The 113839-nt window shown below is 69.8% G+C and carries 102 protein-coding genes, 1 tRNA gene and 3 pseudogenes (2 of these 106 cut by a window edge); 38 read left to right on the forward strand and 68 right to left on the reverse strand.

Features of this window, described 5'->3' with window-relative positions; genetic code table 11:
- The 5 genes in view from ACFFRH_RS04495 to ACFFRH_RS04515 are tightly spaced (at most 37 nt apart) and all read left to right on the forward strand, a layout consistent with a single transcriptional unit that may run on beyond the window.
- On the forward strand, window positions 1-1219 hold the 3' portion of the coding sequence (locus tag ACFFRH_RS04495; protein WP_344742794.1) for a glycosyltransferase family 2 protein. The gene continues 44 nt to the left of window position 1, outside the view; only the last 1219 of its 1263 coding nucleotides appear in the window; the start codon falls outside the window, past its left edge; the stop codon is at window positions 1217-1219.
- A 1-nt stretch (window position 1220) separates the two neighbouring features.
- Window positions 1221-3542 (forward strand): right-handed parallel beta-helix repeat-containing protein, encoded by a 2322-nt coding sequence (locus tag ACFFRH_RS04500; RefSeq protein ID WP_386154415.1) that lies wholly within the window; start codon window positions 1221-1223, stop codon window positions 3540-3542.
- A complete protein-coding gene (locus ACFFRH_RS04505; RefSeq protein WP_386154418.1) occupies window positions 3539-5500 on the forward strand; it encodes a right-handed parallel beta-helix repeat-containing protein in 1962 nt (653 codons plus the stop codon). The genes ACFFRH_RS04500 and ACFFRH_RS04505 overlap by 4 nt, the downstream gene beginning before the upstream one ends.
- 3 nt (window positions 5501-5503) lie before the next feature.
- Entirely contained in the window at window positions 5504-6703 is a 1200-nt protein-coding gene (locus ACFFRH_RS04510; RefSeq protein ID WP_344742798.1) for a right-handed parallel beta-helix repeat-containing protein, read from the forward strand.
- Between the two features lie 37 nt (window positions 6704-6740).
- Window positions 6741-8072 (forward strand): UDP-glucose dehydrogenase family protein, encoded by a 1332-nt coding sequence (locus tag ACFFRH_RS04515; protein ID WP_386155041.1) that lies wholly within the window; start codon window positions 6741-6743, stop codon window positions 8070-8072.
- A gap of 418 nt (window positions 8073-8490) precedes the next feature.
- Here the strand turns inward: ACFFRH_RS04515 and ACFFRH_RS04520 are convergent, their stop codons facing one another.
- Genes ACFFRH_RS04520 through ACFFRH_RS04530 form a run of 3 tightly spaced genes read right to left on the reverse strand, consistent with a single transcriptional unit; the run spans window position 8491 to window position 10117 of the window.
- Window positions 8491-8910 (reverse strand): arsenate reductase ArsC, encoded by a 420-nt coding sequence (locus ACFFRH_RS04520; RefSeq protein WP_386154421.1) that lies wholly within the window; start codon window positions 8908-8910, stop codon window positions 8491-8493.
- A 5-nt stretch (window positions 8911-8915) separates the two neighbouring features.
- Window positions 8916-9707 carry an aquaporin gene (locus ACFFRH_RS04525; RefSeq protein WP_344742888.1) on the reverse strand — a complete coding sequence of 264 codons (792 nt, stop codon included), beginning with the start codon at window positions 9705-9707 and terminating at the stop codon, window positions 8916-8918.
- Window positions 9704-10117, reverse strand: a complete 414-nt coding sequence (locus tag ACFFRH_RS04530) for an ArsR/SmtB family transcription factor (RefSeq protein WP_344742889.1) — start codon at window positions 10115-10117, stop codon at window positions 9704-9706. Before ACFFRH_RS04530 ends, ACFFRH_RS04525 begins: the two co-directional genes overlap by 4 nt.
- 89 nt (window positions 10118-10206) lie before the next feature.
- Between ACFFRH_RS04530 and ACFFRH_RS04535 the strand changes: the two genes are divergently transcribed.
- Window positions 10207-10722: an ArsI/CadI family heavy metal resistance metalloenzyme gene (locus tag ACFFRH_RS04535; RefSeq protein ID WP_344742890.1), complete on the forward strand. Its 516-nt coding sequence runs from the start codon at window positions 10207-10209 to the stop codon at window positions 10720-10722.
- 249 nt (window positions 10723-10971) lie between these two features.
- Here ACFFRH_RS04535 and ACFFRH_RS04540 read toward each other — a convergent pair whose 3' ends face one another.
- Window positions 10972-11658 carry a hypothetical protein gene (locus ACFFRH_RS04540; protein WP_344742892.1) on the reverse strand — a complete coding sequence of 229 codons (687 nt, stop codon included), beginning with the start codon at window positions 11656-11658 and terminating at the stop codon, window positions 10972-10974.
- A 1018-nt stretch (window positions 11659-12676) separates the two neighbouring features.
- On the opposite strand from ACFFRH_RS04540, the gene ACFFRH_RS04545 reads away from it, so the two are divergent.
- Together ACFFRH_RS04545 and ACFFRH_RS04550 are read left to right on the forward strand one after the other, a co-directional pair.
- Window positions 12677-13315 carry a hypothetical protein gene (locus ACFFRH_RS04545; RefSeq protein WP_344742894.1) on the forward strand — a complete coding sequence of 213 codons (639 nt, stop codon included), beginning with the start codon at window positions 12677-12679 and terminating at the stop codon, window positions 13313-13315.
- Window positions 13316-13463: 148 nt separating this feature from the next.
- Window positions 13464-13715, forward strand: coding sequence for a hypothetical protein (locus ACFFRH_RS04550; RefSeq protein WP_386154427.1), 252 nt, complete (start codon window positions 13464-13466; stop codon window positions 13713-13715).
- An 11-nt stretch (window positions 13716-13726) separates the two neighbouring features.
- Here the strand turns inward: ACFFRH_RS04550 and ACFFRH_RS04555 are convergent, their stop codons facing one another.
- The gene (locus tag ACFFRH_RS04555; RefSeq protein WP_344742895.1) at window positions 13727-14386 is read right to left on the reverse strand and encodes a class I SAM-dependent methyltransferase; all 660 of its coding nucleotides are present in this window, start codon (window positions 14384-14386) and stop codon (window positions 13727-13729) included.
- Between the two features lie 286 nt (window positions 14387-14672).
- Between ACFFRH_RS04555 and ACFFRH_RS04560 the strand changes: the two genes are divergently transcribed.
- Window positions 14673-14978, forward strand: a complete 306-nt coding sequence (locus tag ACFFRH_RS04560; protein WP_344742897.1) for a hypothetical protein — start codon at window positions 14673-14675, stop codon at window positions 14976-14978.
- Window positions 14979-16234: 1256 nt separating this feature from the next.
- On the opposite strand, the gene ACFFRH_RS04565 is transcribed toward ACFFRH_RS04560, so the two are convergent.
- Window positions 16235-16319, reverse strand: a tRNA-Tyr gene (locus tag ACFFRH_RS04565).
- Window positions 16320-16807: 488 nt separating this feature from the next.
- Between ACFFRH_RS04565 and ACFFRH_RS04570 the strand changes: the two genes are divergently transcribed.
- From ACFFRH_RS04570 to ACFFRH_RS04580, 3 genes are all read left to right on the forward strand, one after another.
- Window positions 16808-17302, forward strand: a complete 495-nt coding sequence (locus tag ACFFRH_RS04570) for a YajQ family cyclic di-GMP-binding protein (RefSeq protein ID WP_344742899.1) — start codon at window positions 16808-16810, stop codon at window positions 17300-17302.
- A gap of 509 nt (window positions 17303-17811) precedes the next feature.
- Window positions 17812-18387 (forward strand): pyridoxamine 5'-phosphate oxidase family protein, encoded by a 576-nt coding sequence (locus ACFFRH_RS04575; RefSeq protein ID WP_344742901.1) that lies wholly within the window; start codon window positions 17812-17814, stop codon window positions 18385-18387.
- Window positions 18388-18601: 214 nt separating this feature from the next.
- Window positions 18602-19480 carry a WD40 repeat domain-containing protein gene (locus ACFFRH_RS04580; protein ID WP_344742902.1) on the forward strand — a complete coding sequence of 293 codons (879 nt, stop codon included), beginning with the start codon at window positions 18602-18604 and terminating at the stop codon, window positions 19478-19480.
- Window positions 19481-19515: 35 nt separating this feature from the next.
- On the opposite strand, the gene htpX is transcribed toward ACFFRH_RS04580, so the two are convergent.
- The 7 genes and pseudogenes from htpX to ACFFRH_RS04615 form a co-directional block, all read right to left on the reverse strand.
- A complete protein-coding gene (htpX, locus tag ACFFRH_RS04585) occupies window positions 19516-20367 on the reverse strand; it encodes a zinc metalloprotease HtpX (protein ID WP_386154433.1) in 852 nt (283 codons plus the stop codon).
- Window positions 20368-20440: 73 nt separating this feature from the next.
- A complete protein-coding gene (locus ACFFRH_RS04590; protein ID WP_386154436.1) occupies window positions 20441-22210 on the reverse strand; it encodes an NADH-quinone oxidoreductase subunit N in 1770 nt (589 codons plus the stop codon).
- Window positions 22207-24024, reverse strand: a complete 1818-nt coding sequence (locus ACFFRH_RS04595; protein WP_344742904.1) for a complex I subunit 4 family protein — start codon at window positions 24022-24024, stop codon at window positions 22207-22209. Before ACFFRH_RS04595 ends, ACFFRH_RS04590 begins: the two co-directional genes overlap by 4 nt.
- A 138-nt stretch (window positions 24025-24162) precedes the next feature.
- Entirely contained in the window at window positions 24163-26295 is a 2133-nt protein-coding gene (locus ACFFRH_RS04600) for an NADH-quinone oxidoreductase subunit 5 family protein (RefSeq protein ID WP_386154439.1), read from the reverse strand.
- Between the two features lie 329 nt (window positions 26296-26624).
- Window positions 26625-26906: pseudogene (gene nuoK, locus ACFFRH_RS04605) on the reverse strand (NADH-quinone oxidoreductase subunit NuoK); the annotation flags it as partial.
- Window position 26907: 1 nt separating this feature from the next.
- Window positions 26908-27444, reverse strand: coding sequence for an NADH-quinone oxidoreductase subunit J family protein (locus tag ACFFRH_RS04610; RefSeq protein WP_344742905.1), 537 nt, complete (start codon window positions 27442-27444; stop codon window positions 26908-26910).
- Window positions 27441-28415, reverse strand: a complete 975-nt coding sequence (locus tag ACFFRH_RS04615; RefSeq protein ID WP_512701125.1) for a 4Fe-4S binding protein — start codon at window positions 28413-28415, stop codon at window positions 27441-27443. Before ACFFRH_RS04615 ends, ACFFRH_RS04610 begins: the two co-directional genes overlap by 4 nt.
- Here ACFFRH_RS04615 and ACFFRH_RS44795 point away from each other — a divergent pair.
- The gene (locus tag ACFFRH_RS44795; RefSeq protein ID WP_512701126.1) at window positions 28333-28515 is read left to right on the forward strand and encodes a hypothetical protein; all 183 of its coding nucleotides are present in this window, start codon (window positions 28333-28335) and stop codon (window positions 28513-28515) included. The two genes, ACFFRH_RS04615 and ACFFRH_RS44795, sit on opposite strands and share 83 nt — an antisense overlap.
- Here the strand turns inward: ACFFRH_RS44795 and ACFFRH_RS44800 are convergent.
- A pseudogene (locus tag ACFFRH_RS44800) lies at window positions 28434-28655 on the reverse strand (NADH-quinone oxidoreductase subunit I); the annotation flags it as partial. The gene ACFFRH_RS44795 and the pseudogene ACFFRH_RS44800 overlap by 82 nt on opposite strands.
- A 255-nt stretch (window positions 28656-28910) precedes the next feature.
- On the opposite strand from ACFFRH_RS44800, the gene ACFFRH_RS04620 reads away from it, so the two are divergent.
- Window positions 28911-30503: a serine/threonine-protein kinase gene (locus ACFFRH_RS04620; RefSeq protein WP_386154443.1), complete on the forward strand. Its 1593-nt coding sequence runs from the start codon at window positions 28911-28913 to the stop codon at window positions 30501-30503.
- A 129-nt stretch (window positions 30504-30632) separates the two neighbouring features.
- On the opposite strand, the gene ACFFRH_RS04625 is transcribed toward ACFFRH_RS04620, so the two are convergent.
- From ACFFRH_RS04625 to ACFFRH_RS04645, 5 genes are all read right to left on the reverse strand, one after another.
- Window positions 30633-31571 (reverse strand): hypothetical protein, encoded by a 939-nt coding sequence (locus ACFFRH_RS04625; RefSeq protein WP_386154446.1) that lies wholly within the window; start codon window positions 31569-31571, stop codon window positions 30633-30635.
- 140 nt (window positions 31572-31711) lie between these two features.
- Window positions 31712-32674, reverse strand: coding sequence for an NADH-quinone oxidoreductase subunit NuoH (gene nuoH, locus ACFFRH_RS04630; protein ID WP_512701123.1), 963 nt, complete (start codon window positions 32672-32674; stop codon window positions 31712-31714).
- A gap of 129 nt (window positions 32675-32803) precedes the next feature.
- Entirely contained in the window at window positions 32804-33304 is a 501-nt protein-coding gene (locus ACFFRH_RS04635; RefSeq protein ID WP_386154449.1) for an NADH-quinone oxidoreductase subunit C, read from the reverse strand.
- Between the two features lie 190 nt (window positions 33305-33494).
- Complete coding sequence (locus ACFFRH_RS04640) at window positions 33495-33992, reverse strand: NADH-quinone oxidoreductase subunit B (protein ID WP_184537730.1); 498 nt, start codon at window positions 33990-33992, stop codon at window positions 33495-33497.
- 119 nt (window positions 33993-34111) lie between these two features.
- Window positions 34112-34483, reverse strand: coding sequence for an NADH-quinone oxidoreductase subunit A (locus ACFFRH_RS04645; protein ID WP_386154451.1), 372 nt, complete (start codon window positions 34481-34483; stop codon window positions 34112-34114).
- Between the two features lie 336 nt (window positions 34484-34819).
- Between ACFFRH_RS04645 and ACFFRH_RS04650 the strand changes: the two genes are divergently transcribed.
- The 5 genes from ACFFRH_RS04650 (at window position 34820) to ACFFRH_RS04670 (ending at window position 40899) form a co-directional block, all read left to right on the forward strand.
- Entirely contained in the window at window positions 34820-36262 is a 1443-nt protein-coding gene (locus ACFFRH_RS04650) for a polysaccharide deacetylase family protein (RefSeq protein WP_386154454.1), read from the forward strand.
- A 69-nt stretch (window positions 36263-36331) separates the two neighbouring features.
- Complete coding sequence (locus tag ACFFRH_RS04655; RefSeq protein ID WP_386155048.1) at window positions 36332-36421, forward strand: putative leader peptide; 90 nt, start codon at window positions 36332-36334, stop codon at window positions 36419-36421.
- A gap of 214 nt (window positions 36422-36635) precedes the next feature.
- Entirely contained in the window at window positions 36636-38489 is a 1854-nt protein-coding gene (locus ACFFRH_RS04660) for a 2-oxoacid:acceptor oxidoreductase subunit alpha (RefSeq protein WP_386154457.1), read from the forward strand.
- On the forward strand, window positions 38482-39552 hold the full coding sequence (locus ACFFRH_RS04665; protein WP_386154460.1) for a 2-oxoacid:ferredoxin oxidoreductase subunit beta: 1071 nt from the start codon (window positions 38482-38484) through the stop codon (window positions 39550-39552). The genes ACFFRH_RS04660 and ACFFRH_RS04665 overlap by 8 nt, the downstream gene beginning before the upstream one ends.
- A 420-nt stretch (window positions 39553-39972) precedes the next feature.
- Window positions 39973-40899 carry an NAD-dependent epimerase/dehydratase family protein gene (locus tag ACFFRH_RS04670; RefSeq protein ID WP_386154463.1) on the forward strand — a complete coding sequence of 309 codons (927 nt, stop codon included), beginning with the start codon at window positions 39973-39975 and terminating at the stop codon, window positions 40897-40899.
- 89 nt (window positions 40900-40988) lie between these two features.
- Here the strand turns inward: ACFFRH_RS04670 and ACFFRH_RS04675 are convergent, their stop codons facing one another.
- Together ACFFRH_RS04675 and ACFFRH_RS04680 are read right to left on the reverse strand one after the other, a co-directional pair.
- Entirely contained in the window at window positions 40989-42428 is a 1440-nt protein-coding gene (locus ACFFRH_RS04675; RefSeq protein WP_386154466.1) for a dihydrolipoyl dehydrogenase family protein, read from the reverse strand.
- Between the two features lies 1 nt (window position 42429).
- Window positions 42430-42990, reverse strand: coding sequence for a hypothetical protein (locus tag ACFFRH_RS04680; RefSeq protein ID WP_344747256.1), 561 nt, complete (start codon window positions 42988-42990; stop codon window positions 42430-42432).
- Between the two features lie 214 nt (window positions 42991-43204).
- On the opposite strand from ACFFRH_RS04680, the gene ACFFRH_RS04685 reads away from it, so the two are divergent.
- Window positions 43205-43840 carry a TetR/AcrR family transcriptional regulator gene (locus ACFFRH_RS04685; RefSeq protein WP_344747257.1) on the forward strand — a complete coding sequence of 212 codons (636 nt, stop codon included), beginning with the start codon at window positions 43205-43207 and terminating at the stop codon, window positions 43838-43840.
- Window positions 43841-44036: 196 nt separating this feature from the next.
- Here ACFFRH_RS04685 and ACFFRH_RS04690 read toward each other — a convergent pair whose 3' ends face one another.
- The 5 genes from ACFFRH_RS04690 to ACFFRH_RS04710 form a co-directional block, all read right to left on the reverse strand.
- A complete protein-coding gene (locus tag ACFFRH_RS04690) occupies window positions 44037-44720 on the reverse strand; it encodes a class I SAM-dependent methyltransferase (protein WP_344747258.1) in 684 nt (227 codons plus the stop codon).
- A gap of 222 nt (window positions 44721-44942) precedes the next feature.
- The gene (locus ACFFRH_RS04695) at window positions 44943-45170 is read right to left on the reverse strand and encodes a DUF397 domain-containing protein (RefSeq protein ID WP_344747259.1); all 228 of its coding nucleotides are present in this window, start codon (window positions 45168-45170) and stop codon (window positions 44943-44945) included.
- A gap of 68 nt (window positions 45171-45238) precedes the next feature.
- Entirely contained in the window at window positions 45239-48295 is a 3057-nt protein-coding gene (locus ACFFRH_RS04700) for an FG-GAP-like repeat-containing protein (RefSeq protein ID WP_386154471.1), read from the reverse strand.
- 293 nt (window positions 48296-48588) lie between these two features.
- Window positions 48589-49521 (reverse strand): CPBP family intramembrane glutamic endopeptidase, encoded by a 933-nt coding sequence (locus tag ACFFRH_RS04705; RefSeq protein WP_386154474.1) that lies wholly within the window; start codon window positions 49519-49521, stop codon window positions 48589-48591.
- Window positions 49522-49550: 29 nt separating this feature from the next.
- Window positions 49551-50204, reverse strand: a complete 654-nt coding sequence (locus ACFFRH_RS04710; RefSeq protein WP_386154477.1) for a hypothetical protein — start codon at window positions 50202-50204, stop codon at window positions 49551-49553.
- A gap of 102 nt (window positions 50205-50306) precedes the next feature.
- On the opposite strand from ACFFRH_RS04710, the gene ACFFRH_RS04715 reads away from it, so the two are divergent.
- Window positions 50307-50933 (forward strand): TetR/AcrR family transcriptional regulator, encoded by a 627-nt coding sequence (locus tag ACFFRH_RS04715; protein ID WP_344747265.1) that lies wholly within the window; start codon window positions 50307-50309, stop codon window positions 50931-50933.
- Between the two features lie 219 nt (window positions 50934-51152).
- Here ACFFRH_RS04715 and ACFFRH_RS04720 read toward each other — a convergent pair whose 3' ends face one another.
- From ACFFRH_RS04720 to ACFFRH_RS04735, 4 genes are all read right to left on the reverse strand, one after another.
- Complete coding sequence (locus ACFFRH_RS04720) at window positions 51153-52925, reverse strand: glycosyl hydrolase (protein WP_386154480.1); 1773 nt, start codon at window positions 52923-52925, stop codon at window positions 51153-51155.
- A gap of 757 nt (window positions 52926-53682) precedes the next feature.
- Entirely contained in the window at window positions 53683-54828 is a 1146-nt protein-coding gene (locus ACFFRH_RS04725) for an alpha/beta fold hydrolase (protein WP_344747266.1), read from the reverse strand.
- Between the two features lie 42 nt (window positions 54829-54870).
- Complete coding sequence (locus ACFFRH_RS04730; RefSeq protein WP_344747267.1) at window positions 54871-55539, reverse strand: response regulator; 669 nt, start codon at window positions 55537-55539, stop codon at window positions 54871-54873.
- Window positions 55536-57386 (reverse strand): sensor histidine kinase, encoded by a 1851-nt coding sequence (locus tag ACFFRH_RS04735; protein WP_344747268.1) that lies wholly within the window; start codon window positions 57384-57386, stop codon window positions 55536-55538. Before ACFFRH_RS04735 ends, ACFFRH_RS04730 begins: the two co-directional genes overlap by 4 nt.
- 600 nt (window positions 57387-57986) lie before the next feature.
- On the opposite strand from ACFFRH_RS04735, the gene ACFFRH_RS04740 reads away from it, so the two are divergent.
- Window positions 57987-58226 (forward strand): hypothetical protein, encoded by a 240-nt coding sequence (locus ACFFRH_RS04740; RefSeq protein ID WP_344747269.1) that lies wholly within the window; start codon window positions 57987-57989, stop codon window positions 58224-58226.
- A 69-nt stretch (window positions 58227-58295) separates the two neighbouring features.
- A complete protein-coding gene (locus ACFFRH_RS04745) occupies window positions 58296-58634 on the forward strand; it encodes an XRE family transcriptional regulator (RefSeq protein ID WP_343983814.1) in 339 nt (112 codons plus the stop codon).
- 63 nt (window positions 58635-58697) lie between these two features.
- Here the strand turns inward: ACFFRH_RS04745 and ACFFRH_RS04750 are convergent, their stop codons facing one another.
- The 3 genes from ACFFRH_RS04750 to ACFFRH_RS04760 all read right to left on the reverse strand — a co-directional run bounded on the left by ACFFRH_RS04750 (window position 58698) and on the right by ACFFRH_RS04760 (window position 60013).
- Entirely contained in the window at window positions 58698-58805 is a 108-nt protein-coding gene (locus ACFFRH_RS04750) for a DUF397 domain-containing protein (protein WP_344747271.1), read from the reverse strand.
- Window positions 58806-58988: 183 nt separating this feature from the next.
- Entirely contained in the window at window positions 58989-59195 is a 207-nt protein-coding gene (locus ACFFRH_RS04755; protein ID WP_344747273.1) for a DUF397 domain-containing protein, read from the reverse strand.
- Entirely contained in the window at window positions 59192-60013 is an 822-nt protein-coding gene (locus tag ACFFRH_RS04760) for a helix-turn-helix domain-containing protein (RefSeq protein ID WP_344747275.1), read from the reverse strand. The genes ACFFRH_RS04755 and ACFFRH_RS04760 overlap by 4 nt, the downstream gene beginning before the upstream one ends.
- Before the next feature lie 881 nt (window positions 60014-60894).
- Here ACFFRH_RS04760 and ACFFRH_RS04765 point away from each other — a divergent pair.
- Window positions 60895-61644 (forward strand): ATP-binding protein, encoded by a 750-nt coding sequence (locus ACFFRH_RS04765; RefSeq protein WP_386154488.1) that lies wholly within the window; start codon window positions 60895-60897, stop codon window positions 61642-61644.
- A 149-nt stretch (window positions 61645-61793) separates the two neighbouring features.
- On the opposite strand, the gene ACFFRH_RS04770 is transcribed toward ACFFRH_RS04765, so the two are convergent.
- From ACFFRH_RS04770 to ACFFRH_RS04795, 6 genes are all read right to left on the reverse strand, one after another.
- Window positions 61794-62330 carry a PIN domain-containing protein gene (locus ACFFRH_RS04770; protein ID WP_344747277.1) on the reverse strand — a complete coding sequence of 179 codons (537 nt, stop codon included), beginning with the start codon at window positions 62328-62330 and terminating at the stop codon, window positions 61794-61796.
- A gap of 2 nt (window positions 62331-62332) precedes the next feature.
- On the reverse strand, window positions 62333-63451 hold the full coding sequence (locus ACFFRH_RS04775; RefSeq protein WP_344747278.1) for a helix-turn-helix domain-containing protein: 1119 nt from the start codon (window positions 63449-63451) through the stop codon (window positions 62333-62335).
- 191 nt (window positions 63452-63642) lie between these two features.
- On the reverse strand, window positions 63643-65784 hold the full coding sequence (locus tag ACFFRH_RS04780) for a peptidase domain-containing ABC transporter (RefSeq protein WP_344747279.1): 2142 nt from the start codon (window positions 65782-65784) through the stop codon (window positions 63643-63645).
- A 75-nt stretch (window positions 65785-65859) separates the two neighbouring features.
- On the reverse strand, window positions 65860-66942 hold the full coding sequence (locus ACFFRH_RS04785; RefSeq protein WP_344747281.1) for a TIGR04500 family putative peptide maturation system protein: 1083 nt from the start codon (window positions 66940-66942) through the stop codon (window positions 65860-65862).
- Window positions 66932-67993 (reverse strand): MvdC/MvdD family ATP grasp protein, encoded by a 1062-nt coding sequence (locus ACFFRH_RS04790; RefSeq protein ID WP_386154493.1) that lies wholly within the window; start codon window positions 67991-67993, stop codon window positions 66932-66934. Before ACFFRH_RS04790 ends, ACFFRH_RS04785 begins: the two co-directional genes overlap by 11 nt.
- Before the next feature lie 93 nt (window positions 67994-68086).
- On the reverse strand, window positions 68087-68224 hold the full coding sequence (locus ACFFRH_RS04795) for a hypothetical protein (protein ID WP_344747283.1): 138 nt from the start codon (window positions 68222-68224) through the stop codon (window positions 68087-68089).
- A 174-nt stretch (window positions 68225-68398) separates the two neighbouring features.
- On the opposite strand from ACFFRH_RS04795, the gene ACFFRH_RS04800 reads away from it, so the two are divergent.
- On the forward strand, window positions 68399-68536 hold the full coding sequence (locus tag ACFFRH_RS04800; RefSeq protein ID WP_344747284.1) for a hypothetical protein: 138 nt from the start codon (window positions 68399-68401) through the stop codon (window positions 68534-68536).
- 61 nt (window positions 68537-68597) lie between these two features.
- On the opposite strand, the gene ACFFRH_RS04805 is transcribed toward ACFFRH_RS04800, so the two are convergent.
- The 3 genes from ACFFRH_RS04805 to ACFFRH_RS04815 all read right to left on the reverse strand — a co-directional run bounded on the left by ACFFRH_RS04805 (window position 68598) and on the right by ACFFRH_RS04815 (window position 73379).
- Window positions 68598-70034, reverse strand: a complete 1437-nt coding sequence (locus ACFFRH_RS04805; RefSeq protein WP_344747285.1) for a hypothetical protein — start codon at window positions 70032-70034, stop codon at window positions 68598-68600.
- 13 nt (window positions 70035-70047) lie between these two features.
- The gene (locus tag ACFFRH_RS04810; protein WP_344747286.1) at window positions 70048-72291 is read right to left on the reverse strand and encodes a glycosyltransferase; all 2244 of its coding nucleotides are present in this window, start codon (window positions 72289-72291) and stop codon (window positions 70048-70050) included.
- 113 nt (window positions 72292-72404) lie between these two features.
- Window positions 72405-73379: a WecB/TagA/CpsF family glycosyltransferase gene (locus tag ACFFRH_RS04815; protein WP_512701124.1), complete on the reverse strand. Its 975-nt coding sequence runs from the start codon at window positions 73377-73379 to the stop codon at window positions 72405-72407.
- Here ACFFRH_RS04815 and ACFFRH_RS04820 point away from each other — a divergent pair.
- A complete protein-coding gene (locus tag ACFFRH_RS04820) occupies window positions 73266-73814 on the forward strand; it encodes a dTDP-4-dehydrorhamnose 3,5-epimerase family protein (protein WP_344747288.1) in 549 nt (182 codons plus the stop codon). The genes ACFFRH_RS04815 and ACFFRH_RS04820 overlap by 114 nt on opposite strands.
- Here ACFFRH_RS04820 and ACFFRH_RS04825 read toward each other — a convergent pair.
- The 12 genes from ACFFRH_RS04825 to ACFFRH_RS04880 form a co-directional block, all read right to left on the reverse strand.
- On the reverse strand, window positions 73753-75306 hold the full coding sequence (locus tag ACFFRH_RS04825) for an O-antigen ligase family protein (RefSeq protein ID WP_344747289.1): 1554 nt from the start codon (window positions 75304-75306) through the stop codon (window positions 73753-73755). The genes ACFFRH_RS04820 and ACFFRH_RS04825 overlap by 62 nt on opposite strands.
- A gap of 8 nt (window positions 75307-75314) precedes the next feature.
- The gene (locus ACFFRH_RS04830; RefSeq protein WP_344747290.1) at window positions 75315-76025 is read right to left on the reverse strand and encodes a hypothetical protein; all 711 of its coding nucleotides are present in this window, start codon (window positions 76023-76025) and stop codon (window positions 75315-75317) included.
- Between the two features lie 45 nt (window positions 76026-76070).
- Complete coding sequence (locus ACFFRH_RS04835) at window positions 76071-77027, reverse strand: hypothetical protein (protein ID WP_344747291.1); 957 nt, start codon at window positions 77025-77027, stop codon at window positions 76071-76073.
- Between the two features lie 114 nt (window positions 77028-77141).
- Window positions 77142-78074 (reverse strand): phytanoyl-CoA dioxygenase family protein, encoded by a 933-nt coding sequence (locus tag ACFFRH_RS04840; RefSeq protein ID WP_344747292.1) that lies wholly within the window; start codon window positions 78072-78074, stop codon window positions 77142-77144.
- 102 nt (window positions 78075-78176) lie between these two features.
- Complete coding sequence (locus ACFFRH_RS04845) at window positions 78177-79070, reverse strand: glycosyltransferase family 2 protein (protein ID WP_344747294.1); 894 nt, start codon at window positions 79068-79070, stop codon at window positions 78177-78179.
- A 120-nt stretch (window positions 79071-79190) separates the two neighbouring features.
- Window positions 79191-80942, reverse strand: coding sequence for a lipopolysaccharide biosynthesis protein (locus ACFFRH_RS04850; RefSeq protein ID WP_344747295.1), 1752 nt, complete (start codon window positions 80940-80942; stop codon window positions 79191-79193).
- 46 nt (window positions 80943-80988) lie between these two features.
- Window positions 80989-82029, reverse strand: coding sequence for a hypothetical protein (locus tag ACFFRH_RS04855; protein ID WP_344747296.1), 1041 nt, complete (start codon window positions 82027-82029; stop codon window positions 80989-80991).
- Window positions 82026-83288: a DUF4910 domain-containing protein gene (locus ACFFRH_RS04860; protein ID WP_344747297.1), complete on the reverse strand. Its 1263-nt coding sequence runs from the start codon at window positions 83286-83288 to the stop codon at window positions 82026-82028. Before ACFFRH_RS04860 ends, ACFFRH_RS04855 begins: the two co-directional genes overlap by 4 nt.
- 151 nt (window positions 83289-83439) lie before the next feature.
- On the reverse strand, window positions 83440-84480 hold the full coding sequence (locus tag ACFFRH_RS04865) for an NAD-dependent epimerase/dehydratase family protein (protein ID WP_386154505.1): 1041 nt from the start codon (window positions 84478-84480) through the stop codon (window positions 83440-83442).
- A 5-nt stretch (window positions 84481-84485) separates the two neighbouring features.
- Window positions 84486-85136: a PIG-L deacetylase family protein gene (locus ACFFRH_RS04870; RefSeq protein ID WP_386154508.1), complete on the reverse strand. Its 651-nt coding sequence runs from the start codon at window positions 85134-85136 to the stop codon at window positions 84486-84488.
- Window positions 85133-85990: a sugar phosphate nucleotidyltransferase gene (locus tag ACFFRH_RS04875; protein WP_386154511.1), complete on the reverse strand. Its 858-nt coding sequence runs from the start codon at window positions 85988-85990 to the stop codon at window positions 85133-85135. Before ACFFRH_RS04875 ends, ACFFRH_RS04870 begins: the two co-directional genes overlap by 4 nt.
- Window positions 85987-87249: a class I SAM-dependent methyltransferase gene (locus ACFFRH_RS04880; protein ID WP_386154514.1), complete on the reverse strand. Its 1263-nt coding sequence runs from the start codon at window positions 87247-87249 to the stop codon at window positions 85987-85989. The genes ACFFRH_RS04875 and ACFFRH_RS04880 overlap by 4 nt, the downstream gene beginning before the upstream one ends.
- A gap of 122 nt (window positions 87250-87371) precedes the next feature.
- On the opposite strand from ACFFRH_RS04880, the pseudogene ACFFRH_RS04885 reads away from it, so the two are divergent.
- A pseudogene (locus tag ACFFRH_RS04885) lies at window positions 87372-88576 on the forward strand (RNA-guided endonuclease InsQ/TnpB family protein); the annotation flags it as partial.
- A gap of 113 nt (window positions 88577-88689) precedes the next feature.
- On the opposite strand, the gene rfbD reads toward ACFFRH_RS04885, so the two are convergent.
- From rfbD to ACFFRH_RS04920, 7 genes are all read right to left on the reverse strand, one after another.
- Window positions 88690-89535: a dTDP-4-dehydrorhamnose reductase gene (gene rfbD / locus ACFFRH_RS04890; protein ID WP_386154517.1), complete on the reverse strand. Its 846-nt coding sequence runs from the start codon at window positions 89533-89535 to the stop codon at window positions 88690-88692.
- Window positions 89536-89543: 8 nt separating this feature from the next.
- Complete coding sequence (rfbB, locus tag ACFFRH_RS04895) at window positions 89544-90692, reverse strand: dTDP-glucose 4,6-dehydratase (RefSeq protein WP_386154519.1); 1149 nt, start codon at window positions 90690-90692, stop codon at window positions 89544-89546.
- Window positions 90689-91756, reverse strand: coding sequence for a glucose-1-phosphate thymidylyltransferase (locus ACFFRH_RS04900; RefSeq protein WP_386154521.1), 1068 nt, complete (start codon window positions 91754-91756; stop codon window positions 90689-90691). The genes rfbB and ACFFRH_RS04900 overlap by 4 nt, the downstream gene beginning before the upstream one ends.
- Complete coding sequence (locus ACFFRH_RS04905; protein WP_386154524.1) at window positions 91756-93210, reverse strand: sugar transferase; 1455 nt, start codon at window positions 93208-93210, stop codon at window positions 91756-91758. The genes ACFFRH_RS04900 and ACFFRH_RS04905 overlap by 1 nt, the downstream gene beginning before the upstream one ends.
- A 243-nt stretch (window positions 93211-93453) precedes the next feature.
- A complete protein-coding gene (locus ACFFRH_RS04910) occupies window positions 93454-93804 on the reverse strand; it encodes a hypothetical protein (protein WP_386154527.1) in 351 nt (116 codons plus the stop codon).
- 59 nt (window positions 93805-93863) lie between these two features.
- On the reverse strand, window positions 93864-94487 hold the full coding sequence (locus tag ACFFRH_RS04915) for a GntR family transcriptional regulator (RefSeq protein WP_386154529.1): 624 nt from the start codon (window positions 94485-94487) through the stop codon (window positions 93864-93866).
- Window positions 94484-95446, reverse strand: a complete 963-nt coding sequence (locus ACFFRH_RS04920) for a DMT family transporter (RefSeq protein ID WP_386154532.1) — start codon at window positions 95444-95446, stop codon at window positions 94484-94486. The genes ACFFRH_RS04915 and ACFFRH_RS04920 overlap by 4 nt, the downstream gene beginning before the upstream one ends.
- Window positions 95447-95722: 276 nt before the next feature.
- Here ACFFRH_RS04920 and ACFFRH_RS04925 point away from each other — a divergent pair, with 276 nt between their 5' ends.
- The gene (locus ACFFRH_RS04925) at window positions 95723-96091 is read left to right on the forward strand and encodes a barstar family protein (RefSeq protein WP_386154535.1); all 369 of its coding nucleotides are present in this window, start codon (window positions 95723-95725) and stop codon (window positions 96089-96091) included.
- On the opposite strand, the gene ACFFRH_RS04930 is transcribed toward ACFFRH_RS04925, so the two are convergent.
- Window positions 96001-96342, reverse strand: a complete 342-nt coding sequence (locus tag ACFFRH_RS04930; RefSeq protein WP_386154538.1) for a hypothetical protein — start codon at window positions 96340-96342, stop codon at window positions 96001-96003. The genes ACFFRH_RS04925 and ACFFRH_RS04930 overlap by 91 nt on opposite strands.
- A 242-nt stretch (window positions 96343-96584) precedes the next feature.
- Here ACFFRH_RS04930 and ACFFRH_RS04935 point away from each other — a divergent pair, with 242 nt between their 5' ends.
- Together ACFFRH_RS04935 and ACFFRH_RS04940 are read left to right on the forward strand one after the other, a co-directional pair.
- Entirely contained in the window at window positions 96585-98600 is a 2016-nt protein-coding gene (locus tag ACFFRH_RS04935; RefSeq protein ID WP_386154541.1) for a sensor histidine kinase, read from the forward strand.
- Window positions 98597-98992: a DUF742 domain-containing protein gene (locus ACFFRH_RS04940; RefSeq protein ID WP_386154544.1), complete on the forward strand. Its 396-nt coding sequence runs from the start codon at window positions 98597-98599 to the stop codon at window positions 98990-98992. Before ACFFRH_RS04935 ends, ACFFRH_RS04940 begins: the two co-directional genes overlap by 4 nt.
- Before the next feature lie 127 nt (window positions 98993-99119).
- On the opposite strand, the gene ACFFRH_RS04945 is transcribed toward ACFFRH_RS04940, so the two are convergent.
- The 3 genes from ACFFRH_RS04945 to ACFFRH_RS04955 form a co-directional block, all read right to left on the reverse strand.
- Window positions 99120-99611, reverse strand: a complete 492-nt coding sequence (locus tag ACFFRH_RS04945) for a GNAT family N-acetyltransferase (protein WP_386154547.1) — start codon at window positions 99609-99611, stop codon at window positions 99120-99122.
- Window positions 99612-99666: 55 nt separating this feature from the next.
- Window positions 99667-100320 (reverse strand): NUDIX domain-containing protein, encoded by a 654-nt coding sequence (locus ACFFRH_RS04950; protein ID WP_386154550.1) that lies wholly within the window; start codon window positions 100318-100320, stop codon window positions 99667-99669.
- Window positions 100321-100534: 214 nt separating this feature from the next.
- Entirely contained in the window at window positions 100535-101011 is a 477-nt protein-coding gene (locus ACFFRH_RS04955) for an STAS domain-containing protein (RefSeq protein ID WP_386154553.1), read from the reverse strand.
- Window positions 101012-101225: 214 nt separating this feature from the next.
- Between ACFFRH_RS04955 and ACFFRH_RS04960 the strand changes: the two genes are divergently transcribed.
- Complete coding sequence (locus ACFFRH_RS04960) at window positions 101226-101543, forward strand: hypothetical protein (RefSeq protein WP_386154556.1); 318 nt, start codon at window positions 101226-101228, stop codon at window positions 101541-101543.
- Window positions 101544-101812: 269 nt separating this feature from the next.
- Here the strand turns inward: ACFFRH_RS04960 and ACFFRH_RS04965 are convergent, their stop codons facing one another.
- Complete coding sequence (locus tag ACFFRH_RS04965) at window positions 101813-102739, reverse strand: hypothetical protein (protein ID WP_386154559.1); 927 nt, start codon at window positions 102737-102739, stop codon at window positions 101813-101815.
- 642 nt (window positions 102740-103381) lie between these two features.
- Here ACFFRH_RS04965 and ACFFRH_RS04970 point away from each other — a divergent pair.
- Window positions 103382-105934 (forward strand): pectate lyase-like domain-containing protein, encoded by a 2553-nt coding sequence (locus ACFFRH_RS04970; protein ID WP_386154562.1) that lies wholly within the window; start codon window positions 103382-103384, stop codon window positions 105932-105934.
- Between the two features lie 102 nt (window positions 105935-106036).
- Here ACFFRH_RS04970 and ACFFRH_RS04975 read toward each other — a convergent pair whose 3' ends face one another.
- Complete coding sequence (locus ACFFRH_RS04975) at window positions 106037-106630, reverse strand: TetR/AcrR family transcriptional regulator (RefSeq protein ID WP_386154564.1); 594 nt, start codon at window positions 106628-106630, stop codon at window positions 106037-106039.
- Window positions 106631-106834: 204 nt separating this feature from the next.
- Between ACFFRH_RS04975 and ACFFRH_RS04980 the strand changes: the two genes are divergently transcribed.
- Together ACFFRH_RS04980 and ACFFRH_RS04985 are read left to right on the forward strand one after the other, a co-directional pair.
- Window positions 106835-107779 carry an SDR family NAD(P)-dependent oxidoreductase gene (locus ACFFRH_RS04980; RefSeq protein ID WP_344744614.1) on the forward strand — a complete coding sequence of 315 codons (945 nt, stop codon included), beginning with the start codon at window positions 106835-106837 and terminating at the stop codon, window positions 107777-107779.
- Window positions 107780-107976: 197 nt separating this feature from the next.
- Window positions 107977-109371 (forward strand): MFS transporter, encoded by a 1395-nt coding sequence (locus ACFFRH_RS04985; protein WP_344744613.1) that lies wholly within the window; start codon window positions 107977-107979, stop codon window positions 109369-109371.
- An 18-nt stretch (window positions 109372-109389) separates the two neighbouring features.
- Here the strand turns inward: ACFFRH_RS04985 and ACFFRH_RS04990 are convergent, their stop codons facing one another.
- The gene (locus ACFFRH_RS04990; protein ID WP_386154568.1) at window positions 109390-110190 is read right to left on the reverse strand and encodes an alpha/beta fold hydrolase; all 801 of its coding nucleotides are present in this window, start codon (window positions 110188-110190) and stop codon (window positions 109390-109392) included.
- 128 nt (window positions 110191-110318) lie between these two features.
- On the opposite strand from ACFFRH_RS04990, the gene ACFFRH_RS04995 reads away from it, so the two are divergent.
- The 4 genes from ACFFRH_RS04995 to ACFFRH_RS05010 all read left to right on the forward strand — a co-directional run.
- Window positions 110319-110912 (forward strand): TetR/AcrR family transcriptional regulator, encoded by a 594-nt coding sequence (locus tag ACFFRH_RS04995; protein ID WP_386154571.1) that lies wholly within the window; start codon window positions 110319-110321, stop codon window positions 110910-110912.
- A gap of 184 nt (window positions 110913-111096) precedes the next feature.
- Window positions 111097-112236 carry a sensor histidine kinase gene (locus ACFFRH_RS05000; RefSeq protein ID WP_386154574.1) on the forward strand — a complete coding sequence of 380 codons (1140 nt, stop codon included), beginning with the start codon at window positions 111097-111099 and terminating at the stop codon, window positions 112234-112236.
- The gene (locus ACFFRH_RS05005; RefSeq protein ID WP_386154577.1) at window positions 112233-112892 is read left to right on the forward strand and encodes a response regulator; all 660 of its coding nucleotides are present in this window, start codon (window positions 112233-112235) and stop codon (window positions 112890-112892) included. Before ACFFRH_RS05000 ends, ACFFRH_RS05005 begins: the two co-directional genes overlap by 4 nt.
- Before the next feature lie 311 nt (window positions 112893-113203).
- Window positions 113204-113839 carry the 5' portion of an NAD(P)-dependent alcohol dehydrogenase gene (locus tag ACFFRH_RS05010; RefSeq protein ID WP_344748929.1) on the forward strand. Its footprint extends 351 nt past the window's final position, so 636 of the gene's 987 nt are visible here — the first part of the coding sequence; it begins with the start codon at window positions 113204-113206; its stop codon lies off the right edge, out of view.

Raw genomic sequence — 113839 nt, forward strand, 5'->3', positions numbered from 1 at the left:
CGTCCGCTCCAGCGCCAACGGGACCTGGCGAGACCTGATCCCGCTGGGCCTGGCCGGCCTGCTCGTCTGGGGCCTGTGGATCTATCGGGTGGTGTTGTCCCGGCTGGCCAAGCCGATCGTGAACGGTTACCGGACCACGGTCTCCGTGGTCGTCCCCTCCTACCGGGAGGACGCCGAGATCCTGGTGCGCTGCCTGGCCAGCTGGCTGTCCCAGGACCCGCAAGAAGTGATCATCGTGGTGGACGTCGCGGACACCGAATGCCATGCCAAGCTCCGCGAGGTGACGGACCCTCGGCTGCGCGTCCTGATCTACGAGCACTCGGGCAAGCGTTCCGCGCTCGGGGTGGGCATCAGGGCGGCCCAGGGCGAGGTCGTGGTCTTCGCCGACTCCGACACCTGGTGGCAGCCCGGCCTGCTCGCCGCCGTGCAGATGCCCTTCGAGGACCCGGCGGTCGGCGGGGTCGGCACCCAGCAGAACGTGTTCCAGCGGACCAGCAGCGTCTGGCGGCGCATCGCGGACTGGCTGGTCAACCTGCGCTACTACGACTACGTGCCGGCGATGGGCAGCAGGGGCGGGGTGGCCTGCCTGTCCGGCAGGACCGCCGCCTACCGGCGTGAGGCCATCCTCCCGGTCCTCACCCACCTGGAGAACGAGTTCTTCCTCGGCCGCCGGTGCATCGCCGGCGACGACGGCCGGCTCACCTGGCTGGTCCTCGCCTCCGGGTACAAGACCGTGCACCAGTCCTCGGCCCGCGCCATCTCGATGTTCCCCGACTCCTTCCGCGCCTTCGTCAAGCAGCGCGTCCGATGGAGCCGCAACTCCTACCGCTGCTACCTGACCGCGCTGTGGAAGGGGTGGTTGTGGAAGACCCCGCTGGTCACCAAGGTGACCGTGCTCCAGATCCTGCTCACCCCGGTGACCATGGGCGTCACGCTCGCCTACCTGTTCTTCAGCAGGCTTGAGCTCACCCCGATGGGCATCGGGCTCGCCGTCGGCTGGCTGCTCCTCGGCCGGGGCGTCCGCGGCTGGTCCCACCTGCGCCGGCACCCCTCGGAGATCCTGCTGCTCCCGCTGCTCTGCCTGGTGGTCATCATGATCGCGCTGCCGATCAAGCTGTACGCGTTCGTGACGATGAACAAGCAGGGCTGGCTCACCCGTACCTCCGACCAGGTGGGCGGGGCGGGGCAGAGCGCCGCCACGCTCAAGGGACTGGCCTGAGATGGCGCGCTCCGCTCCCGTCCTGCTGGGCGCCGCCGTGCTGGCGCTCGGGCTGGCGGCCGGACCGGCGGCCGGACCGGCGGCCGCGCTCTCGTCCCCCAAGCCGGGTGACTCCGAAGTGGTCTCGAATCCCAACCCGTCTCCGACGGGCAGCGCGACTCCGGACGACAACCCGTTCCTGAACACCCCGAAGCCCCAGGAAGAGGAGGAGGAGCCCTCCACCGAGGAGGAGTCTCCCCCGAAGAACACTCGCCCTCCGAAGCCCGATCCGACCCCGACCGTCAGACCGACTCCGACGGCCCGCGCGAGCCAGACGGCGAAGCCGGTCACGAGAGGCGGTTCGCAGCCGACCACCGGCCCGACTCCGACAGCCGACCCGACCACGGAGGAATCCCCGGCCCTGGTCGAAGACGCGATCATGGCGGACGACGCGATCCTGGAGGCCGGCACCCTCACGGCGGGCGACGCCGAGGCGCAGGCGATCCTGGTGGACGTCGAGGACCAGCGGATCATCCAGACCCGTGCCGCGCTCACGGCGATGTTGCAGACCGGCGGCATCGCGGCCGCCCAGCGCAAGCAGCCCCAGGTCTTCGTGTCGGGGCACGGCCGGACGCTGGTGCTGCCCGCGCGCAACACCGAGGCCCCGTACACCCTCAAGGACCTCGCGGCCGTCGAGAAGGGCCGGTACCTGCGGCGACTGAAGGACGGCTCCTACCTGCTCGGCGTCCAGGTCTTCGTGGCCGACGGGGCGCGCCTGCAGTTGCGCGGCCCGCTGACGCTGCGGATGGGCAGCCTGCCCGGTTCGTTCAGCTCGATCATCGCGTTCGGCGGCGACATCGAGATCAAGGGCACCGCCAAGAGGCCGGTGCGGATCACCAGCTGGGACGTACGCACCCAGAAGCCGGACCTGGTCACGACCGACGGCCGCGCCTACATCCGGGCGGTCGGCGGTGAGTTCGAGATGACCCACACGCAGGTCTCCCACCTGGGATTCTGGAGCGGCCGCACCGGGGGCATCGCGCTCACCGGCACCGAGCGGCCGGCCAGCGTCTACCGGCACCGGACGAAGGACCAGCGCCATCAGGACAAGCAGGAGCGGCTGGCGAACACCAAGAAGGGCCAGCGGGGCGGGAGCAACTTCGGCGACGTGGAGACCATCCCGATCGGCCCCGGCACCGCCTCACACGTGCTCGCCGACGAGCTGGTGTCCGGATCGATCAAGAACAGCGTCATCACCGGCGACGCCTACGGGATCTTCGTCTCCGGCTCGAACCAGACGCAGATCATCAACAACAAGATCAGAAACAGCCTGGTGCACGGCGTGTTCATGCACCGGTTCGCCAAGAACGCGACGATCGAGGCGACCGAGGTGACCGGCAGCGGCGGCGACGGTTTCGTGCTGTCACGGGCGACCGAGAAGGTGAAGGTCGTCGACTGCCTGGCCGCGCGGAACAAGCGCAACGGCTTCACGCTCAACGGGCGGGCGCTCGCGAGCGGCCCGTCCGCGAGCGGCGAGTCGCTCGCCGTCTACGGCGACAGCTCGGTCAGCAACAGCACCGCCCGCGACAACGGAAGGTACGGCGTCGAGGTGCTCGGCGGCAGCCGGCTGGCCGTGCAGACCAGCGAGATCATCGGCGGTGACATGGGCATCGTGGTGCGCGAGGGCGCCAGCGGGGTCCAGATCTCCGGCAACAAGCTGATGGACCAGCGCCGCCAGGCGATCGCGCTGCGCGACGGGGCGACCGGCGCCCATGTCGCGGGCAACACGATCACCGGGACCGTCACCGGGATCTACCTGCGCAACTCCGCGGGCATGGTCGTCGGAAACAAGATCACAACCCTGTCGAATCCCAAGGCCCACGGGATCACCGTGGTCGGCGACGCCACGGGCTCCGAGATCACCCGCAACACCGTCATCGGTTCGGGGACGAGCGCGATCAGCGTCGCGCGGGCCGCCGACACGGTGAACAAGCACAACAACGACGAGGAGCAGTGGAACGACACGTCGTCGTTCTGGGTCAAGGCCAAGCGCTTCGTCAAGCCCATGAACGTGATCTGGGCCGGAGTCATCCTCCTGGTGGTCGTGTCGGCGATCCGGTCCCGCGGCGTCCTCGAACGGCGGCGACGCCTCACTGAGATCCGCAACCCCTACGAGCAGCAGCGGCTGCTCGCCGAGGGGCGGTTCCAGCTGCTGCGCCACGCCGCCCCGCCCGCGCCGGACCCCTTCGCGACGGACCCCTTCGCGCCCCCCGCCGGACCTCCTTCGCGACGCCGGCCGGCGTCTCCGCACGCCGACGCGACCCCCGTGGGAGGAAGAGGATGAGCCGCCCGCGCAGGCGAAGAGGCCGCACCCTCCTCATGGTCCTGGTCCTGGGCCTGTCCGCGACCGGCACCTGGGCGTACCTCTCCTACCTCGATCGCCCCGCCCCGATCCCGGCCGTCAACGACGTATCCGCGGCGGAGGCCCAGCAGCAGTCGAACCTGGTCGACCAGGAAGACCTGCGGATCATGCAGACCCGCGCGACGCTGTCCTCCGCGATGGCACGGGGCGGGCCCGCCGCCGCGCGATCCCGCGTGCCGCACATCTCCAGCTCGGCCAACGGCCAGACGCTCGTGCTGCCGCAGCGCCGCGATCCGTACCGGGTCGCCGACCTGGAACGCCTCGGCCAGGAGTACTTCCAGAAGCAGTCGGACGGCTCCTACGTGCTCGGCATCAACGTGTTCGCCGGCCCGGGGGCCAAACTGGTGCTCCAGAACGCGACCGGCCCGCTGGTGATCCGGATGCGCAGCGACCCCGGTGCCTTCGTCTCGATCGTGAGCTTCGGCGCGAACGTCCGGATCAACGGCTCGGCACGGAACCCGGTGCGGATAACGAGCTGGGACGCGCACGCGAGGACGGCCGACACCAAGGTCTCCGACGGGCGCGCCTACCTGCGCGTGGTCGGCGGGGAACTCACGATGAGCCACGCGCTGGTGGAGCACCTCGGATTCTGGAGCGGCCCGACCGGCGGGCTGGCGCTGACCGGCAGCGACCGGCCGATCCGGACCGCCGACCTGGTGACCACCGCCACCACCACCACCGCCACCGCGGTCCCGCAGTCGTCGCCCACCTCGAAGCCGAAGCCGGAGCCGACCGGCTCCCGGCAGCGGGCGCTCCTGCCCAACGGCCTCCTCGTGCCGAGCAGGGGCGCCAACAACGAGATCGAGATCACCAACGGGGCGGGCCGGGGCAGGGTCGCCTACCGGCTGCCCGAGGCGAACCTGGTCACCGGCGACATCACCAACACCAAGATCACCGGCAACGCGTACGGGATCTTCATCACGGCCTCCAACGAGACCCGGATCATCGACGTCTCGGTCACCGGGAGCCTGGTCCACGGGGTGTTGCTGCACCGGTTCGCGCGCAACGCCTCCATCGAGAACACCACCGTGACCGGCAGCAGGGGTGACGGTTTCGTCCTGTCCAGGGGCACGCAGAACGTCACGATCACCGGTTCCGAGGCCACGCGCAACGAGGGCAACGGCTTCACCATCAGCGGCCTGCCGCTGGCCCGGGGGCCGTCGGCGTCCGGGGAGTCGCTGCGCAGCTTCGGCGGCAGCTCGGTGACCAGCAGCACGGCGCGGGACAACGGCCGCTACGGCGTGGAGATCCAGGGCGGCGACAAGCTCGTCGTACAGACCACCGAGGTGATCGGCGGGGAGATGGGCATCGTGGTGAGCCAGGACGCCACCGGGGTCCGGCTCTCCGGCAACCGTCTCAGCGGCCAGCGCAGCCAGGGGATCACGCTCCGCGACGGGGTGCGGGGGGCCCGGATCAGCGGCAACATCGTCCGGGACACCCAGACCGCGATCTACCTCCGCAACTCCGAGGCCGCCGTCTCCGCCAACACCGTCGAGTCCGCGTCACTGCACGCGATCTCACTGCTCGGCACGGCCCAGGGAACCAAGATCACCGGAAACACCCTGGGCGGCGCCGGCCGCAGCGCGCTCGACACGAGCCGGGCGAAGGGCACCACGACCGTCACGCAGAACAACACCGGCGGCTGGCAGGACACCGCCGGCTTCTGGACGACGGTCAAGCGGATCGCCAAGCCGATGAACCTGATCTGGCTGGGTGTGATCTCCCTGATCGTGCTCTCGGCGCTCCGGGCGCTGCGCGGCGACGGCCCGCGGGTCGGTCACCGCTTCGTTCATCCCTACGAGAAGCAGACACTGCTGGAAGAGCGACCGGCCAGGCTCCTGGAGCCCGCCACCGCCCGGCCACCAGCGGAGAGGAGCTGAGCGATGCGCCTGACCATCGACATCGACAGGAAAACCCTGGTGGGGATGCTGGTCGGGGCGGTCATCACGGTGATCGTCGTGGTGCTGCTGCGCGGCCTCTTCGGCGGCGGGGAGGACTCCGCCACCCCGATCGAGGACATCCGGCCGAAGAGCGCGGACGCGCCGGCCTCGCAGTCGTCGGAGTCACTGGAATCGCCGGAACAGTCGTCGGAGCCGGAGGACGACACCACGCGGGTGGAGAAAGAGGAGGACGTGGAGGAGTTCGTCGCGTCGCAGGAACCGCCCGACATCGCCGTCCCCCTCGGTAAGGGGAGGATCGCCTGCCCCGAGGCCACGGTGACCGTCGAGGACGCCGCCGGGTTCGCCGAGGCCCTGGAGGCGGCCGAGCCGGGCGCGGTGATCAAGCTGGAGCCCGGTGTCTACAACGGCCGGTTCGTGGCGGCGGTCTCGGGGACGGAGAACGAACCGATCTTCATCTGCGGCCCGCCCGAGGCGATCATCGACGGTGGCGGGGTGAAGAAGGGCTACGCCCTCCACCTCAACGAGGTCAGCCACGTGCGGCTGGTCGGCTTCACCGTCCGCAACAGCCAGAAGGGGGTGATGGCCGACCGCACCACCAACACGATCATCCAGCAGCTGACCGTCCACCACATCGGGGACGAGGCGATCCACCTGCGCAACTTCAGCACGGACAACATCGTCCAGTACTGCATGATCTACGCGACCGGCCTGCGCCGGGAGAAGTTCGGGGAGGGCGTCTACCTCGGCACCGCCGAGAGCAACTGGGCGGCCTTCTCCGGCGGGCAGATGGACCGCAGCGACCGCAACACCGTACGCGGCAACGTCATCCGGGCCACCGCCGAGGCGATCGACATCAAGGAGGGCACCTCCGACGGTCACATCCTCGGCAACGTCTTCGACGGTTCCAGCCTCGGCGGCTCCAAGCACAACGACTCCTGGGTCGACGTCAAGGGCAACGGCTACCTCATCCAGGGCAACACCGGTAGCGGCACCAACGAGGACGGCTTCCAGACCCACAAGATCGTGGACGGCTGGGGCACCGGCAACGTGTTCCGGGCCAACATCATCGATCTTGGTAGTTCAGGCGGTATCGGCATCAACGACACGGCCGGCGGAAACAAGATCGCCTGTGACAACAAGGTCACCGGCGGCCCGCTTTCCAAGACCGGCAACTGTTCCTAATCACAGGCCCGAGGACGAGAAGATGGGAAAGACGGAGATGGGCGCAGCCGAACTCCCACGACTGACGGTGATCGGAACCGGTTACCTCGGGGCGACGCACGCGGTTTGCATGGCGTCGCTGGGGTACGACGTGGTCGGTCTCGACGTGGACAGCAAGAAGATCGAAAAACTGCAGGCCGGGGAGGTGCCGTTCTTCGAGCCCGGCCTGCCCGAGCTGCTGAGCAAGGCCCTGGAGTCGGGCCGGCTCCGGTTCACCACCTCCTACGCGGAGGCCGCCGAGCACGGCGACGTCCACTTCGTCTGCGTCGGCACCCCTCAGCAGCCGGGCTCGGACGCCTGCGACCTGACCTACGTCGACGCCGCCATCAGTAACCTGGCCCCCCACCTCACCCGGCGCTGCCTGGTGGTCGGCAAGTCGACCGTCCCGGTGAACACCGCCGCCCGCCTCGCCGGCCTGCTGCGCGAGCTGGCCCCGGCGGGAGAGGAGGTGGAGCTGGCCTGGAACCCGGAGTTCCTGCGGGAGGGCTTCGCGGTCGACGACACGCTCAAGCCCGACCGGCTCGTGTTCGGCGTCACCTCGGAGTGGGCGCGCGAGCGGCTCTCCGCGGCGTTCCAGCCGATCCTCGACCTCGGTACCCCGGTGGTGGTCACCGACCTCGCCACCGCGGAGCTGGTCAAGGTGGCCGCCAACTCGTTCCTCGCCACCAAGATCTCCTACATCAACGCGATGGCCGAGGTCTGCGAGGCCACCGGCGCCGACGTCCGCGATCTGGCCAAGGCCCTCGCCTACGACGACCGGATCGGCGGCCGGTTCCTCCAGCCCGGCCTGGGCTTCGGCGGCGGCTGCCTGCCCAAGGACATCCGCGCCTTCGCGCACCGGGCTGAGGAGATCGGCGTCGGCCAGGCCGTGTCCTTCCTCCGCGAGGTCGACGCGATCAACCGGCGCCGCCGTTCCCGGACCATCGACCTGGTCAGGGAACTGCTCGACGGCCGGCTCGACGGCAAGAGGGTCGCCTGCCTGGGCGCGGCCTTCAAGCCCAACTCCGACGACATCAGGGACGCCCCGGCCCTGGACGTGGCCCGGACCATGCACGGGCTGGGCGCCAACGTCCGGGTGTACGACCCGGCCGCGCTGGACAACGCGCGCCGCACCTATCCGGAGCTCAGGTACGGCACGAGCGCGCTGGACGTGGCGCAGGACGCGGACGTGGTGGTCCTGCTCACCGAGTGGGCCGAGTTCCGCGAGATCGAGCCCTCGGCGCTGGCGAAGGTGGTCAAGCACACCCGGATCGTGGACGGCCGGCACGCGCTCGACGCGGACACCTGGCGCGCGGCGGGCTGGGAGTACCGGGCCCTGGGCCGCCCCTGACCTGTCACCACCCGTTGTCCACGCTTGAGCGACGTCGTCGTGCTTGAACGACCTCCTCACGCCTGAACGACTTCCTCACGCTTGAACGACGTCTTCACGCCTGAACGACGTCGAACGTGGCCGTACAGCCGAGAAGTGGCTGTACGGCCACGTGGCCGAGTAGCCGACTTTCGCCGAACAGCCGACCTTCGCCGAATCGTCCGGGCGTCATGGAATCGTCCGGGCGCCGTGAAAGACCTCACGGAAGCGAGGCCGGGGCCCTCTGCAGGGTCAGGTCCTGCCCCTGCCGACGCCAGGGCCGTCGGAGGGGCAGGACCTGACCCGCGCCGAGGTCGCCCACGCCGGTGGTGAAGGTCAACGTGACGGCTGGTTCACGCGGTGGACCCCATGGCCGCGACGGACGGCCCGATGGTGACGGTCATCCCTGCCCTGCGGGAGGGAGCAGTTCAGCGATCAGGGCACGAACACGGGTCTCGATCTCGTCGCGGATCGGGCGGACGGCGGCGAGGCCCTGCCCGGCGGGATCGTCCAGTTGCCAGTCCAGGTAGCGCTTGCCGGGGAAGATCGGGCAGGTGTCGCCGCAGCCCATGGTGATGACCACGTCGGAGGACTGGACCGCCTCGGTGGTGAGCACCTTGGGGATCTCGGCGGAGATGTCGATGCCGGACTCTTTCATCGCCTCCACCACGGCCGTGTTCACCGCGTCGGCAGGGGTGGACCCGGCGGAACGGACCTGCACATGTCCTCGCGTCAGGTGGGTGAGGAACGCGGCGGCCATCTGGGAGCGGCCCGCGTTGTGGACGCAGACGAACAGCACGGACGGGACGGCAGTACTCATGGGACTCATGGGCGGGAACTTCCTCGCTCGACGAAGACGGCCGGCGCGGTGAGAGCGCCCTCATCACCGGAATCGCGGGAATCGCGAGAGGGCACAGGTACGACGCCGGCAGCGGGTGGGCCGAACACGATCGCGACCAGGCCCAGACCACCGAGGGCGCCCACGAGCTGGGCGGCGACGAACGGCCCGGCCGAAGCCGGGGCGATGCCCGCGTAGGTGTCGGTGAAGGCCCGGCCGATGGTCACCGCCGGGTTGGCGAAGCCGGTGGAGGAGGTGAACCAGTAGGCCGCCCCGATGTAGGAGGCCACCGCGACCGAGGCAAGGTGAGCGCGGCCGGTACGGGCGAGACCGAAGATCAGCACGATCAGTCCGGCGGTCGCCACCGCCTCGGCCAGCCAGAGATGGCCCGCGAAACGTTCCTGGACCGACCAGCGCACCAGCGGCCGGGCGAACATGGCGTTGGCCAGCACCGCCCCGCCGATCGCTCCGCCGATCTGGGCGAGGGTGTAGGCGGCGACTTCTCGCACGGTCAACCCCCGGCCGTCACGGCGCCCGTTCCACCAGGCGGCGAGGGAGACCACCGGGTTGAAGTGCGCGCCGGAGACCGGGCCGAGCAGGGCGATCAGCACGCCCAGCCCGAAGACGGTGGCCAGGGAGTTGGCGCCGAGCGCAACCGCGCCGTCCCCGGTGAGCCGCGCGGCCTGGACACCGGAGCCGACCACCACGGTGACCAGCGCCGCGGTGCCGAGCGCCTCGGCGACCACGCGTCGTCCCAGCGGGACAACGGCAGCGCTCACGCGCCGGCTCGCGTCACGACAGGGGCTTCTCGCGCCGTGACAGAAGCTTCTCGCGTCGTGACAGGGGCTTGGAGCAGGGCCGACAGGCGGTTCAACGCGACGGGCTGCACCCAGTAGTACACCCAGGTACCGCGCCGCTCCGAGCCGACCAACCCAGCTTCCCGCAGCACCTTCAGATGGTGGGAAATCGTCGGCTGGGACACGTCGAACGGGCCGACCAGGTCACACACGCACGCCTCGCCGCCCTCGTGGGAGGCGATCAGCGACAGCAGCCGCAGCCGGACCGGATCAGACAGCGCCTTGAACATCCGCGCCAGCTCGGCCGCGTCCGCTTCGCCCAAGGGTTCGCGGGTCATCGGCGCGCAGCACGCCTGATCGAGCTGGAGGACCGGCAACACCTGTTTCGACATGCGTCTATGTTGACAGACATCTATTCAGGTGACAATCTCCCCTGTATCGACATCCATCGATACAACGATGTTCGGAATGGGAGACCACCATGTCCCGAGTCCAGCTCGCCCTACGTGTCGCCGACCTGGAAGGCTCGATCGCCTTCTACTCCAAGCTGTTCGGCGTCGAACCGGCCAAGCTCCGCCCCGGCTACGCCAACTTCGCCATCGCCGAGCCCCCGCTGAAGCTGGTCCTGATCGAAGGCGAGGAAGGCCAGGACACCCGCTTGGATCACCTCGGGGTCGAGGTCGAAGACACCGGCCACGTCACCGCGGCGACCCAGCGGCTCAAGGACGCCGGACTGGCCACCTTCGAGGAGAACGACACCTCGTGCTGCTACGCCCTGCAGGACAAGGTCTGGGTCCACGGCCCCGGCGCCGAGCCCTGGGAGGTCTATGTCGTCAAGGCCGATGCCGACACCCTCGGCAAGTCCGCCACCCCCGAGGACCGGCAGGCGCCCTGCGCCTGCGGCCAGGCGACCGACCAGGACGCCGACCAGGGCACCGACGAGGCCGCCAGGCAGGCCCAACCGGTCGCCGTCAGCGCGAACTCCGGCTGCTGCTGACCATCACGGTCGTACCGCGATCACCGCCGAATCGTTCTCATGGGTATCAAGGCGGCGGCGCGACGCGCCGCCGCACGGCCCTCCATCCGCCCCCGTCCGGATGTACGGCGTGGGCGCCGGTCCCGAACGACGGCGGGAATCGGCCCGCCCGCCGCACCGCCCACGCGCCGCCCACGCGCCGCACTCGACCGTCGCCCGCCGTAGCGGCCCACACCGCCGCTCAGCGGCGAGAACGTACGACAAGCGCGGTCAATGCCTGCAGACGTCCGGCATCGGCAGATAGGAGCTGAAGTGGTCGACCACGATGTCCGCCACGGCCTCCGCGTCATCGAGCCCGTCAACCTCAAGGACCCGTATGCCCAGGCGACGAGCGGAGCGGGCGGCCTCGTCGGCGACGAGGCGGTCTCGGGCGAGTCGGTTGCGCTGTGCTCGATCAGGGTCGCTGACCGCGTGAGCGACGGCGGCGGCACGGGGCAGTTCGCGAAGCTGACGCGCACGGAATTCCTCGCTCGGCACCATCACGATCATTCGACGGGGTGAGTCGATGATGGGGGCGACCAGTTCGGGACGCAGTCCCCAACCTTCGGCGATGACGGGTCGCCCCGACACCAGGCCGCGCAGGTCGTCCAAGGCCCACTCGAACCGCGCGGGAAAGCCGGCCAGGGTCTCGTCGGCCATCTCCTGAGGGCTGACGTTCACCCAGACGCTGTCCGGGTCGGGGCCTGCGATGGGCTCACCAAGTCGCGCTCGGCGTGCGATCCGACGGTCATTGTGCGCACGCGCGTCGTGATAGTCGTAGTGGTACGCGGTCAGCCCGTACCGGGTGGCCAGCAGCCTGGCGACGGTGGACTTGCCGGCCCATTGGCCACCTCCGATCCACAGGGCGCTGCGCAAAGTGCCGAAGGGATCCCAGACCTCACTATCCGTAGCGTTCACCGTTACAGCCTGACAGTGCACAGGCCGAAGAAACAGCCTTGTTCCGCCCGCCCGGCCGGGAGACGATCGTAGAGAGGGGAAGCGGCACACTCTCCGCTCGCAACTCGTCGAACGCCTCTGGTGCCGTAGCGCCTCCCGCCCCTTGACGGCCTACACCAAGATCCGGCAGGAGGCACAGGCACTCGCCCCCACTCCGGCTCAGGTCGCCCCTCCCCTCACCCGACGGTCGTAACCTACGGCACCCGGCGGTCTCACCTGACTCAACGCAGGCGCCTCCGCTCCCGACGTGGCCGAGTGGGCCATGGGGTGGATGTCCTACTGGGGGTCTGCGCCAAGTGCCTCAACGGGCAGAAAGAGATCGCCAACAAACGGATCAGTGACGTGCCGACCGCGTGAGACGCACGCCGCACGACCAGAGTCTTGGATACCACCGGCACAGGGCCGCTCAAGGAGAGATCCGGCCGCGTGGGTTGCGTCCACCATGACAGCCTGGTGCTCAGGCAGGTTTTGAGGCATTCATTGAACACCGGGTCTATAGGGCCGGCGAAGGAGACCGGTTTGCAGTGTGGGCGGTCAGTCAAAGGCGAACGCTAGATGGTCATCCCCTGGAGAGCCAGAGGCTACAACGGCGTAGCAGAAGCCCGGATGAGCATTCGCCCGTCGGGGCCTGACTCACCGCCTCCTCCGGTCGCGGCTTTCCCTCCCCGATTGGGTCTTGATTACCTTGCCGATCCCGCCCGCTGCTGAGATCTGTGTCAGCCAGGTGCATCACGGCAAATTCGTCACCGTTGTCCTGGAGGAGAGCTAGTTCCGAGTGTTCCTCAAGGGCGAAGAACCGAAGGAGGTCAACCGGCTGCGAGCAAGTGGCCGTATAAACTACGGGATCTAAGCCAGGTGGAAAGCATCACCCGAAGTCGATCTGTCCGATCTCATTTGATGCTTGATGAACTCAGCGCGCACGCACTACGGCATGACTGTGTGAGTTGACTCCCGACTAGGCAACCATCATGATCACTTCGTGTCCGACATACCTAGCGTCGAGAGCGGCATCACAGCCAGAAGTTCTTTACTGCACGCAACGATAACCGTATTTGGCGTCCTGGCTGCGTGCGCGGCCATAGCGGCAGTTGTTAACGCGAGATTCCTGCTGTTCTTCTGGGGTTACATCGATGAGATCACGTACTTCAGTTCCCTTATCCTGATCACTCCTGCGCTCTTGCGCATCCTCCGCCCCCCGGCGCGTTGGCAGCGATGTGTTCTCGCGTCAGGAGCACTTTGGCCGGTAGCCGCCCTCGTCTGCCTGCAGCTCTATGGCTCGACTGTCTATATGGACTCCTGGTCGCCGAGAGAGATGGTCTCTGACAGCATGGGCGTCTGGTTCGTCGTCATCGGTTGCATGACCTGGCGTCATTCTAAGATCGCCGCATTAGCCATCCTGATGACCGGTTCCTGGCTCCTTCTGAGCATCCTTCTCTACACGGGCACCGTATGGGGCGACGCCGGCCCATCGGATGCTCTTATCACGGTTCTCACCGGACTCAACGAGATCAGCCTGCTTGCGTTCGCCTTCTGGGCTGCCTGGATCGCCTATCGCCTGCTGATCCACGGCAGACGTGATCCGGCGACCCGGGCCAAAATAGCTTCTGCCCGGCCATGAAGACGGCCAACCCTGCGTTTGACCTGGAGGTATACAGGTCGAGCGACCGTCAGTCCCCGTAATTCCCCACTGTTCCCCGGCCTTACCGGCACGCGAATAACATGGCCCCACTCTCGGCGACCGCTTTCTTATCAGGACCATGCCATCCGTGATCAACGGCTCGCGACCCGGCTCAGAGCAATGCCGGGCGAGTGTGGACGTGAGCCGTTGTTTGCCTCTGTTGCAGCACCCGTTGCAGTACCTCGGAGCCGAGGGTCTGGGGGTCAGCTTGGCTGCCGCCAACGCCAAGCTGACCCAGCTCGACGAGAGATCCCGCCGAGCCTCCACCATTAACCTTGAGATGCCGGCCTTCCCTGAGATCATCGGCCGCACCGCCAACCCTGCCAAGGGTCCACCATGAGAAGCCGACGGCTACGCAAACGCGACGACGGCATACCTCTCGTCTTGAATGGTCCGACCCCACAGAGTGGGATCAGGGAGCGGCTCAACGCGCGAGGTCTTCACCAACGGCTGCAGCGCCTCCAGAAGACGTCCCGCCTCGACCCCGCCCATCCACGGCATTGACTCCGATCCGACCTCATAGGACTGGTCTTCACTCGGTTCGGCTGTCGCCCAGCGCCCCTCAATGAGAACCAAACGCCCGCCGGGACGCAGCAGACCGATCCATCGGCGCAACGCCTCCTGAGGGTCAGGCAGGGTCCACAGCAGATGGCGAGAGAGGATCACATCGAAGGACGCCCCTGCCTCTGCGGGCGGGTTACTTGCGTCGCCCACCATCATCGCGGCATCGAAACCGGCCGCAGCGAGTTTGCGCCGGGCCTGCTCGATCATCAGCGGGGCCAGATCCACCCCGACCGGCCGGTGGCCCTGCTCGGCGAGCACCAAGGACAACGAGCCGGTGCCGCACCCCAGATCCAAGACATCGGCGGGCGAAGGAGGCATCCATGAGCGCAAGCGCTCCGCCCACGCGGCCTTGACCTGGGGATCGCGAAGACCGTGGTCGGCTTCCTCATCGAAGGAAGCGGCGAAGGCATCCCAAAAGGACGCGACTGAAGCACTGGTTTCTGGCATCGGCAGATCATGTCACCCACCACCTGGGAAAACTCGTACACCACCTCCGTGGACGCAACCGACCGTAGATGAACTATGGAAGGGTTCGGATATGACGGAAAGAGACGGCCCTTCCTCCGGAGAGGTGTGTGCATGCGGGTCTCCGCTCGATGAGCGTGAGCGCCAGGTCCGCTTTCGGCTTCCCGATCCTGTACTAAGGCTGGATCCTGCTGACCTGGAGACTCGCAGGTGGGGCAACGACGTCATGATGGCGGTCGGGGGAGTGGGGACGTTCGTCCGATGCCTCTTGCCGGTCAAGCTCTCGCACGGGTTCTCGGCTACCTTCGCCCTCTGGCTCGCCGTGCATCCCTCACACCTGCAGACCGCCTATGAGGTGTGGACAGCACCGGAGTACGCCGATCTAGAGCTGTCCGGCTTCGTTGCCAACGCCGTTGAGCCCTGGGGCGCAGAGCTGTTGGCTGCTCCTGCACGTGCCGTCGTGAAAGATCTGGAGCACGTGCCGTACATCGTGGAGACTTCCCATGAACTGCTGGGCCAGGTGATCACCGATGAGTGGCCACACCGCGAGGTGCTGAACGCGATGCCGCGATAACCCGCTGATGCTCCCGCAAACCTCAATGAGGCCGAGTGCCGGCCATCTACCAAGCCCGATGCTATGGCTAAGGCCGGTAATGGGAAGCGAACCCGCGCTGTCAGCTTGGGAAACATCGACTGATCTTGGCACGCTGACCTGCGGAAACGAACGCCCAGAGTGTGGGCACGAGTCTGGACAGACTTGACCCTCAATGACCGTGACTGACCGACCGTTCTGGCACACATCTGGCACGGCTTAGCTGGCTACCCGGACGACGTCGCGCGGGCGGTTGAGCCTCTAGCTAGGGCAGGGCTTGGTATGCCACAACGTTTCCTGCCACCAGTGGACATTGTCGCCGGGCTGAATCTCTTCTTTGCAATGCGGGCATACGCTGGGTTCGGGATTGTCGACCAACCACGGTTTCTCGTACTCGAAACTGCTGGGCGCCATCACGCTCTCCCTGGGGTGTCCACCGCCGCCGATCCTAGCGAACTGAACCGCGCCGGGATTGCTGGAGGCTTTGATGTATCCCGAGTTCGGTGGAGTTGGCTTGGTTGACTCTCATGCCAGCTGGGGCCCTTTCGCTTGTTCTGCACCCTGTGGAGCCGTCACATGATCACCACTCGGCCAGCCGATGGCGCCACCATGCGCCTGACATCGACGAGCGTCCGCCGTCCGCCCCTGGATCAGGCAGGGTCCGGTCGCGGAACTTCGTGTCCAGAGGCTCCACGATTCGCCAGAGCTCAGATCGAGCGAACGAAGGCAGGGCGTGAAGGGCTTCTTCCAAGAGGTCACGGGCTTCTACCGGGTCGCAACATGGCAACCCGTCCGGACGGAGGTAGAGGTATCGGCCAGAGTGCCGGAGAAACCCTGCGTACTGGTCCAAGGCGTCGGCCAGGGCGTTCAGCCACAGACGCTCGGCTTCCAGCCGTCGTATCGCGGCATGGGTTTTACGAGAGATTCCAGGTATCTGCCTGGCCGGGGTGGGGGCGGGTGATCGAGGGCACCCTGAACGCAGAGTGCCGGGCGGCCTACGCGGCACGGTTCCTTCGAGTCAGCATGCGGCACATCCTGTCACGTCTCAGCAGGCCATCCAAAGGCCGATGCCCGTTGCAGAGCCTCCGGAAAGCCCGGCGCGACCTGGGAAAACGCCTTCAAGATCATTGCACGCATATTGGTGGAGTGGTGACATGCGGCTGCTTCTGGCTGCCTGCGGCTGCATGGCCCGGAAACGCAAAAGAGGCCCCGGAGGGCCTCTGAGCTGCCAGTTTGGCTGGTGGCAGGTGCAGGACTTGAACCTGCGTAGGCTGAGCCGACGGTTTTACAGACCGCTCCCTTTGACCACTCGGGCAACCTGCCATGTCTTCCGCTTGCGGCGGCGACAGGTAGAAGAATAGCGGACTTCCGAGTGTGACGTGACATCGACGGCGAGCCCCTCCCCATACCCGCTCCTATCAGGACTTTTGGGGCTTACGTCGCCGCTTGCGGCGGTGTCGTCTGGGGAATCGGGGAAGGGAGTGACGCCAGAGGCATCGCGGTGCAGGGGTGGGACAGGGCTCGATGGCGAGGGTCCAGGGGAACGGCCGGGAGGGCGGAGGAAGGGAGAACACGCCAGGGTGGGCAGAAGAGGGGAGTGGGAACGGGACGCGCCGGGGCGGGCCGGGACCGGCTGAGGGTGGGGCAGGGACACGCTGTCACCTCGGCATCGGCGGGAGATGCTGGCTAGGCTGATCCGTTACATACGCGTCTACCGAACCGGCTCGCGGGCGCCAGCGCGATTCGAGGTCCGTGGCCTCGGGGAGCCGGGCGGCGATTCATAGTTCTAGCAGGTCAGAGGGGATTGTGCTTTGGCGGATTCATCGTTCGACATCGTTAGCAAGATCGACCACCAGGAAGCCGACAACGCGCTGAACCAGACGCTCAAGGAGGTCGGGCACCGATTCGACTTCAAGGGCACCGGCGCGACCATCGCCTGGTCGGGTGGTCAGAAGGCCGTTGAGATCAAGGCCAACAGTGAGGAGCGCGCCAACGCGGTCCTCGACGTCTTCAAGGAAAAGCTGATCAAGCGGGGGCTCTCCCTCAAGATCCTGGACGCGGACGAGCCCAAGCTGTCCGGCAAGGAGTACCGGCTTCTGGTGACCCTCAAGGAGGGCATCGACCAGGAGCACGCCAAGAAGATCTCGAAGATCATTCGCGACGAGGGGCCCAAGGGCGTCAAGGCCCAGATCCAGGGCGAGGAACTGCGGGTGAGCTCAAAGAAGAGGGACGAACTGCAGGAGGTCATCGCCCTCCTCAAGGGCAAGGACCTGGAGATCGCGCTTCAGTTCTCGAACTACCGCTAGCGGGAGGGGAACCGAGGCTCTGACCTGTGGTTTCAGAACCTTACCGCTCCGGGAGGGCACATCCAGGGCACACGGCCGGGGCAAGAGGCTCTCTTGCGCCCCGGCCGCTCACCCGTTCGAGCAGGTCACAGCGGAGGTGAGCGGCCCTAGGCTCAAACCCCCTTGGGTCAGCTCCACGAAGCCGTCCACACCGGGGAACTCCCGCGCGTCATCCTCTTCAAGATCGAGATCGGAAAACGACCGCGTCAACGTCATGACCGGATCCCGGACTCTCGCCCGGCGAGCCCGTCTCACGCGCCCGGCGAGCCCGTCTCACGGCCGCGCACCGTGGTCCTGCCGCGCCGCCTCCCGGCTCCGGCGAGTGGCGGTACGGCCCTCGGCGGGAAGGAGTGTCCGCGAGCGAAGTCGTCCCCTGGTCGGAGGCGACCACCGGACGCGGTGCCGATGGTCGGAGGCGACTAACGGACGCGGTGCCGACCGGCGAACGGCAAAGAATTATCGTCCTGTTCATGGGGAAAATTCATGACAGGATCAACGACCGGCTGCGTGAGTTCATCGGAGCGCAACCGGTCTACTTCGTGGCGACGGCTCCCGAGCAGGGCGGCCACGTCAACATGTCCCCCAAGGGATACGCCGACACCTTCGCCGTTCTCGACGACACCACCGTCGCCTACCTGGACCTGGACGGCAGCGGGGTGGAGACCATCGCCCATCTCCGCCAGAACGGCCGCATCACGGTCATGTTCTGCGCCTTCTCCGGCCCTCCCAACATCCTCCGCCTGTACGGCACCGGCCGGGTCGTCGTACCGGACAGTCCCGACTTCGCCACACTGATCAAGAATTTCGGCCCGCATCCGGGCGTGCGGTCGATCATCGTCGTCGACTGCGACCGCATCGCCGACTCCTGCGGCTTCTCGGTACCGTTCATGTCCTTCGACAAGGACCGGACACTGCTGGACGAGTGGGCCGGACGCAAGGACGTCCAGCAGCGACGCGCTTACCGGGCGCAGAAGAACCGCGAGAGCATCGACGGCGTCCCCGGCCTCTCCGCGGAGGAGACCGACCCGGTCACGCAGCACTCCTGAGACGACCGGCCCGTGTCCGCCCCAGGGCCGGCCTCCCCGGGAGGCCGGTCCTTTCGCCCGCCGAAGGGGCCTCCGCTCCCTCCCCGCGGCCGGATGACACTCATGGCGATGCCGCCGGCCGACCTTCCCCGAGGCGTACAGTGAGCCCGTACGCGACGGACACCCCCCGTATGTCCGGAAGACTCGGGGAGCCTCAGTGGGGTTGTTCTGCCGCTTGAGCGTTTGCGTCGGCGCGATCGCCGTGGTCATGGGAGCGGGCGTCCCCGCGGAGGCCGGAGACGCGAGACCTCCGGTGCGGTACGCGGGACTCGACGGGTGCGTCTGCGCTCCATGGAAACTCTGGACACGCGACGGCGGAGTGGTCCCCCTCCCCGACGCCCGGGTGTTCTCCGTGGGCAGGCAACGAGCACCGCTGGCCCTGTCGCCGAACGGCAGGCATGTCGCGTACTTCCAGCTGAGGGACGGGGCGCTGGTGGTGCTGGAGGTGGCCACCGGCGAGGTGCGCACGGTGCCGGGAGTGATGTGGTCGAACGCCATGCGCGCGGCACGGGTCGAACTCTCCCCCGGCGGGCGGTACGCGGTGCTGGGCATCGGCGGGGAGCATCAGATCCTGGACACCTACAGCGGGGAGAGCATCCCGGTGCCACCTGGCCTGCGGCCGTGGAGTTTCAGCCCTGACGCGAAGTTCGTACTCGTGGTGGATGACACGTTCCAGGCGGAGATCTACTCGATGTCGCCCTTCACCGAGCGGGGGCGCGTCCCGGTGGGAGGCGCGCTCGGCCCGGACGGCGAGATCGTCGCCCACTTCACCTCGCGCGACGCGGGGATCCGCCTGTGGGACGTGCCCACCGGCGGCATTCCCCGGCGCGATCCCATCGCCGTGCCCGCCGACAGGACTCCGACCCGGATGCGCTGGAACGGCGAGGGCCGCCTCGACCTGCAGACGGTCACCCCTCGCAGGATCAGGAAGGGGGGAGGCGCCCGCTACGCCTGGTATCGGGTCGATCAGGAGTCGGGCGGCACGGAACGGGCGGGCGGCTTCGTCGTGCCCGGATCCGTCCACAACCCGATCGTCACCGGCCTGACTCCCTGAACCGCTGTGGGCCCAGGGGGCACGGGAAAGCGGGGTCAGCGGCGGTAGCCGGCCATGCGCTCCAGGCGGGCGACGCGCTCGGCGGTGGGCGGGTGGGTGGAGAACATCCGGCCGATCCCGGCGCCGCGGAAGGGGTTGGCGATCATCAGGTGGGAGGCGGAGGCGATCCGGCCGTTCTCCGGGAGGGGGAGCTGGCGGGCGCCCATCTCGATCTTCCTCAGTGCCGAGGCGAGGGCGAGCGGGTCGCCCGTCAGCCGGGCACCGGACTCGTCCGCCTGGTACTCGCGGGAGCGGGAGATGGCCATCTGGATCATTCCGGCCGCGACCGGGCCGAGCACGATCATGAGGATCGCGCCGATGAACCCGGGGCCCTCGTCCTCGTCCCCGCCACCGAAGAACAGGCCGACATAGCCGAGGTAGGTGATCATCGTGGCGAGTGCGCCGGCCACCGAGGAGATCAGGATGTCGCGGTTGTAGACGTGGGAGAGCTCGTGCCCGATGACCCCGCGCAGCTCGCGCTCGTCGAGGAGCTGGGTGATCCCGTAGGTCACGCAGACCGCGGCGTTGCGGGGGTTGCGTCCCGTCGCGAAGGCGTTGGGCTGCATCGTCGGCGAGACGTAGAGCCGGGGCATGGGCTGGCGGGCCTCGGTGGAGAGCTCGCGCACGATCCGGTAGAGGAGTGGCTGCTCGACCTCACCCACCGGCCGGGCGCGCATGGCGGACAGCGCGATGCGGTCGGAGAAGAAGTAGGCGACGCCGCTGGTCGCCAGCGCGACCAGCACCGCGATCTGCACGCCCGCGCCGCCTCCGAACCACGCCCCCACCACGATGATCACCGCGGACAGTGCGCCGAGAAGGACCGCGGTACGCAGACCGTTGTGGTGCACTACACCCCCCTCTCGGTTGATGCTGATTCACCTGTGACAACGTCTCCGGCCAGGTCGAACGTTCCCGGATGGTTCAGCCCGCGGTGATGAGCGCCGCGGGGACGAGATCGAGGACCAGCTGGGGGGCGACCGAGAACGCGATCGCGACGATCCCGGCCACCGCGACCGCCACACTCGCGGGTATCCACCCGGTACCGCGGCCACCCGTCTCCGCGCCTCCCGTCACGACGCCCCCGGTCGCGGCACTGCCCGCCATCGCGCTCCCGGTCACAGTGCTCCCCGTCATGACGCCGCCGGTCACAGCGCTCTCGGTCATCGGGGGCGGGGCCGGGGCCAAGGTCGGGGCCGGGGCCGGGGCCGGGGTGAAGATTCGCACGACCCAGGCGACGTAGTAGTAGAGACCCACGACCGTGTTGACCGCCATCACGGCGGCGAGCCAGCCACCACCTCCGCCGAGGAGCTCGCGGAACACCACGATCTTGGCGAAGAGCCCGGCCAGCCCCGGGGGCAGGCCCGCGAGGCAGATCAGGAAGAAGGCGAGCGCCAGCCCGGCCGCCGGGCTCCGGAACGCCAGGCCCCGGTAGTCGTCCAGCTCTCCCCTGCCCGACCTTCTCGACACCAGCGTGACCACGGCGAACGCCCCGAGGTTCATCGCCGCGTAGAAGACCAGGTAGGCGATCGAGGCGTTCATCGCCTCGTCGCTTCTGACGCCGAGGGGAGCGAGGATGTAACCCGACTGGGCGACGGACGACCAGGCGAGCAGCCGTACGGCGTGGCGCTGGCGCATGGCCAGGAGGTTGCCGACGGTCATGGTCAGCGCGGCGAGAATCGCGACCAGCGGGACCCAGGTGGCCCCCTGCCCGCCCAGGGCGACGACCAGGATGAGGATCAGCCCCGCGAACCCGGCCGCCTTGGAGATGACGGAGAGGAGCGCCGCGACGGGGATGGGGGCACCCTGGTAGACGTCGCCCGCCCACGCGTGGAACGGCACCGCCGCGACCTTGAAGGCGAACCCGGCGAGGACCAGGACCATGGCCACGGTGACCACGGCGGGCAGGTCGTAGCCGATCTGCAGCGAGGAGCTGTAGGCGATGCCGTCGCCGACGCCTCCCTGGCTCGGCCCAGGACCTGTGGCGGTGACGTCCTGCCGCAGGACGTGGGCGATCCGGTCGAGGTAGACGGTGCCGGTCGTGCCGTACAGCAGGGAGACCCCGAAGAGCATCACCGCCGTGGAGACCACGGAGACCAGGAAGAGCTTGACCGCCGCCTCGGAACTCCGGCCGTCATAGCGCTTGAGCGCGGTGAGCGCGAACACCGGCAGCGAGACGAGTTCCAGCGCGACCACCAGCATGATCAGGTCGCGGGAGGCGGGCAGGGCGACGGCACCCGCCAGCGTGCAGAGCAGCAGGAAGTACCACTCCCCTACGGGGATGTCTCCGGAGGAGAGCTCGGCCGCCGACAGCAGCACCACGACGATCCCGGCGGCCAGCGCGAGCCCCGCGAAGACCAGCGTGAAGTCGTCGACCACGAACGAGCACGGCGCCGCGGCGGCCGTGGACGCGGTCGGCTCGGTGACCAGGGGAACGATGGAGCCGATCACCGCGCGGGGGGAGCCGAGCAGCCCCTCGGGCACGCAGAAGGTTCTCAGCGGGTCTCCGGTGCGTACGGCCTGGGAGATCACCACCGCCAGGGCGCCGATCACCCCGGCCAGCGTGACCGCGCCGAGTGCCGTCCGGACGTACGGCCTGCGGGGCAGAAAGGCGTCCAGAAGCAGCACGAGCCCGGCGGTGAGCGCGAGGATCAGGGGCGGCGCGACCGCGTAGTAGTCGATCGACTGGATCACGGCGCGCCCACCAGGGTCCGGACCACCGGATCGGTGAGGAGGAGGAGCGCCTTGGGCCAGAGCCCGAACAGCAGGATCAGCGCGATCAGCGGCACCCAGGCGGCCAGCTCGTGGCCCGCGACGTCGGGCATGCGCGGCCTGCCCGCGCTCCCCGTACTCGTCGCTCCCAAAACCACTCGCGAAGTCGTCCCCGAGGCGCTCGGAGTACTCGGCGCCCCCAGAGCAGCCGGAGTCGCCGGAGTCGCCGGAGTCGCCGGGCGGGAAGCGCCTCCCCCTCCGACGGTTGCCATGAAGGGCCCCTCCTTCTCCCCCGTCTCGGTGGCGGGGGCACCACCCTCGTGGTCGCCCTCCTCTCCGGTCGGGCCCGTGGAGGGGAGACCGCCCGTGGTGGCCGCGGCGAGGACGGGGACACGGACGGTCTCGGTGCTCCGGCCGTGGGTGACACGGGAGAGCATGAGCAGGAAGTAGGCGGCGGTCAGCACCGTACCGAGACCTCCGAGGGCCATGAAGACCAGGTAGAGGGGGCGGGACAGGCCCGCGGCCGGTTCGAAGGCGCCGAGGAGGGCCAGCATCTCGCCCCAGAAGCCCGCCAGCCCCGGCAGCCCGAGCGAGGCGACGCAGGCGAAGGTGAGCAGGGAGGCGAGACGGGGAAGGCGGGTCAGCATGCCACCGCCGAGGGCCGGCATGTCGGAGGTGCCGTAGCGCTCCTTGATCGCTCCGGCGACGAAGAACAGCAGGGCCGTGATGAGACCGTGGGCGATGTTGCCGAACAGGGCACCGTTGATTCCGGCCGGAGTGAGTGTGGCGAAGCCCAGGAGCACGAAGCCCATGTGGCCGACCGAGGAGTAGGCGATCATCCTCTTGAGGTCACGTTGGGCGAGACAGGCCAGCGAGCCGTAGACGATGCCGACCACCGCGAAGGCCCCGAGCCACGGGGCCGTCGCGGCGGCGCCGTCGGGCAGGATCGGGATCGCGACGCGGGCGAAGCCGTACGTGCCCATCTTGAGCAGCACGCCCGCCAGGAGCACCGAGCCGACGGTCGGCGCCTCGGTGTGGGCGTCGGGCAGCCAGGTGTGCAGCGGCCACATCGGGGTCTTCACCGCGAAGCCGACGCCGACGGCCAGGAAGGCGATGGTCTGCACCGCGGGGGACATGCCCGTTCCGCGTGCCCGCGCGAGGGCGGTCATGTCCAGGGTGCCGGTCTGCGACCAGATGAGCAGCAGGCCGAGCAGGAGAACCACCGAGCCGAGCAGGGTGTAGAGGATGAACTTGATCGCCGCGGCCCGGCGGGCGCGCCCGCCCCAGATGGCGATCACGAAGTACATCGGGATGAGGACGACCTCGAAGAACACGAAGAACAGCAGCAGGTCGAGCGCGAGGAAGGTGCCGATCATGCCCACTTCGAGGACGAGCAGCGTGAACACCAGCGCGCGCGGCCGGTTGCCGCCGGGCCGGGGACTCAGCAGCTGTCCGGGGCCGTCGGCGCGCCCCCGGCACAGGTAGACGAAGCAGAGGAAGGTCAGCAGCGTGGTCAGCGCGACCAGCGGCAGTGAGATCCCGTCCACGCCGAGATGGAATCTGAGGTCGAGGCCGGGGATCCAGGCGAGGTCGGTCACGAACTGCGTCCGAGCGGCGTCGCCGTGGTCGAACGCGGCGACCAGCACCACCGACAGCGCGAACGTGAGGCCGGAGACGACCAGGCCGTGCACCCTGAGCAGCCGCCCCCTCGCCGCGACGTCCGACCCGAGCGGTGCGAGCAGCGCGGCGGCTCCGGCGAGTGGCACGCCGAGGAGCGCGATCAGCACCCAGCTCATGGCGTGACCACCTCACCGGGGTCCGGCCCGGCGTCCGGTTCTGTGTTCGGTCGCGGAGAGGAGGTCAACGGCGCGTCACCGCCAGACGGATGAGGAGCAGCACGACGAGTGCCACGATGCCCCAGAACAGCAGAGAGATCATCTAAAGATCACCGCCCCGGCCGCGATCAGGAGGACTCCGGCCAGCAGGCCGGTGATGTAGAGCTGGGCGTTGCCGTTCTGCACCAGGCGGACCAGCCCCGCCAGGCCAAGGGTCGCCCGGCCGGAGCCGCGTACGACACCGTCCACCACGCGACCGTCGGCGCGGACGACGAGGCGTGCGATGAACAGCACGGGCCGGACGAAGAGCCCGGTGTAGACGGAGTCGACGTGGAAGGCCTGCTCACAGGGGACCCTGAAGGGGCCGAGCAGGCGAGCCGGGTCGGCCAGAGGGGCGGATCGCCACGCGGCGTAGACCGCTCCCGCCCCCAGCAGCGCCACCGCGAGGCTGAGGACGGCGGCGTCCCAGTGAACGTCGCCGACGCGGGCGAAGCCGAGGAGCAGGGCTGGAACGGCGAGGACGAGAATAGGCCAGCGCATGGTGGCCGGAGCCTCGTGAACGGCGGTATGGGTGCCGTGGACGGCGTGCGGGGTGTGCGGCACGCCGGACGCGGGCTGAGGATGGGACTGGAGCTGGGGCTGGGAGTCGGGCTGGGGCTGGGGGGCACGCTGCCCGAAGAAGGTTCGCAGCCACGCGCGGGTGGCGTAGGCGCCGGTCACCGCGACCGTGGCGAGGGCGCAGCCGTAGAGCAGCAGCGCCGCGGCACCCGTCAGCGGCCCCGAGGACAGGGAGTGCTCGATGGCCACCAGCACCTCGTCCTTGCTGAAGAAGCCGCTGGCCGGAGGCAGGCCCATCAGCGCGGCGAAGCCGATCGTCATCGCGGCGAAGGTGACGGGAAGCTCCTTCCTGAGACCTCCCATCGTGCTCATCAGGTTGGAGCCGACCGCGTGGATCACCGCTCCGGCGCAGAGGAAGAGGAGCGCCTTGAAAGCGCCGTGGGTGATCAGGTGGAAGATCGCGGCACTCCGGGACCCGGCGGCGAGGGCACCGGCCATGTAGGCGAGCTGGCTGATCGTGGAGTAGGCGAGGACGCGTTTGAGGTCGTCCTGGGCCAGGGCTGCGAGGGCCGCGCCGAGCATGCCGATGGCGGCCAGGACCGCGAGGACGTCCAGGGTGGGGCGGGCACCGAGGAAGACCGGATAGAGCCGGGCGACGACGAAGATGCCCGCGGCGACCATGGTGGCCGCGTGGATGAGGGCGCTGATCGGTGTCGGTCCGGCCATCGCGTCGGGGAGCCAGACGTGCAACGGCACCTGGGCGCTCTTCCCCGCGACCCCGGCCAGCAGGAGCATGGTCGCGGCGATGAGCGTGCCGGACGACATCTCGGGGACCCCCGCGATGACGTCGGCGATCCTGAAGCTGCCCGCCGCCGTGCCGAGGACGAAGATGCCGAACAGGAACCCGACGTCGCCGATCCGGGTGACGAGGAACGCCTTGATCGCCGCTCGCGAGTTGGCCCTGTCTTCCCACCAGTGCCCGACCAGCAGGTAGGAGCACAGGCCCATGATCTCCCAGCCCACGTAGAGGACCATGAGGTCGGCCGCGTAGACGACCAGCAGCATGGCACTGGTGAACAGGCTGATGAAGGAGCTGTAGGACGGGTAGCGCCGGTCACCGCGCATGTAGCCGACGGAGTAGACCTGCACCGCCAGCGCGACCACGGCGACCAGGACGGCGATCGACGCGGCGAGGCCGTCGACCAGCAGCCCGACCGAGATCGGCACCGAACCCGTCTCGATGACGGTGAGCGTCGCGGTGACACCGTCGATCGCCCCCTGCCCTCCTGGCCCGGCCGGGGCGGACGGCTCGGTTGCAACTCCGCCGGTAGCGGCCCAGGTGGCGTAGGCCAGCCAGATCGCCAGGGCGGCGGAGATCGCGGTGGGCACCACGGCGATCCAGGCGGCCCGGCGTCCGGCGGCGGTGTCGGCGGTGACCTTGGAGGCGTCGGCTTCGAGAGCGCCTGTGCCGGTCTTGGAGGGGTCGGCTTCGGGGTCGGCTCTGGGTTCGTCGGCCTTGGAAGCGTGGGCCTCTGGATCGTCGACTTGGAGGGTGGCGTCGCCGGTCTCCGGGGGCGTCACGCCGTGGCGACGCCGGGGGAAGCGGGAGCCGAGAAGGCCGGTGGCCGCCGCGAGGAAGGGCAGCAGGATCACGAGCGAGGCGATAGTGATCATGGCGCGTCACCCGGCCTGGTGTCCGCCTCGGGGTCGGCCTCGGGGTCGGCCTCGGGCCGGGACCGCCGCGTATCGGCCCTGGTCCCGGTCTCGGTCCCGGCCTTGGTCCCGGTCCCGGTCTCGGTCCCGGTCTGGGTCCGGGTGAGTGTCTGTGGCAGGCTCCGGGGCTCGGCCGGGGGCTGGTCCCGGGGCGGGGAGTGAGAACCGGCGTTGCCGGTGTCGGTGAGGTCGGCGGAACCGGGGTCGGCGTCGGCGGAGCCGGTGGGGTCAGTGGGGCCGGTGTCGGCGGGGCCGGACGTGTCGGCGAGGTCGGACAGGGAGCGGAGGCGGTCGAGGTCGACGGTCTGGCGGTTGCGGTAGAGCGCGAGGATGATCGCGAGACCGAGGCCGACCTCGGCGGCGGCGATCACGATGACGAACAGCGTGAGGACCTGCCCGCCGTGCAGCCGGTCGCGCAACCACACGTCGAAGGCGACCAGGTTGAGGTTGACGGCGTTGAGCATGAGCTCGACGGACATCAGCACGAGAATCGTGTTGCGGCGGGCGAGCACCCCGTACACGCCGATGGAGAACAGCAGCGCCGAGACGACCGCGGGATAGACGACGTGCACGTCAGTCCCTCCCGCGGATGTCCGTGCGGGACAGGACGATGGCGCCGATCAGGGCCGCCAGCAACAGGACCGAGAGCGCCTCGAACGGGAGCACCCAGTTACGGAAGATGCTGGCACCGAGCTCACCGGCCGAGCCGCCACCGGGCTCGAGCGGGACGTAGGCCATGCGGAAGCCGTCGACGACGACGGTGACCAGCACGGCCGCGGTGGCGATCGCCACGACCGCCGCGGTCGGACGGTTGGGACTGTCGAGGTCGGCGCTCCTGCCGATCGGGGCGCGGGTGAGCATGATGCCGAACAGGAGCAGGACCACGATCGCGCCGACGTAGATCAGCACCTGGACCCAGGCGACGAACTCGGCGGTGAGCACCAGATAGCACCCGGCAAGCGCGCCGAAGCAGACGACCAGCCACAGGGCCGCGTGGACGAGCTGCCTGGTGGTCACGACGAGCAGCGCCGACCCGACGGCCACCGCGCCCAGCAGGAGGAAGACGATCTCCTGCCCGGTCGGCGACAGGTAGGACGGCACCTCGGTCACCTCTCCTCCTCGGGCTCTCCACTCGGATCCGTGGGAGGAGTCTGCTCCGGTGTGGCCGCCGCCGGAGGTGCTTCACCCCCGCCTGTGGATAACTTCTCGACGGATGACCTGCCTGTGGACGGATCGTTCTTCTTCGGAAGGGCACCCGGTGGCCGGATGGCCCGGACGCTCGCGTGCCCCGCCGAGGTGGCCGGTCTGGACGACCTGCCCGGGGATGGACCGCGCCGGGCGGCCGACGCGTCGGGGGCGCCGGGAGCCGGTGAGGCGGACGGCGGGGGTTGGGCACCGGAGGGCGAGGCCTCGGACGGCGAAGACCCGGACGGCGAACCCTCGGGCGACGAAGACCCGGACGGTGGAGACGGGGCGCCGGGCACGGACGCTTCGGAGCCGGACGCGGACGCTCCAGGTCCCGGTGAGAGGCCGGGGGCGGAGCGGGAGCCTGCACCTGCACCTGCACCTGCACCTGCACCTGCGGAGGAACCGGAGGTACCCGAGGTACCCGGGGTTCCGGCCGTTCCGGACGTAAGAGGTCCGGATGTTCCGGACGGGGAAACCGGCGCGCCAGGCGCGGAGGTCGCGGGGCCAGGGCCGACTACAGGACCGGGACCGGCCACGGGACCGGAATCCGCGGTGAGGCCGGAGCCGGCCGCGGAGCCAGAACCCGCGGCGGGGCCAGGACCGGCTGCGGGACCTGGACGGGAACCGGTCCTGGCCCCAGAAGCGGAGGCGGGAGCGGCCCCGGGAGCGGTGGGGGCGGGGCGGGGACGGACCGGGCGGGAGGCGGCCGCCAGTTCCTTGGGCGGATCGGCGTTGGGCTCGTGGGCCGGAGGCGGCGGGACGGTCTGGGCCCAGGCTGCCAGCTTGTCCTTCTCATGAAGAAGATTGCGGATGTCGCCCTCGGCGTACTCGAACTCCGGAGACCAGAACAGCGCGTCGAAGGGGCAGACCTCGATGCAGATCCCGCAGTACATGCACAGGGAGAAGTCGATCGCGAAGCGGTCGAGCATGTTGCGGGCCCGGGGACGGCCGCCTTCCGGGGCGGGGAGGGTCTCCTTGTGGGAGTCGATGTAGATGCACCAGTCGGGGCACTCGCGGGCGCAGAGCATGCACACCGTGCAGTTCTCCTCGACCAGCGCGATCACCCCCCTGCTCCTCGGGGGCAGCTCAGGCCGGACTTCGGGATATTGCTGAGTCACCGACCTGCTCAGCATGTGGCGAAGGGTGACGGAAAGTCCCTTCGCCAGTCCCACTCCTGGTATCCGTGCCACAACTCAACATCATGGCGCACAGCGGGGCGCTCGGGAATGCGTGGGCCCCGGAGACCGCGGCGGCAGGGGGCATCGGCCGGGAAACCGGGTTATCCACAGAAGTTATCCACAGACTGTGTGTTCGATAACCGTCCACCAACCACAGACGCCCCACCGAAGCGACTGCGGACCTCCTGAAAAAATCGTATTGTTCGCCACATGTCCCACCAGTACGGGCCGGCCTGGCAGTCGCGACCACCGGCGCGATCCAATACGGCACTGAGTGTCGTTTGGGCACTGGTACCTCTGCTGACCTGCGGCGTCGGGACGCCGTTCGTCATCGGCCACGCCGCCCGCCGGTTGCGGAGCCCGTTGCTGGCCGTCGCCGCCGCCGTCTACGGTCTCGGCATCGGCATCTTCGTGATCATCGCGGCGACCTACGGGGATTCCAATTCCATTCCGGTCACGCTGGACGTCATCGGGACGATCGGCCTGTTCGGCAGCTGGCTTGGCGGGCTGGGCCACGCGCTGATCCTCAGGGGGTCGGTTTTCCGGCAGGACCCCTCCCGCGAGTCCCGCGAGTTCCGCCCCGGGCCGCCTCCCGGCTACGGCCGCGTCCAGGGTCCGTCCCAGATGCCGCCGTACCAGACCGGTCCCACCGCGCCGTCGACCGTGCATCCGTCCGCGCAGGGGTCGCAGTCCCGCCGGCCGGAGCACCCGCACCACGGCGGCTACCAGCCGCCGCCACAGCCCCGCCATGACGGCCCGCCGCCGCAGTACGCGCCCCAGTACACCCAGGGCCACTTCACGCAGGGCCCGCCCACGCACACCCCACAGGGCCCGCACGTCCCCTTCACGCAGGGCCGGCCCGCGCACACTCCGCACGTCCCCTTCGCTCAGGGCCCGCCCACGCACACCTCACAGAGCCCGCACGTCCCCTTCGTGCAAGGTCAGTCCACCCACGCCTCACACGGCCCCCAGGCCCCCTTCACGCAAGGCCGGCCCGGCCACACCTCGCGGGGCCGGAACACCCCGGCCCCGCAGGGCTGGCTCGGGCCGTACCGGCTGATCGGCAGCCTGGGGAAGGGCGGCCAGGGAACGGTTCACCTCGCGCTCAACCCGCAGGGGCAGAAGGTCGCGATCAAGGTGCTGCACGAGCACTTCAACGGCAACCAGGTGGTCAGGGAGCGGTTCCTGAGGGAGGTGGAGGCGACACGCAGGGTGGCGACGTTCTCCACGGCGCGGGTGCTCGACGTGAACATCAACGAGGACCAGGCGTACGTCGTCAGTGAGTACGTGGAGGGCGACTCCCTGGAGCAGCTGGTCCGCGACAAGGGCCCGCGCGACGAGGACGGTCTGACCCGGCTGGCCCTGGCCACGGCGGGCGCGCTGGCCGCGATCCACCGGGCCGGCGTGGTGCACCGGGATTTCAAACCGGCCAACGTGCTGATCGGCGCCGACGGCCCCCGCGTGATCGACTTCGGCATCGCCCGAGCCCTCGACCAGGTCACCGCGACGTCGGGCAACATCATGGGCACCCCCGCCTACATGTCGCCCGAGCAGCTGTCCGGCGAGGCGATCGGCCCGGAGACCGACGTGTTCAGCTGGGCCGCGACCATGATCTTCGCCGCCTCGGGAAAGGTGGCCTTCGGGGAGGACACCATCCCCGCGATCCTCAACCGGGTGATCAACCACCAGCCGGACCTGGCGGCCCTGCCCCAGTCGCTGCGCCCGCTGGCCGCCGCCTGCCTGGACAAGCGGCCGGTCAACCGGCCCACGGCCTCCGACATCATGCTGCGGATCGTGCAGTAGGGGATCGCGATCACCGGCGTCCGCGCCGGAAACCCCACGGAGGAGGACCGGGCCGGGAGAATCCGGATCCAGGACCTCCAGGACTCCCGGGACCTACCACCAGGGACTTCGAAGGACTTCAAGGGAGCTCTAAGGAACCGCGTCCTTCGCCCGTGTCGTCAGGTCCAGGTACTCGTCGCGGGTCAGCGCGCGAATCTCCAGCCCCAGGTCGTTCCCGGTGGCGAAGCGCTCGACGTCCTCGGCGTCCCACCGTCCCGGCAGGTGGAACAGATCCCCGCCCACCATCAGGCCGGTCACGCCGGACTCCGCCGAGTACAGCAGCAGCTCGGACGCGTCCAGCTCGCGGGTCCTGCGCGCGGTCTCCAGCAGCAGACGGCCGTGGACGACCACCAGACGGCAGTGCGGCTGGCCCTCGCGCCTGAGCACACGTCCCTGGACGGTCTGGTTGCGGGACCTGCGACGGCCGACCCCGACCACGACGACGGCCCCGGCGACCGTCAGCGCGGCCAGCACCAGGGCGGCGATCCCGAGCGGGCCCATCCCCCGGGTGACGTCGGCGCGGGTCTCGGTCAGGTTGAGGAGCACGAGCGTCACGAAGACCGCCCCGTAGGCGAGCACCGCCCACATGAGCACGTACAGCAGCTGCTCGCGCCACCACACCTTCGGCGAACTCAGCGGCGGTCTGAGGCTTCTCACGCCGGGCACGCGCAGGCGCGGCAGGGGCGCGGGCGCCCGGCGCCAGGTCACCGCGCGCCACCTCGGCGACCTGCGGGCGAGGGCGACCCTGGCATGCTGCGGCGTGTCGAACGCCCGGAACTCGAACTCCAGGCCGTTCTCCGCGGCGAACGCCTTCACCGCCCTCTTCGACCGGGATCCCGGGGCCTCCAGCATGACCAGCCCGGACTCGTCGAGCACCGCCAGGCCGTATCTCGTCCTTCCCCTGCCGGGATAGCCGAAGATCAGCAGCGTGCTCGCCCGGCCCTCTCCGGCGAGCGGCAGCCGCACCGGCGGATGTTCCGGCACGTCGACGACCAGTTCATCCTTTTCCACGGCAAGCGCGAGGGTCATGCGTTCCGTCCTTGGCAGGTGGTGTCACAGAGTGTATTTACTCCCTGCCCTGCGTGGGCACTTCGAACGTCGGATCGTCCGGTACGGCGGCCCGGACGACACGGGAAAGGCCGGGAGGGGCAATCCTGCGTCATCCCACGTCATCCCACGGCGACCCTGACGATTCCCGTCAGCGCCAGCTGGACCAGGGCCAGCGGTACCAGCCCGACCCAGGCGAGCCGCTGCAGCTGGTCCTCGCGGAGACGGGGATAGCTCACCCGCAGCCAGATGATCACGAAGACCAGCAGGAAGACCTTGAGGAGCATCCACACCGGCCCCGGCAGGAACGGGCCGTGCCAGCCGCCGAGGAAGAGCACGCCGGTGAGCGCGGAGATCACGATGATCCCGGCGTACTCGGCCAGCATGAACAGGGCGAACCTCATGCCGGTGTACTCGGTCATCGGGCCCATGATGATCTCGGAGTCGGCGATCGGCATGTCGAACGGCGGGCGGCGGAGCTCGGCGAGCCCGGCGACGAAGAAGACCACGCCGCCGATCGCCTGCCAGGGCAGCCACCACCACTGCCAGGCCTCCACGATGCCCGGCAGGGAGAGCGTGCCCGCCGCCATCGCGACGCTGGAGGCCGCGAGGACCAGCGGCAGCTCGTACGACATGAGCTGGGCCGCCGAACGCATCCCGCCCAGGACGGAGTACTTGTTGCCCGAGGACCACCCGGCCATGATCGAGCCGAGCACGCCGACCCCCATCACGGCGAGGACGAAGAACAGCCCGACGTCCAGGTCGACCCCGACCAGCCCGGGTCCGACCGGGATGACGACCATCACCAGGAGATAGGGGATCAGCGCGACGCCGGGGGCCAGGCTGAAGACCCGGCGGTCGGCGGCGGTCGGGATCACCTGCTCCTTCTGCATGAACTTGACCCCGTCGGCGATCAACTGGGCCCAGCCGTGGAAGCCCCCGGCGTACATGGGACCGAGGCGCGACTGCATGTGCGCCATGACCTTGTGCTCCATCTGCCCGGCGACCAGCGGCAGCACCAGGAAGATCGCGACGATCACGACAAGCCGTACCGCGACGTCGAGCACCTCGGCGATCACGGGCACCTCCGGTCCCCCGGGGGAACTCCCCGGCCGTCACGGGTATCGCGGATATCACGGATCGTACGGACCGCGCGGGTATCGCGGACTTCGCGGGTATCGCGGACCCCTCGGCGGGGTGGCCGCCGAAGGGTCTCAGCTGCCACGCTCGCGCCCCCAGTCGGCGGGCACCCCCGGCGGGAGCGTCTTGCGGCGGCTCGGCGAGCCGCCACCGGACTCTCCGGGCTCCTTCGCCCCCGGCCAGGCCTTGGCGACCCGGGCGGCGAGCACGAAGTCCTTGCGCAGCGGGAAGCCCTCGAAGCCCTCGGGGAGCAGCAGCGGCACCAGGTTCGGGTGGCCCTCGAAGACGACGCCGAACATCTCGAAGGTCTCGCGCTCGTGCCAGTCGGCTCCGCGGAAGACACCGACCGCGCTGGGCAGCCGGGGGTCGGCACGCGGCACGCGGGTGCGCAGCAGCAGGTGGGCGTGCGAGCCTGGGGCGAAGAGGTGGGCGACGACCGCGAACGCCTCCGGCGGCTCGTCCACCGCGGTCAGCCAGTCGAAGAACTCGTAGCCCCCGGCCCTGGCGGACTCCAGCAGGCCGATCCAGCCGTCGGGATCCACGTCGACCGTGGTCTGGCCGAAGGACTCCGACACCCGGGCGCCCTCACCGTACGCGAAACCGTGCGCGGAGCCGGACGCGGAACCAGGCGCGGGTCCGGGGCCGGGCGCGGGTCCGGAGCCAGGCGCGGGTTTAGGCGCGGAACCGGGCGCGGGTTCGGGTACGGACCCGGATGCGGGTTCGGGCGCGGAACCGGGCGTGGCGGGATGAGGGGGTTCGGGCAGGTCAGGCATAGCGGTCACCCAGGTTCTCCGCGGCGATCTTCTCCTGGAGCATCATGATGCCGTGGAGCAGCGCCTCGGGGCGAGGAGGGCAGCCGGGGACGTAGACGTCGACCGGGATGATCTGGTCGACGCCCTTGGTCACGCAGTAGGAGTCCCAGTACGGGCCGCCGGAGTTGGAGCAGGCGCCGAAGGAGATCACGTACTTCGGGTCGGGCATCTGCTCGTAGAGCCGTTTGACCGCGGGCGCCATCTTGTCGGTCACCGTGCCCGAGACGATCATCAGATCCGCCTGCCGGGGACCGTTGGCGAACGGGATGACCCCGAATCTTATGAAGTCGTGCCTGCTCATCGAGGTCGCGATGAACTCGATCGCGCAGCAGGCCAGACCGAAGTTGAACGCCCACAGTGAGTAACGGCGCCCCCAGTTGAGGATGAAGCGCATGGGTTTGGGGGCCAGACGCGAGACTGGCCCCACGGTGGGCATCGGGAGATCCGCCATGGCACGCATTCTCCTTCAGAGTCGGTGCTCGCGCTCGCCCGGCCCTTCGAGCTCCCGGGCCCGGTCCTTCGAGCCCCGGGTCCGGCCCGCCGGGCTCTCGGGTCCGGGCTCTCGGGCTCTCAGGTCCAGGTGAGCGCACGTTTGCGCCAGGCGTAGAGGATGCCGAGCGCGATGAAGCCGAGGAAGACGAACATCTCGACCAGGGTGGTCGTCCCGAAGCCGGGGGCGGCGAAGATCGTCGCCCAGGGGAACAGGAAGACCGCGTCCACCGCGAAGACCACGTACAGGTAGGTGAACACGTAGTAGCGGATCTGGGACTGGGCCCAGCCGTCGCCGACCGGGTCGACGCCGCACTCGTAGGTGAGCAGTTTCTCCGGGGTGGGCCGGCTCGGCCGGAGCCCCCGGTTGACGAGCAGTGCCCCGGCGACGATGAGCAGGCCGATCGCGAACAGCGCGAGGACCACCACGTAAGAGCCGAAATATCCGCTCATGGTCTCTCCTCCTCGGGACCACCGCCCCGAACGTCAGGACCACCGCCCCGAACGCTCCGGGACCGTGCCCGAACGCCTCCGGAACCGCCTGCCCCGAACACCCCGGGACCTCCGCCCGAACGCTCCAGGATCTGCCGTACGAGGCTCTCCGCCCTACCTATAGCAGTATCCGCGTCTCCCGTCACGCGGGGAAACGTCCCCCGTCACGCAAGGAAACCAGCGGGCGCGGAACGCTAAAGCCTCCGTCCACTTAACATCAAGTTAGGGTAAATACCCTATTAACCCATATAGCGTCATTTTATGCCTAAAGTGCGATTCGGCGGAGGAATCGCGTTAATGGCCGCAATGATGACTGGTTGCGGCGTAGCCACCGCCTCCCCCCACGTGGATCCCCCGGTTCCCTCCGAGCCAACGCTGATCAACTACGTGGACCCCTCCATGGTCCAGAACCTGAGCACGAGAAGCCTGAACTCGGGAGAGGCCGCGGGCCGGCGCGTGCACGCCACCTACCCGGCCATCGCCGAGGCCCCCCGGCTCACCGAGAAGCTCCGCAGGACGGTGACCGGGAGTCTCGGCCGGTTCACCCGGCACGCCCTCCCCGCAGGTGCCGTGCCCACCCCCGAGTTCAACGTGGACTGGCAGCTCGCCGCCGCGTCCCCCGAGGTCCTGGGGGTGCGGCTGCGCATCGGCCAGTCCATGGGCTCGGGCTGGAGCGAGTCGCGGACCACCGTCTGGTACGACCGGGCGAGCCGTCGCGCCCTGGACTCCCCCGACCTGCTCAGGGACGCCGCGGCGCTGACCACGCTGGCCGGGATCGTCAAGGGCGAGCTGGCGCTGCGCGGACCGCTGGTGAACCCCAACGCGCTCAGGCCGGACCCCTCGATGTTCGACTCCATCGGCTTCAACCCGCGCGGCGACCTCGTCGTGGAGTTCGACGACAAGCAGGTGGGCCTGGGCGTCGCCGGACGGGTGGCGGTCGCCGTGCCGTCCGCGACCGCGGCGCCGCTGCTGTCGGCGACCGGGCAGCGGGCACGGCGGGCCTCCGTGGGGACCGCGACCCTCACCTCTCAGGAGGACATGCTCGCGGCGAGCGGGGACAAGCCCGCGGCGCGCAGTTCCATGGCGGGCACCGTGGACTGCGCGAAGGTCAAGTGCGTGGCGCTCACCTACGAGGACGGGCCGGGGCCCGAGACGGGGCGGCTGCTCAACATCCTCGGCGTCCACAGGGCGAGGGCCACCTTCTTCGCCCTCGGCTCCAACGCCTCCGCGCGTCCCGAACTGCTGCGCCGGATGCGTGACGAGGGACACCTGGTGGCCAACCACAGCTGGTCCCACCGCGACCTCACCTCGCTGCCCACCGCCATGCTCACCGACCAGCTCACCCGCGCCCAGCACGCGATCACCCAGGCGATCGGCCAGGTGCCGACGCTGATGCGCCCGCCGTACGGCGGGACCGGCGAGCAGGTGGCCTCCGTCGCGCGCCGACTGGGCATGTCCGTGGTGCGCTGGAACGTTGACGCCGAGGACCAGAACGACCTCGACCCCCGGGCGATCGCCCGCCGGACCGTCGCCCAGGTCAAGCCCGGGTCGATCGTCCTCATGCGCGACTTCCACCACGCCACCGTCGACGCGGCCCCCGCCATCCTGCGCGAACTCACCGCGAAGGGTTATACCTTTGTCACTGTCCCGGAACTGTACGGCCCGCGTGCGATGGAACCCGGCCGTATCTATGACTCCGGAGCCGTGTCGGCGGAGCCGGACAGGCAGGGCCTGTCATAACCTGAGGCTATGGGGCCATAGCCGGAGGCGATGAGAGCGTCTTCGTGACGGGACATATAGTTGGGCATCGTGATCCCAACTGTCCTCTTCGGCCGCCTGCACGTTGACCTGTGTCGGCTCGCGGCCGGGCTGTGTCGGGCCGGCCGTCCGCGATCGTGACTCCCCCGTAGGCCGTACGACGGCCGCGGCGCGCGATGTCCGCGCCCAGCTTCGACTCAGTTTCGACTCAGCGGCCGTCAAGGATATGCGACAAAGGTCACTTTCCTTCGCCGAGTGGAACGCGAAAAGACTACGCGTGACCCCGAGGATCTAGCATGGAAAAAAGAATGTGCCACGAGCAACGGCGCCCTGTCGCGTCGAGGAGGACTGAGCTGTGACCAAGCAGGTTCAGCAACTCGACCGCGTGATCATCCGGTTCGCCGGCGACTCCGGCGACGGCATGCAGCTGACCGGTGACCGCTTCACGGCCGGGACCGCGGAGTTCGGCAACGACCTGTCCACGCTTCCCAACTTCCCGGCCGAGATCCGCGCCCCCGCAGGCACCCTGCCGGGCGTGTCGAGCTTCCAGCTGCACTTCGCCGACCACGACATCCTCACCCCGGGCGACGCCCCCAACGTCCTGGTCGCGATGAACCCCGCCGCGCTGAAGGCCAACCTCTCCGACCTGCCGCGCGGCGCCGACCTCATCGTCAACACCGACGAGTTCACCAAGCGCAACCTGCAGAAGGTGGGCTACGACGGCAGCCCCCTCGACGACGACTCGCTCGCCGAATGGCGGGTCCACGCCGTGCCGCTCACCTCGCTGACGGTCAAGGCCCTCGAAGGCTTCGCGCTGTCCAAGAAGGACGCCGAGCGCTCGAAGAACATGTTCGCCCTCGGGCTGCTGAGCTGGCTCTACCACCGGCCCACCGAGGCGACGATCCAGTTCCTCGAGACCAAGTTCGCCAAGAAGCCCGACATCGCCAAGGCCAACATCGCCGCCTTCCAGGCGGGCTGGAACTACGGCGAGACCACCGAGTCCTTCTCGGTCTCGTACGAGATCAAGCCGGCCAAGCTCGCCCCCGGGGTGTACCGCAACATCTCCGGCAACCAGGCGCTCGCCTACGGCCTGATCGCCGCCTCGGTGCAGTCGAGGCTGCCGCTGTTCCTCGGCTCGTACCCGATCACCCCGGCCAGCGACATCCTGCACGAGCTGTCCAGGCACAAGCGGTTCGGCATCCGCACCTTCCAGGCCGAGGACGAGATCGCGGGCGTCGGGGCGGCGCTCGGCGCCGCCTTCGGCGGGGCGCTGGGCGTCACGACGACCTCCGGGCCGGGTGTCGCGCTGAAGGCCGAGACCGTCGGCCTCGCGGTCACCACCGAGCTGCCGCTCATCATCGTCGACGTGCAGCGCGCCGGTCCCAGCACCGGCATGCCCACCAAGACCGAGCAGACCGACCTGCTGATGGCGATGTTCGGCCGCAACGGCGAGTCGCCGCTGCCGATCGTGGCGCCCTCGACCCCCTCCGACTGCTTCGACGCGGCGGTGGAGGCGGTGAGGATCGCGGTGAAGTACCGCACCCCGGTCATGCTGCTCTCCGACGGCTACCTCGCCAACGGCTCCGAGCCGTGGCGGCTGCCCGACGCGGCCGACCTGCCCGACATCTCCACCGAGTTCGCCTCGGGGCCGAACGGCGAGGACGGCACGACCTTCCTGCCGTTCAAGCGCGACCCCGAGACCCTCGCCCGCCCCTGGGCGATCCCCGGCACCGCGGGCCTGGAGCACCGGATCGGCGGCATCGAGAAGGCCGAGAACACCGGCAACATCTCCTACGACCCCAACAACCACGACCGGATGGTCCGGGTCCGGCAGGCCAAGATCGACGGGATCGCGAACGACATCCCGCCGCTCACCGTGGACGACCCCGACGGCGACGCCCGTGTGCTGGTGCTCGGCTGGGGGTCCACGTACGGGCCGATCGCGGCGGCCGTGCGGCGCATCAGGAGGTCCGGGGGCAAGGTCGCCCAGGCCCACCTGCGGCACGTCAACCCGCTGCCCGCCAACACCGGCGAGGTCCTGCGCGCGTACGACAAGGTCCTCCTGCCGGAGATCAACCTCGGCCAGCTCGCGCTGCTGCTCCGCGCCCGCTTCCTGGTCGACATCATCAGCTACAACCGAGTGCGCGGGCTTCCGTTCAAGGCCGAGGAACTTGCCGGCGTGATCCAGGACGTGATCGACAGTGAGTAGTGCTGAGTTGCCCGCGGTGTCCGTCCCCGGAAGGGGCGGGGCGCTTTCGCTGGTCCCGAAGTCCGAGGTCAAGCTCGGGATGAAGGACTTCAAGTCCGACCAGGAGGTGCGCTGGTGCCCCGGGTGCGGTGACTACGCCATCCTGGCCGCGGTCCAGTCGTTCGTGCCGGAGCTCGGGCTCAAGCGCGAGAACATGGTGTTCGTCTCGGGCATCGGCTGCTCCTCCCGGTTCCCGTACTACATGGACACCTACGGGTTCCACTCGATCCACGGCCGCGCCCCGGCGATCGCGACCGGCCTCGCGGCCTCGCGGCCCGACCTGTCGGTGTGGGTGATCACCGGTGACGGCGACGCGCTGTCCATCGGCGGCAACCACCTCATCCACGCGCTGCGCCGCAACGTCAACCTGAACATCCTGCTGTTCAACAACAGGATCTACGGCCTGACCAAGGGCCAGTACTCCCCGACCTCCGAGATCGGCAAGATCACGAAGTCGACCCCGATGGGCTCGCTGGACAAGCCGTTCAACCCGATCTCGCTCGCCATCGGGGCCGAGGCCTCCTTCGTGGCCAGGACCATCGACTCCGACCGCAAGCACCTGCAGTCGGTGCTGCGCGAGGCCGCCGAGCACCGGGGCACCTCCCTCGTCGAGATCTACCAGAACTGCAACATCTTCAACGACAACGCCTTCGAGCAGCTGAAGGACCCGGAGCAGCGTGACGACATCACGCTGCGCCTGGAGCACGGGCAGCCCATCGCCTCGGCGTCCAAGGCGGTGCGCAGGGCGGCCGACGGCGGCATCGAGGTCGTCCCGAGGTCGTCGGTGAGCGAGGACGAGATCCTCGTGCACGACGCCCACCGCGCCGACCCGTCGCTCGCCTTCGCGCTCTCCCGGCTGGACGAGCCCGCCTTCGAGCACGTCCCGATCGGCGTCTTCCGCAACGTCGACCGTCCCTCCTACGACGAGCTCATGGCCGAGCAGCTCCAGGAGGCCGTCGGCGAGCGCGGCCCCGGCGACCTGAACGACCTGCTGCTCGGCGGGGACACCTGGCGCATCGGCTGACGCGACACCGCACCAGGCGGCACAGAACGGCAGGGCCCGCTCCTCGGAGCGGGCCCTGCCGTTCTTCAGCCCTGCCGTTCTTCAGCCCTGCCGTTCTTCAGCCCTGCCGTTCTTCAGCTCTGCCGCTTTCGGCACTCCCCTTTCCGGTGAATCGCCTTTTCGGGGGATTATCTCCGTCGTCGCCACGGCGTCCCGTACGGCAAGGTATGAATTTCCTTGGGCCGCACGGCTCGACACGATTCGGCTCGGCACGGCTCAGCGCGGCTCCGTCCGGCTCCGCCCGGTTCGCGTGGCCCGTCCGGTCCGCGTGGTCCGCGTGGCGCCACGCGGCGCCTCTCCCGCCGGCGGGAGATCCGGCCCTTCACGTGGAAAGCCGCCCGGCGAGTCTCGTCACGTACGGAAAGAACGAGGAGAGCGCCCATGCCGAGCCCGGCGAGGGAAGACCACTGGTGCACGAGGCCCGTGCTGGTGACGGGGGCCGGTGGCTTCATCGGGGCCCACCTGGTGCGGCGTCTGAGCGCGCTCGGCGCGCGGGTGCACGCGGTCAGCCGCCGGTCCAGGGAGAGCTCGAACGGCGAGACCTGGCACGTCGCGGACGTCGCCGACGCGGGCGCGATCGAGTGGCTCATCGGCTCGACCCGCCCGGCAGTCGTGTTCCACCTGGCCAGCGAGGTCGCCGGGGCCAGGGATCCGCGGCTCGTGCTGCCCATGCTGCGCAGCAACCTCACCAGCGTGGTCAACCTGCTGACCGCGGTCGCCGAGGTCCCCGAGACCAGGGTGGTGCTCGCGGGCTCGCTGGAGGAGCCCCGGCCGGAGGAGGGCGACCGGGCGCCGTCCTCGCCGTACGCGGTGTCCAAGTGGGCCGCCGACGGCTACGCGCGGATGTTCCACCACCTTTGGGACGTCCAGGTGAGCAACCTGCGGATCGGCATGGTCTACGGGCCGGGCCGCCAGGACACCCACAAGCTGGTCCCCTACGTGGCGCTGTCGCTGCTGCGCGGGCGGACGCCCGAGCTCGGCAGTGGAACGCGTCACCTCGACTGGGTCTACGTCGACGACGTGGTCGACGCCTTCCTCGCCGCGGGCGAGACCCCGGAGGCGGCGGGCCGCTCCTTCGACATCGGCACGGGGACGGGCACCTCCATCCGCGACACCGCGGACCTGCTCTCCAAGATCGTCGGTGGCGGGGCCCGCCCCCGCTACGGCGTGCTCGCCGACAGGGCGCTGGACAGCGCGAGGATCGCCGATCCCGCCCCCGCCGCGGAGATCCTCGACTGGCGGCCCACCGTGGGACTTGAGGAGGGGTTGCGGCGGACCGTCGACTGGTTCGCCCGCGAGAACGGCTGAGCGGGCGGCTCGGTCCGCCCGAGAAGAAAGCCGAACGGGTGGCTCGGCTCATCCGCGTAAAAGACCGAGCGGGCGCCTCGGCCGGACGGTCAGCGGCCGTACGCCTCCAGCAGCCGCAGCCACACCTCGCTGACCGTGGGGAACGCCGGAACCGCGTGCCACAGCCGGTCCAGGGGAACCTCGCCGACGACCGCGATCGTCGCGGCGTGCAGCAGTTCCGCGACGTCAGGGCCGACGAGCGTCAAACCGACGATCACTTTCCGGTCCTCGTCGACGACCATGCGGGCGTGCCCCCGGTAGCCGTCGGCGTGCAGGGCGGATCCGGCGACGGCGCCCAGGTCGTAGTCGACGACGCGGATCCGTACCCCGGCGGCCTCGGCCGCGGCCGCGGTCAGCCCCACCGACGCGATCTCGGGTTCGGTGAAGACCACCTGGGGCACCGCGCGCTCGTCGGCCGTGGCCACGTGTCGGCCCCAACGGCCATCCTCGACCGCTTCGCCCCCTGCCCGCGCCACGATGACGTCGCCGACCGCGCGGGCCTGGTATTTGCCCTGGTGGGTCAGGAGCACCCGCCGGTTGACGTCACCGGCGGCGTACAGCCACCCACCGCCGATCGGCGCCCCGTCCTCCCCGACCACGCGCAGCGTGTCGTCCACCGTGAGCCAGGCGCCCGGTGTCAGGCCGACGGCGCCGAGGCCGATGTCCTGGGTGTTCGGTGTCCGGCCGATCGCCACCAGAAGCCTGTCGGCCTCGACCTGCTCGCCGTCGGTCATCGTGATGCGCACCGTTCCGGCCTCGTCGCGGTGCACCGATGCGGCCTCCGTGCCGAGGCGTACCGACACACCGGCCTCCCGCAACGACTCGGTGACCCGCTCGCCGGCGAACGGCTCGGCCAGCGGCAGCACACCGTCACGAGCCAGCATCGTCACCGAGGACCCCAGGGCGGCGAAGGCGGTCGCCATCTCCGACGCCACCACGCCGGCACCGATGATCGTGAGTCGTCCGGGAACCACGCTCGCGGCGGCCGCCTCCCGGCTGGTCCACGGCATGGCCTCGCGCAAACCGGGAACGTCCGGCAGCAGCGCGCCGCTTCCGGTCGCGACGACCACCGCGTGCCGGGCCGTCAACGTGACCGGGACGCCGTCGTCACCGGTCACCTCGACCACGTTCGCGGACACGATCCGGCCCTGACCGCGGTGCAGGGCGATCCCGGCCGAGTCGAGCCAGTCGACCTGACCGTCGTCCTTCCAGTGCGAGGCGAAGGAATCCCGACGGCCCAGCACCGCGACCGCGTCGAGACCACCGGTCACCGCCTCGCGCGCTCCCGGCAACCGACGTGCCGCCCGCAACGCCGCCGCGCCGCGCAGCAACGCCTTGGTCGGCATGCAGGCCCAGTAGGAGCATTCCCCGCCGACGAGCTCACGCTCGACGACGGCGGCGCTCAGCCCGCCCCGCACCACCCGGTCGGCGACGTTCTCCCCGACCGGGCCGGCCCCGAGGACGACGACGTCGTAGGTGTCGCCGTCCATGTCAGTTCCCCTTCGCGACACGGCCGAGACGAAAGGCCGAGATGAGGAAGAAGATGCCGCCGGGGACGGCGTAGCCGGCCGCGTTGGTCAGCGTCGGGTTGGCCGCGGAGGCGCCAAGGATGAACGACGCGCCGGCGAGTACGGAGATGCCGCCACTGATGATCATCGGCCACTGGCCGCCCATCCCGCGGCGGGTGACACCCACGATCAGCTGGACCAGCCCGGCCACGACCGCCCAGGCGCCCCACACGCGCAGTACCGCCGGGATACCGGACGCGCAGGCGACGGCCACGCCGACGGCGGTGATCAGACTGACCGCGATGTTCACGTACAGCAGCGAGGGTGATCCGGTGGTGCGCGTCGCGCGGGCGTCGACGATTGCGGCGGCCACGTCGAACAGCGGGTAGAGCACGAGCAGGGTGACCGCGACCGGACCCAGTGTCGAGGCGGTCGTGAACATCGCGAGGGCCCAGGCGATGGCGAACGCGAACCGGACGAAGTACAGCCGCCGCAGTGCGGACGCGGTCCCGGAGATGCCGGGCGAAGCAGCGATGGTGCTCACGATGATCCTTTCAGGGGACGAGTGACGAGGAGAACGGTTCGGCGCGTCCCGCGGCCGGCCTTCTCGATCGGGTGGGCGACCGGGTCGGCGTTGCCTGCCATGACCGCGAGTGGGGAACGGTCCTCAACGAGACCGAACGTTCTATCTCAACACAGCATGGCCGCGTGCGGCGCGAGCTGTCAAGACCGAACGTTCTACCTACTAAGATGGCGACATGCGCAGCCAACCCGAAGGCCGGCCGTCCGAAGCGCGATCCCGGCTGCTCGACACGGCCACCCGGCTCTTCTACGGGGAGGGCATCCACGCCGTCGGCATCGATCGCATCGTCGCGGAGGCGCGGGTGACGCGGGCCACCCTCTACCGGCACTTCCCCGGCAAGGAAGACCTCGTCCTCGCCTACCTGAGCGAGGTCGACCGGGCCACGCGAGGCCAGGCGGACGAGGCCATCGCCGCCGGGCTTCCGGCCGCCGGCACCGTCCAGGCCCTCGGCGAGGCCATCGCCCAGGGCATCCGGTCCCCCGGCTTCCGGGGGTGCGCCTTCCTCAACGCCGCCGCCGAGTATCCCGACCCCGAGTCCCCGGTGCGCAAGGCCGTGCTCGCCCACCGCCAATGGTTCCTGGAAACCGTCACGGAACTGCTGGCCAAGGTCCGGGAGACAGACGCCGAGACCGCCGCCCGCCACTTCGTGATGATGCGCGACGGCGCCATGGCCGCCGGATGCCTGTTCGACCCGGCGCTGATCTGCGAGACCTTCCTGCGCGGAGTCGAGGGGCTCCTGCAAGTTCACGCCGCCACCGGCGCCCCCGGACCGGCGGGGCCCGAAGACGCCGTCAACGCGCCCACCCGTTGACCGGCTCCGTCACCGATCTCGTGACGTGGACCAACCCCGAACGGCTTCCGGCTCGTACGACTTCCAGCTCGTGCGACGCCGGAAGCTCCGGTCGGTGGCCGGGCGGGGAGGACCCGGACAAGGCGAGGAGGGCCCGGCGACCTGCCCGGCAGCGGTCCGTACGACCTCTGCCGGTTCATCACCCCGGGTTACGACCTCAGGGCGAAGAGGGCTCCATGCCGCTCGTGCTCGCCGCTGTGGCGGGGTCGCGGCGCATCAGCAGGTGGCCGCGGCGGAATCGCTCGCCCTCCAGTGGCTCGCGCAACATCCGCCCCACCTCGACGAACTCCTCCTTGCCGGCCAGGTCGGCCATGTCGTCGATCGGCCACCGGTAGGCAGGCGTGACCTTGTGGTCGAACTGCAGCACCGGACCGCCCTCGGATTCGAAGAAACCGAGCAGGAGGTAACCCCCGGGGGCCAGCACCCGGCGGAACTCGGCGAAGTACGGCGGCAGTTCCGGTGGTGGGATGTGGATGACGGAGTACCAGGAGAGCAGCCCGCCCAGCTCGCCGTCGGCCACGTCGAAGGCGCCCATCGAACCGAGCTCGAAACGCAGGTCAGGATAGTCTTTGCGGGCGATTTCGAGCAGTGCGGGAGACAGGTCGACGCCGAAGGCGTCCAGTCCGAGGTCACGCAGGTGTGCCGTCATGTATCCGGGACCACATCCGGCCTCGGCGACGGGCCGGGGTCCGGCGGCCCGTACGAGTTCGGCGAACACGGCGAGTATCGCGCGATCCAGTGGCAGGCGGCCGAGCGAGTCCCGGGCGAGGTCGGCGTAGAGGTCGGCGACGGCGTCGTAGGCGTCCGCCGTCGCGGTCAGATAGGAGGAGGATTCGGCCACGGCGGACGACTGTAGTGCATCAGGAATCGCGCGTGTCGAGAAGTTCGCCGCGTTGGAACGGCTCGCCGCAGAGATCAGGTGTGAGCGGACCCCGGCCCGGCACGACGTGGCCCCGCCGCGGAAGTTTCCGGCCCGGGAGCCTCGGTCACCGGGCGCGGGGAGACCTGCGACGGAAACCCCTGGCCAGGCGGTCAGGGGTTTCGGCTGCTTCCGCGGCAGGGCTCAGAAGTCGAACTCGCCCTTCTTCGCACCGTCCACGAACGCGTCCCACACGCTCGCACTCACCACGAACGGCGCCCGCTCCGGAGCCTCCGTGTCCCGCGGGCCCACCCGACCACCCGACAGCGGGGCGGCCTCAAGACAGTCACCCTGGTCGGATCCGCTCTTGGTGGCCTTGCGCCAGGCCGCGCTCTTCAGCTCATCACTCAGGTCCACGGCTTCTGCGCGCATGTCAAGAACGCGAGGGCTCATCGAGCCCTCGCGCCTTTTCTTGTACGTAGTGATCCGACCCGTTATCGTCAGCGGTTGTTGAACCAGGCGCCGATCTGGCCCTGGGGGCCGATCCCGAGGTAGTCGGCCTTCCTGTCGCCGTTGACGTCGGCGAGCCTCACGTTCCCACGATCGACCCCGACATCGCCGATGACGGCGCCCTGCCAGATCCAACCCTTGCCGGGGCCGTTGTTCAACCAGGCGCGGACCTGGCCGTTGTCCTGGACGACGAGGTAGTCGACCTTCCTGTCACCGTTGACGTCCTCCAGGCGCACCCAGTCACGGGGGTAGCCGTAGCCCGCGGAGATCTCGCCCTGCCAGGTCCAGCCCTTGCCGGGGCCGTTGTTCAACCAGGCCCGGAGCTCACCCTTGTCCTGGATGACCACGTAGTCGTCGAGGCCGTCGCCGTTGACGTCCTCCAGACGCACCCAGTCACGGGGGTAGCCGTAGCCCGGGTTGAGTTCGCCCTGCCACGTCCAGGTTTGGCCGATGCCGTTGTTCAGCCAGGCCCGCACCTGGCCGAGGTCTTGGAGGATCACGTAGTCGTCGCGGTTGTCGCCGTCCATGTCGGCGAAGCGCACCCAGTCACGCGGGTAGCCGTACCCCGCGTTGAGCTCACCCCGCCACGTCCAGCTCCGGCCGTCACCGTCGTTCAACCAGCCCCGGAGCTCCCCCTTGTCCTGGAGGATCAGATAGTCGTCGCGATCGTCGCCGTCCATGTCGGCGAAGCGCACCCAGTCACGGGGGTAGCCGTACCCCGCGGAGATCTGTTCGACGTGGTTCCAGCCCGCCGAGGGACTACCGGGCTCCGGACCGGGATCAATCGGCGTCGGGTTGCCGGGGGTGGGGCCGCCGGGGTAGCGGTCGTTGAACCAGGCGCCGATCTGGCCCAGGGGGCCGATCCCGAGGTAGTCGGCCTTCCTGTCGCCGTTGACGTCGGCGAGTCTCACGTTGTCGCGGTCGACCCCGACGTCGCCGATGACGGCGCCCTGCCAGATCCACCCCTTGCCGTCGAGGTCGTTGAGCCAGGCGCGGACCTGACCGTTGTCCTGGACGACGAGGTAGTCGACCTTCCTGTCACCGTTGATGTCCTCCAGGCGAATCCAGTCGCGAGGGTAGCCGTAGCCCGCGTTGATCTCGCCCTGCCACGTGAAGCCCTTACCGGCACCGTTGTTCACCCAGGCGCGAAGCTGGCCCTCGTCCTGGATGACCACGTAGTCGTCGAGACCGTCGCCGTTGATGTCCTCCAGACGCACCCAGTCACGGGGATAGCCGTAACCCGCGAGTTCGCCTTTCCACGTCCAGCTCTGGCCGACGCCGTTGTTCAGCCAGGCCCGGAGTTCTCCCTTGTCCTGGAGGATCACGTAGTCGTCCCGGTTGTCACCGTCCATGTCGGCGAAACGCACCCAGTCACGCGGGTAGCCGTACCCCGGGTTCAGCTCACCCCGCCACGTCCAACTTCGGCCGTCACCGTCGTTCAGCCACCCCCGGAGCTCTCCCTCGTCCTGGAGGATCAGATAGTCGTCGCGATCGTCACCGTCCATGTCCGCGAAACGCACCCAGTCACGCGGGTAGCCGTACCCCGCGGAGATCTGTTCGACGTGGTTCCAGCCCGCCGAAGGGCTGGGGGGCGGGGGGACGTCGCACGACCCGGTGTTGCCCGCGACCGGGTTGGCGATGACACGGTCGTGGATCGCACCGCTGATCGCCATGCGGAAGGTGCCGGCCATCCTGTCGTAGCCGGGTTGGTTGGGATGGAGCCGGTCCCGCATGTCGGCGGAGGTGCCGGCGATGACGTCCATGCCGAGGGCCCGGACCCGTCTGCCCTCGGCGGCGAGGGTCAGGGCGATGGTCGGGATCGCCCCGTTGAACCGCTGGATCCGCGCGTTGATCGCCGCGTCCGTCGACGGCACGAGCCGGGAGACCAGCACGGTGGTCTCCGGAGCGAGGTCGGTGATCCTACGGATCAGCCGGGTGAGCCGGGCGGGGGCGGTCCCGCCGTCGTAGTTCTGATTCATGTCGTTGGTGCCGACGTGCAGCGTGACCACGTTGGGCCGCCAGCGGCGGATACTGCATTCGGTGATCCTGTCGATCTGTTCGATCCGCCAGCCGCCATGGCCTTCGTGGTTGGTGTCGGAGATGAGACCCGCGCCCGAGTTCTGAAAACCCACGAAGTCCACCGAGTGGCCGTCTGCCCGCAGTTGGCTCAGCAGTTCGCGCCGGTAACCGACGTATTCTTCGGTGCTGTTGCCGACCCCTCCGTAGCCCACGGTGATCGAGTCGCCCAGCGGCATGACCCGAAGGTTCGTCCTGGCGACACCGGCGCCGGCGCTCACCCTCTCGGCGAGCCGGTTGGAGAAGTCGAGGGCGCCCAGGTCGATATCCCGCCCCAGGTTCTCCATGCCGTTACCGAGAGGCCTCAACCAGCCCGTGAAGCTCCGGCCCCTGTCGACCAGCCACGCGCCCATCTGCCGAAGATGTCCAGGGAGCACGGTGCGGGCCCATACGTTGCCCCCGCCCTCCCAGACGGCTCCTGCTCCGGCGGCCAGCAAGGCGACGCCGAATGCCAAGGCCCAGTCTCCGATGTTGCTGTCTTGGCCCTTGACGATGAGATTCACCGCCTGAGGGATCCAGGCCGCGATGAAATTACCCAGGACCACACATACCACCGCAGCGAACACCGGCGTGACGACGCCGGCGAGAGCCCCCTCGCACAGGATACGAGTCGCCCAGCCCGCGAGGAGGGACGCGCCGATCAGGACGATCTGCTGCCAGTAGCTCAGGTCCGCGGCCTGCGCTCCGACCGGCGTGATCGTGAGCGAAAGATGGGTTTCCGTCACCGACAAGGTGCCGTCGAAGTCATACTCGACGATGAACTGCCCGGCCGGGGGCCGGATCGAATAGAGGGCCCTGTCCTCGTAAATCGAGTCGCTCAGGAGAGGATTGCGGTTGTTGAGCTCCGTCGCCTTGGCCCGGAGCTTGACGAGGTCGGTTCTGTCGGGCAACGGGATGCTGAGCGTGTAGCTGGAGGGCAGCGAGTCGTCGGCGGCCTCGGCCGTCTGCGCCAGGTTCACGACCAGCGACATCGTGACCAGAATCGCCACCACGACCCTGCCCCATCCGCGACCTGGCGGCCGCCGATACCCTTTCCTTTCGCCTCCGGATAAGCCGTCCGCCGGACGGCCTGGGAAATTTCCCCCTGCTGGACTGATTCGATTCATGAGCGTCTCACCTGCTGGACTCAACGTGGACGCTTACGCTTTTGCGGCGTTTCCACATGCGCATGAAATCAGGGCAGAATTTCCATGTTATGGCCGAAAAATGAACAATCGTTCGTGGCCGCGTGTTAGCGTCTCAGGTCGGCTTGTGCCGCCTCACGTCACGTCGAAGGCGTGCGTGCCGGACCCGGCTTCCGGGTCATCCACCAGATGATCGCGGTGATGACGACAAGCCCGGCGCTCGGCACCAGGTTCCCGACCGAACCGACCGTCTCGCCACGACTGCTGAGGGCTCCGCCGAGGTCGAGATGGAGTGTCGTGGCGAGGACGAACGCCGTGGCGTTGTAGACGGCGTGCAGCACGACGGCGACCTCAAGCCCGCCGGTGCGCCAGGTGACGATCGCCAGCGCCGAGAACAGCACGAGATACGAGGTGAGCAGGTAGGGATCGAGCGTGCCGTGGAAGAGCGAGAACAGCACGGTCGTGACGACGATGCCGAGGATCGCCCCGGAGCGGGCGCCTCGGGTCCAGCCGCCGACGACGCGGAACATCAGGCCCCGCAGTCCGTACTCCTCACCGGCCGCCGCCAGCGGGCTGAGCAGCGCGCTGATGACGATGAACGCGACGAGATCGGCGGTCGTCCAGGGGGCCGCCTCGCCGGGCACGAGGAAGAACCCGATGGAGACGACGAGGAGGAGCAGCGGTCCGAAGGCGAGCAGCGAGCGGCCGAGGACGCCGTAGCGGAAACGTCCAGAAACGGAGTGCAGCGAACCTGCGGGCACCCCGTAGAGCAGGCGCTGCAGCAGCATGCTGTAGGGGATGAGCACGGCGAGCGAGAGCGCGCCGGCGGCTTGTCGCAGCGGGGTGAAGCCCGTACGGCCGAGAAGCTGCGCGTCGATGACGGCGGCACCGATCAGGAACAACTGCGCGAAGCCGATGAGCCCGGCGAACAGCAGCACGATCGCAAGGATGCCGCGCGGGATCCGGCGCTTGTCGCCCGCGTAGACGCGGTGGTATTCGACGCCTGCGGGCACGCGAGGCGAGTGTTCAGGCTCGTCGGCTCGTAGGAGCCAGCCCTCGGTGGTGTTCGTCACGGTGTCCTTCCTCATGGTCGGCTCGATGGTCAGCTCGCGAGAGAGTCGAGCCAGTTCGAACGCAGTCGCAGCGCGCGCTCGGTGCTGCCCGCGACCGCTGCGATGCCGGCGGCGATGTTCGCCTCGACCGGGATGTGCACAGGGAGATCGAATGTCCCGAGCGCATCCGCCACGGGCGGAATGTGCGAGATGGTCTCGACGAGTTGCGGCACGGCCACGCAGATCCCGACGAGCACGAGCAGCGTCGAGACGACGCCGACGAGGCGGCTCAGCCCCGGGTGTGTCCGATGCAGGTGAGCGCGTCGCCCCTCGGCGGAAGCGGGATGAGGCGTCAACTGCGCCGCAGTGCCGTCGGCCCGCACGTAGTGGCAGCGTCGTAGGCCGTAGGTGCCGACGACGACCTCGATGTGACCGCCCGGCACGGGGAAGCGGGCCGGCGTCGTCGAGAGCGAAACGAGCGCGCCGTCGCGGTAGAGCCGCGCGCGTACCGCGCCGTCGTCGCGATCACCCAGCTGACGGACGTCGACCGCGTAGGTGGACGCGGTGCCGTCCGGCGCGTGAAGCGTCAGCGTGCGCACCGACCTGCTCAGCAGCTGCCACCAGCGAAAACGCGGCAGCGGCTCGCCGTTGCCAGGACGCACCCGCCACGCCGCGCGACGGTTGCGCCATCCTCCGAACCCCACCCGAGAACCTCCTGCTCTTCGGTCACATCACCACTAGTACGCTGTGCTACTTCATTGAAGCTAGCACACTGTGCTAGAAATGGGGGCAAGGAGGTTCCGACGATGACCGACCGTCCACCGAAACGAGACACCCGCGACAGGATCCTGATCGCCGCGGCGACCATGCTCGGAGAGGACCCGGGTGCCCGGCTGAGCGTCCGGGGAGTCGCCGCGCGAGCAGGCGTCAGCATGGGTTCGCTTCGCCACTTCTTCCCGACGCAGCGGGAGCTCGTCGACACCGTCGTCGCCGGCATCTACGACATCGACATCCCCGACGATCCCATCCTCGACACCGAACGAGCACCGGCGGAACGCCTCGTCGCGTGCCTGCGACAACTGCTCTCGCAGGTCGGCACCGGAGGTCGGGCGCGCGAGTACTGGCGCGCGATCCACGAGACGTACATCGCCTCCGACCCGACGGATGACCAGGTCATTACATACCGTTCGCTGGAGCGACTGGGCCTGCACCGCATCGAGCGCTGGCTGACCGTCCTCGCCGACGAAGGCGCGATCCCGGCGAACGACGTCGAACGATGCGCACGGTTCTTGACAACCGTCCTCAACGGCCTCCTCGTCGAGCGCGCGCTTCCCGCCGCCGCCTCGCGTCTCGAGTTCGAGACCGACACGCTCCGCATGGCCGCCGACGCCGTCATGAGCGGCCGCACCGGGGCCGAGCGGTCCGAGCACTGACGGCGCCCGACCCATCGACACCGGGGACGGCATGCGACGCGGCTTCGATGGCACCGATCATCATCTTCAGGACTGGGTCACCCCGAGTCGGTTGGAGGCTCCGGCGCCGCCAGGGTCCGTGGCCACCCGGCAAGGCGCGGGAGAACGACGCGGGGGCGCCCCCGCCGTCCCCGGTGGAGGAACGACGGGCGGCGCCGAGTCAGTGGGGGAGCGGTCGCCTCACCACTTCGTCATGTCGGGGAGCTGATCAATGGAGATGGTCTTCGGGTTCGCCATCGCCGTCTTCCACAGACCTTGGACGTCCTTGCCGCTGCCGTTCCAGTCGCGCGAGGCCCACACGACGAAGTAAGGCCACGGTGCGTCGGAGGCCGGGTTGAGCGGGCTGAAGGTCTCCGCGATGCCGACGGTCTTGTTGGAGCCGATGGCCTTGAGGGTGGTGTGGTCGTTCCAGCTCTGGAAGTAGTCAGAGGTGACGAGGTCGGTGTAGGCGTCGCCCGGGTACCAGGAGGCCATGGACGTTCCCTGGCCACTGGCCATGCCGTTGAACACCCACAGCACGTTGTCGACGCCTGCCGCCTGGGCGCGCTGGAAGATCAGTCTCCAGAGCTGTTTGTAGGCGTCCTGTCCCTTCTTGGCCCACCACATGTAGTTGTTGTTGCTCTCGTGAAGCGGGCGGAACAGGACGGGGATTCCGGCGTCACCCATTTTCTTGAGCTCCCGTACGACCAGGTCGATGTCCTGGTAGAGCTTGGAGGAGGGATTGCTCAAATCCGGCACGAAATCGCAGGGCGCCGAGTAGTTGCCACCGCGGGGACAGTACCAGTGCCATTGGAAGGCGACGATGCCGTGGCGGGAGTTGTACCAGTTGATGACATTTTGGGTGTCGATGCTGCCCCGGGTGTACTCCATGAAGTCGAAGGCGACCATGGCCGGGTAGCGCCCGGTCAGCGACTTGACCCTGTCGGCGTCGGGGAGGTCGGTCTGGCCGCTGACGAAGGTGTGGGTCTTGAGATAGCAGAGCAGGTTCTCGGCCTTGGAGTTGGCTCCCGTGTCGGCGGGCGACTGGTCGCAGACGGGCTCGGGATCCGGGGGCGGCGGAACACTGTAGACCTCGAACTCGTACAGCGAGTAACCCCAGGCGGTGCCCCGGGCGATGCCGTTCACGCGGACGTAGCGCCCGGTGCCGGAGACGGTGAGACTGTCCACACCGCCGTCACCGGTGGTGGTGCTGTGGATCGTCGTCCAAGTGCCACCGTCGCCGGAAGTCTGGACCTGGTAGCTCTTACCGTAGGCCGCCTCCCAGCGCAGGGTCACGTGTTTGATCGGGTAGGTGGCACCCAGGTCAACCTGGATCCACTGCGGGTCACCGTAGAGGGTGGACCAGCGGGTGCCGGGGTCACCGTCCACGGCCAGGCGGGAGGCGTGGTCGGCACTCTCGTCCGAGGAGGAGGTGGTCGGCCTGTTCAGGGCCAGGTTGCCCGATACGGGCGGATCGACCGTGGGGGTGATCGTCGGCGTCGGGCTCGGGCTGACGGTAGGGGTAACCGTCGGAGTCGGATCGGTGCCGCCTCCGCAGGACGCGCCGTTCAGCGTGAAGGCGCCGGGGGCGGCCGTCGAGCCGTTGTAGGTGACGTTGAAGCCGAAGGCGACCGAGCCGCCGTTCGCGGGGATCGTGGCGTTGTAGCCGAGGTTGGTCGCCGAGACGGCGGCCCCGGACTGGGCGCGGGTGGCGTTCCACATGTCGTTGACGGTCTGGGCTCCGGGAAAGACCCAGGCCAGGGTCCACCCGTTGACGGCGGTGGCGCCGGTGTTGGTGACGGTCACGTTGACGGTGCCACCGGATCCCCAGTCGTTGGCGACCTGGTACCGCACCTGGCAGGTGGGCGCGGCGGCGTTCGCGCTGGGTAGCGCGACCAGCGCGGCCGACAGCAGGGCCGCTGCCGCCGCCAGACTCGTCAGGTATGCCCTGACGCGTCGTCCATGGTGGATCATGGGCTCTCTCCTCGACGTACTTCGCGTGGCAGTTTTGTGATGGTTAACTGAACCGGTTCATTTGTCAACGGCGTGAATACGGCACGTTACGGTCGCTCGCCGACAGCAGGGACCCCCGGAACCTTCACACCGGGATCAGGCCGACGGATTCTCGTCTCACCCCGCTGAGCAGGCGATCACGGAAGTGACGAGTTTTGGCCCCGCACTCCCGGGCGGTCATGACCGGCTTCGCGGAGGGCCTCCACAACCGGATCGGTGTCGTGACCAGGGCCTCGCGTGAACGACGAAGGGGCATCATTACTTAACCGGTTCTGTAGCCGTGATCGACCGCGGTGGAGAGCGAGATGCCGTCGCCGCCGCGGGACGCTCGGACCCGTCGGCGTACCCTTCGGGCGACCGCACGAGCCGCGCCGGCTACGACCGCCGCGCTCCCCGGCTGAAACTTTCACCTCACCCCTGGCTCACCCCGGGCCGGCACGGTGGCTGCGGCGATCATGGTCCGGAACCCGCTCGGCGGGTGTGCGCCATGCGTGGTCCGTCGTCGGCCGGATCAGCCCGGCCACGACCGCTGGGCGACGGCGAACAACGCGAACCGGACGAGGTACGGCCGCCGCGGTGCGGACGCGCAGCCCCTCGGCGAGGCCCTCGCCCAGGGCATCCGGCAGCCTGCCGCCCCGTACCGCCCTTCCGCACGGCCTCATGCGGTGAGAGCCGGAATCAGAAGTCCACGCCATCGCAACGACCAAGATCGCAAAGTCTAGGGCGTAGGTAGCTTTCTCCCGAGGAGGAAGGCCGTCAGGAGCTCACGGTAGAGGTCAGGGCGGCCGTTGGCGATGGAGTGCCCTGCTCCGGGCACGTAGAGGAATGTCGAGTTCGGCAGGATGCGCCGGTATTCGTCGGCGACTTGCCACTTGAGGTAGTCGCACTGGCCGCGCACGATCAGCGTCGGCACGTGGACCTGGCGCAGCTTGGGCCTGGGGTCAGGTACGGTCTCCGAGTCCGCGGAGGTGACCTGGTTGACGTAGAAGCCGGGCTGGTTGGTGTGCGTGGGCGCGGGCGCCGCCCCCGGGCAGCCGGTGGCGTCCTTGACGGAGATGAGCAGTTCGCGGAAGTAGGCGTCCGCCTCGCGGTCGGGCACCATGCTGTGCGCGGCCGCCGGGTTGAGTCCGAGCAGGACGTTCTGGACGAGGAAGCGCAGCGAACCGTCGGGCCCGTCCCCGTTGCCCCAGGGCGAACCCACGCCGTCGGGATAGGCGGGCTTCCAGATCGCTCCCGGCGAGGTCAGCACGGCCCTGGCGACGCGGTCGGGATGGGCCGCCATGTACGCGGCCGCCAGGGTTCCGCCCCAGGACCTGCCGACCAGGATCACCCGCTCGGCGCCGATCGCGCTGCGGACGGCGTCGAGATCGGCGACGTGCCTGGCCACCGTGTAACCGCTGACATCGTCGAGGCGGGTGGAGCGTCCAGCGCCGAGTTGGTCGTAGGCATAGACGTCGAACCCCTCACCGGCCAGTTCCCGCCCGCCCTCCGGAACCCCCTCACCCGGTGTGCCGGGGCCGCCGTGCAGGAAGATCACCGGATACGGCCTGGCCGTACCCCTGGCTGGTTCGCTGACATAGGCCAGGCGGGAGCCGGTGGGCAGGTCCCAGAACCGCACACCCGCCGGAATCACCGGCACCGGTGCGGGAGACGGGAGCATGACGGTGACGGCGGCGATGCCGCAGAGCACGACGGTGACACCCGCGGTATGCGGTGCTTTTCGTGTGACCAGCCACGTGATCGACACGATCGAGGCGGCGGCCGCTCCGGCGAAGACCGGGTATACGGGAACGACCATGGCGACGCCGAAGAAGACCAGCGGCGAGAGGATCAGGGCGAGGACGGCCCCCAGGACGAGCTTCATGGGATCAACGCTAGGAAGGTGGGGGAGCCGGCTCTTCCTTCGTCAGGATGGACCGCTCCCCCGCCGCGCGGCGGGGCGGACCAGGCCCGTCTCGTACGCGACGATGGTGGCCTGAAGGCGGTTGCGTACGCCGAGCTTGCCGAGGATCACCGCGATGTGGTCCTTGACGGTGGCCGGGCTGATGCCGAGCACCGCGCCGATCTCGGCGTTACTCAGGCCGGTGGCGACCTGCTTGAGCACTTCGGTCTCGCGCGGCGTGAGCACACCCGTGCCGCCGTCGTACGGCGGCGGCTCTTGCGCGAATCGGTCGATAAGCCGCCTTGTGATGCCTGGGTCGAGCATGGCGTCTCCGGCCGCGACCACCCGGACCGCGTCGATCACCCGCTCGGGCTCCGCGTCCTTCAGCAGGAACCCGGCGGCGCCGGCACGCAACGCGCCGAAGACGTAGTCGTCCAGCCCGAACGTGGTCAGCACCACCACCCGCGTCCCGGGCACCTCGGCGGTGATGCGCGCCGTGGCCCGCAGGCCGTCGAGGCCGGGCATCCTGACGTCCATCAGCACCACGTCGGGACGCGATCGGAGAGTCGACTCGACCGCCGCCTGTCCGTCGGCCGCCTGACCCACCACGGTCATATCGCGCTCGGCGTCCAGGACGGCTGCTATGCCCGCCCGCACGACCGCCTGATCGTCGGCGACAAGAATAGTGATCATTCGGGCAGCCATACCCGTATCGTGCCATCGGCCATGGTGATCAGTTCTCCCCCGACCGCGTCGGCGAGGTCTCGGAGCCCGGCCGTGGCCCTGCCCTCAATGCTCACGCCACCGTTCAGGTAGGCCACGGTCACCTCGTCGCCGTGCTCGAAGAATCGCTCCGCCGCTCTGAACGCGGCCACCTGAACCGCCGGATCCACCTCGCGGCGCTCACCCGTGAACTTGACGACGGCGCCCTTGCGGGAGGCCAGCGCCGCTACTCCGGCCAGCGTAGGGGCCGGATCTCCCGTCTCGCCCAGCTCTTCGAGCAGGTCTCTGAGTGTGGTGAGTCCCCCCCTGGCCTCGGCCAGCGCGTCGGCGAGCCGGCCCGCGTCCGCCGCCGCCACGACCGCCTCCGCGTGGCGCATCGCCGTACGCCGCAAGCCGCCCGCGATCCTGTCCCGCTCCGTTCGTACGGCCGCCGCCGTCAGCTCACCCGTCGCCGTGCGCGCCCGCGCCTCCCCGGCCGACCGCCGTGCCCGAATCGTCGCGACGGTCGCGCCAAGTGCCCAGGCGGTGACGGCGGGCACGGCGACACCCAGGCCCAGCACCACCCACGCGCCGAGCCGATCGCCCGTGATCCCCGGGCCGGCCGCCAGCGCCAGTCCGCCTACCGCCGCCATGCCCAGGCAGGCGATAAGACCCTTCCCGCTCAGTCCGACGGCGTAGAGCAGCGCCAGTTCCACCCACGAGCACCACAGGAACACATCTCCCGCGGGCGGTACGGTTCGCGTCGCCACCAGCACCGGGTAGATCGACAGCGCCACCGCCAGCGCGAAGCCGGGTGCCCGTCCGCGCCAGCCGAGCGGTAGTGCGTGGAGTGCGCAGAGGGGAAGAAGAAGCAGCAGGTCGACGGGGTCGCTGTCGAGCAGGCTGGTCCCGACCGACAGTCCGACGGCCAACGCCGCCAACGCCCAATCCGCCCCCCGTCTCCCTCGCCACCCGTCCTTCCTCTCCCGACCCCGGGTCGTCATCCGGAAGGACGCCACCACGGCCCACCCGTCACCCTGGGGGCCGGCGGTCAGCGTTCCTCCGCACCCGGCCACGGCCGCCCTGAGCCCGGCCAGCCCCTTTCCCGCCCCGAGGCCGTCCTCCGCCCTGCCGCCTTCCCCTGCCTGGTTGATCACCGTCACCGTCAGGTCTCCGTCTGTGGCGGCGAGCTCCACCCGCACCTGCGCGCCCGGCGCGTATCGGGCGGCGTTGGTCAGCGCCTCCCGCACCACCCGGTACGCGACCGCCGCCACCCTCTCCGGCGCCTCGTCCACCGTCCTGCGGTACACCACCCCGGGCCCGGCCAGCGTGTCGACGTCGGCCAGCCGTGGCACCCCGGGAACGCCGTTCGTGAGCGCGGCCAGCTCCCTCACCACCAGCCGCCCCTCAGCCGCCGCGTGCTCCAGCGCGGACGCCACCAGCCGCGCATCGCCCAGCCGCAGCGCCGAGGCCGCACCGACCACGATGCCGGTGAGCCGATGAGCCGCGGTGTCGTGCAACTCACCGGCCAGCCGAAGCCGCTCCACCGCGGCAGCCGTCGCGGGCACCGCCTCGACCCCCGCCAGAAAAGCGGCGAGCGCGTTCCGCTTGGCGAGGACCCGCCGCCGCCACCGCCCCAGCGCCCACGCCACCGCGGCCAATCCGGCGGCCAGCAACAGGCTCCCGACGACATCGCGGACCCGCCACCCCAGAAAGCCGGAGACCCCACCCGCAATGACGACAAAGGCGAGCGCCACCACCCCGGCCGCCTCCGCGGTGCGCCGTACGGCCGCGCCGTACACGATCAGCACGGCGAGGACGAGCGCAACCCACTGCATGGAGATCAGCAGGGTTCGAGGCGGCGGCGGTAGGGCGAAATCCGGGTGTCCAGGTCCTCGGCCACCAGGACAACCAGCCTGATCACCATGGTCACGACGGCCACAGCCAGGATCCGCCGACTTCTACCGAAACTTACGCCCCCCATCGTGCATGAGTAGCACATCTGACCGCCCGATCCTCGTTCAGCACCATTCTCGGGGTCTGAGGACATCGGAACGGTGACCGGGCAGGTTCGCCGGTCACGGCACCGGGCGTCCCGGGGGCCGGTCCTTGAGGCGCCGAGAGCCCCTGCCCACGGCCGGGCCGCCGTGGCCCGCCTGCAGGCCTTACCGGACCGACCTGACCAGCACCAAGCCGCCCCAACGATCAGAAAGGGACAACCGCGGGTCCATGGAACCCCGTCAACCCGGCACGACAGCCGGGCCATGATGCTGACCCGATCGAAAAATCAACGCTCAGCCGAACCGTTCACCCGACCACGGGAAGATCACGAAAGTTCCAGGCCAGAGCAGGCGAGCTGCTCCTCTGATCAGAAAAGCATCCCCTTGCTGCCGACTTAATGCCAGGGTTAACCTGTGGATGGAGCTGGATGGCAGGTCGTGCTGGTTGCCGAGGTCGCCGACTGGTACGACCGGTTATGCCAGGACGACTGGGACAGCGCCGAGCAGGTCGAAAACGCCATAGACATGCTGGCACAGACCGGGCCGACACTTGGCCGACCACTGGTGGATCGCATCAAGGGAGCCGACAACCATCATCTGAAAGAGTTGCGACCCGATTCGCCGGGCGGTGCTTCTGGTCGCGGGCGACAAGGCCGGCGACTGGGACCATTGGTATGACACGAACGTACCGATGGCGGAGAAGCGGTATGCCGAGCACATAGCGGAGCTGGCTAGCAGGGAGTACGAATGAGCGCGGTCAACTGGGACGAGGTGAAGCAGCGGGCGCGGGAGCGACGTCAGGCTGCGGGACTGCCCGTGCAATCGGATGGTGAGAAGTCCGCCGCGATGGAGCAACTCGCCGCTGAGGTCAGGGCGCACAAGCTCGCGGAGATCAGGCGTGAGCAGGATCTGACTCAACGCGACGTCGCCACCACCATGGGGGTTTCCGGACCGAGAGTCTCGGCCATCGAACACGGGGAGGTCGATCGTGTTGAAGTGGCGACCCTACGCTCCTACGTCGAGGCTCTCGGCGGACGGCTGCGCGTCGTGGCCGACTTCGGTGACGTCGAATACACCGTGGCATAGCCCGTACGACGCCAGAAGCCCTCGACCACCTGGTCGAGGGCTTCCTTGTCCTCGGGAGCGGAGTCAGAAGTCGAACTCGCCTTTCTTGGCGCCGTCGATGAAGGCGTCCCACACGCTCGCACTCACCACGAACGGCGCCCGCTCCGGAGCCTCCGTATCCCGCAGACCCACCCGACCACGGAGCCACCTCAAGACAGTCCCCACCATTGGGGCCACTCTTGGTGGCCTTGCGCCAGGCCGCGATCTTCAGCTCATTGTTCAGGCCCATGGCTTCTCCACCTCTCCGCCGCTGACGGTACGGACGGGAAAGCCCTTGGCGATGACCGAGAGCCTTCCCGCGTTCCGAGATCGGGACTAGAAGTCGAACTCGCCCTTCTTGGCACCGTCGATGAACGCGTCCCAGACACTCGCGCTCACCACGAACGGCGCCCGCTCCGGCGCCTCTGTGTCACGCAGGCCCACCCTGCCCCCCGACAACGGAGCCACCTCCAGGCAGTTCCCTTGGTTTGACGCACTCTTGGTGGCCTTACGCCAGGCCGCGCTCTTCAGCTCATCACTCACGCCCATAGCCTCTCCGCCTCTCTGATCAATTCGATCGAGACATGCCGAGGGCTTGCCTCAGCTCGGATGGTGTCGTATCGGGCACGGACAGCCTCGACATCTTCTGGCCGATTTGCCACATGCCCGCGCGTTACAGACTCGGCATATACCATATCCGGATTTCCTGGAATCTGGGCGATCACGAATCCTCCCGAAGTCCCCGTGGTCGATCCCCGCACCAAGGGAAGAATCTGGATACCGATCCGCGGCCGCTCGGCCATTTCCAGAAGATACTGGAGTTGGTGTTGCATGACCTCTTCTCCACCGATCGGGCGGTGAAGAACTCCTTCGTCGAGGATAACCCAGAGCATAGGCGGCGTAGATCGCAGCAAGATCTTCTGCCGCTCCATGCGAGCCGCGACGGCCTTTTCCACCTGCTTGTCGGTTATACCAGGCTCCCCACGGATAACCGCCCGCGCGTACTCCTCGGTCTGGAGAAGACCGGGCACGACGAGTGGCTCCCAAGCATGCAAAGCGTGCGCTTCCGGTTCGATGTCGAGCCAGTCACGGAACCATCGAGGGCTCGCCGCGTGCGTGATGTGCGTCCAGCAATGGAGGAGCTCTCCGTTCGCCCCCAGAGCGTCATCACAGCGTTGCGCCAGGTTGTTGCCGGGTTTGCGCTCGCCTCTCTCGGTGAAGCTCAGCAGGCTCCTGCTGAACTGGGTCACCTCGGCCAGCTCATTCTGGGTCATTTTCGCCTTTTTTCGATACTTGCGGAGCTCCGCGCCAAAGAGAGCCCACTTTTCGTTTTTGGGGTTGATTTTTGGGTTCTTTGGCATTTCAGCTCCGTCCAGCCGGGGGATTCCACATCGTGGCACAAAAAACACAGCTTTCCACAAACTGTCACGCCAATGTGCCTCGACTTTCGATACCCAAAGTAGTCACTCAGGGGCACCCTGTGAAGAGGTCCGGGAGAGCGGAAAAGCCGCCGGTTCGGCCCTGTCTTGCGCGCGGAGGGCGGCTTCCTGCTGCCATCGAAAAAACACCAGATATGTCCGGATAAGAGGAGTGAAAATGTCCGTCGATTCAGCGGAAAACGCACCTCAGGCGCGGCTCACGCCTCTTCCAGACACACACCTGTCACCGCCGAGTAAGCCTCACCCCGTGAACAGCAGCCACTGCGCGCAAGACGGAAATACCTCGCCCTGTTGCCCCTAATACCCCAAAACAAAGCGGGGCCTGCCACGGCACGACACGCCATGACAAGCCCCTCGACCGGACGTAGGAGGTCCGATCTGATGCATCACCCTAGAGGAAACCCCAGGCCGATCAGGGTCCGTTGGCACGCGGACCGGCCGCCGATGCCGCTCGGTTGCCGCTGGTGCGGTCACCCGCCGTACGCACACGAGGCCGCCAGCCTCCCGCACCGCGCCCACCACCACTGGGAGCAGCCCACCCCCGCTCAAGTACACGCCCGGATGACCGTCCGCCGCCGCCTCAACCTCTCCAGCCACCCACCCGTCTCAACGCCCATCCGCACGATCCCCGGCCCCACACCCCCCGCCGCTCTCCCCGCGCGGTCCGTGGCGGTCTCCCCCGGTCGGCATCGGCGCCCTGAGCAGGCCGGTGCCACGGCCCCCGTGCCGTATCGACGAGGACGTCCGCCGAGCACCCGTACCCCCTCCGGCAAGCACACCCCGTACCGGCAGGGAGCGACGACATGAACGAACGCGTCCCCCAGCCCCGGCAGGGCGGGCGGCATCGGCGGGGAACGGCCATCGAGCAGGTCGACTCCCGAACCTGGGACCCGGCCGAGCGCGCCGCCGCCGAGCAGCTCGACCGGATCGAGCCCGCCTGGACCGTCTGGTACGGCCCCGGCACCCGCCACTTCCACGCCGTCGCCACCTGGCCCGCCCCCCAACCCCTCATCGTGCGAGCCCGCACCACCGACGAGCTACGCGACCTGATGTGCGAGGCCGAGCACACCACACCGCCACCCCGAGGAGGACCCATGCCCCAGACCCCGGACACCCCACCGGCACCGGGCGACCCGCGGACTCCGGGCGACCCGCGCACCGTCTGCTGGGACCTGCCGCACGACCTGCCGATCGTCGGCAAGGCCCGCGCCATGGTGAGCGAGACCCTCACCGTCTGGGCACTGCATCACCTCACCGACGATGCCGTCCTGGTGGCCGGCGAGCTGCTCGCCAACGCGATCCTCCACGGCGAACCCGTGGTCAGACTCTCCCTGCGGGCGAGCCCCGACGAGCTCCAGATCCAGGTCACCGACCGAGGCGCCGGACAGCCGCGCCACCTCACCCTGGACGCCGAGGCCACCCACGGCCGCGGCCTCGCGATCGTCGGCGCCCTCGCCCACGATCACGGCGTCACTCCCCTCCCCGACCGCCCCGGCAAAACCGTCTGGGCCCGCTGGCACCTACCCCCACGCGGTGCCCACCCCACTCCCTGAACCGGGTCTCCTGTCCAGCCGGATAGGAGACCATCGCGCAGGGTCCTACCGTCGAACGCGGCTGACAGCCGCAGTCGTTCAGAAATCTGATCGGGACAAATCCACGAAATGTCGAATCCAGCAAGAGCGTGATGACTTAAGAGCGTCCCTCAGATCATGTCCTGGTTGGCCGCCCACCGCTTGAAACCGCCAGGGCCGAAAGGAAGGCGGTATTCACCCTCGATCAAATGGTCGGCGACCGCTGAGACCAGGTCAACCGTGAGCAGTTCAGATCGAATACTCTCGCAAAGGAGAGCCAGCGTGCCCTGGTGATGCACGTTATGAGTCTTCGCCGCTCGACGTGCCGGACCGTCGTCAATGATCGCCGTAGCACCGTGCGCCTTGGCGTACGCGAGCACACCGGCCTCGCCAAGGTTGCGGTTACCGGATCCGACCAACAACGCGCTGAACGTCGCGAACTCTTCATATTCATCGATGAGTTCGCGCTGCTCTATCCAGGACGCGTTGAGCACGGAATGAAGATACCCGTGTTCGTGAACACCGTTTTGAAGCTCGTGGACCACGGTATCCGGGATCACAGCGGTTCTCTCGCCGACAACCGCACGCAGCACTCCGAGCCAGCTCTGCTTGGCGAAGTGGCTTAACGGGCCGGTATCGAAAACCAGGATGTCAACGTGATCCGACATGGTCAGACGTACTGCCAGATCGCACCTTCGGAACGCCTGGGCAGCGGGGGCAACATGCTCTCGTCCCAGGTGTCGAACAGGAGGTCCAAGGCTCGGTCCGCGGAGATCACCTCGCTACGATACAACCCCAGAACGGCACGCTCGTAATTTCGCGGCAAGCTGGGAGGAACGAGCTCGTCCTTCGCCACCACAAGATCGAAATCTATGATATCCGCACGCGTCGTCCTGATAATTCGGATTTTTCCGGCATCGCCGTGAGTAATGAGGCCGAGTTCGTTGAGCCGTCGGGCGAGTGTCGTCATGTCGACGCGATAAGCGCTGGCAATGCGCACGGCAGCCGTCCGCAGTTCGCCTTCGCTGTCGGCCACAAGGTTCTTCCATTCACGCTCGATGCTCGCCTGCGGTAGCAGCAGAGCACGTGCGAAACGGTCGAAAAAGCTCTCTCGCTGTTCGACGTTCTGTTGCTCGGCGATACGCCAGTCCACCGTGTATTCGTCGGCCACAAGATAGTGACCGAGCTCATGAGCGAGCGCGAGACGCCTTCTGCCCACACGTCGCTGTCCGTTGATGAGCGCTACGCCTCCGCTGCGCAGCAGGACCGTCGCCGCGTCGGCCGTGTCGATACCGAGGTCATATGAGAAGACAAGCAGGCCGATCGAGGCCGCCTTCTCGTCCAAACCGACGATCGGACCGTCGCCTTCCGCACCCAGCAGCGCTCGTGCGTCCGAGGCGAGCTTCTCGGCCTGGGCATTGGTCTCGGGCATCTCCCTGCTCGGAGTGCCGGGCAGGGCGAAGTGCTCCGCCTGTCCGGCGACGAACTCGACTGCCCGGGTGAGCCGCTCGACCATCAGATCGATCTTCGGACTGGGTGCACCCGGCTCCTGCGCGTTGCGGCGGGAGACGATCGCAGCAGGCGCATCCTGGATGAACCACTCGATTCGCATGTCGATCGCGTCAGCCAGCTTGGCCAGCTCCAACGCCGAGATGCGACGGTCTCCCCGTTCGATCTTCGCCAGAGCCGAACGGTCCAGCGGGATCAGGGCGGCCAGCTCGACCTGCGTGAGACCGGCTCGCCCACGTGCCTCAGCGATCCGCCGTCCCAGCGTCTCCGCGTCAACCATCACGTGTTCGATAATAGAACATTGCCTCGGTGTTGCCGAGCGGGACACCCCAGGCTGTCCGCGTCATTTACCAGGGGGACGTCTGCGGAACGCGTCAGGGCGTGATCCGGTAGATGTGGTGGGAGTGTTCGGCGGCGAAGGAGTCGGTGAACCTGCCCTGGGCGTCGACGTGCACCGTCCGGGCGTACCTGTCAACGAGGGTTGAGGATCGGTACGGGGTCGGGCGTCTGGTGCTGGTTCCGCACCAGGTGGGCGTAGTGGCCGCCGTGGTCCATGAGCTGGTGGTGGGTACCGGCCTCGCTGATCTGGCCGCGGTGCAGCACCACGATCAGGTCGGCGTCCCGGATCGTGGACAGCCGGTGGGCGATGACGATCTGCGTCTGTCCGAGCTTGAGCAGGTTGCGGCGGATGCGTTCCTCGGTGACCGCGTCCAGCGCCGCGGTGGGCTCGTCCAGCAGCAGGATGCGGGGGCGGTGGACCAGGGCGCGGGCCAGCGCCAGGCGCTGGCGCTGGCCGCCGGACAGGCGCGTGCCGCCCTCGCCGATGTGGGTGTCATAGCCCTGCGGGAGGCGCGTGATCTCGTCATGCAGTTCGGCCAGGCGGGCGGCGTGCTCGACCGTCTGGTGGTTGACGGAGGTGAAACCCGCGATGTTGGCGGTGATGGTGCCCGCGAACAGGTGCGGCTGCTGGGTGACCACGCCTACTTGCTGCCGCAGCCACTGCCGGTCCAGTTCCTGCAACGGGACGTCGTCGAAGCGGACCTGTCCGGTGGTCGGCTCGGTCAAGCCGATGAGGGTACGGCCCAGGGTGGTCTTGCCCGACCCCGACGCGCCGACGATGGCGACCCGCGCGCCGGCCGGGATGCGCAGGGAGAGGTCGCGGAGCACCGGCGTACGGGCGTCGTAGCCGACTCTGATCTTGGTGACGGTGATGCTGCCGCTCAGCCCGCCGTCCGGACGGACGCCACCGGTGCGCTCCTGCGGCGTGCCCATCAGGTCGGCGATGCGGCCAAGGTGCGCCGCGGCCAGTTGCAGCTGGTAGACGATGCCCAGGAGCGACGCGAGCGGCGCGGTCGCGGCGACGGCGAGGGACACCAGGGCGAGCCGGTCGCCCAGCGTCCCGGTGGTCGAGGCGAACACGGTCACCAGCAGGCCCAGGTGGAGTGCGATCTGCAGGGTGGTGGTGACGGTCTGGACCGTGGCCACGTGCCGATCCCGGGCCGCCCCGGTGGTCAGCTCCTCCTCGTGATGGGTGCGCCAGCGGGCCGCGGCGGCCGCCTCCCCGCCGGACGCCTTGATCGCTTCGACGCCCGCCAGGCTGTCGACCATGGTGGCCTGGGTGACGGCGTTGGTGTGCAGGGCGGCGAAGGCCAGATGCATGCCGCGGCGGGCGGTGACCAGCACCACGCCGGCCTGCAGCACCGCCGCCACGATCGCCACCAGCCCGAGCCCGGGGGCGGCGATGACGAGCAGGGTCAGGTACGTCACCGCGGTGGCCAGGTCGAACAGGAAGGCCAGCGACTGCTCGGTGAGCAGGTCGCGCAGCATGGCCACCCCGCTGAGCCGGCTCAGCAGGTCGCCGCTGGAGTGACGCTGGAAGAAGCGGTACGGCAGCGCCAGGGTGTGGCCGACGAGCGCGCGCATCCCCTCGGCCACGACCGAGGTCTGTAGCCGGATCAGCACCCGGGCACGAGCCCAGGCGGTCAGCCCGTACACGAGCACGACGCACAGCGCGGCGGCCGCCAGCGTCGTCACGTCCATCGTCACCGGCCGGTCCACCACGAGTTTGGTGAACAACGGCACCGCCAGCCCGAGCAGTTGCACGGTCAGCGAGGCCGCCAGCACCGCGGCGATCAGCTTCCGGTCGGCCAGCGCGGGTGCCAGGAGCGGGCGCAGCACGCGCCAGGGCCGGGGCCGGGCGGCGGGGGTGAGCCCGGCGGGGGCGTCGGCCAGCAGGACCTTGCCGCAGTACCCGTCCTGGAACTGCTGTCGCGACAGTCGCCGCCGTCCCCGTGCCGGATCGACCACGGTGGCGCCGCGCGAATCGACATGTTCGACGACGACGAAGTGGTTGTTCTCCCACACGGCGACGAACGGTGCGGGCAGCGCGTCGGTGGTGTCGATCGGGGCGCGGCAGGCCCGTAACCGCAGCCCGAAGTGGGTCCCGGCCTGGATCATCTCTCGCAGGCTCACCCCGTCCACGCCCTCGGTCAGGTGCTCGCGCACCTCCGCCAGGCCGGTGCGGCGGCCCAGCGCGCTGAGCACCATGGCCAGGCACGCGGCGCCGCAGTCGCTGCGGGCCAGCTGCATCCGCAGCGGCACGCGGCGTTTCACCGCCGCACCTCCTTGATCTGGCGGACCGGCTGGAACCGCCTGACTTTCCTCACCGTCACATCCGCCCGATCGTGCTCAAAGCCAGAACCAACGGATCTCCGCCGTGCGCCGCTGCTCGTCCAGCCACGCCTGGAAGGCCGCGTCCCGCGCGGCTTCCACCACCTCCCGCGCGTCGGGGTCGGGCGGAAGGACCTCGTAGACGGCCCCGGCCAGATACCCGCCCTCATGCGGAACCGGTCCGGCCACCGCCCCCTCGGCCACCGCCCGCAGGGGCTCGGGCAACCGCGGGGTGAGCGCGGTGGCGGCGTGCATCCGCAGTCTGTGCCCGGACGGCCCGGCCGGGCGTTCGAGTGCGGCCAGGGATCGGAGGGGGAACTCCTTCGCCGGGCCCTCCAACAGGGCACCGAGCTCATCGGCGTCGGGCCCGGTCACCCACACCGCGCGCCGCGCGGTGAAGTCCTCCGGGTGTTCGGCCAGGTGGCGGCGGGCGGGTTCTCCGGCGAAACGGTCGCGGATGCGGGCGATGAGCGCCTGGGTACGGGCGTAGGTCTGGAACACCTCCGGCGACATGCCGGCCTCGGCCAGCCACTCCAGCGTCTGCGTCCGGCCGGTGAGCCCTCGGCGCCGGCGGAACTCGTCGGAGGCCGCCTGGATCTCGGCCGGGGTCGGCACCTGGTGTGCCTTCTCCAACTCGTTGAGCAGGATGCGGTGGTCCACGAGCCGCTCGTGAAGCTGCTGGTCGCGTACGCCCAGGGCACGGATGGTGGACAGCGCCGCCGCGATCGACAGCCCGGTCCCGTCGACGCTGAGGATGTTGGCCGCCGCCCAGTGGGTGGAGTGGTCCACCAGCCATGGGATGCCGTCGTCCACCTCGGTCGAGAGCGCGACGGTGCCGCCTTCGGGATGGTCCAGGAGCAGGTCGTAACCGACCCGGGTCGTCCCATGCGGCTCGTCGACGGCCAGTTGGGCGCGCAGGTACGGCCGCGCGGCGGCCCAGTCGCGCACGCGCCGCCGCGCCTCGCCCACCGCGTCTCGCGCGGTCGGCAACCCCCGCAGGAGCGTGACCGCCTCGGCGAGGTCGTCGGCGAAGGCGGCAGGAGCGTCGGCGAACGTGGTGGCAGCGGCTGCCGGGCCAAGTGTGCTCTGGTCAGTGGGCATCGGCGGAATCCTTCAGATCGGGGCGAGCAGTGGCGACCACATCGGGACGGGCGTCGGCCGCGCCGGCCGGATCGGCGACAACGGCCGCCGAGACACAGGCGGCGGCGAGCCAGTCGGCGATGGCGTCGCTGATGGGCATGCCGGTGCGCAGCTCGACGAAGGCCCATTGGCCGTTGACGTTGAGTTCCAGGAAGACGTACCGGCCGTCCGGAGTCACGATGAAGTCCAGCGCGCCGAAGCTCAAACCCAGCCCGGCCACCAGGCGGACACAGCGGTCACCGATGTCCCGCGGCAGGTCGTAGGCCGCATAGCCCACCTTGGCGTCGTGGTAGTGCCGCCAGTCCACGGTGGTCATCCGCGAGGCCTGGGAGTCGATGCGGGCCGCGAACACCTGCTCGCCCACCACGGTCACCCGCAGCTCGTACGCCTTGGGCACGTTCGGCTGCAGTATCGCCGGACCATGCCGGAGCCGGTGCCGCCCGGTCAGCCGCCGTCTGGGCACCGTCGCGGTGTACAGGTGACCGTTCTCCCCGTCCAGTGCGAACGGGCGGAACTCGAGCGTCTTGGTGATCATCCGACCGCCGGTCCGGTTCCACACCGGCACCAGGACCTCCGGGTCGTTGGTCACCACCGTGTCGACCACGGTCAACCCGAGCTCAGTGGCCCGGCGCAGATGCAACAGCTTGTTGTCGATGGCCGCGGCGTGCTGCGGCAACGCGGGCATCCACCGGGCGCCGACCATGAGGTCGTACGCGCCGGAGAGCGCGACCTTGGCCGTGTGCTCGGCGAAGGCACGCTGTGACGGTTCCGGCACCTCAAGCGCGGATGGCCGGTCGGGGCGCCGGTCCCATACCGCGCGCACCTTCGACAGATCGTACGTCTCGCCCCGATAAGTCAGCGTTTGACACCAGTGGCCATCGAGACAGCCGGCGGTGAGGGTGGAGGCCCCGGGGTAGTCGGCCTCGTCCCACCACAGCAGCGGCACGCCGCGCTCCTGCAGTTTGGGCAGCACGGCGTGCACCGAATCGTCGCGGTGGCTGCTGATGATCAATAACACGGGTCGTATGGTCCCTTACTGTCGCAACAGCGGGGAGCCGGATGAGAGCTCCCCGCTGTTCACCAAACCTCGGTCATCGCGGTCGGCTTATCGCTTCCAGCAGTCGCCAGCCTGGCTGGCAGTGCACACATAACCGCTCCAGTCCGGCTCCATGCCCGCGACCACCTCCAGCTCCTCGCCCTCAAGCGGGGAGACACCGGCGGGAAGATCATCGATTCTCAGCATGTCGTTCACCTCCTTCGGGCTTCACAGGGCCGCGCTCAGCGGCCCTGTGGGCGATGGTGGCGATCATGGCTTGTGATCCACCGCAACCGTGGTTGGAAGTGACTGCAAAGCACGGGCCGGCGCCCCCGCGCCGAGGAGCCGATCGCGGCCCGCGCGGAGTGCCACCGGACATTCATGATCGATGTCATCGGCAGGCCGGCCCTGGACCGCATCGGCGCGGGTGGCGGGCGGTCCGTCGCGGCGCTGGTCGATTCGGTGCTCGCGGCCGCCGACGGGCAGAGCACGGCAGGACGGTCGTCCGCCGAGCGGTGACCGGGCCGTCGTGGCGACTCGCCGTCCCGCGTGCTCCATGAACGTCGTCACAGGACAGGTGTCACGGGGTGATCCGGTAGATGTGGTGGGAGTACTCGGCGGCGAAGGAGTCGGTGAACCGGCCCTGGGCGTCGACGGGGAGCGTCCGGTTCTCGAAGAGGACCTCGGCGCGCGTGGCGCGCATCCCGCGTGGCAGGGTGAACGTCCGCCTGCCGGGGGCCGTGTTCGCGCTGGGCATCGCGAAGACGTAGTACGAGCCCTGGTGGTGTTTCAGCATGGTGTCGAGGCCGGTGCCGAAGCGGTGCGCGTACGACTGGGTGTTCAGCACCGGGGCCAGTCGCCCGATGCGACGGTTGACCTCGGTCACCGCGGGCCTCACCTTCTTCCCGCAGCCCTCGCGCAGGACGTGCTGGGAGTGACACGGCCCGCCGAAGTTGTGGTTGAAGTAGATGATGCCCCGGGCCTCGTGGATCAGCGCGCTCATGACCGCGCCCGTCACCTGCTGCGGCTGGATGGCCCGGGTGTCGTTCTCGGCGGGCCAGCCGACCTCGACGAAGCCGTAGATCGGCTGGCGGCGTCCGTCCAGCGCGTCCAGCTCGCGCTGGCGGTCGAGGACGGCGCCGTAGTTGGCGGCCCTGCGGCAGCGGGAGGCCGGCAGGGACAGGAAGTTCTGCCCGTCCAGGCAGACGCTCGCGCTGGTGTACCAGTAGATGTCGGACGAGACGACGTCGGTGAAGCGGTTGACGAACGTGGCGGCGTCCGTGTCCCTCTCCCACATCATCACGCCCTTGCCGTAGTTGGCGTAGTGCAGCCTGCCGTCGCCCTTGGGGACCTTCTCCTTGCGGGTGCGCAGCACGGTGAAACCGCACCCCTTGTCCTCGGGGACGCACAGGGGGCCCTCGCCGGGGTGGTTGCCGGTCCACCCCGCGTCCCCGGCCTTCGCCCACATGTCGACCTCGTCGTTGAGCAGCCAGCCCACCGTCTCCTTGCCGTGGCCGGGCAGCGGGACGCTCGTCAGCGCCGACATGCCGTTCTTCCGCACCAGCGCCATGTCGCTGGTCTCGGTCAGCTCCACGTAGGTGTTGATCCCGGCGGCCCGGTCCTTGTTCGCGTCGTCCTGGGTGATCACGGACTCGAACCAGACGCCCACCGGGAAGAACCACGGGTTCGTCCAGCCCGCCGCCGCCGGCGCGGCGAACCGCCCGTAGTAGGCGGGGCCCCCCTCCCACGGCACCCGCGCGGCCGTCGGGGGCGGACCCGCGGCCGACCACGCGGCGGCCGTTTCCGAGAGGGCGCCCGCCGCCCGATCCCGGCTTCCCGGTACGTCGATCCAGGAGATCCCGAGCACCGCCACCGACACCGAGACGGCTCCGGCCCCGACCAGCATCGGCAACGACCGCCTGGCCCGGCGTCCCGTCGTGCGCACGCGGCCGGTCGTCCCACCGCGGTCGGTCGTCTCACCGTGGTCGGTCGTCCGCCCGTGCTCTTCGGATCTCATGGTCTCGTCCTCCTCAACGCGGACCCGGTGACAGCTCCGCGAGCGCCATCAGCTGTGCGGCACGCGACGACCAGGAGGCACCGAGCACGGACCCCCGTATGGTGTCCGCGGGCTGCAGGCCCCCGTCGCGCAACGTCGCACGAACAGCGTCGAGGAAGAGGTCTGCGTCGGTGGCGATCCGCACGCGATCGGCATAGCCGGCGAGCTCCTGGAAATCGGTGCTCACCACCGGAAGGCCCAGCGCGAGGTACTCCTTGAGCTTGATCGGGTTCGAGTGCCTGATCCACGGGTTGTCCAGCCACGGCATGATCGCGACGTCGAATCCCGATCCGTACGCGGGGATCTGCTCGTACGGCCTGAATCCGAGCCAGTGCACGTTCGGATGGCGGGTGAGCCGTTCCATCGGGACGGTCGCGTCGCCGATCAGGACCAGCGAGACGCCGGGGAGCTCGACGGCGATCCGTTCGAGCAGGTCGAAGTCGACGAGATAGTCGTCCAGCGCGCCGAAGAACCCCACCCTCGGCCCGGGGATCGCGCGGAGGTCGGCGGGCTGCTCGCTCTCCGGGCGCCGCCGGAAGTGGTCGGTGTCCACGCCGTGGTCGAGGAAGTGCGCGCGGTCCCCGGTCATGCCGCTCTCCTCGCCCATCAGCGCGGTGCTGACGTAGACCACGTGGTCGGAGCGCTCCAGCAGGCCGCGTTCCAGCGCCTCGATGGTCGGCCGGTCGGACTCGGGGAACGACGAGTGCCGGTCGGAGCGGTTGAACACCAGCGCCCGCCTGCGCATCGGCCGCACCACGTCCCACGCCGTGGGGATGGTCACCATGATCACGGGTTGGCGCAGTCCCAGGGCCCGCGAGACGGCCAGCACCTGGGCCCTGACCAGCAGCGCGTTCACCCGCCTGGCCAGCGGCGACCCGTAGAAGGGCAGCGGCAGCGGGGACATCACGTAGAAGCCGGGCAGCTCCCGCAGCGGCCTCCTGACGAGCATCGCGACGCTGCGCAGCTTGCGCCCGACGCGCCGCAGCACCTGCGTGGACCTGCCCGGCATCGGCATGCGCATCCCGATGCTGTTGACCACGAGGACCTTCCGGTGCGCGGCGACCGAGCGCATGAGCTGGAAGTCCGAGTGCGCCCGGTTGTGGTACCACCAGTCCTGCGCCGAGAAGCAGACGTAGCCGGGAGAGGCCGTCGTGTGAACGGGGTTGTCCGCCGTCCGAAGAACCCCGTCCGTACGAGCAGGGTCCGTACGAGCAGGGGAGGCCGTCCCGTGGGCCGGGGAGGGCGTTCCTTGGGCCGGGGAGGGCGTCGGGGGCCGAGGGGAAGAGGTCCCCTCCTCGCCGGGCAGGAGGGGCCACTCTCGCAGGGGGACCAGCCGGCGCAGGGCGGCCCGGTGCCGCGCCCCGCCCGCCCGGCCCCTGGTGACCGCGCGGACCAGCTCGTTGAGCCCGACGGCCAGCCGCATCAGCTGCCCGCGCGGGCGGCCGTACCGCTCCCGGTGCATCCGGACCCGGTTCGCCGCCGACAGCGCCCACAGCCTGCTCGACGTGGACTGCTCGCCACCGAGGTGAACGGCCACGGCACGGGGCTCGTACCGGACGGCGAACCCCGCCTCACCCGCCCTGAGCATGTACTCGGTCTCCTCCGAGTACAGGAAGTAGCGCTCGTCGAGGGGGTCCAGGGCGTCCAGGCAGGCGCGGGAGATCAGCCAGGCCGCACCGGCCACCCAGTCGACCACCTGCGGCCTGTCGTAGGCGGCCGGGTCCACGACCAGCTCGCCGAGCGCCGGAACCCGCCCGGCCCTGTGCCCGCCCAGCAGCGCCTCCCCGAGCGCCCTCGGCACGGTGGGCCGCCTGCGCATGGACAGGTGGAGCGTTCCCGTCTCACCGGTGAGGCGGGGCGCGGCGATCCCGGTCCCCGGCAGGGCGAGCGCCTGCCGGAGCAGGAGCACCGAGCCGGGGGCGAGCCGGATGTCGGGGTTCAGCACCAGTACGTCGCAGCCGTCCGCGGCGGCGATGCCCGCGTTCACTCCGGCGGCGAAACCGGCGTTGCGCCCGGTCTGGATCACCTCGGCCCCGGGCGCGACCTCGCGCACCCGCTCGACGGTGTCGTCGGGCGAGGCGTTGTCCACCACCACGACCCGTGCCGGACCGGCACCGGCCAGGGCCGCGTCGAGCGAGCGCAGGCAGCCCTCGACGACCTTGCCACTCGAATACGTGACGATCACTATGGCCAGCGGAGGCCGGTCTGGAACAGCCATGTCGGAGCCGTTTCTCGTGAGAGAGGACCGTGGTGGGAGGGCGATCGCGCCGGAGGATCCGGAGGGCGGGGAGTCAGCGGTCGCGTGGAGCGCCTCGGACGCGGGATCGGGGGTCATGCGCGGCGCCTCGATGTCAGGCGGACGCGCAGGGCGCCCGCGAGCAGGGCGACCGCGAACGGGGCGTCGTCGCGCAGGTAGCGGCGGGCCAGGCGGCGCGGCTCCAGGGCGAGCCGGTACAGCCACTCCGCTCCCACCCGCTGGACCGGCCCCGGGGCACGGCTGAACCGTCCGGCCGCCATCGGGATCCCGGCTCCGCAGCCGAGGTACCAGGCGTCGGGCAGCTCCGCCCTGAGGGCCTCGATGACCCTTTCCTGCTTGGGGAAGCCCAGCCCGACGAGGACGAGGTCCGGGGCGGCGGCGACCACCCCCTCGACCACCTCGCGCATCCCGTCCGGCGTCCTCTCGAACCCGAAGGGGGGCGAGCAGGTGCCCGCCACGCGCAGTCCCGGGCAGCGTCCGGCGAGGACCCGCGCCGCGTCCTCCGGGACGCCGGGCTCCCCGCCGAGCAGGTAGACCGAGCGGTTCTCGCCCGCGGCCCGCATGGCCAGGGAGTGCACGAGCGAGGCGCCGGTGATCCTGCAGGGAACCGCCGCTCCGGCGAGCCTCGACGCCCAGACCACCGGCATGCCGTCGGCGACCACGATCTCGGAACGGGTGACGAGGTCCGCCAGGGCGGGGTCACGTGTGGCGGCGCGGACGATGTCGACGTTCGCGGTGACGATCGCGCCGCCGCGTCCCCGCCGCCACTCGGCCGCCACATGGTCGAGAAGCTCCGCCTCGCCGACCGCCATGACCTCGACGGCCCCGACCCGGACACGTGCGAATCCCGCCCCGGACCTCTCGGGGGTACGCCGATCTCTACCGTTTCCCGGTTCTTCGTGGCCGGAAGGTTCGGAAGCCGGAAAGATGGGCTCATGAGAGTCGAACGCGGCGAGATCGACGATGTCCTGCTCTTCGTTCCCACCCAGCACCGGGACGATCGCGGGCTGTTCACCCGCACCTTCGACGCGGCGCTCGCCGCCGCCCACGGGCTGCGGCCCGAGGCGTTCGTCCAGGACAGCCAGTCGCGGTCCCGGCTGGGGACGATCAGGGCCCTGCACGGCCGGGGCGGCCGGGGGGAGGCCAAGCTCGTCCGGTGCGCCCGCGGGGCCGTGCACGACGTGCTCGTCGACGCCCGGCCGGGCTCGCCGACCTTCGGCCGCCAGATGTCGGTGATTCTCGACGATGAGACGTTCGTCCACCTCTACGTTCCTCCTGGCTTGTTGCACGGCTATCAGGCACTGACCGACCAGGCCGACGTCTGCTACCGGATCGACCGGGAGCACGATCCCGCCGAGGACCTCGCCGTCCGCTACGACGACCCCGATCTCGGCATCCGGTGGCCGCTGCCGGTCACCGCGATCAGCGAGCGGGACCTGGCCGCGGGCTCCTGGGCGGATCTGCGCGCCCGGCTGGCCGGGTGACCTTCCCGACGGTCTCGACGGCCTTCGCGTCGGCCTTCTCATCGGTCTCCTCCCCGGACCTCCCGGACTCACCGAACTCCCTGGATGCACCGAACTCCCTGGACGCACCGGACTCCCCGTCGGGCCTCTCCGGCGGCCGGACGGCCTGAGCCCTCGGCTGCCGGGTGGCGCGCAGCAGCGAGCCGGCGGCTCCGATGATCAGGAACGACAGGCCCGTCACGGTCGCGAACGAGCGCAGGTCGAACGTGGCCGCCCCGACCAGGGGGACGACCAGGCACGCGGCCAGGGTGAGCCCCAGATCCCGTACGTCGGGGTCGGGGCTGAGGCGGCGGACGCGCAACGCCGCCCAGATGCCGGTCAGGAAGATCCCGGAGAAGGTGGCCATGCCGATGACCCCGGTCTCCACCAGCGACAGGATGTACTGGTTGTCGAAGATCAGATGCTTGGGCGCGTACCAGGTGCCCAGTCCCCTGCCGACCCAGAAGTGGTTCCCGATCTCGGTGGCCGCCACCGCGTAGTCGTGGGTCCTGTACTGGATGCTCGAATCGCTGGACAGGCTGGTGAACAGCCCCAGGAAGACGCTCATCAGGCCGGGTACGGCCACCTTCATCCCCACCAGGAAGCCCGCGCCGCCGATCGCCGCCCACATCCTCCTGCGCGCGGGCCACCCGGCGACCAGCACCACGCTGACGACGCCGAGCCCGAGGACCGCCGACCGCGACACGGAGAACATCAGCCCGGTACCGATCAGCGCGCAGCAGGCCCACCACCGCAGGGAGGGCTCCCCCCTGTCGCGGGCGCCGAACGCGTAGTGCAGCGCGAGAGGAATGATCATCGCGCAGACGACGCCGAGCTCGATGGGATGTCCCGTGGTGGCCGCGACCCGGCGCAGGGTGTTGCGTTCGAGGATCGCCGGCAGCTCCGAGGTGAACCGGAAACCGGGGAAGGCCAGATACTTCGTCAGGTCGAATTCGAGCACGAACTGGAGCGCCGCGATGACCCCGACGGCCGCGCCGGAGACCACGAGACACCTCAGGACGAAGTCCAGCCGCTCCCGGCCCCGGATGCCGTCGCACGCGCCGAGGCCGATGCCCACCAGCGCCACGACGAGGACGATGCTGTGGTCGGCCATGTCGAGCTCGTCGGGCGGCAGGTAGGCGGCGCTGGAGTACCCGTAGGTGGCCAGCATCGCCGCGGTGTACACGAACAGCGAGGTGCGTACGGGGTTGGAGCCCTTGGCCGCGCCGAGCGTGGTGGTGAGCTGCGCGCAGAACCACCACAGCGCGGCGAAGAGACCGACCGCGTCGGCGGGCGTGAGCGAGAAGGGCAGGCCGCGGAAGACCAGCCGCGCCGGAGACAGCATCAGGACCACCGCGAACGCGGCGGCGAGGGTGGCCCCGTCGGCACTGCGCAGACCGGGGCGGTCCAGGGAGGCGACGGCCGCGGAAGCCGGGGCGGGGGCGGGGGTGGGGGCCGGGATCGTGCGGGCCACGGAAATCCTCACCACCTCAGGAGGGACGGTTCGGCGGGTAGCCCGGACGCCGCCACGGGCACCCTGCGCCTCCGCCTCCGGGCGTCCAGGAAGCTCTCCAGGGAGAACACCGCGGCGAGACTGGCGAGCACCCCGAGGAGCAGTGCGGCGGCGGCCCCGCGCGTCTTCCCCCCGGTCTGGGGTCGCGGCTCCGTCGGCGACACCATCTCGTTCATCGTGATGTAGGTCGCCAGGGGCGCGTTGAGCTGCCTCTGCCGACCGGCCAGCTCGATCCTCGCGCGGTCCCTGACCCGCGTCACGATGTCCCGCGCACCCTCCGGCGACATGCTCGTGCCCTCGATGTACACGAACGGCCCGCCGTCCAGCGCCTCCGGGTTGGTGCTGCCGTTGGTGGCCGTGAAGGTCGTGTCACCCTCGGGCCGTACGCCGAGCGCCTCCGCCGTCTCCGGTGCGCTGATCACCTGGATGAGGATCGAGGCGGACATGCTCAGGCCCCAGTCGAAGTTCAGCAGCGGGTTGGTCAGCCCGTTGGGACGCTCGGGGTCGCTCGGCAGGCTCCCCCCGGTGGGCGGGACGGTCAGTACGAGCACCGCGTTCGAGACGTAGAGGGTGGGGATCGACGAGTAGACGCCCAGCGCGGCGCCGATGGACAGCAGGAACGCCGGCAGGGCGATGTACCAGCGCCGTAACACGATGAGTACGGTCCCCCAGAAGTCCACGCGCTTCCTCTCGTCTTCCTGTCGCGGTCGCCTGCTTGTCGCCGTCTACTTGTCGTCGTCCACTTGTCGCCCTCGTCCGGGTGTCGCCGAGGGCGCCGGGGACATCGCCTCCACCGGATACACGGTGATCGGCGGCTCGGGGACGCTCCTGCCGTCACGGCCTCCACGCCCCCTGCCGCCCCTGTCGGTCGCGGGTTCCCCGCCTTCCTCGCCGTCCTCGTGCTCGCGGCCCTTTTCTGGAAGGTCATCGGGACGCGCCTCTTCGGAACGGCCTGCCGGGGGCGGGACCGCCTCCGGGGCCGGGGCGGCGTCCGTGACCGGCCTGGGCTCACCGGGCCGCCCGCCACCGGACCTCCGCCGGAACACCCTCCGGCGCTCCACGGCGTACACCGCGCCGAGACCGAACAGGACGACGGCGAACGCCGCCCCGCCCGCGGCCTGCCACGTACCGCTCCGGTCCATCACGGGATAGGCGGCGGGCACCACCTCGACGAACCCGATGAAGGTGGAGCGGGGGGCGCCGAGCACCTCCTGCCTGCGGACCAGCTCGGTCCTGAGCCGGAACTGGGTCCTGGCCATGACGGTGCGGGTGACCTCGGCGGAGTCGCTCTCCACCTCCAGGTACACGAACGGGCCGTTCATGAGGATGCCGAGCATGTTGGGGTTGGTGCGCCCGTCGTTGATCGTGACCGTGACGGGGCCGTCCTTCACGATGCCCAGTTCCGTGGCGACCGCCTCGGTGTTCATGGACAGGATGAGGATGCCGGCCGTGGTCCTGAGGCCGTCGCTGAACTGCAGCAGCGGGTTGCTCCGCCCCGGCGGCTTGGCCGGGTCCGTCGTACCTCCCGCGGGGGGCGTCGTCAGCACCATGGAGGCGCTCGACACGTAGCGCGGGGGCACCACGGAGAAGACGACCACGGCGGCGAGGAGTGCCAGGCCGGCCAGCGGAAACCCGACCCGCTTCCTTCTGGCGAGGTCGAGGAGGGTCTTCCAGAACTCCACTACGTCGTCCCCGCTCCCCCGAGCGCGCCGGACGCCCAGGACACGATGCGTATTGGTCGCAGCACACGAACTCCTTGTTGTCACTACGGGCGTCGCCACGGACGTCACATGGCGTCACCTCGGCGTGGCGGTGGCCGGGTGTCCGGCCGCCCAACCGACCCTGGTCAGGGCCTCCGCCTCGTACTCCAGCGCCAGTTCCTCCGGCATCGGGTCGAGGTCGGAGGAGCGGACGAAGTCACGCAGGGTGGTACCGGTGCACTCCGCGTCCACGTTGCGGGCGCCACGGCGGGTGCGTACGTCGTCGATGTGCACCGTGCGGAAGTCGATGCTGAAGCGGGTCCTGCCCGAGGTGTTGGGCACCGTGGAGTGCAGCTGGGCGCCGGAGAACACCATGACGCCCCCCGGCTCCGGCACCACCCGCACCTGCGGGTCGAGCACGACCTCCTCCTCGGGGCGGGGCTGCTCCCTGGTGTCGCCGCGCACGTGCCGGGCTGCGGTGAGCCGGCTCGTCCTGTTCCACTCCGCGTAGTCGTAGCGGGCGCTGCCGTTGCGCACCGGGCTGCCGAAGTACTGGGGATGGAAGGCCATCACGTTCTCCGGGACCACCTCGTAGACGGGGATCCACCAGTTGAGCTGGCTGAACGGGGCCGAGTACCAGCAGTCGCGGTGGGGGTGGAAGGCGTAGGAGATGCCGGAGGTGAGGTAGTCGTGGGAGGTGGAGGTGCGCAGCCGGGGCACGTCGAAATAGGTGCGGTCCAGGTCGCAGCCCAGTTCCTTGAGCACCGCGGGCAGCAGTTCCTTGCACCGGGGGTGATGGATGAACCGGGGCTTGAGCCCGGCGAGCAGGTCGGCGAACTCCTCGACCGGCATGTCGAACTGGGCGGTCTCCGGATCGCGCTCGCCGAACGCCTCGGCGATCAGCTCCCTGGCGAAGGCCGCCAGCAGGGTGGAGGCGGGCGTCGCCGAGTAGACGAAGACCTGCCCTTGATAGAGCTGCTCCCTGCGCGTGTCGTCGTCCACCACGCTGTTGGAGAAGACGGTGGTCACGGGGTTCTCCTTTCTGGAGTCACTGGTCTGGTCTGGAATCACCGGTCTGGGATCACCGGGGTGGAATCACCGGTCCGGGGTCACCGGGGCGGACGGCATCTCTCACCGCCCGCCGGGGACGAGCCCGGAGGCGATCAGGGCGAGCCTGCGGCCCCGGCGGGCCGCGGTGAGCCGCTGGCGGCGCGCGTACATGCCGAGGACGGCCGCGCGGGCGCGGCGACGCTGGTCGGGGGTGAGGTCGGCCTGCCGCAGCCAGCGGAACAGCTCCGCGCACTGCAGGACGCCGGCGCAGCGGGCCCGCCAGGGCGGCACGTCGAGGCGGCGGGCGATCGCGGACAGGGTGTCGTGCTTCCAGTTGCGGTGGGCGAGGACCTCGGGGACGTGTCCCCACGGCCCGGCCAGCGCGAGCTTCGCCGCGAACACCTCGTCCTCGCGCAGCATGTTGCGCCGGGGGATCGCCGCCAGGGGGTCGCGCCGCAGCGTGCCGTACAGCGGGTCGATGAGCAGGTGGCTCTCGTTGAGCAGCCGCAGCATCTCGGCGAACCGCTCGACCGGGTCGTCCGAGGACAGCCCGGAGCCGTCGAGGGGAGCGGTGGTGACGGTTCCGTCGGGTCCGGTGTAGGCGACCTGCGTGGTGACCAGGACGAGCCGGTCGTCCTCCGCGAACGCCTGGAGGGACCGGGAGACGCACGCGGGCTCCAGCCGGTCGTCGTCGCCGACCCAGCGGAAGAACGTGCCCGCGACCAGCTCGGTCGTACGAACGAAGTTGTCGAACAGGCCCACGTTCTCGGGGTGCCTGCGGTAGACGATCCGGCGGTCGGTCGCGGCCAGGTCGCGGCAGATCTCCTCGGTGCCGTCCGTGGACGCGTTGTCGGAGATCACCAGCTGGAGGCGCTCGTGGTCCTGGCCGAGCACCGAACGGACCGCGCCCTCGATCCGCCCGGCCCCGTTGCGCACGGGAAGCACGATGGACACCAGCGTGTCGGAGTTCTCCATCCGGTCTCTCCTCTCGTGAATCTCGTGAATCTCGTGGGCTTGCAGGTCTTGCAGGTCTCGTAGGTCTTGCGGGGCTTGCGGGGCTCGTGGATCTCGCAGGTTTCGCGGAGCCGTGGACGGTCAGCGGGCGCGGGCGGGGATCGCCCGCGCGCCGAGCTGTCTGAGCCGCGCCGCGGGTACGGCGACCAGGAGGTACGCGAGCAGTCCCCCACCACCGGCCACGCAGAGCCGGACGAGCGCGGAGCCCGCGGTCACCCCACCCGTGTCCCCGCCCGTGAGCCCGCCCATCAGGGAGCTCGTCAGGTCGGCGAGCGCCACCGTGACGGCCGCCGCGACCACGGCGCCCAGCGACGGGCGTACGAGGGCGGGCAGGACGGGTGCCAGGCGGACCCCCGCCCGGCTCAGCGCCAGGGCCGCCACCGGCAGGGCGACCAGGACACCGGCCAGCGCGTGCCCGATCGCCGCGCCGCGGATGCCGTACCAGTGCGTGCCCGCCCACAGCGCGGGCACCAGCGCCACGGCCCAGCCGAGGTTCATCCACACGGTGGACCTGGTGGCACCCGCCGAGGTGAGGATGTCGAAGGCGAGGGAGGTGAGCATCCGCACGACCATCAGGACCGCGAGCAGCGCCAGGACCCCGGCGGCCGGGGCCCACTTCTCCCCGTAGAGGAACGCCACGATCGCCGGGGCCAGCGTGGCCGTCACCACGGCGACCGGCAGGACGAACGCGACCAGCAACGGCACCGAGCGCTGCACCCCCAGCGACAGCGACTCCGGCCGCTGCTCGGCGAGCCGCGAGAAGCTGGGCACGGTGACGTACCGCAGGGCGGTGCCGATCACGCTGGGCACCCAGCTGGAGACGTTGAACGCCAGCAGGTAGAACCCGAGGGCGACGGGACCGAGCACGGCGCCGACGATGACGTAGTCGGCGTTCATCAGCACCGCCTCGATGCCGAGCCCCAGGGCCAGCGGCGCCCCGAACCGCAGGAGCCGCGCCGCCACCTCACGGTCGAAGCCGAGCTGGAACGGCAGCCCGGCCCAGGCGAACACCAGCGCGCCGGTGACCGTGTTGGCCGCCACCTGGCCGACGGCGAAGCTGTAGGCACCGGCGCCGTTCGCGGCGAGGGTGACGGCCACCCCGGCGTTGACCAGCGAGCCCGCGATGTTGGCCTTGGTGAGCCTGTCGTGCCCGAACCCGCGCATCAGCGAACCGGCCCGCACGGCGGTGACGCCGTCGATGAGGATGATCGCGGTGAGCAGCCGGACCACCGGGGTGGCCTCCACGCTTCCGGCCAGCTCCGCGAAGTACGGGGCCACCACCCAGAAGATCCCGTACATCCCGGTGCTGAACGCCACGGCCATCACCGTCGCCGTCGGCGCCATCTCCTCGACCCTGCCCCGCCACTGCACGGTGGCGGCGATGATGCCGACGTCGTTGACGTGCATGACGAAGGTGGTCGCGGCGAGCGCGATGGCGTAGAGGCCGAAGTCCTCCGGTACGAGCAGCCGGGCGAGCACCAGTCCCATGACGAAGGTGGTCGCCTTCGTCCCCAGGTTGCCCAGGAGACTCCAGCGCAGCCCGCGACCGGCCTTCCTGCCGATCGACCCGACCTGCTCACCGGCCGTGCCGGTCCCGTCGGTTCCGTCGATCCCGTCGATCCCGTCGATCCCGTCGGTTCCGTCGGTTCCGTCGGCCGTGCCGGTCCCGCTGGGTCCGCCGGGCTCGCCGACGGCGCCCGTCCCGCCGCGGTCACCGTGGTCACCGTGAGCCGTGTGATCGCGGTGATCATGGTGACCGCGATGACCGGTGTGATCGATGTGATCACCGGCGTCCGCGCCCTGTTCCCGGTCCGGCCGGTTGCGCTGCTCCATGCCTACCTTCCACCCGTCTCGCCGCCTGGTTCGTGGGACGGCCCGCTCAGCAGGGCTCCTCGACGCGTTCGAGCCAGATCTCCCGCCAGAACGGCACGAACTCGCGCGGGCAGCTGACGTTGTACGCGCCCGCGCAGACGACGCCCTCCAGGACGATGCAGGGGTTCTTCATCCGCAGCATCCGGCCGGTCTTCTCGTCCAGGCACCTCTCCACACGGGCGCTCACCCGCGCGACGTGACCGCAGTAGCGCGACATCTCCTCCTCGAACCCCATGCCGCGGTTGAGCAGGCCGTCGTTGAGCGTCTTGAGGATCTCCTCCTTGGACTTGACCCTGACCAGCTCTCCCGGCCGCAGGTCCAGGGTGAGCGTCGGGGTGGTCGGCCCGGCCTCACCCTTGACGAACCCCCAGCGCATCCCGCCCCTGATCCACAGCCGCCTGGGCAGGAGGCGCTTGCTGACCTGCTGGAAGCGGTTGAACAGCCCGACGAGGAACGAGCGCAGCATCCAGGTCACGCCCACGTTCCCGGTGCGCACGTCGGCGACGTACTGCCCGACGTCCTTGAACGGCAGGCAGGTGGGCGCCGCGCGCAGCAGCTCGGTCGCCTGGCAGGAGAAGCGCTCCTCCCCGTCGGGGCCGGGCTCCTTCCTGGTGGCGGCCTGCAGGATCGGCAGCAGCGGCCTGCCCGCGGCGAGACCGTTCCCCGGGGCGGCCGCGACGGGGGAAGGGGGGGAGTCCGGGTCCACCCGCTTGAGCCAGGACTCCTTCCAGTAGAACTGGCAGGCCGTCTGGCAGCCGCCGTGCGCCTGCCCGTCGCAACGGGCCCCGGTCAGGTGGACGGCGCGCTCCATCCGCCGCATGCCGCTGCTGCTGATCGTGTCGCAGAGCTTGTGCGCCACCTTGTGCACCGTGAGCCGACGCCCGCAGAAGGCCAGCATCTCCGGCATGAACGGCAGCTCGTCCAGCTCCCCCCTGCCGTCCAGCGTGGCCATGATCTCGGCCTCGCTGAGCACCTCCACCGTCTCGCCGACCCGGAGGTTGAGCGCCTCACCCGCCCGGGAGCCCGTCACGACCTGGAACCGCGTCACAGCGAACACTCCTTGAGAAGTCCCGAACCGCGAAGGGCCCGTGCCGCCTCCGCCACGGCACCGAAGGGAAGATCGGACCGTTCGGCGATGTCCAGGAGGCTGTGCCTCCCGTCGGAGAGGTTCAGCACCCACAACATCGCCATCTGGGCTTCCTTCGTGTCGCTGCGCCCGCCCAGCGACCCGTACAGACCCCGCCTGCCCAGCTGCGGTTCCCCGTACGGGCTGAGGTTGAGGTAGGCGCGGTTGTCCTCCAGCACCCGGGTGACCTCCCAGCAGGTCTCCAGGGTGTCGGCCATCGCCCCGGGGGAGACGAAGTCCGGGTCGTCGGCGGAGGTGTGGTACTCGGGGTAGCCCGCGTACGGGGTCCTGGTGAGCGAGCCGACGGGCAGGTCGAAGCCGGGCGAGCAGAACTGCCGCTCGTCGTAGCCGTACGGGGAGAAGTCCACGACCGTGTGGGCGCGCCCCGAAGTCCGCAGGACGTGCCGCACGGCCCTGTCGATCTCGGCGTCGCCCCGCCTGCTGCGCTTGTACGTCAGCGGGCCGCGGTCTCCCGCGCAGGCCAGCACCAGGCCGTGTTTGATCCGCCCCGCGCGCTCCCGGTTGCGCGCCAGCCAGGTGATCGCGCCGATGGTGCCCGGCGCGAACAGGAAGCGGTAGGTGTACCACGGGTCGGCCCCGGCCAGCCGCCGGGCGAGCCGGACCGCCACCGCGACGCCCGCCAGGTTGTCGTTCGCCAGCGAGGGATGGCACACGTGGCAGGAGACGAGCACCTCCTCGGCGACCCTGCCGGGCACCACGTGCTCGCCGTAGGTCAGGTGCCCGTCGGCGAGCGTGGAGTCGATCATGACCTCGTACGGCCCGTCGGGGAGACCCTCCAGGGTGTCGTGGGCGAGGCAGAAGCCCCACGTCTCCGCGTAGTAGCTCGTGCGGTACGGGACCAGGGCGGGCTGCTCGGGGAGCGTGTGCAGGTGAGGCCGCAGCTCGTCCAGGGTCATGGTGGCCGACACCGGGACGCTGTAGCCGACCACGTGCAGGTTCGACGCGGCGAAGTCGACGACCCTGTTCCCCGAGGCGTCCTTGACGTAGGCGTCGCGGATGTTCCACTCCCTGGGCACCGTCCAGTCGAGGACCTGGGTGCCCGTCGGCACCTCGCGGACCTGCAGCCTGAGGGACTCCCCGATGATCTCCAGGGTGCGGCGCACGCCGTCGCCGGTGATGCTCCTGCAGAGCGGGTAGAGCCGTGCCACGAGGTCACGCATCTCGCGCCCCTCGCCACCGCCCTCCGCCTCCGGCGCCGCGTCACCGATCACCGCTCCCGGCGCCCCGCTCGTCGCCTCCGGCGCCCCGCCACCGGTGTCATCCGTGCCACCTGTGGCACCCGTAGCACCTGTGGCGCCCGTGCCGCCGATGTCACCCGTCACCGTTCACCGCCCCGCGTGGTCTCAGCGCCCCGTCGACGGTCCCGGCCTCGCGGCGGGCCGACAGCCACGCCAGCCTGGTGAAGTGGCGCCGGAAGCCGTCCTCGGTCAGGCCGAACCGCCCGTACGCCTCGGCCAGCTCGACCGCGCCCGCCTTCACCGTCCACAGCGCCCGGTAGCCGGGGAGCGCGTCCCGGATCCGGGAGAAGTCGACCCGGTAGGAACGCGGGTCGGCCCCGGTCTCCCCGGTGATCACGACCCGGGAGCCGGGCACCGCCTCGGCGACCTCGGCGGCGATCTCCGCCACCGTCACGTTGTTCTCCTCGGTGCCGACGTTGAACGCCCTGGCGTGGACCGCGTCGCGCGGGGCGGTCAGCGCCATGGCGAAGGCGTTCGCGATGTCGGCGGCGTGCACCAGCGGGCGCCACGGGGTGCCGTCGGACAGCACCCTGACCTCCCCGGACAGGAGCGCGTGCCCGACGAGGTTGTTCAGCACGATGTCCGCGCGCAGCCTGGGCGAGAACCCGAACGCGGTGGCGTTGCGCAGGAACACCGGGCTGAAGTCGTCGTCGGCCAGCTTGATCAGGTCGTTCTCCACCCGGACCTTGGAGTCGGCGTACGGGGTGACCGGACGCAGCGGCGCGTCCTCGTCGACCAGGTCCGAGCCGGAGGCGCCGTAGACCGAGCAGGTGGAGGCGTACAGGAAGCGGCGCACGCCCGCGTCGCGCGCCAGCCGGGCCAGCCGCACCGCGGCGCGGTGGTTGATGTCGTAGGTCAGCTCGGGCGCGAGCGCGCCCAGCGGGTCGTTGGACAGCGCGGCGAGGTGCACCACCGCGTCCACCCCCGCCAGCGCCTCGGGGGTGACGTCCCGCAGGTCGACGGTGTGTCCGGGCGGGTCGTCGGGCGCGGGGCCCAGCAGGCACCCGGCGAAGAGCCCGGAGTCGAGCCCGGTCACCTCGTGACCCTCGGCGGCGAGCACCGGGGCCATCACACTCCCCAGGTAGCCCTGGTGCCCGGTCAGCAGCACGCGCATCCGGTTCAGCCTCCAGCCAGATCGAAGGTGAGCTTGTTGACGTGGAACGCCTCGGCGTAGCGGGCGTGGCACTCGATCCCGCGGATGCGGGCCAGCCCCAGGAACGCCTCGCGGTCGTACCAGGAGCGGTGGCGCTGCGAGGGGTAGTGGCGGTGCAGCAGGCCCACCTTCGCCTCGGCGATCTCCGGGGTGAGCGGCTGGTAGGCCATGGGCCGCCCGAGGTCGCCGTCCCATTTGGCGATCTCGTAGCCGAGCACCTGGTGGTCACGGAAGGCCGTGGGCACCAGCCTGGCCAGGCCCCGGTGGTCCTGGTGGGCGTCGGCGGGGTTCGGCGCGAACAACAGGTCGGGGTCGGTGCGCGCCCGCAGCTCCTCCACCGCCTCCTTCGCCTCCTCCCAGCGCGCGGGCAGCCGCCCGTCGGGCAGTTTGAGCACGGTGAGCCGCAGGTCGGCGCCGGGACAGAACGCGGCCAGCGCGGCGCGCTCCTCGTCCTCCCGCTCGGTCCCGCCTCCGGAGAGCACCAGGGCGTCCACCTGGACGCCGGGGCGCGCGGAGCAAACGGTGAGCAGGCTGCCGCCCGCCCCGATGGCGAGGTCGTCGCAGTGCGCGGCGAGCAGCGCGATCCGGCCCGTCCTGGCCGGCCGGAACCTGATCACGTGGCCGTCACCGCCGCGGGCCCTGCCCCGAGCGCCACCACGGGCTCGTACGCGGGCGCCTGACCGGGTACCGGCGCCCGCTCGCGCTCCCACAGCGCCCAGGGGCGGTCGCCGCGCGAGTAGGCCTCGTCCAGGGCCACCCGCTCCTTGACCGTGTCGGTCGGCCGCCAGTAGCCGCGGTGCGGGTAGGCGAGCAGCCTGCCGCGCTTGGCCAGTTCGGCGCAGCCGTCCGCGACCAGGTCGCCGCCCTCCGGGATGTGGTCGAAGATCTCCTGGCGGAGCACGAAGTAGCCGCCGTTGACCCAGAGCGGCATCTCGCTGACCGGGGTGATCCCGCCGACCGTGCCGCGCTCCCCCAGCTCGATGCAGTGGAAGGTGTCGGCGGGCGGCACCACCATCATCGACGCGGCCGCGCCCGACCGGGTGAAGCGGTCGACGATCTCCGGCAGCGGCGCGTCGGTGAGCACGTCGGCGTAGTTGGCCAGGAACATCTCCTCGCCGTCCAGGTGGTCGCGGACCCGGCGCAGCCGCTCGCCGATCGGCGACGCGATCCCGGTCTGCACGAACGAGATCGACCAGTCGGAGATGTCGGTGGACAGCAGCTCGATCCTGCCCCCGCGCAGCACGAAGTCGTTGGACGTCGTCTCCTGGTAGTTCAGGAAGAAGTCCTTGATGTGGTGCGCGCCGTACCCCAGGCAGAGGATGAACTCCGTGTGCCCGAAGTGCGCGTAGTAGCGCATCACATGCCAGATGAGCGGCCGGGGCCCCACGAGCTGCATGGGCTTGGGCGCGTCGCCGGGGGTGCCGGTGCGCATCCTGGTGCCGTATCCGCCGCAGAAGAGGACGACCTTCACGGGTTCACCTCGACGATCTCCAGGTTGGGGATGGGGAAGACCAGCCGGCCTCCCCAGGCGTGCACGAAGGACAGCTGGCCGACGAGTTCCTCGCGGAGGTTCCACGGCAGGACCAGCACGTAGTCGGGCCGCTCCTCGGCGAGCCGCTCGGGCGGCAGGATCGGCACCCGCGTGCCCGGGGTGAACCTGCCGTGCTTGTACGGGTTGCGGTCGACCGTGAAGGGGAGCAGGTCGGGCCGGATGCCGCAGTGGTTGAGCAGGGTGTTCCCCTTGCCCGGCGCCCCGTAGCCCGCGACGGTCCTGCCCTCGCGGGCGGCGTCGAGCAGGAAGCCCAGCAGGTCGCGCCGCACCCGTGCCACCCGCTCGCCGAACTCGGCGTACCCGGACAGCTCGTGCAGACCGGCCGCCTTCTCGGCCGCGAGCAGCGCGGCCACCCGCCCGCCCCGCTCACCCTGCCCGCCCGGCTCACCCTGCTCGTTCACGGCCTCCAGCGGCCTGGCCCACAGGCGGATCGAGCCGCCGTGCGTGGGCAGCGACTCGACGTCCACGAGAGCGAGCCCGCCGGTGGCGAGGGCGCGCTGGGCGGAAGCGACCGTGTAGTACTGGAAGTGCTCGTGGTAGATCGTGTCGTACTGGTTACGCTCCATCAGGGTGAGCAGGTGCTGGACCTCGATGGAGACCCAGCCGTCGTCGGCCACCAGGGCGCGCAGCCCCCGGGTGAACCCGACGACGTCCGGGATGTGGGCGTAGACGTTGTTGGCCACCACCAGGTCGGCGGGCCCGTGCTCCGCGCGGACCGAGGCGCCGGTCTCCGGGTCGAGGAACGCCGTGAGGGTCGGCACCCCGGCCTCCGTGGCCGCCCGGCCGACGTTCTCCGACGGCTCGACGCCCAGGCACCGGATGCCCCGCTCGACGACGTGCCGCAGCAGGTACCCGTCGTTGCTCGCCACCTCGACCACGAACGACCCGGCCCCCAGCCCGAGCCGGTCGGCCGCCCCGTCCACGAACCTCCGCGCGTGCTCCACCCACGAGGTGGAGTACGAGGAGAAGTAGGCGTACTCGGTGAAGGTCTCCTCAGGCGTGATCATCGGCGGGATCTGCGCCAGCCAGCAGCCGGTGCAGACCCGCAGGTGCAGCGGGTAGGTGACCTCGGGCTCCTCCAGCTGCCGCTCGGTGAGGAACCGCTCGCAGGGCGGGGTCGCCCCGAGGTCGACGACGCTGGCGAGGCTCGTCGAGCCGCACAGCCTGCAGGTTGTCATCAAATACCTCCAGCGTGGATACTCCGGCCTTCAGGCCGGAGAGGAAACGCGGCACCATGCGGCACGAAGCTGGAATCGAACACACGTCCACTGTTAGCTGATCTTGCGTTAGAATGTGAGACATGGCGCAGACCGTGAAGCGGGCGTTCAAGTTCCGCTTCTACCCGACCCCTGAACAGGCCGAAGAGCTTGCCCGGACGTTTGGCTGCGTGCGCCTCGTCTACAACAAAGCCCTCGAAGAACGCACCCGCGCCTACACGCTGCAAGGCCACAAGACCTCCTACGTGCAATCGTCGGCCGCGCTCACGGAGTGGAAGAAAACCGACGACCTCGCGTTCTTGAACGAGGTCTCCTCGGTGCCGCTTCAGCAGGCATTGCGCCACCTTCAGACGGCGTTCACGAACTTCTTCGCCAAACGCGCGAAGTACCCGGCCTTCAAGTCCCGCAAGAAGTCCCGATTGTCGGCCGAGTACACCCGCTCCGCGTTCAAATACCGGAACGGTCAGCTCACCCTGGCGAAGTTGGACGGTCCGCTGAACGTCGTGTGGTCGCGTCCGCTGCCTGAAGGGGCCGAGCCGTCCACGGTGACGGTGTCGAAGGACGCGGCGGGCCGCTGGTTCGTCTCCATCCTGTGCCAAGACACCATCCGGCCGCTTGACCCGACGGCCAATGCGGCCGGGGTGGACGCGGGTGTCACGGCGTTGGCGACGCTCTCCACCGGAGAGAAGATCGTCAACCCCAAGTATGAGCGGGCCGACCGCAAGAAGCTCGCCAAGGCCCAGCGGAACCTCTCCCGCAAAGAGAAGGGGTCGGCGAACCGGGCCAAGGCGAAACTCGCCCTCGCCCGCGTCTATGCCCGCATCACCGACCGTCGCCGAGACCATCTGCACAAGGTCACCACTCGTCTCGTCCGTGAGAACCAAACGGTCGTGATCGAAGACCTCACCGTGCGCAACATGGTGAAAAACCACAGCCTGGCCCGTGCCGTCTCCGACGCCTCCTGGCGGGAAATGCGGTCCATGCTGGAGTACAAAGCAGCCTGGTATGGGCGGGAGCTGCTGGTCGTGGATCGGTTCTTCCCCTCGTCCAAACTGTGTTCGGCGTGCGGCACCCTCCAGCGGTCCATGCCGCTGGACGTCCGCGATTGGGTGTGCGCTTGCGGCACGGCCCATGACCGGGACATCAACGCCGCGAAGAACATCCTCGCCGCCGGGCTGGCGGAGAGGTAAAACGCCTGTGGAGCCGGTGTAAGACCTCAAAGGGGAATCCTCCTGGCGGGCAACTGGCGGTGAAGCAGGAACCCTCACGGGTGACCGTGGGGAATCCCCTCCCTTCGGGGAGGGGAGGAGGTCAAGAATGCGCTCCCTCGCCGCGTGACGCGGTACGACGGTTCTCCGACTGGGTCGTTCTCGTGCCCGGCCCTCGACACGGACGCCCCCGCTAGTCCGCCGCGAGCACACGGGACTCCCTCAGCGCCTCTCGCCAGTGCCGCATCGGCGGCAGCCCGGTCGCGCGCCAGCCGTCGTGCCCGAGCACGCTGTACGCGGGCCGGGGCGCCGGGCGCGGGAAGTCCTTGGAGGAGACCTCGGTCACCCGGGCGGGATCGGCGCCGAGCAGCGTGAAGACCTCCCTCGCCAGACCGCACCAGCTCGTGTGGCCGGAGTTGGTGGCGTGGTAGACGCCGGGCGGCGCCTCGCTCCCGGCCAGGTCGACGACCCTCGCCGCCAGGTCCCCGGCCCAGGTGGGCTGGCCGAACTGGTCGCCGACGACGTCGGGCGCAGCCCCCTCCCTCTCCAGGCGGGCCATCGTGCGGACGAAGTTGTGGCCGGTCGCGGCGTACAGCCAGGCGGTGCGCACCACGTAGCCGCCGCGCGGCAGCGCCTCCAGCACGGCACGCTCACCGGCGAGCTTGGTCCTGCCGTACGCGTTGACAGGGCAGGCCCGCGCGTCCTCGGGGTAGGGGTCCAGCGCGGTGCCGTCGAAGACGTAGTCGCTGGAGGGCTGGATCATCCGCGCCCCGGCGCGCCCGCACGCCTCGGCGAGCGCGCGCACCCCGGTGCCGTTGACCGCGAACGCCTCGTCCTCCCGCGTCTCCGCCTCGTCGACGGCGTTCCACGCGGCGCAGTTCACCACGACGTCGGGCCTGCGGTCCGCGACCAGGCGGTGCACCGCGGAGGTGTCGCGAAGGTCCAGCTCCCGCCTGCCGAACGCGAGGACGGGCTTCCCCTGGGCGCGCAGACGGGCCGTGAGCTCGGTCCCGAGCATGCCGGAGGCACCGATTACCATCCAGCGGATCATCCGGTCTCCCCTCCCCGCCCGTTCACCGCACCGGCCGGACCCGCCGAACCCGCCGCGTTCACCGCACCCGCCGCACCGGTCGAGTTCGCCGCGCTCGCCGCGTACGCCGTGTTCGCCGCACCGGCCGGGCCCGTCGTGGCCGGCGGGCCCGGCGGCGAGCCGTCACCCGCCCCCTCCACGGCGGCCTCCCACCAGCCGGGGTTCTCCTCGTACCAGCGGACCGTCTCCGTCAGGCCCCGCTCGAACGACACGGACGGCCGGTAGCCGAGCGCGCGGAGCCGGGAGTCGTCCAGGGAGTAACGGCGGTCGTGCCCCTTGCGGTCGGGGACGCGCTCGACCATGTCCCAACCGGCGCCGCAGGCCTCGAGGAGCCGGGTGGTGAGTTCGAGGTTGCTCAGCTCCGCCGTACCGCCGATGTGGTAGACCTCGCCGCACTCGCCGCGCTCGGCGACGAGGCGGATGCCCGCGCAGTGGTCGTCGACGTGGACCCAGTCGCGGACGTTGCCGCCGTCGCCGTAGAGCGGGACCCTGCGACCGCGCAGGAGATGGGTGACGAAGCGCGGGATCAGCTTCTCCGGATGCTGGCGAGGACCGTAGTTGTTGCCGCAGCGCGTGATGGAGACCGGCAGGCCGTGGGTGACCGCGTACGCCTGGGCGACCATGTCCCCGCTCGCCTTGGCCGCGGAGTAGGGCGAGCGCGGGCTGAGCGGCGCGCGTTCGTCCCAGGACCCCCTCTCGATCGACCCGTACACCTCGTCGGTCGAGACCTGCACCACCCGCGGGGTGTCCGCGTCCAGGCAGGCCTGCATCAGCGCCTGCGTGCCGAGGACGTTGGTCCGTACGAACTCGGCGGCGCCGTCGATCGACCGGTCGACGTGGGACTCGGCGGCGAAGTTGACGACGAGGTCGTGCCCGGGGACCAGGCCGGCCAGGAGCTCGCCGTCGCAGACGTCGCCGTGCACGAAGTCGTGGGGCGTCCCCTCCAGGTTGGCCGGGTTTCCCGCGTAGGTGAGCTTGTCGAGGACCGTCACGGCGGCCCCGCTCGCGGCGAGCACCCGGGCGAAGTGGGAGCCGATGAATCCGGCACCCCCGGTGACCAGGACCTTCGACGGGCCGGGGGGCGCCCCCCTGTCGGCTGCTGTCATGAGCTTATTTGGACCTTGCTGTGATCGCCCAGCACGAGACGGTGGGCTCTGGGGGTGGTGGGTGCGGGGGTGACCTCGACGTCGTGGCCGATGAGGGACGCCTCGATCCGCGAGACTCCGGCGATCGAGGACCTGGGCAGGACGATCGAGTACTCGATCTCGCTTCCGCTGACCGCGCAGCCCGCCGCGATCGAGGTGAAGGGGCCGATGTAGCTGTCGCGGATCCGGGCCCCGGGACCGATGATCGCGGGCCCGACGACGCGGGACCGCTCGATCTCGGCGCCCGGCTCGACGACCACCCGGCCGATCAGCTGGCTGGCCTCGTCGACCAGGCCGTCCACCCTGGGCTCCAGGGACTCCAGCACCAGCCGGTTGACCTCCAGCATGTCGGTGACGTTGCCGGTGTCCTTCCAGTAGCCGGAGATGACGGAGGACTCGACCCGCCGCCCGTCGGCGATCAGCCAGTGGACGGCGTCGGTGATCTCCAGCTCCCCCCGCCAGGAGGGCTTGAGCTCGGCCACCGCCTCGTGGATCGCGGCGGTGAACAGGTAGACGCCGACCAGGGCGAGGTCGCTCTTGGGGACGGGCGGCTTCTCCTCCAGCCCGACCACCCGGCCGGTGGCGTCGAGTTCGGCGACCCCGAACTGCCGGGGGTCCCCGACCGTGGTGAGCATGATGTGGGCGGCGGGCCGCTCGCGGGTGAAACGCTCGACGACGTCGTTGATGCCGCCGACGATGAAGTTGTCGCCGAGATACATGACGAAGTCGTCGTCGCCGAGGTAGTCGCGGGCGACGAGCACCGCGTGGGCCAGGCCCAGCGGCGCCCGCTGGCGGATGTAGGTGACCTCCAGGCCGAACGCGCGCCCGTCGCCGACGGCCGCCTCGATCTCGGCGTGCGTGTCGCCCACGACGATCCCGATCTCGCGGACGCCCGCGGCGGCGATGGCCTCCAGGCCGTAGAAGAGGACGGGCTTGTTGGCGACGGGGACGAGCTGCTTGGCGGAGGTGTGGGTGATCGGCCGCAGCCGGGTGCCCGACCCTCCGGCGAGCACGAGCGCTTTCACTAGTAGGCCCCTTCTCCGCCGGTCACGGCGCTCCAGGTCTTCCAGAGGATCTGCAGGTCCAGGAAGAGCGACCAGTTCTCGACGTATCGGAGGTCCAGGCGGACCGACTCCTCCCAGGTCAGGTCCGAGCGCCCGCTGACCTGCCACAGGCCGGTCATGCCGGGTTTCACGACCAGGCGGCGGCGCACGTCCGCGCCGTACTGCCTGACCTCGTCGGGGAGGGGCGGGCGCGGGCCGACGAGGGACATCTCCCCGCGCAGCACGTTGAGCAGCTGGGGCAGCTCGTCGATGGAGTATCGGCGCAGGAAGGCGCCCACGCGGGTGATTCTTGGATCGTTCCTAATCTTGAAGAGAACGCCGTCGAACTCGTTCTCCCGCTCCAGGTCGATCTTGAGCTGCTCCGCGTCGACCACCATCGTGCGAAATTTCACGACGTGGAACTCCATGCCTCCCTTACCGACCCTGACCTGGCGGAAGAGGGCGGGTCCCGGGCTCGTCGCGCGGATCAACGCGGCGATCACCAGCATCGGCGCGCCCAGCGTCACGAGGGCCAGAACCGCCCCCGCCCGATCGAACAGGCTCTTCGCCAGCCGCCGGGCGCCGCGGAAGTCGGGGTGCTCGACGTGCAGGAGCGGCATGCCGGCGACCGGGCTGATGCTGATGCGCGGGCCGGCCACGTCCATGAGGGCGGGTGCCACGAACAGGTCGGTGCGGGCGTCCTCCAGGCTCCAGGCGAGCCTGCGCAGCGCCACGCCGTCCAGCTCCGGGCAGGCCAGAACGGCGACGGCGTCGGCGTTGACCTCGGCCACCACCGTGGGGACGTCGGAGAAGTTGCCGAGGACCGGAACCCCGTCGACCTCCACCAGGTCGGGACCCGCGGGCAGGCACGCGGCGACGACGGTCATGCCGTGGTGCGGCTGTCTGCGCAGCTGCATCACCAGGTCGAGCACCGACTCCCGATGGCCGACGGCGACCATGTGGCGCATGTAGTCGCCGCGCGAGCGCCTGCGGTGCAGCCGCTTGCGCATCCGGTAGCGGAAGAAGAGGTTGAGGGCGAAAGCGAGCGGGAACATCGCCATGACAAAACTTCGGGCGATCGGAGTTTGCGTGACGTACGCACCGATCGCGACCGCCGCTGTCAGACCGGCGGCGCCATTGAAAACCGCCCGGAATTCGTCCGTCCCCTCGCCGTGCGTGCGCTTGCGATAGGCGCCTCCGGACGCCAGGGCGAGCGGCCAGATCAGGGCGAGACCCAGCCCGAGCAGGGCCTCCGTCTCAGGGATGAAGGCACCGAACCACAGCCGGACTCCCAGAACGATCTCGCAGGCGACCACGGAACACGCGATGTCTCCGGCAAGCAGAATACGGACATAAGAGCGCGTCCAAATGCTTGGAGCAGTGCGTGCAGGACCTTTGAGAAGCCCGACGACGAGCTCCTCGGTTTCCACTCTCATACCACCCCGTCCCCCAAGACGCCCGGACGCGATCGGATAAAGCACCGCACATCTCATTCAATGCGTGGCAGCATTCCCTTATGCATGCAGGAGCGCGGATACCCAGGGAAATCCTAGTGATCACCAATGAGTAGGGGAATACCGCTTACTGTCCACTATTGGCCGAACTAGGCAGAGATGACACCTTGACGGAACGGTCCAAACGTGTACGTTTGGTCACCGCATTTGAACGGCAATGTAAAATTAGTCGTATTCAAAATCCGGCAGAGCCGAAGGCGGTTCGGGACTGCGCCACACGACGACGTAATCGTCATGCGCGGACTCCACCGCCGCACCGAGCCGGTCGAGGTCGAAATCCGGGAGATACCGGAGACGGGCGAGGAAGGTCGCGTCGGTCGCCGAGTTGGGCACCACGCATCCCTGCCCCTGCCGGTCGAGAAGGATGTACAGGATGTCCGAGTCCGTGTCGCCCACTACGCGCACCTCGACGACGTCCTCCCACGCGAGGGCGTCAACGCTGCCGTCCGCGTAGTGACGGGTCACGCCTTCTTCGGTGACATAAACGTAGGAGTCCGGCACTGAGTTGCCGTGCATGGGCGCGATTGTGACGACTGCAGGGCTCCGCGTGCAATAGAGCCATGCAAGTCGAGTCCTTAATGATCGCCCCAGCCGTGGTCGAGGTGCGCCACGACCGCCTCCCTCGCGGCCTCCCCGGGCCCCCGGCCGATCGCGTCGAGCAGGTCCCGGTGCTCGGCGACCAGCACGTGCCGGTCGGAGTAGACAGCGCGCAACCTGACCAGGCCGAGTCTGGTCTCGGCGGCCAGCATGCCGTAGAGCCGCTCCAGGCGGGGGCTGCCCACCGCGACGACCAGCGCCTGGTGCAGGGCCATGTGCTCGGCCACCGCCTCCGACCAGGGGGCGTCGGCGGGCAGCGCGGCCATCCGCGCCAGCGCCGCGTCGGCCTCGGCGACCCGCCGCCCCGCCAGCGAGGTGGCCGTCAGCTCCTCCAGCGGGCGCCGGACGAACATCAGGTCGTCCAGGTCGGCCGCGGTCACCTCGGCCACCTGGGCGCTGCGGTGCCGCTCGCGCCTGAGCAGCCCCTCGTGCACGAGCACGGCGAGCGCCTCGCGGACGGTCGGGCGGGCCACCCCGTACAGGGCGGAGAGCTCCTGCTCCGGCAGCGTGGTGCCCGGCGGGATCTCGCCGGACAGCACCCGCCGGCGCAGGGCGTCGGCGAGCGCGCCGACGGCGGAGACGGGATGGAGCGGGAGGGTCACGCCGACGACCCTATTGCCCCCCGGTCCCGGCTTCCCGGATGGACGCGCTCGGGCAGGGAGACCGCGACCAGGCTGGCGCCGAGCAGGACGAGCCCGGCGACCGAGGCCGGCGCGAGCCGCTCGCCGAGCACGACGACACCGAGCAGGGCCGCCACCGCGGGCTCGGCCAGGGCGAGGGTCGCGGCGGTCGCGACCGGGGTCGTGCGCAGCCCCCTGCCGTACAGGAAGTAGGCCAGCGCGGTGGTCGCGCAGCCCAGGTAGAGGGCGGTGAGCAGGCCGCGCGGCTCGGCCAGCCAGCCGGTGCCCGTCCACAGCAGGACGGGCACCATGACGACGGCGGCACCGCCGAACATCAGCCCCATCACCGCGTCGGAGGGTGCCCCCGCGCCGATCGCCCGCGCCGCGGTGACCGCGTAGAACGCGTACAGCAGGCCGCCGAGCAGCGCGAGCAGGACACCGTCGGCCCGCACCTCGCCTCCCCCTCCGGTGAGCACGGCACAGCCGGCGATCGCCACCGCGGTCGCCCCCGCCCAGCGGCGGCCGGGCCACGCGCGGTCGAGCAGCCAGGACAGCAGCCCGGTGAAGACGGGACCGCTGCCGATGGCGACCACCGTGCCGACGGCCACCCCGGTCCTGCCGACCGCCGCGAAGTAGCACAGCTGGTACGCGGCCACGGCCACCGCCGCCGCCACGAGCGGGCCCGGACGTGCCCCGAGGCCGCGCCTGCGGCCTCCGGTCTCCCGGCCTCCGGGAGAGCCCGAACCCCTGGGAGAACCCCCGGGGGAGCCTCCGGGGAGGAGCAGGAGCCGTGCCGCGGGAGCGGTGACGGCCGCGAGGACCAGGCCACCGATCACCAGGCGGGCGGAGGCCAGGGAGACGGGATCGACCCCGGTGACGAGCAGGCCCGCGGTTCCCGCGGTCCCCCAGAGCACGGCGGCTCCGATCACGGCGATTTTCATGGGTCGATTGTAGGCAGATTGTATGACAACTAGACAATGCCGCTTCGACTCGCGGCCCGCGACCGGGGTGTCCACCGGGCGGAGCAGGGAGGTACGGCGACACGCCCGGCGCCCCGTTTTCGCGGGTTCGCGCGCGGGTAGTTCGGCGGGTGAGATGTCCGAGAGACAGCACGAACCAGCAGATCAGGGGGCCCGGCCGATGGCGATCCAGGGTGTCGTCCGCGCGAACGACCACACGGGCGGCCGAGGCGCGCCCGTCACCGGCCGGGAGCCGCGATGACCACGGTCTCCAAGGGAACGTTCCGCAAGGGGGCGGCCCACGAGGTCGAGTCCATGCTCGGATCCGCCACGCCACACCGGCTGGACGGCTCGAAGATCACCACTTCGGCCGAGGCGATGGACGCGATCGCCGAGGCCCTCGACCTGCCCGACCGTTTCGGGCACAACCTCGACGCGCTCTACGACGTGCTCACCGACCTGTCGTGGCTGCCGCCCGGCGAGCACCTGCTGATCTGGTCGGAGCCGTCGACGCTCCGGGCCGGGGACTGCCCGGCCTACGACGCCATCCGGACCGTTCTCACCGAGGCGGTCGCCGACGGCACTTCGGGAGAGTCCTTCCTGTCCGTCCTGATCCTGACCGACTGAGCCGTCGCCACGCAGTGGGCGCAGAAGGCGCCGTTCCTGCCCGCCGGACAGCTACAGTGCCACACGAGGGTCTCGTCGACCACCCGGAACTCGACGCACGCGGCGCCGTCGTCGACCTCGGCGGTCACCCGCGGCGGGCCGAAGCGGACCAGCTGCACCGCCCCCGCCCTCGCCAGCTCACCACCACGGTCCAGCGCCGCCTGGTCGGCGCGCTCGGCCTCGGCTTCGATCAGGTCCGCGATCTTCTGCATCGTCGGCCCCCTCCTGTCTAAGAGATACGCACGCGAGGGGTCGATGGTTCCAAATCGACACATCACGATAAATCATCTCAATGTGGCTCACGTGCACGTCTAGTCCCACGTGACCCACATTGCTATGTTTGGCCATTGTCAACCACGCATCTCAAGGTGTGCGAGGTATTATGGCCAGCCGAAAATACTCAATCAGGGTAAAGATTTTTACCTTACTCCTGGTACCCATCATATCCCTTGTAGTGATTTGGGTATTTGCGGCCAGCATCACGGTCCAGGATGGGCAGCAGCTGCTCAGGATCCGGGACGGTTACGAGCAGGTGGTGGTGCCCACCAGGAAGGTGACCACCGCGCTCCAGCACGAGCGGTTGCTGTCGCTGTCCGTCCTGGGCGACATCGGCGTCTCGCGTACGGAGCTGGACAACCAGCGCCTGCGGACGAACGCCGCCCGGGCCGAGCTGGACCGGCTGACCACCGCGGCCCGCCCCGACATCGACCCCGCCACCTGGGGACGTCTGAGCCGGCTCCTCTCCTCACTGGACCGGCTCACCGAGGTCCGCAGCGGGGTCGACACCCGTACCGAGACCCGGCTGCGGACCCTCGACGCCTACAGCGCGATCATCGCGGCCGCCTTCGACGCCTACGAGAAGATCCGGATATCCGCCGACGTCGAGCTGAGCGACCAGACGCGGGCCCTCGTCATGGTCGGGCGGAGCCGCGAGATGCTCAGCCAGCAGGCCGCGCTGATATCCGGAGCCGCCGTCGAGGGGGCCATGAGCCCCGCGGAGCGCACGAGGTTCGGCCAGCTGGTCACCGGCCGCAGGCTCCTCTACTCGCTGGGCTTCGACCAGTTCGACGCCGAGTTCCAGTCCCTCTACACGCCGTTGCGCGGCTCCTCCGACTACGCCTCGTTCGAGAGGATCGAGGACGCCGTCTCGGCCTCGGCCGTACCCCAGCCCTCCTGGGCCGGGGTCGCCACCCGGCTCTCCGACGACTTCGACAAGCGCGCCGGAGATGCCGGCAGGCGCATCAGCGAGCGGTCCATGCCCCTCGCCAGGGACATCATGATCAGGATCGGCCTCGCCGCGGGGCTCGGCCTGCTCGCGGTGGGGCTGTCCGTCTTCGTCTCGGTACGGTTCGGCCGGAGGCTCGGCGGCGAGCTCGTCGGCCTCCAGCAGGCGGCCCTCGACCTCGCCGACAAGCGGCTGCCGGACGTGGTCCGGAGGCTCCGCCGGGGCGAGGACGTCTGCTCCGAGGCTCCCGAGATCAAGGTCGGCGACACCACCGAGGTCGCCGGGGTCGCCGAGGCGTTCTCCACCGTGCGGCGGACCGCGGTCGAGGCGGCCGTCGGCCAGGCCCAGATGCGCAAGGGCGTCAACAAGGTCTTCGTGAACCTGGCCAGGCGCAGCCAGTCCCTGCTGCACCGGCAGCTGGCCATGCTGGAGACCATGCAGCGGCGGGCCAGCGACCCGGCGACCCTTGAGGACCTCTTCGCCCTGGACCACCTGACCACCCGGATGCGCCGCCACTCCGAGGGCCTGATCATCCTGTCCGGCGCCGCTCCCGGCCGGGGGTGGCGCGACCCGGTCACGATCTACGACGTGGTCCGCGCCGCGGTCGAGGAGATCGAGGACTACCCGCGCGTGACGATCGGCGTCCCGCACGGCCCGTCCGTGATCGGCGCGGTCGCCACCGACGTGATCCACCTGGTCGCCGAGCTGGTCGAGAACGCCGCGATGTTCTCTCCCCCGCACACCTCCGTACGCGTCAACGGCGACCTGGTCGCCAGGGGCTACGCCATCGAGGTCGAGGACAGGGGGCTCGGCATCTCCCCCGAGGAGACGGCCCGGCTCAACGCGCTGCTGGCCGACCCGCCGGAGTTCGACCTGGCCGACAGCGACCGGCTCGGCCTGTTCGTCGTCGCGCAGCTCGCCGTCCGGCACGGCATCCGCGTCTCCCTGCGCCCCTCCCCCTTCGGGGGCACCACGGCGATCGTGATGCTCCCGAGCGAGCTGGTGGTCGAACCGGTCGATCCGCGGTTCACCTACTCGGTCGAGGTCGAGCGGTTACCCACGGCCGACGGCCTGCCCAAACGGGTGCGCCAGACCGTACCCGCCGAACGGACCGCCGCCGTGCTCCCGGGCGCGGGAACCCGGGAGAGCCGCGAGGGCGACGCGGGCGGGGGCGCCGTCCCGAGCGGCGTGTCCGGGACGCTCCGCGGCGGAGGGCGGCACGCCGGGCAGGAGGGTGGACCGTGACAGCGGAGCGTTCACCCGACCGATTCGACCGACCCGACCGGCGCGGCCGATCCGACCAGGAATCCGGTCCGGTCGTCCGTCCCTACACGATGACCCGCGGCCGGACCAGACCCGCCGGAGCCCCTCTCGACCTGATGGCCGTGGTGGTGGCGGTCGGGACCCCGCACCGGGAGCTGCAGCCCGAGCACCTGTCGATCATGGACGCCTGTCGCACGCCGATCCCGGTCGTCGAGCTGGCCGCGCGGACCGCCCTGGCCGTCGGGGTGCTCCGGGTGCTCCTCGGCGACCTGCGCGACAGCGGCCTGATCACCGTACGGGACCCCACGCCCCCGGCCGCGGTTCCCCGCGAGAACCTGCTCCGCGACCTGCTCGCCGGCCTCAGAACCCTCTGACCGCTCGCTGGTTCCCGATGTCTCCCTGAGGGCACCGAATGTCTCCCCGGGAGCACCGGCGAACGGTTTCCCAGGAAGCGCCGACGAACGCCGAGGGGGAACCGGGCGGCTCCCGGCCCCGCACCGTTCAGTCGGTGGCCAGGCGGGCGTGCCGCTCCACGTCGTAGCGGACGCCCTCGTAACTCAGCTTGGCCCGCTCGATCCCCTCGGGCAGGAATCCGGCCCTGGTGGCCACCGCGCAGGAGGCCTCGTTGCCGACCCGGTGTGCCAGCTCCAGGCGGAACAGCTCTCGTTCCCCGAACGCCCACTCGGTCATCTTCCTGACGGCGGCCACGGCCACGCCCCGCCCCCTGGCGCGCGGGAGCGTCCAGTAGGAGACCCAGCCGGTGCCGTACGCGTCGATGTTGCTCACCGCGACGTTTCCCACGACCTCGCCGTTGGACACCACGGCGAATGCCCGCGCGTCGTCGCGGAACCCCCAGACCCCCATCCACTCCAGCGCCGCCTGGGCGGTGTCGATGGGCCGGGTCGCCTGCTCCGCCATGTCCGGGGAGCCGAACGCGTCGAGCACGACCGGCATGTCGTCCGGCCGCCATCCGCGCAACTCCACTTCCGTCATCCGTGCAGGTTAGTGCCCGGCGACCGGCCCGTGAAAGGCTCCGGCTCCGGGCCGCTCACCTGCCTCGGCCGGAGAACGGACCGGACAGCGCCGCCCACTGCAGCAGCATGATGGTCTTCGCGTCGGCGATCTCGCCCGAGGCGATCATGTCCAGGGCCTTCGCGAAGGGCATCTCCACCACCTCGATGTCCTCGCCGTCGTCGGCCAGCCCCCCGCCCTGGGAGGTCCGCCGGTCCGCGCTGTACGGGGCGGCGAAGAAGTGGAGGCGCTCGGTCACCGAGCCGGGGCTCATGTAGACGTCGAAGACGTGCTCCACCTCCCCGATGTCGTAGCCGGTCTCCTCCGCGGCCTCCCTGCGGATCGCGGTCTCCGGGTCGTCGTCGTCGAGCAGACCCGCCGCCGTCTCCAGCAGGAGCCCGTCGGGGTGGCCGTTCACGTAGACCGGGTAGCGGAACTGCCTGGTCAGCAGCACGGTCGCCCGCTCGGCGTCGTAGAGCAGCACCGTCGCGCCGTTACCGCGGTCGTAGGTCTCCCGCTGCTGGGTGCTCCAGCCGCCGTCCCTGCGCCGGTAGTCGAACGTCGTTCTGCGCAGCACGTACCAACTGGACGAGAGCAGCCGCACCTCCCGCACCCGGACCCGGGGGTTGCCGGTCAGATCCAGCCCCGCCCTGTCCAGTCCCGTACGACCCCGCCCGTCCGGTACATCCACCCCGGGGATCTCACCCGACACTGGCTTCCCACCCTCCTCTCGGCACCGCGCCGCACGCCGGTATCGCCCGCACGGCCGGGCCACCACCCCGAGGGGCGGTGGCACCCGGAGGACAAGTCTGCACCAGTGACCGGAAAAGCCCGCGAACCATCTCGCGCGTACGGGGCCCCGGAGCGAAGGTGTGACGGACACGAGGGCGGACGGAGCGGGAGCCTCACCCCGTGTCGGAGGGTGGCCTCGCGTCCGGAGCGGAAGGAGCGCCCGGAGCGGACGGAGAGTCAGAAGGGGGCGGAGCGGGTGCAGTGGGCGGGGACACCGCGGGAGGCTTCGTGGCCGGAACGAAGGAGGACATGGCCCGCAGCGACGTGGGGACGTCGGGGTCGAGGAAGAACGCGCCCGCGAGGCCGGTGATCGTCAGGATCCGTTCCAGGACCCCGTGGACACCGGCCAGCCGCAGGCAACCCCCCGCCGCGCCCGCGCGCCGCCGGAACTCCAGCATGGTCCACAGGCCGGTGGAATCGCAGAATCTCAGACAGGTGACATCGAGGACCAGGTGGCACGACCCGTCGTCCAGCTGCGTGACCATGACGTCACGGAGCCGAGGGCTGGACAGCTTGTCCAGCTCACCGGCGATCGCGATCACCGAGGCGCCTTCGTGCCTGCGGACCGAGAGATCAAGCCGCGTCGTCATCCTCCACAATCCTTACGCCGGTTGCATCGAGGCTATTTTAAAGATCTTGGTGAGAAGACACTCTCCGGCCAACCGCAACACGCCCGTAAGCGAATCGCGCCCTGGGCATGGAACGAGCCCCGGATCCGGGGTTCGCGGCCCTCACGTCGGGAAGTCGTCCACATCAGATCGGAAGTCACAGATAGATCTATGACTTGCTGGGCACTCAGCAGCTATGAGCGACGATTCGGAGAGCCGCGACTTCACCGGGAAGGGGTTCGGCGACGAACTTTCGGGCCGGCCCAGGACAATGGGAGAGATAGCCGTGAATCTGGCGGTCAGCGAATCACTCGCCAATCACGGCCACCACGCGCTGGTCAACGCCCACGAGGCGGCGGCGAGCAGCCATCAGCTCATGGCCGAGGCGGGTGTGGGCGACGTGGACGAGCATCTGGATCTGGCGCGATGGCACCGCTGGTGCGCCATCGTCGAGGATCAGCTGGCCGACGAGGCCGATCAACGAACCCCCGCCAGACGGAACAAGGACGATTGAACCCGACGAGTACACCGGGGAACGGGGAGCGCTCGTCCACGTACCGGTGGGAGGCGCGGTCACGGTGAGGGTGACCGCGCCTCCCACCGGCGTGGGAACGGTCGTGGGGAACGCCCGGAAACGTACGGGAAGACGAACATACGGGGAGACGTTCGCGGGGAGCGCCCGGGACGCGCATCTCGGGGCGCGTTCGCGGCGGAACACGGCGGGGCGAGGTGCCGCGCGGGGATCGGCGACGGGGTCTCGCGAGGATCGATCGGCCCTCCCGGCTACGCGGCGGCGTTCCGGTTCACGTCCCGGAGCAACCCGCCGTGGGAGGAGCAGACTCCCTCGAGCCCGCCCGACAAGCTCACCTTGCCGTCCACGCACATGACCAGGTGGCCCCGCCCGTTGGGGAAGTTCTCGATGCACGCGAAGACCAGGCAGGCGCCGTCCGCGGGCGCGTACACCTTGTTCGCCGTGGAGCAGAACGTGAACCCGTAGGCGTTGGAAGGCGCGTCGCAGAGCGGGCCGGTCACGGACACGGAGGGGGTCGGCGAGAGGGTGGGAGTCGGCGTGGGGGTGGCGGTGACCGTCGCGGTGGCGGTCACGGTCGCGGTGGCCGTCACGGTCGCCGTCGCCGTCGCGGTCACGGTGGTGGTCACGGTCTCGGTCACCGTGATCGTGGTGGTCACGGCCGGGGTGGTGGGCCGCACGGTGACGGTCACCCGGGGTGCGGGGGTCGTCCGGGCCGGTGGCGTCGTCATGGAAACAGAGGAATCGCCGCTTTTCTTATAGGTGCCGGTACCGAGATATGTCTCGTGCCAGGCCGTCCGCCCGGCATTCACCGACAGGGCGGTCGTCACCGTCCGGCACTTCTTCTTCACGCAGACACGTTGTTTCACGGAGAACCGCTTGGTGGTGCCGTATCCGCTCGTCACCTGCACCCTGAGATAGGACTTGCCGCCGGCCCTCGTCACGGAGGTCCTGACCACCCGCTTGGCCGGCGCCGTGGGAGCGGCGTTCACCCATTTGTCCACCAGCGTGGAAGTGCCGCTCACCCCCTTCTCCGCCTCCAGGAAGCTTTTGATCGCCTGCCGGTCCGCGCTCGCGGTGGGACCTGTGGCGGAGCTCACGGCCGAGGCGGAGAAGGTGTCCCGGATATCGATGGCGCCCAGCCAGCCGACGACGGCGACCAGGGTGCCGACAGCCGCCACGGACCATATAAAAACTCTCATACCACCACAAATGTCCTGTATGTCAGAATTGCTGTAGATAAATAAATTATCAGCACTTATATCACCTGCTTCCGTTGATTTCAGCCGAACGGGACTTGTCCCGAGGACACGCGGCCCCCGCGCCTTTCCGAACCGGAAGGACACCGGCGCCCGGCGTACGGCCACCTCCGCGGGTGTGACCGGACCGGGCGCCACGACGGACCTTTCCCGAGGAACCCCATGGAACCTTCGGGAACCTCCAGGGAGCGACACCCCCGGCGGAGGGTTCACGGGACGAACATCGTTCCTCTGGCGAGCAGGGAGCCGAGCCGTACCCGCCGCGCACAGACCCCGCCCCGCCACACGGGGCCTGACCGACGCCCCGTCACACGGAAGGCCCTCGTCGGCCCCGGCCCCGCAGCGCGGAGGCCCGAGCCGATCCCGGCCCGCGTACGGGCCCGCGTACGGCGGGAGCGCCGACACCATCCCAAAACGGCCATCCATCACCTTTGACCCATTGACGCCATGTTTCCGACAAGTTAAATTAAGTGTAGAAATAAGGCGTTGATTTACCGTTCCCCGGAAGTCGCCCTTCACCTGCAGTTAGACCTTCCACCCCCCGGATCCGCAGTGGAGACATGCATGAGAGGTCTGTTCCGTCCTGCCGCCTTATGGACTGCCACGGCAGTCGCGGCAGCTCTGCTCGCAGTACCGTCGACCCCCGCCTTCGCCGACACGTTGTTGTCGCAGGGCAAGACCGCGACGGCCTCGTCGTCCGAGAACGCCGGAACCGCCCCGGCCGCCGCGGTCGACGGCAACGCCGCCACCCGCTGGTCCAGCGCCGCCACCGACGCCCAATGGCTCCAGGTGGACCTCGGCGCCTCGACCAGCATCAACAAGGTCGTGCTGAACTGGGAGGCCGCGTACGCCAGCGGATACAAGATCCAGCTCTCCACGAACGGGACCACGTGGACGGACCTGAAGACCGTCACCGGCGGTGACGGCGGGATCGACACCTGGGACGTCACCGGCACCGGCCGGTACGTCCGGATGCAGGGCGTCACGCGGGCCACCGGCTACGGCTACTCCCTCTGGGAGTTCCAGGTCTTCGGCCCCGACGGCGGCTCCGCCGGGCCGTGCGGGACCACCAACGCCGCGCTGAACAAGACCTACAGCGCCTCCTCGACCGAGAACGCCGGAACCCCCGCGAGCGCCGCCTTCGACGGCAACAACGGGACCCGCTGGGCGAGCGCGGCCAGCGACCCGCAGTGGGTCCAGGTGGACCTCGGCTCGGCGCAGACCCTCTGCAAGATCGACCTGAGGTGGGAGGCCGCGTACGCGAGCGCCTTCAAGCTCCAGGGATCGACCAACGGCACCACCTGGACCGACCTGAAGACCGTCACCGGCGCCACCGGTGGCGTCCAGTCGCATGACGTGACCGGCTCCGCCAGGTACGTCCGGATGCTGGGCAGCGCGCGGGGCACCGGCTACGGGTACTCACTGTGGGAGTTCGCGGTGTACACAACCTCGGGCGGCGATCCCGAGATCCCCGGCGGCGGTCCGCTGGGCCCGAACGTCCACGTCTTCGACCCGTCGATGTCCAGCGCCACCATCCAGAGCCAGCTGGACGCGGTCTTCACCCAGCAGGAGTCGGCCCAGTTCGGCACCGGGCGCCACGCCTTCCTGTTCAAGCCGGGCACCTACAACGTGAACGCCAAGGTCGGCTTCTACACCTCGATCATCGGCCTGGGGCAGAACCCCGACGACGTCACCCTCAACGGCGTGACCGTCGACGCGGGCTGGTTCAACGGCAACGCGACCCAGAACTTCTGGCGCTCGACGGAGAACCTGTCGGTCCAGCCTCCCGGCGGCACCAACCAGTGGGCCGTCTCCCAGGCCGCGCCGTTCCGCCGCATGCACATCAAGGGCGCGCTGAACCTGGCCCCCACCGGCTACGGCTGGGCGAGCGGCGGCTACATCGCCGACAGCAAGATCGACGGCGCCGTCGGCCCGTACTCGCAGCAGCAGTGGTACACCCGTGACAGCTCCGTCGGCGGCTGGGTCAACGGCGTGTGGAACATGGTCTTCTCCGGGGTGCAGGGCGCTCCCGCGACCAACTTCCTCGACCAGTCCTACACCACGCTGGAGAACACCCCGATCAGCCGCGAGAAGCCGTACCTCTACGTGGACGGCGGCGGCGCCTACCGGGTGTTCGTCCCGGCCATGCGGACCAACGCCCGCGGCGTGAGCTGGGCGAACGGTTCCACCCCCGGCACCTCGCTCCCGCTCAGCCAGTTCTTCGTCGCCAAGCCCGGCGACTCGGCCGCGACCATCAACGCCGCGCTCAACCAGGGTCTGCACCTGCTGCTCACCCCCGGCATCTACAACCTCAACCAGCCGATCAACGTGACCCGCGCGAACACCGTCGTCCTGGGTCTCGGTCTCGCGACGATCATCCCGGGCGGCGGCTCCACCGCGGTCAAGGTGGCCGACGTGGACGGCGTGAAGCTCGCCGGCTTCCTGGTCGACGCGGGCACGCAGAAGTCCGACGTGCTCATCGAGGTCGGCCCGCAGGGGTCGAGCGCGGACCACGCCGCCAACCCGACCACCCTGCAGGACGTCTTCGTCCGCATCGGCGGCGCCTTCGCCGGCAACGCCACCACCAGCGTCGTCGTCAACAGCGACGACGTGATCATCGACCACACCTGGCTGTGGCGCGGTGACCACGGCGAGGGCATCGGCTGGAACGTCAACACCGCCGAGACCGGCCTCGTCGTCAACGGCGACGACGTCCTGGCCACCGGCCTGTTCGTCGAGCACTACCGCAAGTACGACGTCGAGTGGTACGGCGAGCGCGGCCGGACGATCTTCTTCCAGAACGAGAAGGCGTACGACCCGCCGAACCAGGCGGCCTACATGAACGGCACCAGCAAGGGATGGGCGGCCTACAAGGTCGGCCCCGCGGTCAACAACCACGAGGGCTGGGGTCTCGGCAGCTACGTCTACTTCAACGTCGACCCGACGATCGAGGTGGAGAACGGCTTCGAGGCGCCGGTGAAGCCGGGCGTGAAGTTCCACAGCCTGCTCACCGTCTCCCTCGGCGGCAACGGCCGGGTCAACCACGTGATCAACGGTGTGGGCGGTCCCGCCTTCGGCACCGCGACGATCCCGTCCAAGCTCGTCTCCTACCCCTGAGGCCCTGAGCCCGCCTGATCAGCGGTGGTCATAGCGCTCTCCCCGCTGATCAGGCGTTTCACCCCACGCCGTGGGTCTCCGCCGTCGCGGAGGCCCACGGCTTCACCTTCGGTAACGCAGGCCGTCCATCAGCAGGTCGAGCAGGCGGCGGGCCTGGTCGCGCTGCGCGGGCTCCCCCGCGGCGAGGGACACGCCGCCCATGCTCGCGAGCACGTCGGCCGGCTCGACGTCCGACCGCACGGTCCCGGCCGCGGCCCCCGCCTCCAGCAGCGTCGCGATCGCCTCGACGAGCCGGTCACGACTCTGCGCGTACGGATTCCCGCCGGACGCGATGACCGCGCGCAGCGCGTCGGCCATGCCGCGCTTGGTCGTCATGTAGTCGACGAAGCGGTCCATCCAGGCGCGCGTCGCCTCGTCCGGCGGCATGGCCCCCAGCAGGTCCGGCACGACGTCGCACAGCCTGTTCAGCTCGCTGCGGTACGCCTCCTCGATGAGCGCCTCGCGGGTGGGGAAATGGCGGTAGAGGGTGCCGATGCCGACGCCCGCGGCCTTCGCGATCGCGTCGAGCGTCACGTCCGGCCCGTCTTGGGAGAACGCGCGCACCGCGACCTCCAGCAGCCTTTCGCGGTTGCGTCGCGCGTCGGCGCGCAACGGTCGGGGGCCGGTGGCCGACACGGTCTCTCCTCTTCGGTCCATGCGGACGTGGTGGTTCGGTCCCTGCGGACTTTGACTCAGTCCCTGCGGACGTGGTGGCCGGCGCGCCGGGCGCCGGGGCGATTTGCTAAGCGGAGGAAGCTCCACTTACAGTGGGTCGTAGTGGAGGCTCCTCCGTTTTCACATCGTACCGGCCGGGTCTCCCTTCGCACAGCCGAGCGCATCGCCGACAGGACAGGCACGATCATGACCGAGAGCACACGTATCACCACCCCGTTCACCGCCGAGTCCACCGCCGCCGAGGTCGTGGACGGCATCGACCTCACCGGCCGCCGCGCCGTCGTGACCGGCGGGGCGTCCGGCATCGGCATCGAGACGGCGCGGGCGCTCGCCGGGGCGGGCGCGGAGGTGACACTGGCGGTGCGCGACCTCGGCGCCGGGGAGCGCACCGCGAACGACATCGTCGCGACCACCGGCAACAAGCAGGTCCTCGTCGCACCGCTGGACCTCGCCGACCAGGCGTCCGTGGCGGCGTTCACCGCCGCGTGGGACGGCCCGCTGCACCTCCTCGTCAACAACGCCGGCGTCATGGCGTCGCCCGAGACGCGCACGCCGGAGGGCTGGGAGCTGCAGTTCGCCACCAACCACCTCGGCCACTTCGCGCTCGCCACCGGGCTGCACCGGGCCCTCGCGGCGGCCGGCGGCGCCCGCGTCGTGTCGGTCAGTTCGAGCGCGCACCTGCGCTCGCCGATCGTCTTCGAGGACATCCACTTCAGGGAGCGCGTCTACGAGCCGTGGTCCGCGTACGGGCAGTCCAAGACCGCCAACGTGCTGTTCGGGGTCGAGGCGACGAGGCGCTGGGAGAGCGACGGCATCACCGTCAACGCGCTCATGCCCGGCGGCATCCGCACCAACCTTCAGCGGCACGTCTCCCAGGAGGACCTCGACCGGGCGGTCGCGGCGGCCGGGGGCTCGGGCATCACGTGGAAGACGCCCGAGCAGGGTGCCGCCACGTCCGTACTGGTCGCGACGTCACCGCTGCTCGAAGGCGTCGGCGGGCGCTACTTCGAGGACTGCGACGAGGCGGGCCCGAACCAGCCGGGCACCCGCAAGGGGGTCGCCGCGTACGCCCTCGACCCCGAGGCGGCCGCCCGTCTCTGGCAGGTGTCCGCCGAGACGCTCGCCCGGTGACCCCCGCCTTGACCGGCACGGTTCATCCGTATATCAATGGCAGCCGGTCAAGCCTTTCTCCCGTGGACGAAATACGGGAGACGGAAATTAAAAGGCCCTTATCGCTTTTGACATAATATTTTATTGGACCGTCGTCGTGCACGCGTTGTAATTTCGCCACAACGCCTATATCCGAGCCTCACGTCCCGGAGTGAACAATGCACACGACCGACCGTTCGTCACCCACACGCCCGAGGAGCGGGCTCGCCGTCGTCGCCATCTGCTTCTTCACGATCGTCTTCGACGGCTACGACCTGATCGTCTACGGGTCGGTGGTTCCCAGTCTGCTCGGCGACCAGGGGTGGGGTCTCACTCCGGCGCAGGCGGGGGCCATCGGCAGCTACGCCCTGATCGGGATGCTGGTCGGCGCGGTCGTCGCGGGCATGATCACCGATGTCGTCGGGCGACGCAAGATCATCCTTGTCAGCATCGCGTGGTTCTCCGTGGCCATGGTGCTGTGCGCCACGGCGACGTCCCCCGAGACGCTCGGCCTGTTCCGCTTCGTCGCGGGGCTCGGCCTCGGAGGTGTCGTACCGACGACGATCGCCCTGACCGTCGAATACGCCCCGAGAAACCGGCGCAACCTCTACAACGCGCTCATGTTCTGCGGTTATCCGGTGGGCGGCTGCCTGACCGCGCTGGTGGCCATGGCGCTTCTCGCCGAGCACGGCTGGCGCGCGATGTTCCTGGTCGGGGCCGCGCCCGTCGTGTTGATCCTGCCGCTCGCGATCTGGCTGCTCCCCGAGTCGGCGGGCTACCTGCTCGCGCGGGGACGCCGGGCCGAGGCCGAGGCCGTGGCCGCCCGCTACGGGCTGGACCTCGCCGACGGTCGTGACGAGCCCGTCGAGCCGCGCGACCGGAAGGGTTTCACGCTGCCGTTCCGGCGGGGTTACCTCGCCGCCACCCTGCTCTTCGGGGCGGCCAGCTTCTGCGGCCTGCTGCTGGTCTACGGCCTCAACACCTGGCTGCCGCAGATCATGCGCGAGGCCGGTTATCCGCTCGGGCCCTCGCTGCGGTTCCTGCTCGTCCTGAACATCGGGGCGATCGCCGGCACCATCGTGATGTCGGTCCTCGCCGACAGGGTCGGGGCCAAGGCCATCACGGTCTGCGCCTTCCTCGCCGCCACCGTGTCCGTTTACCTGATGAGTCTCGACCTCGGCACCGGCCTGCTGATGCTCTGCGTCGCCGTCGCGGGACTGGGCAGCGTGGGAACCCAGATCCTGGTCAACGGCTACGTGGCGATCTTCTACCCGGCCTCCGGCAGGGGCTCCGCCCTCGGCTGGACGCTCGGCGTGGGCAGGGCCGGTGCGATCGCCGGCCCCCTTCTGGGCGGCTGGCTGCTGGGCTCCGGCCTCGGGTTCGAATGGAACTTCTACGGGTTCGTCCTGCCCGCCCTGCTGGGCGCGCTGTTCATCGCCGCGGTCCCGCGCGCCGGCCGCCACCGCCAGCGGCGGCGGACGCAGGTCGCCGAGGAGACTCCGGTGCGAAGTGACGCGCTCGGCGGCATCCCGCTCCAGAGACAGGCACACGACCACCAGAACGTCATGAGGTGACGGTCCGGCCCCCGGTGGTCAGTCCCGCCGCGGGCCGGTCGCCGAGGTGAGGAACTCGCGGACGACCTCGACGAATCCGGCGGGGTCGTTCGTGTAGACGAAATGGTCGGCGTCCAGCTCGGCGAGGCGGGTGCCGGGGCGTCGTTCGACCATGGCCCGGGCCTGGTCGGCGGGGATGACGCCCTGGGTGCCCCGGACCAGCAGGGCGGGACAGGTGGTCGCCAGCCAGTCGTCCCAGTGGTCGCCGTGGACCAGGTCCTCGGAGTCGACCATGTCCTGGGGATGGAAGGGCAGCCGCCAGGTGCCGTCGGCGTTCTCGCGCAACGTGCCGGCGAAGAAGGGGGCCATCTCGCCGAGCCCCTCGACGAGCGCCTCCCGGGTGGGGGCCTGGTCGCGCAGGGCGAGGACGAAGGCGAGCGGGTTGGGGCCGTGCGGGTCGAGCGAGACCGGCCCCTCCGCGTTGACGAGGGCCTCGACCCGGCCGGGGTGGCGGGCGGCGAACTGGTAGGCGTTGACGGCGCCCAGCGAATGGCCCAGGATCGCGACCCGGTCGAGGCCGAGATGGTCCAGCAGGGCGAGGACGTCGTCGAGATAGCCCCGGCGGGAGTAGTCGGGCGCCCGGTCGGAGTCGCCGTGGCCGCGCTGGTCGGGGGCGATGACGCGCCAGCCGGGAGCCAGCCCGGCGGCCAGGTCGGCGAAACTCGCGCCCTCGGACATGTGACCGTGCAGGGCGAGCAGGGGACGGCCCGTGCCGCCGAAGTCGAGATAGGACAGGCGGCGGCCGTCGATGTGCAGGTCGGCGCGGACGGAACTGGTCAAGGCGGGCCTCCCGGGGGGCATGGCTGGATGTACTGGCGACCATAGCGCGGATTTGGGCGTTTGCACAAGGCATTCGCCTTAGGCAAACGCCTAATTCGCCCGTCCCAGGCGCGGATAGCATGCCTGGCATGGGAAATCGCGAAGATCTGCTGGCCGGGGCCCGGCGCTGCCTGGAGGAGAAGGGATGGGCGCGCACCACCATCCGTGACATCACGGCCGCCGCGGGCGGGGTCAGCATGGCCGCCATCGGCTACCACTTCGGCTCACGCGAGGCGCTGCTGAACGCGGCCCTCATCGAGGCCATCGACGAGTGGGGCGCCGAGACCGGCCGTAGCCTGTCCGGCCACGCCGAGCCGGGTGCGACCCCGGCCGAGCAGTACGAGGCCATGTGGGCGAGGATCATCGAGTCCTTCATCGCGCACCGGCCGCTGTGGATCGCCAGTTTCGAGGCGTTCCTGCAGGCCGAGCACTACCCCGAGCTGCGGCGACATCTGGCGAGCGGCCAGGCCGAGGGCCGCCGCGGGCTGGCCGCGATCCTGACGGGCGTCCAGGAGGACACGGTCGGCGACGACGTGACGCGCACCCTGGGCGCGGTGCAGATGGCCCTGATGGGCGGCGTCATGACGCAGTGGTTGCTCGATCCCGAGCAGGCCCCGTCCGCGGCCCAGGTGGTGGCCGGTCTGCGAGCCATCGTGGGCATCCTCGACCCCGAGGCGGGGTGACGGCCGATCCCCGGAGCCGCGCGGCCTCCATCGCGACGGCCGAACCACCGAACAGCCGGACCGCCTGACCACAGGGTCACGGGGTCACGGGGTCACCAGCCGCCGGGTCGCCGGACCTCCGGGAGATGTACCTCTCGTACTTTGGGCCGATCCGAAGTGATACGGCCTCTCGTACCATGATGGGGTGCTCCCCCTTGTGCGCTCCGTGTGGGACGAGCCCCGTCCCCCCGACCCGCCGGCGCGGGTGTGGCGGGACTGGGCACTTGTAGGGGTGCTCGTGCCCGTCGCGCTGCTCGAAGGGCTGCTGCGGCCGGACCTTCCGTGGCGGGTCGTCTCGGTGGCGGTCACCGTGGGGCTCATCCCCACGTTGTTGTGGCGCCGGAGCAGGCCGCTGCTGGTGGTCATGATCGTCTTCGGCACCACGAGCCTGGCCCCGCTGTTGACGGGCGGCGACCCCGTCGAGACGTACACGATGGCCTACCTGTTGCTCGTCGTGTACTCGCTGGTCCGGTGGGGGGCCGGGCGCGAGGCGGTGATCGGGTTTGCGATCATGCTCGTCGCGGTCCTCCTCTCGATCGCCTTCGACCGCCTCGCCCCCGCCGACGTGGTCGCCGCGTTCGCCGTCATGTTCTCCGCCGTCGCCCTGGGCGGGGCGCTCCGTTACCGGGCGAGGGCGAGGATGCGCGAGCTCGACCAGGTCAAGATGCTCGAACGCGAACAACTCGCCCGCGACCTGCACGACATCGTCGCCCACCACGTCTCGGCGATGGCGATCCGCGCCCAGGCCGGCCTCGCCACCTCCGCGTCACGGCCGAACGCCGCGACCGAGGCGCTCCACGTGATCGAGGCCGAGGCGTCGCGCGCCCTCGCCGAGATGCGCGCCATGGTCCGCGTCCTGCGCCGGAACCAACCGGCGGACCTCGCGCCCGGCCGGCGCGTCACCGACCTCCGGCAGCTCGCGAGCCAAGGCGCGTCCGGTCCGTCCGTCGACGTGGAGATCCCGGACGACCTCGGCGAGCTCACCCCGTCGGTCGAGGCCGCGATCTACCGCCTCGCCCAGGAGTCGGTCACCAACGCCCGGCGGCACGCTCGTCACGCCACCCGCGTCGAGGTCCGCGTCACCGCCGACGACACGTCGGTGCGCCTGCGCGTGAGCGACGACGGCGACACCGGTTCCGTGCGCCCGCCCGCGCCACCGGGGTACGGGCTCATCGGCATGATCGAACGCGCCGAGCTGCTCGGCGGCACCTGCGAGGCCGGCCCGAACCCCGATCGAGGCTGGACCGTCACCGCCGTACTGCCCCGGACCGGGGCGGCGGCATGAGCATCCGGGTGCTCGTCGCCGACGACCAGGAGATCGTCCGCACCGGGCTCGTGATGATCCTCGACGCCCAGCCGGACATCGAGGTCGTCGGCGAGGCCGCCGACGGGCGGCGAGCCGTCGAGCTCGCGCGGCGCCTGCGCCCCGACGTGTGCCTGTTCGACATTCGCATGCCCGGCCTCGACGGCATCCAGGCCACCCGCCTCCTCGCCGGGCCGGACGTCGACGACCCCCTCGCCGTCGTCGTCATCACCACGTTCGACCTCGACGAGTACGTCTACGCCGCGCTGCGGGCCGGTGCCCGGGGTTTCCTGCTCAAGGACGCCGGCACCGTCCTGCTCTCCCAGGCCGTCCACGCCGCCGCCGACGGTGACGCGCTCATCGCCCCGAGCGTCACCGCGCGGCTGCTCGGCGCCTTCGCCGACGCCGCGCCCGCCTCACCGTCGCTGCCGCACCCCGTCGAGGCGCTCACGGAACGGGAGGAGCAGATCCTCGTCACCGTGGCGCGGGGGCGGACCAACAGCGAGATCGCCGGCGAGTTCCACATCTCCCTCAGTACCGTGAAAACCCACATCGCGAGCCTGATGGCCAAGCTCGGTGCCCGCAACCGCGTCGAGATCGCCATGTGGGCCTACGAGACCAGACGCGTCAGGAACTGAGCCGGGCGGCGCGGGGAACGGTCCGGATGGTGGCGACCCGTCCGCGAAACAGCCTACGGCGCCCCCGGATGACGGCGGCTCATCGGCGGAACAGCCTGCTCCGGACCGGCCGATCATCCATCGATCGGGCGTACTTTCGGCTGATGAGTCCCTGGTGGGGGTCTTCTACCGTGATTCTCGTGGCACGAGACACCCTCGACGCCACCTGGTCGGCGACGCCTCCGATCCACCGGCACCGGCCATGACGCCGGTCCGCGAGCACGGCGCCCCGGCAGACCCGTACCCCACCCGCGATGGATGAGGAGAATGCGTTGAAAGCGTTCGTCCTGCGCTCGTACGGCTCCCCCGACGTTCTTGACCTGACGGAGATCGACACGCCCGTTCCCGGCGACGGCGAGGTGCTCGTCCGGGTGCGCGCCACCTCCGTCAACCCCTACGACTGGCACAACATGAGAGGCGAGCCGTACATCGCGCGCCTGATGCCCGGCGGCCTGGGGTTCCGCGCCCCGAAGCTCGGAATCCTGGGCGCCGACATGGCCGGGCAGGTCGAGGCGGTCGGCGCGAACGTGACGGCGTTCCGGCCCGGCGACGAGGTGTTCGCGCTGCTCAAGGAGGGCGGCTTCGCAGAGTACGTGTGCGTCCGGGAGGACCGGCTGGCGCCGAAACCGAAGAACCTGTCGTACGAGCAGGCGGCGTCGGTGCCGATGGCGGCGTGCACCGCCCTGCTGGGCCTGCGCGACGACGGACGGATCCAGCCGGGGCAGCGGGTCCTCGTCAACGGCGCCTCGGGAGGGGTGGGGACGTTCGCCGTGCAGATCGCCCGGGCGTTCGGAGCGGAGGTCACCGGCGTCTGCGGCACGAGGAACGTGGGCATGGTCCGCTCGATCGGCGCCGACGAGGTCGTCGACTACACCAAGGAGGACTTCACCCGGAGCGAGCGGCGCTAC

This window comes from Streptosporangium vulgare, assembly GCF_042428775.1.
Classification (GTDB): Bacteria; Actinomycetota; Actinomycetes; order Streptosporangiales; family Streptosporangiaceae; genus Streptosporangium; species Streptosporangium vulgare.

Coding starts and splice junctions, on each gene's coding strand:
- ACFFRH_RS04725 (WP_344747266.1), bottom strand. CDS start 54,828: ATGAAGCTCGTCCTGGGGGCCGTCCTCGCCCTGATCCTCTCGCCGCTG.
- ACFFRH_RS04805 (WP_344747285.1), bottom strand. CDS start 70,034: ATGAGATCCGAAGAGCACGGGCGGACGACCGACCACGGTGAGACGACC.
- ACFFRH_RS04765 (WP_386154488.1), top strand. CDS start 60,895: ATGAACGAACGCGTCCCCCAGCCCCGGCAGGGCGGGCGGCATCGGCGG.
- ACFFRH_RS04980 (WP_344744614.1), top strand. CDS start 106,835: ATGACCGAGAGCACACGTATCACCACCCCGTTCACCGCCGAGTCCACC.
- ACFFRH_RS04735 (WP_344747268.1), bottom strand. CDS start 57,386: ATGCAGTGGGTTGCGCTCGTCCTCGCCGTGCTGATCGTGTACGGCGCG.
- ACFFRH_RS04625 (WP_386154446.1), bottom strand. CDS start 31,571: ATGACCCTCGCGCTTGCCGTGGAAAAGGATGAACTGGTCGTCGACGTG.
- ACFFRH_RS04760 (WP_344747275.1), bottom strand. CDS start 60,013: ATGCCAAAGAACCCAAAAATCAACCCCAAAAACGAAAAGTGGGCTCTC.
- rfbD (WP_386154517.1), bottom strand. CDS start 89,535: ATGGTAATCGGTGCCTCCGGCATGCTCGGGACCGAGCTCACGGCCCGT.
- ACFFRH_RS04925 (WP_386154535.1), top strand. CDS start 95,723: ATGACCACGGTCTCCAAGGGAACGTTCCGCAAGGGGGCGGCCCACGAG.
- ACFFRH_RS04785 (WP_344747281.1), bottom strand. CDS start 66,942: ATGCCCACTGACCAGAGCACACTTGGCCCGGCAGCCGCTGCCACCACG.
- ACFFRH_RS04960 (WP_386154556.1), top strand. CDS start 101,226: ATGAGCGACGATTCGGAGAGCCGCGACTTCACCGGGAAGGGGTTCGGC.
- ACFFRH_RS04670 (WP_386154463.1), top strand. CDS start 39,973: ATGCCGAGCCCGGCGAGGGAAGACCACTGGTGCACGAGGCCCGTGCTG.
- ACFFRH_RS04575 (WP_344742901.1), top strand. CDS start 17,812: ATGGGGAAAATTCATGACAGGATCAACGACCGGCTGCGTGAGTTCATC.
- ACFFRH_RS04910 (WP_386154527.1), bottom strand. CDS start 93,804: ATGCACGGCAACTCAGTGCCGGACTCCTACGTTTATGTCACCGAAGAA.
- ACFFRH_RS04920 (WP_386154532.1), bottom strand. CDS start 95,446: ATGAAAATCGCCGTGATCGGAGCCGCCGTGCTCTGGGGGACCGCGGGA.
- ACFFRH_RS04720 (WP_386154480.1), bottom strand. CDS start 52,925: ATGATCCACCATGGACGACGCGTCAGGGCATACCTGACGAGTCTGGCG.
- ACFFRH_RS04845 (WP_344747294.1), bottom strand. CDS start 79,070: ATGGAGAACTCCGACACGCTGGTGTCCATCGTGCTTCCCGTGCGCAAC.
- ACFFRH_RS04930 (WP_386154538.1), bottom strand. CDS start 96,342: ATGCAGAAGATCGCGGACCTGATCGAAGCCGAGGCCGAGCGCGCCGAC.
- ACFFRH_RS04955 (WP_386154553.1), bottom strand. CDS start 101,011: ATGACGACGCGGCTTGATCTCTCGGTCCGCAGGCACGAAGGCGCCTCG.
- ACFFRH_RS04595 (WP_344742904.1), bottom strand. CDS start 24,024: ATGAGCTGGGTGCTGATCGCGCTCCTCGGCGTGCCACTCGCCGGAGCC.
- ACFFRH_RS04695 (WP_344747259.1), bottom strand. CDS start 45,170: ATGCGCGCAGAAGCCGTGGACCTGAGTGATGAGCTGAAGAGCGCGGCC.
- ACFFRH_RS05005 (WP_386154577.1), top strand. CDS start 112,233: ATGAGCATCCGGGTGCTCGTCGCCGACGACCAGGAGATCGTCCGCACC.
- ACFFRH_RS04620 (WP_386154443.1), top strand. CDS start 28,911: ATGTCCCACCAGTACGGGCCGGCCTGGCAGTCGCGACCACCGGCGCGA.
- ACFFRH_RS04985 (WP_344744613.1), top strand. CDS start 107,977: ATGCACACGACCGACCGTTCGTCACCCACACGCCCGAGGAGCGGGCTC.
- ACFFRH_RS04685 (WP_344747257.1), top strand. CDS start 43,205: ATGCGCAGCCAACCCGAAGGCCGGCCGTCCGAAGCGCGATCCCGGCTG.
- ACFFRH_RS04860 (WP_344747297.1), bottom strand. CDS start 83,288: ATGCGTGACCTCGTGGCACGGCTCTACCCGCTCTGCAGGAGCATCACC.
- ACFFRH_RS04970 (WP_386154562.1), top strand. CDS start 103,382: ATGAGAGGTCTGTTCCGTCCTGCCGCCTTATGGACTGCCACGGCAGTC.
- ACFFRH_RS04820 (WP_344747288.1), top strand. CDS start 73,266: ATGAGAGTCGAACGCGGCGAGATCGACGATGTCCTGCTCTTCGTTCCC.
- ACFFRH_RS04995 (WP_386154571.1), top strand. CDS start 110,319: ATGGGAAATCGCGAAGATCTGCTGGCCGGGGCCCGGCGCTGCCTGGAG.
- ACFFRH_RS04600 (WP_386154439.1), bottom strand. CDS start 26,295: ATGATCACTATCGCCTCGCTCGTGATCCTGCTGCCCTTCCTCGCGGCG.
- ACFFRH_RS04865 (WP_386154505.1), bottom strand. CDS start 84,480: ATGCGCGTGCTGCTGACCGGGCACCAGGGCTACCTGGGGAGTGTGATG.
- ACFFRH_RS04800 (WP_344747284.1), top strand. CDS start 68,399: ATGATCGATGTCATCGGCAGGCCGGCCCTGGACCGCATCGGCGCGGGT.
- ACFFRH_RS04730 (WP_344747267.1), bottom strand. CDS start 55,539: ATGATCACTATTCTTGTCGCCGACGATCAGGCGGTCGTGCGGGCGGGC.
- ACFFRH_RS04505 (WP_386154418.1), top strand. CDS start 3,539: ATGAGCCGCCCGCGCAGGCGAAGAGGCCGCACCCTCCTCATGGTCCTG.
- ACFFRH_RS04530 (WP_344742889.1), bottom strand. CDS start 10,117: ATGTCGAAACAGGTGTTGCCGGTCCTCCAGCTCGATCAGGCGTGCTGC.
- ACFFRH_RS04945 (WP_386154547.1), bottom strand. CDS start 99,611: ATGACGGAAGTGGAGTTGCGCGGATGGCGGCCGGACGACATGCCGGTC.
- ACFFRH_RS04880 (WP_386154514.1), bottom strand. CDS start 87,249: ATGACAACCTGCAGGCTGTGCGGCTCGACGAGCCTCGCCAGCGTCGTC.
- ACFFRH_RS04675 (WP_386154466.1), bottom strand. CDS start 42,428: ATGGACGGCGACACCTACGACGTCGTCGTCCTCGGGGCCGGCCCGGTC.
- ACFFRH_RS04700 (WP_386154471.1), bottom strand. CDS start 48,295: ATGTCGCTGGTCGTGAACCTGGCGCAGACGGCCGAGGCCGCCGACGAC.
- ACFFRH_RS04795 (WP_344747283.1), bottom strand. CDS start 68,224: ATGCTGAGAATCGATGATCTTCCCGCCGGTGTCTCCCCGCTTGAGGGC.
- ACFFRH_RS04850 (WP_344747295.1), bottom strand. CDS start 80,942: ATGGAGCAGCGCAACCGGCCGGACCGGGAACAGGGCGCGGACGCCGGT.
- ACFFRH_RS04715 (WP_344747265.1), top strand. CDS start 50,307: ATGACCGACCGTCCACCGAAACGAGACACCCGCGACAGGATCCTGATC.
- ACFFRH_RS04770 (WP_344747277.1), bottom strand. CDS start 62,330: ATGTCGGATCACGTTGACATCCTGGTTTTCGATACCGGCCCGTTAAGC.
- ACFFRH_RS04775 (WP_344747278.1), bottom strand. CDS start 63,451: ATGGTTGACGCGGAGACGCTGGGACGGCGGATCGCTGAGGCACGTGGG.
- ACFFRH_RS04745 (WP_343983814.1), top strand. CDS start 58,296: ATGAGCGCGGTCAACTGGGACGAGGTGAAGCAGCGGGCGCGGGAGCGA.
- ACFFRH_RS04535 (WP_344742890.1), top strand. CDS start 10,207: ATGTCCCGAGTCCAGCTCGCCCTACGTGTCGCCGACCTGGAAGGCTCG.
- ACFFRH_RS04520 (WP_386154421.1), bottom strand. CDS start 8,910: ATGAGTACTGCCGTCCCGTCCGTGCTGTTCGTCTGCGTCCACAACGCG.
- ACFFRH_RS04645 (WP_386154451.1), bottom strand. CDS start 34,483: ATGAGCGGATATTTCGGCTCTTACGTGGTGGTCCTCGCGCTGTTCGCG.
- ACFFRH_RS44795 (WP_512701126.1), top strand. CDS start 28,333: ATGTCGCCCTCGGCGTACTCGAACTCCGGAGACCAGAACAGCGCGTCG.
- ACFFRH_RS04510 (WP_344742798.1), top strand. CDS start 5,504: ATGCGCCTGACCATCGACATCGACAGGAAAACCCTGGTGGGGATGCTG.
- ACFFRH_RS04640 (WP_184537730.1), bottom strand. CDS start 33,992: ATGGCGGATCTCCCGATGCCCACCGTGGGGCCAGTCTCGCGTCTGGCC.
- ACFFRH_RS04515 (WP_386155041.1), top strand. CDS start 6,741: ATGGGCGCAGCCGAACTCCCACGACTGACGGTGATCGGAACCGGTTAC.
- ACFFRH_RS04905 (WP_386154524.1), bottom strand. CDS start 93,210: ATGAGAGTGGAAACCGAGGAGCTCGTCGTCGGGCTTCTCAAAGGTCCT.
- ACFFRH_RS04810 (WP_344747286.1), bottom strand. CDS start 72,291: ATGGCTGTTCCAGACCGGCCTCCGCTGGCCATAGTGATCGTCACGTAT.
- ACFFRH_RS04555 (WP_344742895.1), bottom strand. CDS start 14,386: ATGCCAGAAACCAGTGCTTCAGTCGCGTCCTTTTGGGATGCCTTCGCC.
- ACFFRH_RS04975 (WP_386154564.1), bottom strand. CDS start 106,630: ATGGACCGAAGAGGAGAGACCGTGTCGGCCACCGGCCCCCGACCGTTG.
- ACFFRH_RS04615 (WP_512701125.1), bottom strand. CDS start 28,415: ATGTACTGCGGGATCTGCATCGAGGTCTGCCCCTTCGACGCGCTGTTC.
- ACFFRH_RS04650 (WP_386154454.1), top strand. CDS start 34,820: ATGGCCGCAATGATGACTGGTTGCGGCGTAGCCACCGCCTCCCCCCAC.
- rfbB (WP_386154519.1), bottom strand. CDS start 90,692: ATGACAGCAGCCGACAGGGGGGCGCCCCCCGGCCCGTCGAAGGTCCTG.
- ACFFRH_RS04500 (WP_386154415.1), top strand. CDS start 1,221: ATGGCGCGCTCCGCTCCCGTCCTGCTGGGCGCCGCCGTGCTGGCGCTC.